At 63.5% G+C, this 110,432-nt stretch carries 107 protein-coding genes, 1 tRNA gene, 1 pseudogene and 1 riboswitch (1 of these 110 only partly in view); of the genes and pseudogenes, 52 read left to right on the top strand and 57 right to left on the bottom strand.

The genetic code is table 11. From position 1 onward, the window contains the following. Positions 1–635 precede the first annotated feature (635 nt). Complete coding sequence (locus tag AC1D10_RS06595; protein ID WP_477269770.1) at positions 636–2,603, top strand: M23 family metallopeptidase; 1,968 nt, start codon at positions 636–638, stop codon at positions 2,601–2,603. A gap of 12 nt (positions 2,604–2,615) precedes the next feature. Here AC1D10_RS06595 and AC1D10_RS06590 read toward each other — a convergent pair whose 3' ends face one another. Beyond that, complete coding sequence (locus AC1D10_RS06590; protein WP_477269768.1) at positions 2,616–4,175, bottom strand: MFS transporter; 1,560 nt, start codon at positions 4,173–4,175, stop codon at positions 2,616–2,618. 153 nt (positions 4,176–4,328) lie between these two features. Between AC1D10_RS06590 and AC1D10_RS06585 the strand changes: the two genes are divergently transcribed. Then, positions 4,329–4,961, top strand: a complete 633-nt coding sequence (locus tag AC1D10_RS06585) for a TMEM175 family protein (RefSeq protein WP_477269766.1) — start codon at positions 4,329–4,331, stop codon at positions 4,959–4,961. Between the two features lie 58 nt (positions 4,962–5,019). Here the strand turns inward: AC1D10_RS06585 and AC1D10_RS06580 are convergent, their stop codons facing one another. The 8 genes from AC1D10_RS06580 to AC1D10_RS06545 all read right to left on the bottom strand — a co-directional run bounded on the left by AC1D10_RS06580 (position 5,020) and on the right by AC1D10_RS06545 (position 16,727). Next, positions 5,020–6,495, bottom strand: coding sequence for a L,D-transpeptidase family protein (locus AC1D10_RS06580; RefSeq protein ID WP_477269764.1), 1,476 nt, complete (start codon positions 6,493–6,495; stop codon positions 5,020–5,022). 151 nt (positions 6,496–6,646) lie between these two features. Then, a complete protein-coding gene (locus AC1D10_RS06575; protein WP_477269762.1) occupies positions 6,647–7,012 on the bottom strand; it encodes an MmcQ/YjbR family DNA-binding protein in 366 nt (121 codons plus the stop codon). 57 nt (positions 7,013–7,069) lie between these two features. Next, positions 7,070–9,676 (bottom strand): ATP-dependent chaperone ClpB, encoded by a 2,607-nt coding sequence (clpB, locus tag AC1D10_RS06570; RefSeq protein WP_477269760.1) that lies wholly within the window; start codon positions 9,674–9,676, stop codon positions 7,070–7,072. Between the two features lie 221 nt (positions 9,677–9,897). Further along, positions 9,898–10,854, bottom strand: coding sequence for a DUF4167 domain-containing protein (locus AC1D10_RS06565; protein ID WP_477269758.1), 957 nt, complete (start codon positions 10,852–10,854; stop codon positions 9,898–9,900). Positions 10,855–11,158: 304 nt separating this feature from the next. Continuing rightward, positions 11,159–12,037 carry a peptide chain release factor N(5)-glutamine methyltransferase gene (gene prmC, locus AC1D10_RS06560; protein WP_477269756.1) on the bottom strand — a complete coding sequence of 293 codons (879 nt, stop codon included), beginning with the start codon at positions 12,035–12,037 and terminating at the stop codon, positions 11,159–11,161. Continuing rightward, the gene (prfA, locus tag AC1D10_RS06555) at positions 12,030–13,109 is read right to left on the bottom strand and encodes a peptide chain release factor 1 (RefSeq protein WP_477269754.1); all 1,080 of its coding nucleotides are present in this window, start codon (positions 13,107–13,109) and stop codon (positions 12,030–12,032) included. Before prfA ends, prmC begins: the two co-directional genes overlap by 8 nt. Positions 13,110–13,119: 10 nt before the next feature. Further along, a complete protein-coding gene (gene ptsP, locus AC1D10_RS06550; protein ID WP_109658620.1) occupies positions 13,120–15,390 on the bottom strand; it encodes a phosphoenolpyruvate--protein phosphotransferase in 2,271 nt (756 codons plus the stop codon). 83 nt (positions 15,391–15,473) lie between these two features. After that, complete coding sequence (locus tag AC1D10_RS06545) at positions 15,474–16,727, bottom strand: aspartate kinase (RefSeq protein WP_013529459.1); 1,254 nt, start codon at positions 16,725–16,727, stop codon at positions 15,474–15,476. A gap of 449 nt (positions 16,728–17,176) precedes the next feature. Between AC1D10_RS06545 and ubiG the strand changes: the two genes are divergently transcribed. Then, complete coding sequence (gene ubiG, locus AC1D10_RS06540) at positions 17,177–17,926, top strand: bifunctional 2-polyprenyl-6-hydroxyphenol methylase/3-demethylubiquinol 3-O-methyltransferase UbiG (protein ID WP_111548894.1); 750 nt, start codon at positions 17,177–17,179, stop codon at positions 17,924–17,926. Positions 17,927–17,930: 4 nt separating this feature from the next. Here ubiG and AC1D10_RS06535 read toward each other — a convergent pair whose 3' ends face one another. Together AC1D10_RS06535 and AC1D10_RS06530 are read right to left on the bottom strand one after the other, a co-directional pair. Beyond that, positions 17,931–18,446, bottom strand: a complete 516-nt coding sequence (locus AC1D10_RS06535; protein WP_379103289.1) for a flavin reductase family protein — start codon at positions 18,444–18,446, stop codon at positions 17,931–17,933. A 174-nt stretch (positions 18,447–18,620) separates the two neighbouring features. Beyond that, a complete protein-coding gene (locus tag AC1D10_RS06530) occupies positions 18,621–19,511 on the bottom strand; it encodes a DMT family transporter (protein WP_477269750.1) in 891 nt (296 codons plus the stop codon). A gap of 94 nt (positions 19,512–19,605) precedes the next feature. On the opposite strand from AC1D10_RS06530, the gene AC1D10_RS06525 reads away from it, so the two are divergent. Next, a complete protein-coding gene (locus AC1D10_RS06525; RefSeq protein ID WP_477269748.1) occupies positions 19,606–20,091 on the top strand; it encodes a MarR family winged helix-turn-helix transcriptional regulator in 486 nt (161 codons plus the stop codon). A gap of 4 nt (positions 20,092–20,095) precedes the next feature. On the opposite strand, the gene AC1D10_RS06520 is transcribed toward AC1D10_RS06525, so the two are convergent. Genes AC1D10_RS06520 through AC1D10_RS06505 form a run of 4 tightly spaced genes read right to left on the bottom strand, consistent with a single transcriptional unit; the run spans position 20,096 to position 22,492 of the window. Next, positions 20,096–20,521: a DUF1178 family protein gene (locus AC1D10_RS06520; RefSeq protein WP_477269746.1), complete on the bottom strand. Its 426-nt coding sequence runs from the start codon at positions 20,519–20,521 to the stop codon at positions 20,096–20,098. Beyond that, positions 20,518–21,384 carry a carbon-nitrogen hydrolase family protein gene (locus AC1D10_RS06515; protein ID WP_477269745.1) on the bottom strand — a complete coding sequence of 289 codons (867 nt, stop codon included), beginning with the start codon at positions 21,382–21,384 and terminating at the stop codon, positions 20,518–20,520. Before AC1D10_RS06515 ends, AC1D10_RS06520 begins: the two co-directional genes overlap by 4 nt. Before the next feature lie 10 nt (positions 21,385–21,394). Further along, the gene (grxC, locus tag AC1D10_RS06510; RefSeq protein ID WP_477269743.1) at positions 21,395–21,664 is read right to left on the bottom strand and encodes a glutaredoxin 3; all 270 of its coding nucleotides are present in this window, start codon (positions 21,662–21,664) and stop codon (positions 21,395–21,397) included. 27 nt (positions 21,665–21,691) lie between these two features. Continuing rightward, positions 21,692–22,492 carry a ComF family protein gene (locus tag AC1D10_RS06505; RefSeq protein ID WP_477269741.1) on the bottom strand — a complete coding sequence of 267 codons (801 nt, stop codon included), beginning with the start codon at positions 22,490–22,492 and terminating at the stop codon, positions 21,692–21,694. A 64-nt stretch (positions 22,493–22,556) separates the two neighbouring features. On the opposite strand from AC1D10_RS06505, the gene AC1D10_RS06500 reads away from it, so the two are divergent. After that, complete coding sequence (locus AC1D10_RS06500) at positions 22,557–23,432, top strand: class I SAM-dependent methyltransferase (RefSeq protein ID WP_477269739.1); 876 nt, start codon at positions 22,557–22,559, stop codon at positions 23,430–23,432. A gap of 20 nt (positions 23,433–23,452) precedes the next feature. On the opposite strand, the gene AC1D10_RS06495 is transcribed toward AC1D10_RS06500, so the two are convergent. The 5 genes from AC1D10_RS06495 to argJ form a co-directional block, all read right to left on the bottom strand. Next, positions 23,453–23,632 carry a Flp family type IVb pilin gene (locus AC1D10_RS06495; RefSeq protein WP_477269737.1) on the bottom strand — a complete coding sequence of 60 codons (180 nt, stop codon included), beginning with the start codon at positions 23,630–23,632 and terminating at the stop codon, positions 23,453–23,455. 109 nt (positions 23,633–23,741) lie between these two features. Continuing rightward, positions 23,742–24,059 (bottom strand): hypothetical protein, encoded by a 318-nt coding sequence (locus tag AC1D10_RS06490; protein WP_477269735.1) that lies wholly within the window; start codon positions 24,057–24,059, stop codon positions 23,742–23,744. Positions 24,060–24,187: 128 nt separating this feature from the next. Continuing rightward, complete coding sequence (locus AC1D10_RS06485; protein WP_477269733.1) at positions 24,188–24,610, bottom strand: (deoxy)nucleoside triphosphate pyrophosphohydrolase; 423 nt, start codon at positions 24,608–24,610, stop codon at positions 24,188–24,190. An 8-nt stretch (positions 24,611–24,618) separates the two neighbouring features. Next, complete coding sequence (locus tag AC1D10_RS06480; protein WP_477269876.1) at positions 24,619–25,371, bottom strand: GNAT family N-acetyltransferase; 753 nt, start codon at positions 25,369–25,371, stop codon at positions 24,619–24,621. 29 nt (positions 25,372–25,400) lie between these two features. Beyond that, positions 25,401–26,642: a bifunctional glutamate N-acetyltransferase/amino-acid acetyltransferase ArgJ gene (gene argJ, locus AC1D10_RS06475; protein ID WP_379103308.1), complete on the bottom strand. Its 1,242-nt coding sequence runs from the start codon at positions 26,640–26,642 to the stop codon at positions 25,401–25,403. A gap of 166 nt (positions 26,643–26,808) precedes the next feature. Here argJ and AC1D10_RS06470 point away from each other — a divergent pair, with 166 nt between their 5' ends. Both AC1D10_RS06470 and AC1D10_RS06465 read left to right on the top strand, forming a co-directional pair. Continuing rightward, the gene (locus AC1D10_RS06470) at positions 26,809–28,038 is read left to right on the top strand and encodes a caspase family protein (protein WP_477269731.1); all 1,230 of its coding nucleotides are present in this window, start codon (positions 26,809–26,811) and stop codon (positions 28,036–28,038) included. 334 nt (positions 28,039–28,372) lie between these two features. Continuing rightward, positions 28,373–28,972, top strand: a complete 600-nt coding sequence (locus AC1D10_RS06465; RefSeq protein ID WP_477269729.1) for a TetR/AcrR family transcriptional regulator — start codon at positions 28,373–28,375, stop codon at positions 28,970–28,972. A 79-nt stretch (positions 28,973–29,051) separates the two neighbouring features. Here AC1D10_RS06465 and AC1D10_RS06460 read toward each other — a convergent pair whose 3' ends face one another. Continuing rightward, a complete protein-coding gene (locus AC1D10_RS06460) occupies positions 29,052–29,972 on the bottom strand; it encodes a peptidylprolyl isomerase (RefSeq protein ID WP_379103316.1) in 921 nt (306 codons plus the stop codon). A 264-nt stretch (positions 29,973–30,236) separates the two neighbouring features. Here AC1D10_RS06460 and secA point away from each other — a divergent pair, with 264 nt between their 5' ends. From secA to AC1D10_RS06440, 4 genes are all read left to right on the top strand, one after another. Continuing rightward, positions 30,237–32,969, top strand: coding sequence for a preprotein translocase subunit SecA (secA, locus tag AC1D10_RS06455; RefSeq protein ID WP_477269726.1), 2,733 nt, complete (start codon positions 30,237–30,239; stop codon positions 32,967–32,969). Positions 32,970–33,347: 378 nt separating this feature from the next. Further along, entirely contained in the window at positions 33,348–34,748 is a 1,401-nt protein-coding gene (locus AC1D10_RS06450) for a lipopolysaccharide biosynthesis protein (protein WP_477269724.1), read from the top strand. Then, positions 34,748–36,028 (top strand): GNAT family N-acetyltransferase, encoded by a 1,281-nt coding sequence (locus AC1D10_RS06445; protein WP_477269722.1) that lies wholly within the window; start codon positions 34,748–34,750, stop codon positions 36,026–36,028. Before AC1D10_RS06450 ends, AC1D10_RS06445 begins: the two co-directional genes overlap by 1 nt. A gap of 483 nt (positions 36,029–36,511) precedes the next feature. After that, the gene (locus AC1D10_RS06440; protein WP_477269720.1) at positions 36,512–36,715 is read left to right on the top strand and encodes a hypothetical protein; all 204 of its coding nucleotides are present in this window, start codon (positions 36,512–36,514) and stop codon (positions 36,713–36,715) included. 117 nt (positions 36,716–36,832) lie between these two features. Here AC1D10_RS06440 and AC1D10_RS06435 read toward each other — a convergent pair. Next, positions 36,833–36,917 (bottom strand) — tRNA-Leu (locus AC1D10_RS06435). Positions 36,918–37,192: 275 nt separating this feature from the next. Between AC1D10_RS06435 and AC1D10_RS06430 the strand changes: the two genes are divergently transcribed. Together AC1D10_RS06430 and AC1D10_RS06425 are read left to right on the top strand one after the other, a co-directional pair. Then, positions 37,193–37,780 carry a YqaA family protein gene (locus tag AC1D10_RS06430; protein ID WP_477269718.1) on the top strand — a complete coding sequence of 196 codons (588 nt, stop codon included), beginning with the start codon at positions 37,193–37,195 and terminating at the stop codon, positions 37,778–37,780. A gap of 83 nt (positions 37,781–37,863) precedes the next feature. Continuing rightward, entirely contained in the window at positions 37,864–38,382 is a 519-nt protein-coding gene (locus tag AC1D10_RS06425; RefSeq protein WP_477269716.1) for a disulfide bond formation protein B, read from the top strand. A 159-nt stretch (positions 38,383–38,541) separates the two neighbouring features. Here the strand turns inward: AC1D10_RS06425 and AC1D10_RS06420 are convergent, their stop codons facing one another. Both AC1D10_RS06420 and AC1D10_RS06415 read right to left on the bottom strand, forming a co-directional pair. Next, positions 38,542–39,099, bottom strand: a complete 558-nt coding sequence (locus AC1D10_RS06420) for an HNH endonuclease (protein ID WP_006328497.1) — start codon at positions 39,097–39,099, stop codon at positions 38,542–38,544. Between the two features lie 128 nt (positions 39,100–39,227). Continuing rightward, a complete protein-coding gene (locus AC1D10_RS06415) occupies positions 39,228–39,869 on the bottom strand; it encodes a DNA-3-methyladenine glycosylase family protein (protein ID WP_477269714.1) in 642 nt (213 codons plus the stop codon). A 74-nt stretch (positions 39,870–39,943) separates the two neighbouring features. Here AC1D10_RS06415 and gluQRS point away from each other — a divergent pair, with 74 nt between their 5' ends. Beyond that, positions 39,944–40,819: a tRNA glutamyl-Q(34) synthetase GluQRS gene (gluQRS, locus tag AC1D10_RS06410; protein WP_477269712.1), complete on the top strand. Its 876-nt coding sequence runs from the start codon at positions 39,944–39,946 to the stop codon at positions 40,817–40,819. A gap of 150 nt (positions 40,820–40,969) precedes the next feature. Beyond that, complete coding sequence (locus AC1D10_RS06405; protein ID WP_477269710.1) at positions 40,970–41,893, top strand: DMT family transporter; 924 nt, start codon at positions 40,970–40,972, stop codon at positions 41,891–41,893. On the opposite strand, the gene AC1D10_RS06400 is transcribed toward AC1D10_RS06405, so the two are convergent. Next, a complete protein-coding gene (locus AC1D10_RS06400; RefSeq protein WP_477269708.1) occupies positions 41,856–42,707 on the bottom strand; it encodes a YihY/virulence factor BrkB family protein in 852 nt (283 codons plus the stop codon). The two genes, AC1D10_RS06405 and AC1D10_RS06400, sit on opposite strands and share 38 nt — an antisense overlap. Before the next feature lie 58 nt (positions 42,708–42,765). On the opposite strand from AC1D10_RS06400, the gene AC1D10_RS06395 reads away from it, so the two are divergent. The 7 genes from AC1D10_RS06395 (at position 42,766) to AC1D10_RS06365 (ending at position 48,168) form a co-directional block, all read left to right on the top strand. After that, positions 42,766–43,632, top strand: a complete 867-nt coding sequence (locus tag AC1D10_RS06395) for an SDR family oxidoreductase (RefSeq protein ID WP_477269706.1) — start codon at positions 42,766–42,768, stop codon at positions 43,630–43,632. Positions 43,633–43,655: 23 nt separating this feature from the next. Beyond that, complete coding sequence (locus tag AC1D10_RS06390) at positions 43,656–43,847, top strand: twin transmembrane helix small protein (RefSeq protein ID WP_477269703.1); 192 nt, start codon at positions 43,656–43,658, stop codon at positions 43,845–43,847. Positions 43,848–43,872: 25 nt separating this feature from the next. Continuing rightward, positions 43,873–44,454: a cob(I)yrinic acid a,c-diamide adenosyltransferase gene (locus AC1D10_RS06385; protein WP_477269701.1), complete on the top strand. Its 582-nt coding sequence runs from the start codon at positions 43,873–43,875 to the stop codon at positions 44,452–44,454. A gap of 32 nt (positions 44,455–44,486) precedes the next feature. Next, the gene (locus tag AC1D10_RS06380; RefSeq protein ID WP_477269699.1) at positions 44,487–45,290 is read left to right on the top strand and encodes a rhomboid family intramembrane serine protease; all 804 of its coding nucleotides are present in this window, start codon (positions 44,487–44,489) and stop codon (positions 45,288–45,290) included. A gap of 180 nt (positions 45,291–45,470) precedes the next feature. Further along, positions 45,471–46,220 carry an electron transfer flavoprotein subunit beta/FixA family protein gene (locus AC1D10_RS06375; protein WP_477269698.1) on the top strand — a complete coding sequence of 250 codons (750 nt, stop codon included), beginning with the start codon at positions 45,471–45,473 and terminating at the stop codon, positions 46,218–46,220. A gap of 22 nt (positions 46,221–46,242) precedes the next feature. Beyond that, entirely contained in the window at positions 46,243–47,172 is a 930-nt protein-coding gene (locus AC1D10_RS06370; protein ID WP_477269696.1) for an electron transfer flavoprotein subunit alpha/FixB family protein, read from the top strand. A 117-nt stretch (positions 47,173–47,289) separates the two neighbouring features. Further along, positions 47,290–48,168, top strand: coding sequence for a 3-hydroxybutyryl-CoA dehydrogenase (locus AC1D10_RS06365; RefSeq protein WP_379103353.1), 879 nt, complete (start codon positions 47,290–47,292; stop codon positions 48,166–48,168). Between the two features lie 25 nt (positions 48,169–48,193). Here AC1D10_RS06365 and AC1D10_RS06360 read toward each other — a convergent pair whose 3' ends face one another. The 3 genes from AC1D10_RS06360 to AC1D10_RS06350 all read right to left on the bottom strand — a co-directional run bounded on the left by AC1D10_RS06360 (position 48,194) and on the right by AC1D10_RS06350 (position 51,526). Further along, the gene (locus tag AC1D10_RS06360; protein ID WP_477269874.1) at positions 48,194–50,116 is read right to left on the bottom strand and encodes a PAS domain S-box protein; all 1,923 of its coding nucleotides are present in this window, start codon (positions 50,114–50,116) and stop codon (positions 48,194–48,196) included. 218 nt (positions 50,117–50,334) lie between these two features. After that, complete coding sequence (locus AC1D10_RS06355; protein WP_477269693.1) at positions 50,335–50,973, bottom strand: NrsF family protein; 639 nt, start codon at positions 50,971–50,973, stop codon at positions 50,335–50,337. 1 nt (position 50,974) lies between these two features. Further along, the gene (locus tag AC1D10_RS06350) at positions 50,975–51,526 is read right to left on the bottom strand and encodes a sigma-70 family RNA polymerase sigma factor (RefSeq protein WP_477269872.1); all 552 of its coding nucleotides are present in this window, start codon (positions 51,524–51,526) and stop codon (positions 50,975–50,977) included. A gap of 206 nt (positions 51,527–51,732) precedes the next feature. Between AC1D10_RS06350 and AC1D10_RS06345 the strand changes: the two genes are divergently transcribed. The 6 genes from AC1D10_RS06345 (at position 51,733) to AC1D10_RS06320 (ending at position 60,294) form a co-directional block, all read left to right on the top strand. Further along, a complete protein-coding gene (locus AC1D10_RS06345; protein ID WP_477269691.1) occupies positions 51,733–52,740 on the top strand; it encodes an iron ABC transporter substrate-binding protein in 1,008 nt (335 codons plus the stop codon). A 174-nt stretch (positions 52,741–52,914) separates the two neighbouring features. Then, complete coding sequence (locus AC1D10_RS06340) at positions 52,915–54,495, top strand: ABC transporter permease (protein WP_477269870.1); 1,581 nt, start codon at positions 52,915–52,917, stop codon at positions 54,493–54,495. Beyond that, positions 54,492–55,574, top strand: a complete 1,083-nt coding sequence (locus tag AC1D10_RS06335) for an ABC transporter ATP-binding protein (RefSeq protein WP_477269689.1) — start codon at positions 54,492–54,494, stop codon at positions 55,572–55,574. The genes AC1D10_RS06340 and AC1D10_RS06335 overlap by 4 nt, the downstream gene beginning before the upstream one ends. Positions 55,575–55,897: 323 nt before the next feature. Continuing rightward, positions 55,898–56,926, top strand: a complete 1,029-nt coding sequence (locus tag AC1D10_RS06330; protein WP_477269687.1) for an ABC transporter substrate-binding protein — start codon at positions 55,898–55,900, stop codon at positions 56,924–56,926. 3 nt (positions 56,927–56,929) lie between these two features. After that, positions 56,930–59,218 carry an ABC transporter permease gene (locus tag AC1D10_RS06325; protein WP_477269685.1) on the top strand — a complete coding sequence of 763 codons (2,289 nt, stop codon included), beginning with the start codon at positions 56,930–56,932 and terminating at the stop codon, positions 59,216–59,218. Continuing rightward, positions 59,218–60,294 (top strand): ABC transporter ATP-binding protein, encoded by a 1,077-nt coding sequence (locus tag AC1D10_RS06320; RefSeq protein WP_477269683.1) that lies wholly within the window; start codon positions 59,218–59,220, stop codon positions 60,292–60,294. The genes AC1D10_RS06325 and AC1D10_RS06320 overlap by 1 nt, the downstream gene beginning before the upstream one ends. On the opposite strand, the gene AC1D10_RS06315 is transcribed toward AC1D10_RS06320, so the two are convergent. The 5 genes from AC1D10_RS06315 to ugpB form a co-directional block, all read right to left on the bottom strand. Next, positions 60,284–61,060 carry an inositol monophosphatase family protein gene (locus AC1D10_RS06315; RefSeq protein ID WP_477269681.1) on the bottom strand — a complete coding sequence of 259 codons (777 nt, stop codon included), beginning with the start codon at positions 61,058–61,060 and terminating at the stop codon, positions 60,284–60,286. The genes AC1D10_RS06320 and AC1D10_RS06315 overlap by 11 nt on opposite strands. 182 nt (positions 61,061–61,242) lie before the next feature. After that, the gene (locus tag AC1D10_RS06310) at positions 61,243–62,301 is read right to left on the bottom strand and encodes a sn-glycerol-3-phosphate import ATP-binding protein UgpC (RefSeq protein ID WP_477269679.1); all 1,059 of its coding nucleotides are present in this window, start codon (positions 62,299–62,301) and stop codon (positions 61,243–61,245) included. Positions 62,302–62,308: 7 nt separating this feature from the next. After that, positions 62,309–63,157 (bottom strand): sn-glycerol-3-phosphate ABC transporter permease UgpE, encoded by an 849-nt coding sequence (ugpE, locus tag AC1D10_RS06305; protein WP_379103374.1) that lies wholly within the window; start codon positions 63,155–63,157, stop codon positions 62,309–62,311. 9 nt (positions 63,158–63,166) lie between these two features. Next, positions 63,167–64,051 carry a sn-glycerol-3-phosphate ABC transporter permease UgpA gene (gene ugpA, locus AC1D10_RS06300; protein ID WP_477269868.1) on the bottom strand — a complete coding sequence of 295 codons (885 nt, stop codon included), beginning with the start codon at positions 64,049–64,051 and terminating at the stop codon, positions 63,167–63,169. Positions 64,052–64,125: 74 nt separating this feature from the next. After that, on the bottom strand, positions 64,126–65,436 hold the full coding sequence (ugpB, locus tag AC1D10_RS06295) for a sn-glycerol-3-phosphate ABC transporter substrate-binding protein UgpB (protein ID WP_477269677.1): 1,311 nt from the start codon (positions 65,434–65,436) through the stop codon (positions 64,126–64,128). A gap of 506 nt (positions 65,437–65,942) precedes the next feature. On the opposite strand from ugpB, the pseudogene AC1D10_RS06290 reads away from it, so the two are divergent. Beyond that, positions 65,943–68,380: pseudogene (locus tag AC1D10_RS06290) on the top strand (putative bifunctional diguanylate cyclase/phosphodiesterase). Between the two features lie 47 nt (positions 68,381–68,427). On the opposite strand, the gene tlpA reads toward AC1D10_RS06290, so the two are convergent. Further along, on the bottom strand, positions 68,428–69,117 hold the full coding sequence (gene tlpA / locus AC1D10_RS06285) for a thiol:disulfide interchange protein TlpA (protein ID WP_477269675.1): 690 nt from the start codon (positions 69,115–69,117) through the stop codon (positions 68,428–68,430). Positions 69,118–69,152: 35 nt separating this feature from the next. Here tlpA and argH point away from each other — a divergent pair, with 35 nt between their 5' ends. The 3 genes from argH to lysA all read left to right on the top strand — a co-directional run bounded on the left by argH (position 69,153) and on the right by lysA (position 72,169). Next, on the top strand, positions 69,153–70,553 hold the full coding sequence (gene argH / locus AC1D10_RS06280) for an argininosuccinate lyase (protein WP_477269673.1): 1,401 nt from the start codon (positions 69,153–69,155) through the stop codon (positions 70,551–70,553). A 70-nt stretch (positions 70,554–70,623) separates the two neighbouring features. Continuing rightward, entirely contained in the window at positions 70,624–70,830 is a 207-nt protein-coding gene (locus AC1D10_RS06275; RefSeq protein ID WP_477269671.1) for a hypothetical protein, read from the top strand. A gap of 70 nt (positions 70,831–70,900) precedes the next feature. Next, positions 70,901–72,169 carry a diaminopimelate decarboxylase gene (gene lysA / locus AC1D10_RS06270; protein ID WP_477269669.1) on the top strand — a complete coding sequence of 423 codons (1,269 nt, stop codon included), beginning with the start codon at positions 70,901–70,903 and terminating at the stop codon, positions 72,167–72,169. Positions 72,170–72,204: 35 nt separating this feature from the next. Here the strand turns inward: lysA and AC1D10_RS06265 are convergent, their stop codons facing one another. Beyond that, the gene (locus AC1D10_RS06265) at positions 72,205–72,507 is read right to left on the bottom strand and encodes an ArsR/SmtB family transcription factor (RefSeq protein WP_379023866.1); all 303 of its coding nucleotides are present in this window, start codon (positions 72,505–72,507) and stop codon (positions 72,205–72,207) included. Positions 72,508–72,556: 49 nt separating this feature from the next. On the opposite strand from AC1D10_RS06265, the gene AC1D10_RS06260 reads away from it, so the two are divergent. The 3 genes from AC1D10_RS06260 (at position 72,557) to AC1D10_RS06250 (ending at position 76,634) form a co-directional block, all read left to right on the top strand. Then, entirely contained in the window at positions 72,557–73,498 is a 942-nt protein-coding gene (locus tag AC1D10_RS06260) for a threonine/serine dehydratase (RefSeq protein WP_477269666.1), read from the top strand. A gap of 118 nt (positions 73,499–73,616) precedes the next feature. Further along, a complete protein-coding gene (locus AC1D10_RS06255; RefSeq protein ID WP_477269664.1) occupies positions 73,617–76,208 on the top strand; it encodes a TIGR02302 family protein in 2,592 nt (863 codons plus the stop codon). Positions 76,209–76,262: 54 nt separating this feature from the next. Continuing rightward, positions 76,263–76,634 carry a glyoxalase superfamily protein gene (locus AC1D10_RS06250; protein WP_477269662.1) on the top strand — a complete coding sequence of 124 codons (372 nt, stop codon included), beginning with the start codon at positions 76,263–76,265 and terminating at the stop codon, positions 76,632–76,634. A 59-nt stretch (positions 76,635–76,693) separates the two neighbouring features. Here the strand turns inward: AC1D10_RS06250 and AC1D10_RS06245 are convergent, their stop codons facing one another. Further along, positions 76,694–77,557 carry a LysR family transcriptional regulator gene (locus AC1D10_RS06245; RefSeq protein ID WP_477269660.1) on the bottom strand — a complete coding sequence of 288 codons (864 nt, stop codon included), beginning with the start codon at positions 77,555–77,557 and terminating at the stop codon, positions 76,694–76,696. Between the two features lie 200 nt (positions 77,558–77,757). Here AC1D10_RS06245 and AC1D10_RS06240 point away from each other — a divergent pair, with 200 nt between their 5' ends. Next, on the top strand, positions 77,758–78,705 hold the full coding sequence (locus tag AC1D10_RS06240) for a DMT family transporter (RefSeq protein WP_477269658.1): 948 nt from the start codon (positions 77,758–77,760) through the stop codon (positions 78,703–78,705). On the opposite strand, the gene AC1D10_RS06235 is transcribed toward AC1D10_RS06240, so the two are convergent. The 3 genes from AC1D10_RS06235 to AC1D10_RS06225 all read right to left on the bottom strand — a co-directional run bounded on the left by AC1D10_RS06235 (position 78,706) and on the right by AC1D10_RS06225 (position 80,472). Continuing rightward, positions 78,706–79,077, bottom strand: a complete 372-nt coding sequence (locus tag AC1D10_RS06235) for a response regulator (RefSeq protein WP_477269657.1) — start codon at positions 79,075–79,077, stop codon at positions 78,706–78,708. Positions 79,078–79,260: 183 nt separating this feature from the next. Further along, a complete protein-coding gene (gene hpt / locus AC1D10_RS06230) occupies positions 79,261–79,803 on the bottom strand; it encodes a hypoxanthine phosphoribosyltransferase (protein ID WP_477269655.1) in 543 nt (180 codons plus the stop codon). A gap of 24 nt (positions 79,804–79,827) precedes the next feature. Then, positions 79,828–80,472, bottom strand: coding sequence for a hypothetical protein (locus AC1D10_RS06225; protein ID WP_477269653.1), 645 nt, complete (start codon positions 80,470–80,472; stop codon positions 79,828–79,830). Between the two features lie 192 nt (positions 80,473–80,664). On the opposite strand from AC1D10_RS06225, the gene ftsE reads away from it, so the two are divergent. The 3 genes from ftsE to AC1D10_RS06210 all read left to right on the top strand — a co-directional run bounded on the left by ftsE (position 80,665) and on the right by AC1D10_RS06210 (position 83,161). Beyond that, a complete protein-coding gene (gene ftsE / locus AC1D10_RS06220; protein ID WP_010911739.1) occupies positions 80,665–81,324 on the top strand; it encodes a cell division ATP-binding protein FtsE in 660 nt (219 codons plus the stop codon). Then, entirely contained in the window at positions 81,317–82,303 is a 987-nt protein-coding gene (locus AC1D10_RS06215) for a cell division protein FtsX (RefSeq protein WP_477269651.1), read from the top strand. The genes ftsE and AC1D10_RS06215 overlap by 8 nt, the downstream gene beginning before the upstream one ends. Positions 82,304–82,435: 132 nt before the next feature. Further along, on the top strand, positions 82,436–83,161 hold the full coding sequence (locus tag AC1D10_RS06210) for a YdcF family protein (RefSeq protein WP_477269649.1): 726 nt from the start codon (positions 82,436–82,438) through the stop codon (positions 83,159–83,161). 4 nt (positions 83,162–83,165) lie between these two features. Here AC1D10_RS06210 and AC1D10_RS06205 read toward each other — a convergent pair whose 3' ends face one another. Together AC1D10_RS06205 and AC1D10_RS06200 are read right to left on the bottom strand one after the other, a co-directional pair. Beyond that, positions 83,166–83,816: a pyridoxamine 5'-phosphate oxidase family protein gene (locus AC1D10_RS06205; protein ID WP_477269647.1), complete on the bottom strand. Its 651-nt coding sequence runs from the start codon at positions 83,814–83,816 to the stop codon at positions 83,166–83,168. 24 nt (positions 83,817–83,840) lie between these two features. Continuing rightward, positions 83,841–84,311 carry a nuclear transport factor 2 family protein gene (locus tag AC1D10_RS06200; protein WP_477269645.1) on the bottom strand — a complete coding sequence of 157 codons (471 nt, stop codon included), beginning with the start codon at positions 84,309–84,311 and terminating at the stop codon, positions 83,841–83,843. Between the two features lie 119 nt (positions 84,312–84,430). Between AC1D10_RS06200 and AC1D10_RS06195 the strand changes: the two genes are divergently transcribed. Both AC1D10_RS06195 and AC1D10_RS06190 read left to right on the top strand, forming a co-directional pair. Next, positions 84,431–85,333: a LysR family transcriptional regulator gene (locus tag AC1D10_RS06195; RefSeq protein ID WP_477269643.1), complete on the top strand. Its 903-nt coding sequence runs from the start codon at positions 84,431–84,433 to the stop codon at positions 85,331–85,333. 122 nt (positions 85,334–85,455) lie between these two features. Next, positions 85,456–86,244 carry a lysophospholipid acyltransferase family protein gene (locus AC1D10_RS06190; protein ID WP_379103417.1) on the top strand — a complete coding sequence of 263 codons (789 nt, stop codon included), beginning with the start codon at positions 85,456–85,458 and terminating at the stop codon, positions 86,242–86,244. A gap of 19 nt (positions 86,245–86,263) precedes the next feature. On the opposite strand, the gene AC1D10_RS06185 is transcribed toward AC1D10_RS06190, so the two are convergent. The 3 genes from AC1D10_RS06185 to AC1D10_RS06175 form a co-directional block, all read right to left on the bottom strand. Further along, complete coding sequence (locus AC1D10_RS06185; protein ID WP_477269640.1) at positions 86,264–86,881, bottom strand: LysE family translocator; 618 nt, start codon at positions 86,879–86,881, stop codon at positions 86,264–86,266. Positions 86,882–86,972: 91 nt separating this feature from the next. Beyond that, entirely contained in the window at positions 86,973–87,920 is a 948-nt protein-coding gene (locus AC1D10_RS06180) for an aldo/keto reductase (RefSeq protein ID WP_477269638.1), read from the bottom strand. 190 nt (positions 87,921–88,110) lie between these two features. After that, a complete protein-coding gene (locus AC1D10_RS06175) occupies positions 88,111–89,070 on the bottom strand; it encodes a GlxA family transcriptional regulator (RefSeq protein WP_477269636.1) in 960 nt (319 codons plus the stop codon). 154 nt (positions 89,071–89,224) lie between these two features. Between AC1D10_RS06175 and AC1D10_RS06170 the strand changes: the two genes are divergently transcribed. Next, positions 89,225–90,205, top strand: a complete 981-nt coding sequence (locus tag AC1D10_RS06170) for a quinone oxidoreductase family protein (protein WP_477269634.1) — start codon at positions 89,225–89,227, stop codon at positions 90,203–90,205. A gap of 17 nt (positions 90,206–90,222) precedes the next feature. Here the strand turns inward: AC1D10_RS06170 and AC1D10_RS06165 are convergent, their stop codons facing one another. Continuing rightward, positions 90,223–90,741 carry a gamma-glutamylcyclotransferase gene (locus AC1D10_RS06165; RefSeq protein WP_477269632.1) on the bottom strand — a complete coding sequence of 173 codons (519 nt, stop codon included), beginning with the start codon at positions 90,739–90,741 and terminating at the stop codon, positions 90,223–90,225. Between the two features lie 132 nt (positions 90,742–90,873). Between AC1D10_RS06165 and AC1D10_RS06160 the strand changes: the two genes are divergently transcribed. Both AC1D10_RS06160 and AC1D10_RS06155 read left to right on the top strand, forming a co-directional pair. Next, a complete protein-coding gene (locus AC1D10_RS06160; protein ID WP_477269630.1) occupies positions 90,874–91,872 on the top strand; it encodes a DUF2125 domain-containing protein in 999 nt (332 codons plus the stop codon). 86 nt (positions 91,873–91,958) lie between these two features. Next, a complete protein-coding gene (locus AC1D10_RS06155) occupies positions 91,959–92,885 on the top strand; it encodes a sugar kinase (RefSeq protein WP_477269628.1) in 927 nt (308 codons plus the stop codon). 14 nt (positions 92,886–92,899) lie between these two features. Here AC1D10_RS06155 and AC1D10_RS06150 read toward each other — a convergent pair whose 3' ends face one another. Both AC1D10_RS06150 and hisC read right to left on the bottom strand, forming a co-directional pair. Next, positions 92,900–93,835: a prephenate/arogenate dehydrogenase family protein gene (locus AC1D10_RS06150; protein WP_477269626.1), complete on the bottom strand. Its 936-nt coding sequence runs from the start codon at positions 93,833–93,835 to the stop codon at positions 92,900–92,902. Positions 93,836–93,841: 6 nt separating this feature from the next. Next, positions 93,842–94,951 (bottom strand): histidinol-phosphate transaminase, encoded by a 1,110-nt coding sequence (gene hisC, locus AC1D10_RS06145; protein ID WP_477269624.1) that lies wholly within the window; start codon positions 94,949–94,951, stop codon positions 93,842–93,844. A 135-nt stretch (positions 94,952–95,086) separates the two neighbouring features. Then, a riboswitch (SAM riboswitch) is annotated at positions 95,087–95,164 on the top strand. Between the two features lie 113 nt (positions 95,165–95,277). On the opposite strand from hisC, the gene metX reads away from it, so the two are divergent. Together metX and metW are read left to right on the top strand one after the other, a co-directional pair. Beyond that, the gene (gene metX, locus AC1D10_RS06140; RefSeq protein WP_477269622.1) at positions 95,278–96,447 is read left to right on the top strand and encodes a homoserine O-acetyltransferase MetX; all 1,170 of its coding nucleotides are present in this window, start codon (positions 95,278–95,280) and stop codon (positions 96,445–96,447) included. A 58-nt stretch (positions 96,448–96,505) separates the two neighbouring features. Continuing rightward, entirely contained in the window at positions 96,506–97,120 is a 615-nt protein-coding gene (gene metW / locus AC1D10_RS06135) for a methionine biosynthesis protein MetW (RefSeq protein ID WP_379018470.1), read from the top strand. Positions 97,121–97,157: 37 nt separating this feature from the next. Here the strand turns inward: metW and AC1D10_RS06130 are convergent, their stop codons facing one another. Continuing rightward, the gene (locus tag AC1D10_RS06130; RefSeq protein WP_477269619.1) at positions 97,158–97,478 is read right to left on the bottom strand and encodes a DUF1330 domain-containing protein; all 321 of its coding nucleotides are present in this window, start codon (positions 97,476–97,478) and stop codon (positions 97,158–97,160) included. A gap of 372 nt (positions 97,479–97,850) precedes the next feature. On the opposite strand from AC1D10_RS06130, the gene AC1D10_RS06125 reads away from it, so the two are divergent. Further along, on the top strand, positions 97,851–98,786 hold the full coding sequence (locus AC1D10_RS06125; protein ID WP_477269617.1) for a glycosyltransferase family 2 protein: 936 nt from the start codon (positions 97,851–97,853) through the stop codon (positions 98,784–98,786). 21 nt (positions 98,787–98,807) lie between these two features. Here the strand turns inward: AC1D10_RS06125 and AC1D10_RS06120 are convergent, their stop codons facing one another. The 3 genes from AC1D10_RS06120 to AC1D10_RS06110 form a co-directional block, all read right to left on the bottom strand. Further along, entirely contained in the window at positions 98,808–99,611 is an 804-nt protein-coding gene (locus tag AC1D10_RS06120) for a DUF1194 domain-containing protein (RefSeq protein ID WP_477269615.1), read from the bottom strand. Between the two features lie 86 nt (positions 99,612–99,697). Beyond that, positions 99,698–101,524, bottom strand: a complete 1,827-nt coding sequence (locus AC1D10_RS06115) for an ABC transporter ATP-binding protein/permease (protein ID WP_477269613.1) — start codon at positions 101,522–101,524, stop codon at positions 99,698–99,700. 133 nt (positions 101,525–101,657) lie between these two features. Then, positions 101,658–102,446, bottom strand: coding sequence for a class I SAM-dependent methyltransferase (locus AC1D10_RS06110; protein ID WP_477269610.1), 789 nt, complete (start codon positions 102,444–102,446; stop codon positions 101,658–101,660). 138 nt (positions 102,447–102,584) lie between these two features. Between AC1D10_RS06110 and gloB the strand changes: the two genes are divergently transcribed. Both gloB and AC1D10_RS06100 read left to right on the top strand, forming a co-directional pair. After that, the gene (gloB, locus tag AC1D10_RS06105; protein WP_477269608.1) at positions 102,585–103,352 is read left to right on the top strand and encodes a hydroxyacylglutathione hydrolase; all 768 of its coding nucleotides are present in this window, start codon (positions 102,585–102,587) and stop codon (positions 103,350–103,352) included. 16 nt (positions 103,353–103,368) lie between these two features. Then, complete coding sequence (locus AC1D10_RS06100; protein ID WP_477269606.1) at positions 103,369–103,794, top strand: cupin domain-containing protein; 426 nt, start codon at positions 103,369–103,371, stop codon at positions 103,792–103,794. Here AC1D10_RS06100 and AC1D10_RS06095 read toward each other — a convergent pair. The 3 genes from AC1D10_RS06095 to AC1D10_RS06085 are packed head-to-tail and all read right to left on the bottom strand — an operon-like array spanning position 103,791 to position 106,187. Next, positions 103,791–104,465, bottom strand: coding sequence for a lysoplasmalogenase (locus AC1D10_RS06095; RefSeq protein ID WP_477269604.1), 675 nt, complete (start codon positions 104,463–104,465; stop codon positions 103,791–103,793). The two genes, AC1D10_RS06100 and AC1D10_RS06095, sit on opposite strands and share 4 nt — an antisense overlap. Further along, entirely contained in the window at positions 104,462–105,355 is an 894-nt protein-coding gene (yddG, locus tag AC1D10_RS06090) for an aromatic amino acid exporter YddG (RefSeq protein ID WP_477269602.1), read from the bottom strand. The genes AC1D10_RS06095 and yddG overlap by 4 nt, the downstream gene beginning before the upstream one ends. Positions 105,356–105,398: 43 nt before the next feature. Next, entirely contained in the window at positions 105,399–106,187 is a 789-nt protein-coding gene (locus AC1D10_RS06085; RefSeq protein WP_477269600.1) for a DUF3108 domain-containing protein, read from the bottom strand. Between the two features lie 257 nt (positions 106,188–106,444). Here AC1D10_RS06085 and rpmB point away from each other — a divergent pair, with 257 nt between their 5' ends. The 3 genes from rpmB to AC1D10_RS06070 all read left to right on the top strand — a co-directional run bounded on the left by rpmB (position 106,445) and on the right by AC1D10_RS06070 (position 108,283). Beyond that, positions 106,445–106,741, top strand: a complete 297-nt coding sequence (gene rpmB / locus AC1D10_RS06080) for a 50S ribosomal protein L28 (RefSeq protein ID WP_477269598.1) — start codon at positions 106,445–106,447, stop codon at positions 106,739–106,741. Positions 106,742–106,880: 139 nt separating this feature from the next. Further along, positions 106,881–107,561: a queuosine precursor transporter gene (locus tag AC1D10_RS06075; protein ID WP_477269596.1), complete on the top strand. Its 681-nt coding sequence runs from the start codon at positions 106,881–106,883 to the stop codon at positions 107,559–107,561. 41 nt (positions 107,562–107,602) lie between these two features. Beyond that, positions 107,603–108,283: a spermidine synthase family protein gene (locus tag AC1D10_RS06070; protein WP_477269594.1), complete on the top strand. Its 681-nt coding sequence runs from the start codon at positions 107,603–107,605 to the stop codon at positions 108,281–108,283. A 23-nt stretch (positions 108,284–108,306) separates the two neighbouring features. On the opposite strand, the gene AC1D10_RS06065 is transcribed toward AC1D10_RS06070, so the two are convergent. From AC1D10_RS06065 to AC1D10_RS06055, 3 genes are all read right to left on the bottom strand, one after another. Continuing rightward, entirely contained in the window at positions 108,307–108,792 is a 486-nt protein-coding gene (locus AC1D10_RS06065; protein WP_477269592.1) for an SRPBCC family protein, read from the bottom strand. Then, positions 108,789–109,157 (bottom strand): ArsR/SmtB family transcription factor, encoded by a 369-nt coding sequence (locus AC1D10_RS06060; RefSeq protein WP_477269590.1) that lies wholly within the window; start codon positions 109,155–109,157, stop codon positions 108,789–108,791. The genes AC1D10_RS06065 and AC1D10_RS06060 overlap by 4 nt, the downstream gene beginning before the upstream one ends. 288 nt (positions 109,158–109,445) lie before the next feature. Beyond that, positions 109,446–110,432, bottom strand: partial view of an adenylate/guanylate cyclase domain-containing protein gene (locus AC1D10_RS06055; protein WP_477269588.1) — the 3' portion only. It continues 168 nt past the right edge of the window; the window shows 987 of its 1,155 coding nt (coding positions 169–1,155); its start codon lies off the right edge, out of view; its stop codon occupies positions 109,446–109,448.

Below are 110,432 nucleotides of genomic sequence, written 5' to 3'. Positions count from 1 at the left end.
AGGTTCAGCAGGACTCTGCCGCCCACGTTTCTCTTTCTTCAATATTCAATTTTCAAAGAACAGACACCGCAGACGCAGTGTCGTGGCCCGTTTCGCTTTTGGCTCCGGGGCCGTCCGAGTGTCGCTTACGCGGCTCTCTTGAATTTCTCAAAGGGCAGGCTTAGAAGCAAACTTCTTCGTCGCCAGCGGCGAGCCGCCCTCGTTGGTGAGGCGTATATAGTCGCCGCCGAGCAGAAGTGTCAACAGCCATCTCAAAGTTTTTGAACTTTTTGCGACAGAAATCTCGGGCCCGATCTGTTGATAGCCGGCTGCCCCAGGGGAAGCCGGACAACGCGGGTGGGCGGCCACGACGGAGCCCTATTGCCGCCGCATTGCCGTTCGACACCAAAGCCAACAAAAGAGGCGCAGCGTCGACGGCGCGGTGCCTCTTAGGAGCCTCACACAGGGGTGCGCGATGGGCCTTGCAGAGAAGGCGCACCGCCCCTCTTTATAGAGCGCTCCATACAAGAGAAGTGCGCGAGGGGAATTCGGCCGGGGCCCAGGCTTCGTTGACTTCACCTGCCATGACAGGCAAATGTCACGGCCACAACAAAAGCGACAAGCCGTTCCGCCCGGGGAAGAAGCAGCCTTTCTGGATGCCAGACACGGAAGATGTCATAGCCGAACTCGGCAACGAGCCGCCGCTTATCGCGGACGGCCGCAGCGGCCCGCCCGACCGGCGCGAGGTTTCCGCACGCTGGCTGTCAGGCACCTTCCTCACCGGCGTGACCTCGAGCGTGCTGATGGGCGTGGCGCTGTTTGCCGCCCTTGACGGACGTCAGCAGCTGGCGACGCCACCCGAGATTGCGGAACTGATCAGCCTTGCCAGCAATGGCGATTCCGGTGAAGTGGCCAAGACGACCAGGCTGGTGCCGCCGCGCCAGATCGCCAAGGCCAAGGATCGCCGCCGGATGGAAGTGTCGATGGTCACCAAGGTCGGCGACCGTGACGTCATCCACACCATGCCTTTCGTGCAGATCAAGATGGCGCTTGCCGCCGGTCACACCACCAATCGCGCCTACCCGCCCTTCGACCCGATGCAGGTGTTCGGTGACGACGGCGACGACAGCGCGGCGCAGCCGGCCACAGCCTCGGCCGCTTCCGGCCAGATCTATGGCGCCAAGGTCGAAAGCGAGATGAGCCTGAAGACCGTCGATTTCCCGATCGAGACGGCGGCCTTCGACGAAAAGAGCGACCTGTCCGCCGACGAGGTGGAAAAGGTGGTGCGCGAAGCTGGCACCGACCTCAGTGACGGTGCTGTCCAGGTTGCTTCACTCCACTATGTCGACCCGCAGCGATTCGGCGAAGCTTTTGCCGAGAGCATGGCCGGCTCCTACGACGTCAAGATCGTGCCGGAAAACGTCTCGGTGGCGCCCCGCGCCGCCGCCGACGACCAGGCGCCGGCTTTTGCCGAGGAAATCATCCCCTTCACCAAGGATCTCGACGTCACCGAAGCTCTTGCTGATTCGGGCTATACGGGTGAAGACGCCACTGGCATGGCCGAAGCGATCGCCAAGCTGTTGAACGCGACGGCGCTCAAGGCCGGAACCGTGCTGCGTGTCGGCCTCGAGGTTCACGGCGATGTCGCCAAGGTCGTGCGCACCAGCGTCTACGACAGAACGCAGCACATCGTCACCATCGCGCTCGACGATCGCGGCCAGTATGTGCCGGCACAGGAGCCGGAGCCGAATCCCGAATTGCTGACGGCATTCGACGATTCGCCGCCGGTGGTGGTGCGCGGCAACCTGCCCAACGTCTATGACGGCATTTACCGCGCCGCCTATTCCTACGGCATGTCCAAGGCGATGACCCAGCGGCTGATCAAGTTGCTGGCGTCCGACGTCGACTTCCAGTCCCGACTGAGCCCCGCCGACCGCATCGAAGTGCTGTTCTCGCAGCCCGATGGCGACGACCAGACGTCGGACAGTTCCGACCTTCTCTACGTCTCGGCGACGTTCGGCGGCACGACGCGCAACTTCTATCGCTTCCAGATGCAGGACGGCAGCACCGACTATTTCGACGGGGACGGCTCGAGCGCCCAGCAGTTCCTGTTGCGCAATCCCCTGCCCGCCGGAAAATTCCGCTCCGGTTTTGGCGCCCGCAGGCATCCGATCCTTGGCTATGTCCGCATGCACACCGGCGTCGATTGGGCCGCGCCCATCGGCACGCCGATCATCGCCGCCGGCAACGGTACTGTCGAGAAGGTCGGCTGGGCTGGCGGCTATGGCAAACAGATCATCATCCGTCATGCCAATGGCTACGAGACGTCCTACAATCACCAGAGCGCCTTTGCCAAGGGCATCGAACCAGGCGTGCGCGTTCGCCAGGGCCAGACGATCGGCTATCTCGGCCAGACCGGCCTCGCTACCGGCCCCCACCTTCACTACGAACTGATCGTCAACGGCACCAAGGTGGATCCGATGCGTGTGCGCTTGCCGGTCGGCAAGGTGCTGAAGGGTGACGACCTCGTCGCTTTCAAGCGCGAACGCGAGCGCATCGACGACCTGCTGAAGCAGGAAGACAGTGATCCGCTGAAGGTTGCGAGCGCCAAGATCGACGGCTGATCGGTCAATCGGTCAACCTTGCGGATTGTCCGTACGCCACGGCCAAGGCAGCCGCTGACCGGAAATGGTCGTCCAGGCGATAACAGCCGAAAGCAGGCACAGCAGCGCCGTCACCGCAGAGACGGCGGAAAACGCGGCGTCGCTGGCGGCGAGCCTTGCCGCATCGACTGCCGGCGCCAGCCCAACCGTCGACGGCTCGCCAAAGCCCGGCACACCGGGCGTCGCATTCCCATCCAGTGCGTCCGCGTAGACCCAGGCGGCAAGCGAGCCCATCGCTGCCACTGCGATCAGGCCGCCGATGCGCGAGACGGCATTGTTTATGCCGGAGGCAGCACCGGTATCCTTGTCGTCCACAGCCGTCATGATCGCCGTCGACAGCGGCGACACGACCAGCGCCATGCCGAGCCCCATCAGCGCCATCAGCGGGAATGTTCCCGTCCAGAAATTGTGGATGCCGGCATGGGTGAGCAAAGCAAGTCCGGCAAAAGCGAAAGCCACGACAAGGCTGCCGCAGGCGATCGGAAAGCGCGGCCCGATCCGGTCCGACAGCTGGCCGACCGGTCCCGACAAAAGTGCCATCGATGCCGACAGGGGCAGGAAGATGAAGCCGACCTCGGCCGTGCTCAATCCCCAGCCTGCGATCAGCAGCATCGGCAGATAGAAAAGATTGGCCGACAGCGCGAAATAGAGGAAGAACGTCGCCAGATTGGCGCCGGCGAAAGCGCCGACGCGAAACAGCGACAGATCGATCATCGGTTCGCGCCGCCTAAGCTCGAAGACGATGAAGACGACCAGCAACACAGCGCCGGCGGCAATGCTTGGCCCCGACATATGGCCGTCGCCGCTGGCGCTCATCGAGGTCAGCCCATAGGCGAGCGCGCCGAAGGCCAATGTCGCGAGCGCGGCACCGCCGAGATCCAGACTGCGTTTCTCCGTCGGCACGTCGGCTGGAACCCTCGCCAGCAGAAGATAGATCGAGATGAGGCCGAGCGGCAGGTTGATGGCGAAGATCGCCCGCCAGATGCCGTCGCCGAAGGCCGACAGCACGAAGCCGCCGAGCACCGGGCCAAGAGCTGTGGTCAGCGCCGAGGCCGCCGCCCAGATGCCGATGGCGCGCCCGCGCTCTTTTTTCGGATAGGCCTTGGCGATGATGGCGAGGCTGCCCGGAACCATGATCGCCGCGCCAATGCCCTGAAGGGCGCGAAATGCGATCAGCACCACCGCATTCGGCGCCAGCGCACAGGCAAGCGAGGCGACAATGAACAGCGCAATGCCTGCCACGAAAGCGCGACGCAACCCGAATCGATCGCCGGCAGCACCCCCGGCAAGGATCAGCGCCGAAAGCGTCAACGCATAGGCATTGGAAATCCACTGTGCCTCGGCAAGGCTGGCGCCAAGGTTGACGCGGATCGCCGGCATGGCGATGGCCAGGATCGAACCGTCGATGAAGCCGAGCGCCGAGGCCAGGATCGCTGCGATCAACACAAATCGCCGCTGCGATGGCGGACAGAACGTACCATTCGTGACCGGACTGATCAGCGGGACGGCGGCGGCTTCACTTGGTGAATGCATGGAACCTTGCTTAGACCGCATGCGTGCCGGCAACAACCAGCCAGTGGCTTGACGTCCTTGAACCCAGCCATATCGCCGGGGTTGGGCCTGTCCGGGTGCAAACGGCGGCAGTCATGCTAGGTTTTCTGGAAAGTTGCAGCCGGGGAGAAATCGATGAAGCGGCCACTTGAAGCATCGGCGGAGGGACGCGGCCGTATCGTCGGCATCACCGACGGGGTGTTCGCCATTGCACTCACGCTGATCGTCCTAGAGATCAGGGTGCCGGCGCACGAGGCGATCCATTCGGAGCACGATCTGCTCGCGGCGATCGCGGCTCTGGCGCCACGCTTCCTGACCTATGCCCTGAGCTTCCTGACGCTGACCATCTTCTGGTTCGGCCAGCAGGCGCAACATGGGCTGATCGCCAAATCCGACCGGCGCCTTGCCACGCTGAACCTCTGCTTTCTCGCTTTCATCGCCCTGCTGCCGTTCTCGACCGACCTTTTGGCCGATTTCCTCGAGTTCAGAACCGCGGTCCTCGTCTACTGGCTCAATCTGCTGATGCTCGGCGTCGCGCTGTTCGCCAGTTGGCGCTATGCGGACAAAAACGGCTTTCTCGCAGAGGGCGTCGGTGCGGATACAAAACGCACGGTCTATCTGCGCATCGTCAAGGCGCAGATCCTGTGGGCGATCGGTGCCGCATTGTGCATGATCACTCCCTTGCTCAGCGTCGGCTTCATCCTGGTGGTGCAGCTGATCTACGCGGCAACGCCAGGCGCGAACTGGGTGCGCAAGATTATCGGCTGAGCGTCTGGGTGCGTGGAGGTTCAAGTCAGGCCGAACCTGACCTGAATCTCAGCGCGCGCTAGTCGACGAACTCCACCGTCACACCCGGCGAAACGAGCTTGGCGAGTTCCCGCGCATCCCAGTTGGTCAGGCGCACGCAGCCATGGCTTTCGGTCTTGCCGATCTTCGACGGGTCTGGCGTGCCGTGGATGCCGTAGGTCGGCTTGTCCAGGGCGATCCACACCGAGCCGACCGGGCCGTTCGGGCCCGGTGGAATGGTCAGGACCTTGTCGTTCTGGCCCTGCTTGAAGTTGATGCTGGGGTTGTAGGTATAGTTCGGATCGAGCGCGACGCGCGATACAGTGTGTATGCCGGACGGTGACGGTGTATCCGACGAGCCGATGGTTGCGGGATAGGCCGCCACCAGCTTGCCACCCGCATCATAGGCGAAGACCTCTTTCCTGCCCTTGTCGGCGACGATACGGGCAACCGGTGTCGAGACCAGTTTGCCGAAATTGGCAACCTTGATGATCGTGCCGGGACGATTGAAGTCGGCGTCCGGATTGAGCGCCTTGAGATAATTCTCGTCCATGTGAAAGCGCTCGGCGAGCGCTTCGGTCACCGACGTATAGCCCATGCGGTCGAGCTGCGCCTTCTGGCTGTAGTCTTCCGGAATCGAGGCGACATAGGGACCGGCCGCATCCTCCGGCGTGATGGTGTAGTTGGCGAAGGCATCGCCGCCGGACTGCGCAAGGGCTGCCTGAATGCCGACCGCATCAGTCGACCGCAGATTGCTGCCGGTGATTTGGTTGTAGGCGGCCAGAGCCTTGTCGACATTCGAACCGAAGCGCCCATCGATGACGCCGGGCGAAGCTCCACCCCGGTCTAGCAGCACCTGCAGCGCTGCGACATCCTGGCGTGCTCCCAGCGAAAGCGACGGCTCGGCGGTGGTCTTGCCGCCGGCCTTCGGCGGCAGTCCCGCCTGATCGGAGGGCACTGCCGGCTCGACAGGTTCTATCGAGGCCTGATCCAGCGGCTGGCGCTCGATGGTGCGCGGCTCTGCCGGCTGCGGCGCATCGGGATAATTGTTGTCGTAGCTGCCATCGTCCTGCGGCGGTGGCGGGAAGGCTTCCACGGAATTGTCGCTATCAGGGTCATATTCGTCCGCCGGCGGCGGGATGACCCGGCCTTCCTCTTCCAACTGCTTGCGGCGGAACCGCGCCATGTCTTCCGGATCATCGAGATAGTAGCGGTCATTGTCATCAGGGGCACGGCCCAGCTCGCGCAGCCTTGTCTCGCGACGCAGCGCGCGCCGGTCGAGCCTGGTCTGCGGCGGCTGGATGGCAATCACCTTGCCGGTATCGGCATCAACGATGACGCGGTTGCCCCTGGCGTCGTAGTAGACGTCGAGGTTGCCTTCCTGTGCGACGAGGATGCCGCCCGTCGTGGTGGCGCGGACGACGCGCGGTGCATTGTCCTGCGTCGGCGCAGCGAGCGCGCCGGTAGACACGAGCCCGGCGGCGAGCACCGAGAGGGTGAAGATCGTGCGGAACATCGTTGCCAAACTCTCCGGTCCGTAATTGCCGCCGCCCGGCACTGTCCCTGTACGGCGAACCCCTTCGCCAGCAAACCAGTTACCCAGCATAAAGTTCCAACATGAACCGGGCATGAAGATGGCGGTTTTCCGGCGCCTCGAGGAATATTAGCTAGCTTGTGGCAAGTCCCAATTCCCTTAGCGCCTGCTTCGTCAGCTTCAGGGCGACAAGGCGATGGCTCTCGCGCAGATAGTCCTTCAGCGCGCCATCATCCATGCTCTGGCTTGTCTGACGCTGGATCCATGTCATGCCGCGCGAAGCAAGATAGGGCGCCGGCCGCAGGCCCGGCTGCTCCTTGAGCACATCATACGCGATGTCGGAACATTTGAAGGTGACGAAGAGCTGCTGGCCCCGGTCCCAGCCGCCGATCGCAAAGACCTTGGCCCCGACCTTCCAGACATGGGCGCCGCCCCACTGGACGACATGCGTCGTCGAAGGCAGTGAAGCGCAGAAGCTGTTGTAGTCGTCCAGCGTCATCGGCGCCCTCATTTGTATGAATACGCCGCGCGTCCAGGATGGACGCGCGGCGTTGGATCAGGCTGCCGCCTCGGCCGCGACAATCGTCGGCTTCGAACGGAAGTTCAGCCGGTCGGAACCGGCTGTCACCTTGACGGTCGAGCCGTCGAGGATGTCGCCGAGCAGGATCTTTTCCGCCAACGGGTCCTGCAGTTCCTTCTGCATCACCCGCTTCAGCGGCCGCGCGCCATAGGCAGGATCGTAGCCCTTGGCCGCCAGCCAGTCGATAGCCTCCTGGTCCAGCGACAGCGTGATCTTGCGATCGACAAGCAGGCTTTCCAGCCGCTTGAGCTGGATCTCCACGATGCGGCCCATATCCTGTCGGCGCAGCCGGTGGAACAGGATCACCTCGTCGACGCGGTTGAGGAATTCCGGCCGGAACGATGCCTTGACGACATTCATCACCTCGTCGCGAACCTGGTCGACATCCTCACCCTCGCCGAGATTGACGAGATATTCGGCGCCGAGGTTCGACGTCATGATGATCAGCGTGTTGCGGAAGTCGACCGTGCGGCCCTGTCCGTCGGTCAGGCGGCCGTCATCGAGCACCTGCAGCAGCACGTTGAACACGTCCGGATGCGCCTTCTCGATCTCGTCGAACAGCACGACTTGGTAAGGCCGGCGCCGCACTGCTTCGGTCAGCGCCCCACCCTCCTCATAGCCGACATAGCCGGGAGGCGCGCCGATCAGCCGGGCGACCGAGTGCTTCTCCATGAACTCCGACATGTCGATGCGCACCATCGCGCTCTCGTCATCGAACAGGAAGCTGGCAAGCGCCTTGGTCAGTTCGGTCTTGCCGACGCCCGTCGGTCCGAGGAACATGAACGAGCCGATCGGCCGGTTCGGATCCTGCAGGCCGGCACGCGCCCGGCGCACGGCCTTCGAGACAGCCTGCACCGCCTCGCCCTGGCCGACGACGCGCTTGCCGATCTCGTCTTCCATGCGCAACAGCTTGTCGCGCTCGCCCTGCAGCATCTTGTCGACCGGAATGCCGGTCCAGCGCGAGACGATATGGGCGACATGGTCGGGCGTGACCACCTCTTCGACCATGCCGACCTTGCCGTCCTGGGCCTCGGCTTCCTTCAGCTTCTTTTCCAGTTCCGGGATCTTGCCATAGGCAAGCTCGCCGGCGCGCTGGAATTCGCCCTTGCGCTGGGCAATGGCAAGCTCGTTGCGGGCCTCGTCGAGTTGCTTCTTCAGGTCGGCGGCTAGGCCGAGCTTCTGCTTCTCGGCCTGCCACTTGGCAGTGATCTCGGTCGATTCCTCCTCGAGGCCGACGAGTTCTTTTTCCAGGCGGGCGAGCCGGTCCTTCGACGCATCGTCAGTCTCGACCTTCAGCGCCTCGCGTTCGATCTTGAGCTGCATGATGCGGCGATCGATCTCGTCGAGTGCCTCGGGCTTGGAATCGACCTGCATGCGCAGCCGCGATGCGGCTTCGTCGACAAGATCGATCGCCTTGTCCGGCAGGAACCGGTCCGCGATGTAGCGGTTCGACAGCGTTGCCGCGGCGACCAGCGCCGAATCCGAAATGCGCACCTTGTGGTGCTGTTCGTATTTTTCCTTCAGGCCGCGCAGGATCGAAACGGTGTCTTCCACCGTCGGCTCATCGACGAACACCGGCTGGAAACGGCGGGCAAGAGCCGCGTCCTTCTCGACATGCTTGCGATATTCATCGAGCGTGGTGGCGCCGACGCAGTGAAGCTCGCCGCGCGCCAGCGCCGGCTTCAGGAGGTTCGACGCATCCATGGCGCCGTCTGCCTTGCCGGCGCCCACCAGCGTGTGCATTTCGTCGATGAACAGGATGATCCCGCCGGCCGCCGAGGTGACTTCGGAGAGTACGGCTTTCAGCCGCTCCTCGAACTCGCCGCGGTACTTGGCGCCGGCAATCAGCCCGCCCATGTCGAGCGCCATCAGCTGCTTGTCCTTCAACGATTCCGGCACGTCGCCATTGACGATGCGCAGCGCCAGGCCTTCGGCGATCGCCGTCTTGCCGACGCCCGGTTCGCCGATCAGCACCGGGTTGTTCTTGGTGCGGCGCGACAGCACCTGGATGGTGCGGCGGATCTCGTCGTCGCGGCCGATGACCGGATCGAGCTTGCCGGCACGGGCATCCGCGGTCAGGTCGCGCGCATATTTCTTCAGCGCGTCGTAGCCCTGTTCGGCGCTCGCCGAATCGGCGGTGCGGCCCTTGCGGACATCGTTGATGACCTGGTTGAGCGCCTGCGCGGTGACGCCGGCCTTTGCCAGGATGTCGGCGGTCTTGGCCGATTTCTCCATGGCGAGCGCCTGCAGGAGGCGCTCGACGGTGACGAAGCTGTCGCCGGCCTTCTTGGCCAGCTCTTCGGCGGTTGAAAACACCTTGGCCAGCGGCTGCGCCAGATAAAGCTGGCCATTGCCGCCTTCGACCTTTGGCATCGCCTCTAGCGCCGTCTCGACGCCAAGCTTGACGTCGCGGGCGTTGCCGCCGGCGCGTTCGATCAGCGATGCGGCCAGACCCTCGTCGTCGTCGACGAGCACTTTGAGGATGTGTTCGGGTGTGAACTGCTGGTGGTTGCGGGAGAGCGCCATGGTCTGCGCGGACTGGATAAAGCCGCGCACGCGCTCGGAGTATTTCTCAAGGTTCATATCTGTCTCCTTCCATCACCGGCCCGCTTTGCGGCACCGGATCCGATTGCGGTGACGGACCCGCCCATTCGAGCCGGATCCTGTTCAGCCGAGATATGGGGCATGGACCATGCTGTCTCAAGACGCCTTGATGTCGGTCAACCCACAATATTCCATCGCGGCACAAAACGAAAACGGCGGAGATTTCTCTCCGCCGTCCAATGTTCTGAAATGTCGTTCGATCAGTTGTCGATGTCGACAATGACCGGTTCAGCATTGCCGCTGTCGCCCGGGGCCGTGGCCACCTCGCCGGCATCGGAATTGTCGCTACCGCCTTCGACCTGATCGGCGTTGACGCGCGGACGGCGCGGGCGCCTCGGACGACGGGCAGCACCGCTTTCGGCGGCAGCCTCGTTGAGCTCCGCCTGGGCGGCGAGACCCGCCGGCGACAGATTCTCGAACAACGGAGCGGGCTCGACCGTCACAACGGATTCGGTAGATTCGGTCGGCGAAACAGCTTCGGCCTGGATCGGAGCCTCGTTGCGCTGGGGCTGACCGCCTTGCTCAACAGGCGAACCAAAGTCGCGCTGGCCGTTCTGGCCGTAACCGCCATTGGGGCGACGGTCGCGATGGCGCCCGCCATTGTTGTCGCGGCCGCCATTGTTGCGCCCGCCATTGTCACGCCCGCTATTGTTATCACGAGTGTCGCGGCCGCTTTCCCGGTTGAGCGCGACCTCGGCCGGCATGCCTTCGATGACCGGCTGCGGACCGGCGCCATGGTTGATCACCGGCACCTGTGCATCGGAATTCGTGTTACCGCCGTTGCCGGCATTGTCGAACTCGTCGCGATCGTCGTCGCCGTCATCGTCGAAATCATCGCGATTCTGTTGGGCGTTCTGGATCGGCATCTGCGCCTGCGCGGCCGCGATGATGCGGTTGTAGTGCTCGGCGTGCTGGAGATAGTTCTCCGCCATGACCCGGTCGCCGGAGCTGTGCGCGTCACGGGCAAGGGTGGCGTATTTTTCGGCGATCTGCTGAGCCGAACCGCGGATCTTCACGTCCGGGCCGTTGCTCTCGTAGTTGCGCGTCAGGGGATTTGGTCCCTTGCGGTTGTTGTTGTTATTATTGTTGTTATTGCCACCGCCGCCGCCATTGTTGTTGCGACCGCGCATGCGCCTGTTCTGCTGTTGTGGCCTCATCAAACTCTCTTCATTTTGAAATTTTCGAAAAACTCTTCACGAACGGAGGCGCTCATGCAGCCAGCCGTTTCGTCTCTTCACCGGCGTTCGCCCGCATCGATTGCGTTGGCGCCACGTGCCATCCTGTTCCGGTTACATCACTTGCCGGACGATTCCCGCACGAAGCTTGGGCATCGTTTGCGCAAGAAGGCAGCTATTTCCAAGGAAAACCGAATCGCTAAGAGCACTGCCTGCTTCGTCTCATCCGGTTAAGGCGACCCTAGCCGCATTCCCCGGCATTGCCAAGCGCTTTTTTTGCACTGCGTCAAGGCTTTGTCCTTTCAAAGACAATAACCCTGTCGTTTCCACCAAGGTCCCGAAAGGCACCGCCCGGCACGTAGCCGGCTGCGGCGAATATCCCGGAGACCTCGTCATGCTGCGTGTGGCCGATCTCGACCGCAATCCTGCCATCAGTTTCTAAAAATCTTGCCGCCTCCGCGGCGATGATCCTGTAGGGGCTGAGACCGTCCGCGCCACCATCCAAGGCCAGGCGCGGATCGAAATTGCGGACTTCGTCCTGCAGATTTCCAATGTCTTCAGACGGTATATAGGGAGGGTTTGCGGCAATTACATGGTACCGGCCGGAAACTTTTTCGAACCAGTCTGACTGGAGCGCCGTAAACCGGCCTGCAATGCCAAATTGCCGGGCATTGCGACTGGCCGTCGCCAGCGCGCCCGCGGACATGTCGACGCCGGTGGCGATCGCGGCCGGCACGGCACTGAGCAGCGCCAGCGCAATGGCGCCGGTGCCTGTACCAAGATCGAGGATGCGGCATTCGCCTTCCCGCACCGCCACTGCCCTGACGAAAGGCAGCATCGCCTCGACAAGGGTTTCGGTATCGGGCCGCGGTTCCAGTGTTTCCGGCGACAGCGACAGGCGCAAACCATAGAATTCACGATAGCCAAGGATGCGATGCACCGGCTCGCCGCCGGCGCGCCGTCTCAAGGCGTCAAAAATTGCGGCAACAGTGCTTCCATCGATCTTGCGCTCCGGATCGACGATCGCCTGCGTGCGCGTCGTGCCGGAAAAATGTTCGACGATCAGCCTCGCATCGAGCGCCGGATCATCGATAGCCGCGGCGGCAAGCCGAGCCTGCGCTTCCCGCAGCAACGGCACCAGCGTCTCCGGCAGTTGATCAGCCATCGATGCCGATGTCTGCGAGCAGCTTCGACTGGTGATCGGCGATCAGCGCGTCGACCACTTCGTCGAGTTCGCCCATCATCACCCGGTCGAGCTTGTAGAGCGTCAGGTTGATGCGGTGGTCGGTGACACGGCCTTGCGGAAAATTGTAGGTGCGGATGCGCTCGGAGCGGTCGCCGGAGCCGACTTGCGACTTGCGCGATTCGGAGCGTTCCTCATCCGCCTTGCTACGCTCCAGGTCATAGAGCCGTGCGCGCAGGATCTGCATCGCCTTGGCGCGATTCTGGTGCTGCGACTTTTCAGCTTGCACCACCATGATACCGGTCGGCAAATGGGTGATGCGGACAGCCGAATCGGTGGTGTTGACGTGCTGGCCGCCCGAGCCCGAGGCGCGCATCGTGTCGATGCGGATGTCTTCCGCCCTGATGTCGATGTCGACCTCTTCGGCTTCCGGCAGCACGGCAACGGTGGCGGCCGACGTGTGGATGCGCCCGCTCGCCTCGGTCGCCGGCACGCGCTGCACGCGGTGCACGCCGGATTCGAATTTCAGATGCGCAAAGACGCCCTTGCCTGAGATCGTGGCGATGATTTCCTTGTAGCCGCCGGCGTCGCCATCGCTGGCCGACACCGTCTCGAAACGCCAGCCGCGTTCGGCAGCGTAGCGCTCATACATGCGAAACAGGTCGCCGGCGAAAAGGGCGGCCTCGTCGCCGCCGGTGCCAGCGCGGATTTCGAGAATGGCATTCTTGTCGTCGGCCGCATCCTTGGGCAGTAGCAGGATCTGGATGTCCTTCTGCAGCGCCTCGATGCGGTCCTCCACCTCCGGCAGATCGGCCTCCGCCAGGGCCCGCATCTCGGCATCGGTGCCTTTGTCGGCAAGCATCGCTTTCAGGTCGGCCTGCTCATGCTCGGCCGAGCGCAGCGCCCTGACCTTGGCCACCATGTCCTGAATCTCGGCGTATTCCGACGCCATCCGCACATAGGCATCCGGTGCCGGGCCGGCCGACATCTGCGCTTCGAGCATCTCGAAACGCTTGACGACTTGATCCATACGATCGCGTGGCAGGTTGACCATGATGAGGATGCTACAATGGAATCGAACGGTCGTCGGCAAAGGCCTGCAGCAGCGCCCGCATCGGCAGCCCCTGCGCCGGCGCCATCAGATTGTCGTCGAAAAACGCCTCCAGCTCATCCAGCGGCAGTTCGGTCAGCATCGCCTTAACGGGGCCGATCGACGCTGGCGACATCGAAATCGAGCGGAAACCAAGACCGATCAGCGCCATTGCCGAGATCGGCTTGCCGGCGAGTTCACCGCACAAGGTCACCGGCGTGTGGTTGCGGACGCCGGCATCGGCGATCTGCTTCAGGACGCGCAGGAACGGCGCCGACAGCGTATCGAAGCGGTTGGCCAATTGCGTGTTGCCGCGGTCGACGGCCATGACGAACTGGAACAGATCGTTCGAACCGACCGAGACGAAGTCGACCGCCTTCATCAATTCATCGAGCTGGAACAGAAGCGACGGCACTTCCAGCATGGCGCCCAGCTTGAGGCTGGTCGGCAGGTGATGGGCAAAACGCGACAGGTGCCGCACCTCGCGGTCGATGATCTCGCGCGCCTGGGCGATTTCGCCGAGCTCGGTGACCATCGGCAGCATCAGCTTCAACTCACGCCCGCCGCTGGCCTTGAGCAAGGCGCGGATCTGGGTGCGCAGCAGCCCCGGCCGATCAAGCGTCAGGCGGATCGCCCGCCAGCCTAGCGCCGGGTTCTCTTCCTGGATCGCACCCTTGAAATAGGGCAGCACCTTGTCGCCGCCGATATCGATGGTGCGGAAGGTGACCGGCTTGCCGCGCGCCGCCTCGAGCACGTCGCGGTAAAGCTTTTCCTGGGCCTCGGCACGGGGAAATGTCGAGGCGACCATGAACTGCAGTTCGGTGCGGAACAGGCCTATGCCGGCCGCGCCTGCCTCGGCAAGCTGCGGCAGGTCGACGGCAAGACCGGCATTCATCAACAAATCGACCTGGACTCCGTCCCTGGTCATCGACGGCTTCTTGCGCAGCTCTCGGTAGACCTCTTGCCGGCGCGCCCGGAAACGCACCTTTTCGGCATAGGCGGCCTCAAGGTCGGGCTGCGGCCGCAAATGGATCACGCCTTCTTCGCCGTCGACGATGATGGCATCGCCGTTTTCCGCCATGGAAACGGCGCCCTTCATCTGGCCGGCGACGGGAATGCCCATGGCGCGCGCGACGATGACGACGTGGCTGGTGGCGGCACCGTCCTCGAGCACCAGCCCGCGCATCTTATCGCGGGGATAGTCGAGCAGCTCGGCCGCACCCATCGAGCGGGCGACGATGATGGCGTCCTTCGGCAGCGATGCGGCGACATCTTCCGGCCCGCGCCCCATCAGCTGGCGCAGCAGCCTGTTGGCGAGGTCGTCGAAATCGCTCATCCGCTCGCGCAGATAGGGATCGGTCATGTGCAGCATGCGGGCGCGCATGTCGCTCTGCACCTTTTCCACCGCGGCTTCGGCCGTCAGGCCGTTGCGGATCGCCTCTTCCAGCCGGCGCACCCAGCCGCGATCGTTGGCGAACATGCGATAGGCTTCCAGAACCTGGCGATGCTCGCCCTCGAAGGCGACGTCGCGGCGCTCCAGCATGTCGTCGATGGAGAGCCGGAGCGAGCCGAGCGAGGTTTCGAGACGGCGAACTTCTTCCTCGCTGTCCTCATTGAACAGATTGGTGACGACGATGCGCGGCTCGTGCAGCACGACATGGCCGAGCCCGACGCCGTCGTTGAAGGACAGGCCGGTAAAACTGACAGGGCGGCGCAGATCGAGTTCGAGGCCGGGACGCGTCAGCCGCGCCAGATCGCCGGTGGCGATCATCTCGGCGATGACCATAGCCGTGGTTTCCAGCGCCTCGACCTCGTCGTCGCGGTAGTGACGCATGGTCTTGTTCTGCACCACCAGCACGCCGAGCGTGCGCCCTGCCCGCAGCACCGGCACGCCGAGGAAGGAGTTGTAGATCTCTTCCCCGGTCTCCGGCAGGTAGGCGAAGGCCGGGTGTTCCTGGGCGTTGGAAAGGTTCAGCGGCCGCGCGCTGGCGGCGATCGTGCCGACCAGGCCTTGCCCCAGCCGCAGCTGCGCCAGGTGGACGGCGTTCGGGTTCAAACCTTCGGTGGCGTAGAGTTCGAGCACCGAATCGGCGCGCAGCACGTAGAGCGAACAGACTTCGGCGACCATGTTGGAGGCGATGTCGCGCACGATCCGGTCGAGCCGCTCCTGCGGCTCCAGCGGCTCCTGCATGAGCTCGCGGAGCCGTTTCAGCAAAACGCGCGGGCCACTGGCCTGATCACGCATCGCGGCTTCTTCTCCAATGGGCATTTTGCCCGCCGCAGTTTCCACTGCGACCGGCGCACACGCAACAACTCAAATCGTTCTCGCTACTGCTTATCCAGACCGTAGACGGAATGCAAAGTACGAACCGCAAGTTCGGTGTACGGACCGTCGATCAGGATCGAAATCTTGATCTCGGAGGTCGTGATGGCGCGAATGTTGATCGACTTGTCGGCCAGCGCCTTGAAAGCGGTGGCGGCGACGCCGGCATGGCTCCTCATGCCGATGCCGATGACCGAAACCTTCGACATGCCGGCTTCCGATTGCACGACATCGTAACCGATCGAGGCTTTCAGGCGCTCGAGCACGGCCAGCGCCTTGTCGACATCGCCCGACGGCACGGTGAAGGTCATGTCGGTGAACTTGCCGTCCTCGGAAATGTTCTGGACGATCATGTCGACATTGATGTTGGCCTCGGCCAGCGGCCCGAAGATGCCGGCGGCGACACCCGGCCGGTCGCCGACACGGCGCAGCGAAATCTGCGCTTCGTCCTTGGCATAGGCAATTCCGGTGACGACCTGCTGTTCCACGATCTCTTCCTCGTCGCAAATGAGCGTTCCGGGCGGATTGAGCAAATCCCCCATTCCGGGCGCATCGGGATCGTCGAAGGACGACCGCACGAAGGTACGCACCCTGTGCACCATGGCAAGCTCGACCGAACGCACCTGCAGAACCTTGGCGCCGAGCGAGGCCATTTCAAGCATTTCCTCGAACGAGATCTTGGCCAGCCGCCGCGCCTTGGGCTCGATGCGCGGATCGGTGGTGTAGACCCCGTCGACGTCGGTGTAGATGTCGCAACGATCGGCCTTGACCGCCGCGGCGATGGCCACGGCACTGGTATCGGAGCCGCCGCGGCCGAGCGTGGCGATGCGATTATCCGGGCCGATGCCCTGGAAGCCGGCGATCACCGCCACCTGGCCTTCGCCGAAACGCTTGATCAGGAACGCGCCGTCGATATCGAGGATGCGCGCCGCGCCATGCGCGTTGTCGGTCTTGATCGGGATCTGCCAGCCCTGCCAGGAACGGGCATGTACGCCCATGTTCTGCAGCGTAATCGCCAGAAGGCCGGCGGTGACCTGTTCGCCGGAAGCAACGACCGCGTCATATTCGCGTGCGTCGTGCATCGGCGAGGCTTCGCGCGTCCAGCCAACCAGCTCATTGGTCTTGCCTGCCATCGCCGAGACGACCACCGCCACCTCATGGCCAGCGTCGACCTCGCGTTTGACGTGACGCGCCACATTGCGGATGCGGGCGATGTCGGCGACGGAGGTTCCGCCGAATTTCATCACGATGCGCGCCATGGAAGCGAAATGCCTTTGACTGAAGCCGGACCCCAACCCAAAAGCGGAATCCCGAAAAGCGGAAGGCCGGCTGACGCCGGCCGCTGAATGCGCGGCCTCCTTAGCCAAATGATGAAGCTTTCGCAAGGCTGGCTATGATTGGAGCTCCCGATGTGGCTGGCTGCGGCAGCGGGATCTGCTTGTCTCCTCGCGATAGTGGCGGTTGTAGAGCCCGGTGTTCGGATCACGGATCGACCGTTGCCGCAGCGAAGCCTTCGTTCGTGTCATCGTCCACTCCCTCGAATTCAAAACGATGCCGCTCCTCTGCCGCCAAGCCAATTGTGTTTCACCGCTGTACCCGGCAACTGACATGCCCTGACAGAATGCATCGCCCTGGCGGCAGTGGAAAATTGTTGCCTTGACATTCGCTGCCTCACGCCCGACTTCCTAGCGTTCGAGGAGACCAACCCATGCCAGAGCCCCGACGATCGACGATCGATGCCGGAGAAGTCGAACGCTTTTCCGCTCTTGCCGCCGAATGGTGGAACCCGAACGGCAAGTTCCGTCCGCTGCACAAGTTCAATCCGGTCCGGCTCTCCTATATCCGCGACCAGATAGCGACGCGTTTCGGCCGTGACCCGCGCGCGGCTCGGCCTTTCGAGGGCCTGCGCATTCTCGACATCGGCTGCGGCGGTGGCCTTTTGTGCGAGCCGATGGCGCGGCTTGGCGCCGAGGTGGTGGGAGCGGATGCCTCCGAAACGAACATCGAAGTGGCCAAGTTGCATGCGGCCGAGGGCAATGTCAGCGTCGACTATCGCGCCACGACGGCCGAGGATCTGGCCGACGCCGGCGAGAAATTCGACGTCATCCTCAACATGGAAGTGGTCGAGCATGTCGCCGACATCGACCTGTTCGTCGCCAAATGCGGCGAGATGGTTCGGCCCGGCGGCATTATGTTCGTGGCCACCATAAACCGCACGCTGAAGGCCTTGGGATTGGCCATCATCGGCGCCGAATATGTGCTGCGCTGGTTGCCGCGTGGCACCCACCAGTTCGGCAAGCTGGTGCGCCCGGAAGAGCTCGAAAAGGCGCTTGGCGGCGCCGGCCTGAGCATCATCGACCGCACCGGCGTCACCTACAATCCGCTTGCCGACCGCTGGGCGCGCTCCAAGGACATGGACGTCAACTACATGGTGCTGGCGGAAAAGGGCTCAGTCTGACCGTTCAGGCGTCGAGCGGCCTGTAGCCGCCCCGCCAGTAGATCAGCGCCTGGCCGGCATCTCGGGTGCGCACGGCCTCGACCGAGCCGATGACGATGGAATGCGTGCCGCGATCGATCATCTCGTCGAGGCTGCAGTCGAAGGCGGCCACCGCATCCGACAGCAACGACGCTCCGGTCTTCAGCGTCATCCATTCGGCGCCCTCGTAGCGGTCCTTGCCCTTGATGCCGCCAAAGCCGGAGAACCGCTCAGCCACGCGCTGATGCTGGGGCCCGAGCGAATTGACGCCGAAATGCCGGTAGCGCTCGATCAGCGGCCAGGTCGACGACGACCGGTTGACGCAGGCGATCACCTTGGGCGGCTCGGCCGACAGCGAGACGACCGAAATGACCACCAAGCCGGAGCGATCCTCGCCGACGCCGGCGGTGATGACGCTGACATTGCCGACGATCAGCCGCATCGCGGCTCGAAAATCGGCGACATCGACAGGTGTTCCCTCCGGAACCTTTGATTCAGTCATGACTGGCTCCCGGAGCGGGGTTTCGAAAATGGAAACGGCTTTCGGAAAAGATCATGCTCGAACAAGAAGATAAAGATAATCCAGATACAAATTCAGGTGAAATCCGCGCCAAAGGTATCTCACGCCCAAGGACGGAACCCAGCGGCGAGAAACACGGACTGAAGGTCGGAGCGTCTACGGCTTCTGGCTTTGCGCCTTGGTGGTGATGAACACGCCGGCGGTGATGATGACCGCGCCCGCCCAGGTCAGCAGCCGATAGTGTTCGCCGAGGAAGACCGTACCGGCAAATAGCCCGACCGCCGCCGCCACATAGCCGATCTGGCTGAGATAGACCGGGCCGCCGACCGCCTGCAGCCGGAAGAAGAAGGCGAACATCGCCGACGCTGACGCAGCCTGCGCGACGACGATCAGCGGCACGCCGCCGAGTGGAGCGAAAGCCCCGACGCCGAACAGGGCGAGAATGCCGACCAGCAGCATCGCCGCCGACGCCAGGTGGCTGCCGACGGCAAGCTCGATCGGGCCGGTGCCTTCCGGCCAGTCGACGGTGCGGTAGATGTTGCCGGCGGCAAGGCTGACCGGGATGAGCAGCCCCGTCACCACCCAGAACAAATCGGCCGGCTGGCCGGCCTCGCCGCGCGTCACCGCCACCATGACGGCGCCGACGAAGCCGACGGCGATGCCGACAATGCCCAGCAGGTTGGGACGCCGGACACGCAACAGGATCGAGAACACCAGCGTGATGACCGGCGACAGCGTGAACATGATGCCGGTGTAGCCGGCGCCGAGGTGCGGGATGGCCGAGAACATCAGGAGATTGGGGACGGCATAGGACACCGCCGCGGTAACGAAGAAATAGCGCAATTTGTGCGCGGTGAGCCGGACGCTCCGGCCGCGCAGCAGCAGGGAGCACAGCAGCACGCCGCCAGCGCCGAGCGAGATGACGAAGGCCCAGACCATGGCCGGAACGCCGGCAGCCGTCGCGAGCTTGCCGAATGGCAGCGTCAGGCCGAGCAGGCCGCCGGTGACGACCAGCAGGCCGAGCGCCGAATCCCAGAGAAATTTCATGATCGAGCCCTGTCGCGCGGCCCTTGGCCAGCATTGCATCTTGAGGTAAAGTAATAAAAAGATTCTTAACGTCAAGATATTTAACGGTGAGGCAGTGGATCGGGCAGCAAGGGCGATCGAGCAATGGAAGCGGGAGCGGCCGGATCTGGATGTCTCGCCGATGGCCGTGCTTGGGCGACTGAACGAGGCCTCGTCGCTGATCGCCCGAGAGCGCCTCGCTCCGCTCTTTGCCCGTTATGGATTGCAGTCCGGGGAATTCGATGTTCTGGCGACACTGCGCCGCTCGGGATCACCCTTCGCCTTGACGCCGACCGCCCTCTACGAAGCGACAATGGTGACGTCGGGCGCCATGACCAACCGGCTCGACCGGCTCGAAACGGCCGGCTTGATCCTGCGCGGGCCGCACCCCAACGATCGGCGCGGGATCGTCGTGCGGCTGACCGAAAAGGGCCTCGCACTGATCGACGAGGCTGTTAGCGCCCACGTCGCCAACGAGCACGAAATCCTCGCCAGCCTGACGCCGGCGGAACGGGAAACGCTGTCTCGTCTGCTTGAGAAATTGATTGGCAGCGTGAGCTAACCGCTCAGTTGCGGTCCCCCGGAAACACCGGGATCGGCATGAACTCGACGCCGTCCTCGGCCAGGCTCTTGGCCTCTTCCAGTGTCGCTTCGCCGTAGATGCCGCGCGCATCGCTTTCGCCGAAATGGATCTTGCGCGCTTCCTCGGCGAACTTGTCACCGACATAGTCGGCATTCTCGCGCACCTTCTCGGCCATCGCCTTCAGTTGCGCCAGGGCCTGCTTCTGCGCCTCTCCCATGGCAAGCGCTATCGTTTCCTGCTTGCGCGCGGTGGACACGGCCGGCGCCATCAGGGCTTTCTGGACCTTGTGCGAGCCACAGGTCGGACAGTCGACAAAGCCGCGCTTCTTCTGGATGTCGAAATCGTCGTTGCTACGAAACCAGCCCTCGAATTCGTGCTCATGCTCGCAAATCAGGGCAAATCGGATCAAGAGGCCGCACCCCTGAGACGCGGCGCATCGCCCAGGCCGGCATTGACGGCGAAATCCCGCGCATTTTTGAGATTGGGGATCTTCTTGCGCGCCGCGGCCGACTGCGCCGGATCGATCTCGGCGACGATCACGGCCGGCTCGTCATGCGCGGCTTCCGCGATGATGCGGCCCCACGGGTCGACGATCAGCGAATGGCCATAGGTCTCGCGGCCGTCCTCATGCAGGCCGCCTTGCGCCGCGGCAACGACATAGGCGCCGTTCTCGATGGCGCGGGCCCTGAGCAGCACATGCCAGTGTGCCTCGCCCGTCTGGCGGGTGAACGCGGCGGGCACCGAAAGCAGGTCGGCACCGGCCATCGCCTCGGCTCGGAAGAGCTGCGGAAAGCGCAGATCGTAGCAAACGGCGAAGCCGAGCCTTGCACCGTCGATCTCGGTGACGACTGCCTCGGTACCTGGTTCATAGGCGGCGGATTCGCGCCAGGACTCGCCATTGTCGAGATCGACGTCGAACATGTGGATCTTGTCGTAGGTGGCAAGCGTGGCGCCGTCCGGGCCGAAAAGCAGCGCCCGGTTGGCGAGCTTGCCGTCGGCGCGCAGGATGGCGGTCGAGCCGATATGCAGGAAGACACCGAGCTCGCTCGCCAGTCCGCGCGCGGTCGCGACGACGATATCCTTGTCTTCCGAGGTGAAGGAAGCGGCGCGCGCTTCCTTGTCGCGGATCAGCGCACCGGTCATTTCCGGCGTCTGGATATAGGTCGCACCTTGGGCCGCCGCCTCACGCACCAGCCGTTCGAGATCGACCGCGTTGCGCTCGGGGCTTTCACCTGAACGCATCTGGATCGCAGCGGCCTTGAAAACACCCATGGTCATATCCTCAAATTGTCGCGCCGTTGGCGAGCAGTTTGTCCAGCCGGCCTTCGGCTTCCAGATCGTGGAGGTCGTCGCAGCCGCCGACATGCGTATCGCCGATGAAAATCTGCGGAAAGGTCGAGCGGCCATGGGCGCGGGAAATCATCTCCTGGCGCAGTTCCGGCGAGAATGAGGCGTCGTGCTCGGTGAAGGCAACGCCCTTTCGCTCGAGCAGCCGCTTGGCTGCCGTGCAATAGCCGCACATCATGCGGGTGTAGATCGTGACATCGACCATGACGAATTTCCGCTGTTCGTTCCCGACTTATATAGTCGCGGACTCGTCCGCCCGAAAGTCCCCCGGCAACACACGGGCGAAAGTCAGCACGTCGACGGCACCGGCGCCACCCCGTTTCAACGCCTTGGTCGCGGCACGGACGGTGGCGCCGGTGGTGTAGACGTCATCGATCAAAAGCACCCTTCGGCCGGCGATCTCGATTTCCGCCTCGGCGGGCACCCGAAAGGCGGCCCGTACATTCTCTTCGCGTTCCTGCCTCTCCAGCCCGACCTGCTGGCGGGTGAGTTTCACGCGCCGCACCGCCGAGGGTGCGAAAGGCAATTCGCTGAGCACCGAGACCGCCCTTGCCAGTTCGGCCGACTGGTTGAAGCGCCGCCTGAAAAACCGCCGCCAGTGCAGCGGCACCGGCACCACCACATCCGCCTCGGCGATGAGGTCGGCGCCGGCGCGCACCATCCAGCGCGCCATCCATGGCGCGAGATCCGTGCGATCCTGGTATTTCAGCCCTTGCACCATCTGGCGGGCGACGCCGGAATAGGCGACGGCCGCCCGCGCGCGCTCGAAGGGTGGCGGATCGGCGATCGCCTCGGCGGACAGAAAGCCCTCGCCCATATGGTGGGTGAACGGCGTGCCCATCACCGGGCACCATGGCCGTTCCAGGAGCCGCAGCTTCGTCCAGCAGGCGCCACACAGAACGCCGGGCTGCGAGACATGCCGGCGGCAACCGGCGCAGACCGGCGGAAACAGAATGCGCGCCGGCCAGCCGAGGGCCGATCGGGCCAGGCTCTTGATCTCGATGGGCTTGATCTTGGGCATCGGATCGGCCACGTGGTTGGTCGTGGCGCCACTATATCAACGATTTCAGAGCGCGGACAAACAAGGATCTGCCCCGTTGCAGCCGATAATGGATACCTCTCTCTGGCTGGCGCGCAAACGGCGCGCGCTTGCCCATCCGGTTGGCGGCGCCGACTTCCTCATGCGCCGCACGGCCGAGGACCTTGCCGACCGGTTGGGCGCCGTCGAGCGCCGGTTCGGCACGGCGGCGGTGCTGTTTTGCCAGACGCCGGCGGCAGCCGAAATGCTTGCCGAGAGCGGCAAGGTCACTGACATTGTCCGCGTCGAGATGGACACGGCTTTTCTGATTGGCGGCGGCACCGGCTTGATTGCACCGTTCGAAACCGTGCCATTCGAACCGGAAAGCCTCGATCTGGCGGTCTCGCTTCTGTCGCTGCAGGCGATGAACGACATTCCCGGCATGCTGATCCAGATCCGCCGCGCGCTGCGGCCGGACGGACTTTTCCTCGGCGCCTTTGCCGGCAGCGGCACGCTGTTCGAGTTGCGCGAAAGCCTGCTTGCGGCCGAGACCGAGCTCTACGGCGGCGCCAGCCCGCGTGTCGTCCCGTTCACCGATGTGCGCGATGCAGGTGCGCTTCTGCAGCGTGCCGGTCTCGCTTTGCCAGTCGCCGACGTCGAGACGGTGACGGTGCGCTACCCCAACCTGTTCGGCCTGATGGCAGATCTGCGGGCCATGGGCGAAACCAGCGCGCTCACCGATCGCAGCCGGCGCCCCGGGTCTCGCAAGCTGTTTGCCCGTGCGGCGGAAATCTACGCCGAGCGGTTTTCCGACCCCGACGGCCGCGTCAGGGCAAGTTTCTCGATTGTCTGGATGTCAGGCTGGGCGCCCGACGCCTCGCAGCAAAAACCGCTGAAACCGGGTTCGGCCAAGGTCTCGCTGAAAACGATACTTGAGGCTCCCGAAGGGCAATGATCCGGTCAGGCGCGGACAGGTCAGGGTGCGAAGGCGTTCGCAAGCCTGCTGCCGTTGTCGCTGAACAGCCAGGTGATCGAGTTGAAGACCTGACTGATGCCGCCGACGATGGTCAGCGACAACACAGCGACGATCAGGCCATACTCGACGGCCGTGGCGCCGGTCTCGTCCTGTAGAAAACGCAGCAGCACTGCTTTCATGACCTCAATCCCTCTTGCCAGGACCTTACCGCCGATCTGTTAAGAAAGGTTAACGGCAAAGGCTTAACAGGCGGTGAAACCGCAGCCCTTCCCAAGTCTCTTAACCATGTCAGCAGTCGCCGCTGCTTCTGCCATTGGACCTGATGATGCAGACGGAACTGGGTTGCGGCTGCAACACGCTGCGACGCAGCGTATAGATTTCGCGATGGCTGACCGATCCGGTGGCCGTCATGTCGAGTCCGCCGCCAAGATCATCGCGGGTCGATAGCGAGCGGGTCTGGCTGTCGAGGAAAGGTATCGCGATCAGCGCCAGCGCCACAGCGGCCGAACCGAACAAGAGCGTGATGCGCAATATGCCCATGCCCGCGTCGGCTGCGCGAAAGCTGCGCTCGGGCCGGATCGAGTCCCAATCCCTGTCTAGGCTCATGCTATCGCTCCCCAGCGAATCGGCGGCGCGGCCGCGAAACGATCTTCGCTTCAATTTTTCACGACGAGATAAATCTTCCATTAACGCTGGCTGACACAACGCCTCGGCCGACAGCCAGGCGGGCGCCTTCAAAGAAGATCGATGAGGAACGGGATCAGCGGCGCATCGGCCGGCGGCATCGGATAGTCGCGCATCTGCTTTGGCCGCACCCATTTCAGCGCCTGCCCCTCCCTGGGCTGGGCGATGCCGCGGAAGCGGCGGCAGATGAACAGCGGCATCAGCAGGTGGAAATCATCGTAGGAATGACTGGCGAAGGTGAGCGGCGCCAGGCAGGGGATGTCGGTTTCGATGCCGATTTCCTCATGCAATTCGCGAATGATGCACTGTTCCGGCGTTTCGCCGGGCTCGACCTTGCCGCCGGGAAATTCCCACAGGCCGGCAAGTTGCTTGCCCTGGGGCCGCTGTGCCAGCAGCACCCGGCCATCTGCATCGACCAGCGCGCAGGCGGCGACCAGGAGCAGGCGCTTGCCGGCGATCGTCACATCACTCATGCCCAATTTCACTCATGAACAGGCGGCCGGCGATAATGGTAGCGATAGACTTCATCGAAGCCGAGCGAACGATAGAGCGCCAGCGCCGGCACATTGCCGGCCTCGACCTGCAGCCAGGCTTCGCGGGCGCCACGCAGGCGCGCCCATTTCAGCGCCGACAGAATCAGGTTGCGGCCGTGGCCCTTGTTGCGCGCCGACTTGTCGGTGGCGATCTCGAACAGGCCGGCCAAGTCGCCGTCGTGCACGCAGATCAGCGTCGCCAGCGGTTCGGCCCCCTCTTCGAGCGCGAACAACCCGGCTTCGGGCTGGATGGCGCCGATGATCTCCGACAGGCCGGGCCGCAGCGAAACGTCCGAACCGCTGACCTTGAGCGACGCACCGATGAAGCGGCTGATGTCCTTCAGCGGGATCTGGTCCATGGCGGCGTCGAGTTGCGCGTCGCCCAGCGGCAGCCGCATCACCAGCGATTCGTCGAAACGGCTCCAGCCCTCGCGGTCGAGATGGCCGGCGAGATCGGGACCCGACAGCGGCGACATGCGGAACGTCAGCGGCCTGCCATAGGCATCGAAACGGCGGCTGGCGCGGCCGATACGGTCGGCAATGTGCTGGGTGTCGCCGGGATCGAGCGGATTGACCGAATTCAGCCGCTTGGCCGGATGGCCGGCGGTCAGCCGCACCACCCAGGTGCCGTCATAGTGGACGGCCGCTGCCGGCCAGGCGCGAAAGCCGGCCGCCTCGTAGCGGCGCACGATCGCGAGCATGCTTGCCGGATGCTTGGAAGCCAAGACCATCAGCTCCGATAATCGCCATTGATGGCGACATATTCCTTGGTGAGATCGCAGGTCCACACCGTCGCCTTGCCGCGGCCGATGCCGATATCGGCGCGGATGCGGATGTCGTCGCGCTTCATGTAGGCCGACGTCGCTGCCTCGGAATAGCCGGGGTCGCGCTCGCCCTCATGCGCCAGTCGGTTGTCGCCGAACCAGATCGACAGCCGGTCGCGGTCGGCGGGTTCGCCGGCCTTGCCGACGGCCATGACGACGCGACCCCAATTGGCATCCTCGCCGGCGACCGCCGTCTTGACCAGTGGCGAATTGGCGATCGACAGCGCGATGCGCTTGGCCGACCGCGCCGATTTGGCGCCGGTGACGGTGACTTCGACCTGCTTGCGGGCGCCTTCGCCGTCGCGCACCACTTGCAGCGCCAGCGATTTCAGCACCTTGCCGAGCGCCCGGCGGAACGCGCCGAGGCGCGCATCCTTCGGGTCGGTTATCCCAGGCGCGCCGCGGCTGGCGGCCTTGCCGGTGGCGAAGATCAGCAGCGTGTCGCTGGTCGAGGTGTCGCTGTCGACGGTGACCGCGTTGAAGGTCTTGGCCGTCCCGCGCGACAACAGGTCCTGCAGCACAGGGGCGGCGATCGGCGCATCGGTGGCGATGAAGGAGAGCATCGTTGCCATGTCGGGCGCAATCATGCCGGCGCCCTTGGAAATGCCGTTGATGGTGACATCGGTGTCGCCGAGCTTGACGGTCGCGGTCGCCACTTTCGGATAGGTATCCGTGGTCATGATCGCCTTTGCCGCTTCGGTCCACAGGTCGGGCTTGCCGTTGCTGACCAGTCCGGCCAGCAGATGGCTGAACTTGCCGGTATCGAGCGGCTCGCCGATGACGCCGGTCGAGGCCAGGAAAACCTCGCTTGCCTTGCAGCCGGCCGCCTTCGCCGCCGCCTCGCCGGTCAGGGCGGTGGACTCACGCCCCTTCTTGCCGGTGAAGGCGTTGGCGTTGCCGGAATTGACGACCAGCACCCGCGCCTTTCCGGCGCCGAGATTCTGCCGGCAGAAATCGACCGGCGCCGAGGGGCACTTCGATTTCGTGAACACGCCGGCGACCGCGGTGCCTTCATCGAAGACCATGGTCAGCAGGTCGGTGCGGTTCTTGTACTTTATCCCCGCCTCTGCGGTGGCAATGCGCACCCCCTCGATGGCCGGCATCTTGGGGTATTTCTTCGGCGCAAGCGGCGAAATCGTCGTGGACATGGAGACCTCGGGCGGGAAAATCGCAAGGGAAGGCCGGTTTGCCCGATACGACGCCCGGGCGCAAGGGCGTTTTCGCTTGTCACCGGGGGCGGCAACCCAGTCGGAATTAAGCCTGCATTTCAAATCTGTTGGCGTCGCCGCGGCCTCTAGCGTTATGATCTTCCCCATGGGCAGGCTTGCGATCCTCGCATGGGCATTTCTGGGACTTTTGCTGCTGAGCGCCGATGCGCAGCCGCAACGGCGCGTGGCGCTTGTCATCGGCAACGGTACCTATGCCGAAGCCGGGACGCTGGCCAATCCTGTCAACGACGCGCTCGACATCGCCGACAAGCTGCGCTCCATCGGCTTCGAGGTCATCGAGGGCAATGATCTCGGCAAGCGCGAACTCGAACGCAGCATAGGCGAGTTTTCCGATGCGCTCGAAGGCGCCGGCGTCGGGCTTTTCTACTATGCCGGCCACGGCCTGCAGGTCGAGGGCCGCAATTACATCGTGCCGGTCGATGCCAGGCTCGACATGCCGGTCAAACTGCAACTCGAGGCCGTGCCGATCGACGAAGTCCTCGACATCATGGAACAGCAGACCAAGGTCAGCCTGGTGTTTCTCGATGCCTGCCGCAACAACCCGTTTGCCCGCAGCCTGAGCCGCACCGCCACCACCCGCTCGGCGACGGCGCTGGCCGGGCTGGCGCAGTTCGATTCGACGCGCGGTTCTTTCATCGCCTTCTCGACCGCGCCAGGTGCGGTCGCCATGGACGGAAGCGGGCGCAACTCGCCCTTCGCCGAGGCTCTTCTGCGGCACATCGCCGAACCCGGCCAGAGCATCAACGACATGATGATCGCGGTGCGCCGCGACGTGGTTTCGCAAACGCGCGAGGCCCAGCGCCCCTGGGAGCAGGGCTCGCTCCTTGAGCGCTTCGAGTTCGTCACGGACGGACAACCCGCCCAGGCGCAGAAGCCGGCGGCGGCTCCGGCACCCCCCACGGAAATTGCCGCGCTCGAGCGCTCGGTGGGTGACGACAGGGGCTCGATCGAGAATTTCCTGCGCAAGGACTATCTGACGCCGGACACCAAGGCGATGAACGAGACCGTCAAGCGGCTCTACAGCCCCTCCGCCACCATCTTCGGCACCCGCTACGACACCGATGCCATCGTCAGGGTCAAGGCCGACTGGTTCGCGCAGTGGGCCTCCTGGTCGCTCGGCCTGGAGCCCGGCAGCCTGGTAGTCACCCCGCATGGCGAGGATCGCGCCGAGGCCGTCTTTGCGATGCGTTATGACTATGTGCCGAAGGACAAGTCGGCGGCGCGCCTGACCGGCAAGGCGCGTGTCACGCTTGGCTTGGTCAAGGCGGACGGCGGCTGGCGCATCGAGTCCGAGACATCGCAAGCGCTGCAATAGACATCATCCGACGGCCGGTGCGGCGGTGTCGGCAGCTCTAGCGCCGGTCGCGTTTCATGTCGATAGGAATTTTTTCTTGACCCGGTGAGGGCAGCTATGCTACATGTTTGTCCATGGTGCTGATTTGCGCCAGTGACCCGCCGCCCAGGCGGGTTTTTGCTTTTTGATGCTTCTTCAACCACGCGCGGGCGAAGGCGCCGAAGGAAACCCGTTAACCCGGATTCGGCGCCCTGCCGCCATTATCGGCTGCTTCCAGAGGCTTTAAAACGGACCGTTTCGTTTGATCGCCGGGTCACGTATATTGCCGGCGAAAGTGTTGGCGAGGACGACAGGAATGGCCGAAGACGCCGATCCGGCACGCAAATCGATCGGCGCGCGGCGCAATCCCGACAGCGCCGACGCCATTCTCGAAGCCGCCGAGGCCGTGCTGGTCGAAGCCGGTTATGCCGGTTTCTCGATCGAGGCGGTGGCGCGGCGGGCCCGCGCCGGCAAACCCACTATCTACCGCTGGTGGCCGAGCAAGGCCGCATTGCTGCTCGAGGTCTACCAGCGCCAGAAACGCGTCGATGTTCCCGATACCGGGCGACTGGAGGAGGATCTCGTCGGCTTCCTGAAAAACCTGTTCGCCCATTGGCGCGAGACATCGTCGGGCAGCGTGTTCCGGTCGCTGATCGCCGAGGCGCAGTCAGATGATGCGGCGTCTGCGGCACTTGCCGACTATGCGCTGGGCCGACGGTCCCATACCGGCGAGATCGTCGAACGCGCCAGGGCAAGGGGTGAAATCGGCGCCGACATCGATTCAGCGCTGGTCGCCGACCTGATCGCCTCTTTCGCCTGGAAGCATCTGTTGACCAACCGGCTCGACGAGGACGAAGCGATGATACGCAAGGCAGTCAACTATGTGATGCGAGGCATAGCGGCGCCCGGAAAGTAAAAAATCGGCTGTCGCCAGCCGATAAAAAAGGGCGCAGCAACCCCTGGCTGCCGCGCCGCTTTCGAAAATTCTTTGAGGCTTACTTCGCGCTTTCCAGCGTTTCGACCGCCTTCTTCAGGTTCGCATCCGGAATCTCGACCTTGGCGCCGGCGCGCAGCGACTTGACCAGCGCAAAATACTTGTCGCGGATGACCGCCTGCTTGGCCTGGTCCTTGACGTCGTCGAAAGCCGGCGGCTGCTTGGTGCGCTTGTCCTCGAGCTTGATGACATGCCAGCCGAACTGCGACTGTACCGGCTGCTCGGTGTATTTGCCGACCTGAAGCGCGAAGGCCGCCTTGTCGAACTCCGGCACCATCTGGCCAGGTCCGAACCAGCCGAGATCGCCGCCACTGGTCTTGCCTGAGGGATCGCTGGTGTGTTCGTTGGCGAGCTTCTGGAAGTCGGCACCGCCGTCGAGCTGCTTGATGATGGCCTCGGCCTCTTCCTTCGTCTTCACGAGGATGTGACGGGCATGCACCTCGTTGACGGGCGGCGTGTTGGCGATTTCCTGGTCGTAGCGGGCGCGAACCTCGGCGTCGGTGACCTTGTCGACGACGCCCTTCTCGACCATCTCGCCATGCAGCGCGCGCTGCTGCAGGAAAGCCATGCGGCGCTGGAAGTCAGGATCCTTGTCGAGGCCGGTGGTGACCGCCTGGGCGGCCATGACGCGGATTTCGATGGCCGCCGAAAGGGCGGCGGCGCGGCGCTGCTCGGCCGGCAGCTGGGCGAACTGCTGCGACAGCTCACCTTCGGCGAGCACAAGGTCGGCTTCGGTCAAGGCCTGTCCATTGACCGTGGCGATCACGGTATTCGGATCGACCGGCGCCGCGGCAGGTGCTGCTGCGTCCGCCGGAGCGGCGGGAGCGGTCTGTTGCGCCATCAGCGGCGACAGCGAAAGGGCCGACAAGCCGAAGGCCAGGCCAAGGCTGGCGAGCGACGCGCGGCGGAACAACAAGGACATGAAGATGACTCCGGTAAGGGATTATGAGGGCGGGGAGGTTTCCAGATCAGCCGGATTGTGGCGGAATTTGGCGCGACCGGCAGGGCCAGCGCGGCGTTGACATCAGTTGAGCCCCCTCTTATCTGTCCAACGACTTTGCGTCCAGAACCGTTTTCCGGGCGCTTTTTGTGTTTGCCCGTGTTCAGGCGGTGCGTTCACGTGGATTTGATGGGGCCGGCCGGCGCCCATCTCAAAGATTGAGAATTCTATCGAAAGGACCATTGGATGGTCAGTCTCGGCGGTCTCGCCCGTAAGGTTTTCGGCTCCTCCAACGACCGTCGGGTCAAATCGACCCGGCCCCGTGTCGAGGCGATCAACGCCATGGAAAACGAGATGCGGGCGCTCTCCGACGAGGAGTTGGTCGGCCGCACCGCGAAATTCCGCCAGGACATCGCCAACGGCGCCACGCTCGACGACCTTCTGGTACCAGCCTTTGCCACCGCCCGCGAGGCGGCGCGCCGCGTGCTCGGCATGCGCCCCTTCGATGTCCAGCTGATCGGCGGCATGGTGTTGCACAATGGCGGCATCGCCGAGATGCGCACTGGTGAGGGCAAGACCCTGGTCGCGACGCTGCCGGTCTATCTCAACGCGCTCGCCGGCAACGGCGTCCACGTCGTCACCGTCAACGACTATCTCGCCGCCCGCGACTCCGAATGGATGGGTCGCGTCTACAAGTTTCTCGGCCTCACGGTCGGCGTCATCGTCCACGGCCTGTCCGACGAGGAGCGCCACGCCGCCTATGCCGCCGATGTCACCTATGCCACCAACAACGAACTCGGCTTCGACTACCTGCGCGACAACATGAAGTACGAGCGCGCCCAGATGGTGCAGCGCGGTCACAATTACGCGATCGTCGACGAAGTCGATTCCATCCTGGTCGACGAGGCGCGCACGCCGCTGATCATTTCCGGTCCGCTCGAGGACCGCTCGGAAATGTACAACACCATCGACACCTTCATCATCCAGCTGCAGCCGCAGGATTATGAGATCGACGAGAAGCAGAAGACCTCGATCTTCACCGAGGAAGGCACCGAGAAGCTCGAGAACCTGCTGCGCGATGCCGACCTGCTCAAGGGCGAGTCGCTCTACGACGTCGAGAACGTCGCCATCGTCCACCATGTCAACAACGCGCTGAAGGCGCACCGGCTGTTCCAGAAGGACAAGGACTATATCGTCCGCAACGGCGAGATCGTCATCATCGACGAATTCACCGGCCGCATGATGCCCGGCCGCCGCTATTCGGAAGGCCTGCACCAGGCGCTCGAGGCCAAGGAGCATGTGGCGATCCAGCCGGAGAACCAGACGCTCGCCTCCGTCACCTTCCAGAACTATTTCCGCCTCTACAAGAAGCTTTCCGGCATGACCGGCACGGCGCTGACCGAGGCCGAGGAATTCGGCAACATCTACAATCTCGACGTCACCGAAATCCCGACCAATTTGCCGGTCATCCGCAAGGATGAGGACGACGAGGTCTACCGGACGGTCGAGGAGAAATACAAGGCGATCGTCAGGGAGATCCGCGAAGCCAGCGCCAAGGGCCAGCCGACGCTGGTCGGCACGACCTCGATCGAGAAATCCGAACAGCTGGCCGACCGCCTGCGCAAGGAAGGTTTCACCGATTTCGAGGTGCTGAACGCCCGCCACCACGAACGCGAGGCGGCGATCGTCGCCCAGGCCGGCAAGCCGGGCGCCATCACCATCGCCACCAACATGGCCGGCCGCGGCACCGACATCAAGCTCGGCGGCAATGCCGAGATGCGCATCGCCGACGAGCTTGGCGACATGCCGGACGGACCCGAGCGCGAGGCACGGGAAAAAGAGATCAACGCCGACGTCGAGCGTCTGAAGGAAAAGGCGCTGGCCGCCGGCGGACTCTACGTGCTGGCCACCGAACGCCACGAATCGCGCCGCATCGACAACCAGCTCAGAGGCCGTTCAGGCCGCCAGGGCGATCCCGGCCGCTCGAAATTCTTCCTGTCGCTGCAGGACGACCTGATGCGCATCTTCGGCTCCGAGCGCATGGACGGCATGCTGCAGAAGCTCGGCCTCAAGGAAGACGAGGCGATCATCCATCCGTGGATCAACAAGGCGCTGGAAAAGGCGCAGAAGAAGGTCGAGGCGCGCAACTTCGACATTCGCAAGAACCTGCTGAAATATGACGACGTCTCCAACGACCAGCGCAAGGTGGTGTTCGAGCAGCGCATCGAGCTGATGGATGGCGAGGGCCTGACCGAGATCATTGCCGAGATGCGCGAGGGCGTCATCGACGAGATCGTCGCCAAGGCCATCCCCGAAAACGCCTATGCGGAGCAGTGGGATGTTGCCGGGCTGAAGGCCGAGGTCGCCGAATTCCTCAATCTCGACCTGCCTGTCGACGACTGGGCCAAGGAAGAGGGCATCGCCGAGGACGACATCCGCGAGCGCATCACACAGGCCGCCGACGCCGCCGCCAAGGAGCGTTCCGAGCGCTTCGGCCCCGAGGTGATGACCTATGTCGAGCGCTCGGTGGTGCTGCAGACGCTCGACCATCTGTGGCGCGAGCACATCGTCAATCTCGACCATCTGCGTTCGGTCGTCGGCTTCCGCGGCTACGCGCAGCGCGATCCGCTGCAGGAATACAAGGGCGAGGCGTTCGAGCTGTTCCAGGCGATGCTGGGCAATCTGCGCCAGGCCGTCACCGCGCAGCTGATGCGCGTCGAACTGGTCCGCCAGGCCGCAGAAGCCCCGCCGCCCGAAGCGCCCGACATGTTCGGCACCCATATCGACGGCACCACCGGCGAGAATGATTTCGAAGGTGGCGAGACGGCGCTGCTGGTCCGCCCGGAGACGACCGCGATCGTCGCTCCCGAGGACCGCGACCCCAACAACCCGGCTAGCTGGGGCAAGATCGGCCGCAACGAGGCCTGCCCCTGCGGCTCCGGCAAGAAATACAAGCACTGCCACGGCGCATTCGCGTAAGTGCGCTCTCTTCCTTCTCCCCGTTCACGGGGAGAAGGTGGTCCGCAGGGCCGGATGAGGGGCGGCGCCGGCTCTCCTGATTGACCGACCTCGCCACTTGGTCCGCTAAGGCGCGCTGCCCCCCGGACCGGGGCCCCGTTGCCTCCGGCAACTCCCCGGCTTTCGCTCGCCTTTCGTCATGCCACCGGCATGACGAATGCGCGTGCCGCGCACCGGCGGCTTGCCGGCCCTCCGCTATGGCTCCGGGCGTTCGTCGCTCGAAAAGCCAAATCGTTGGCTTTTCGTCCGCTGCGCGGACCGCTCCTCACCCAACCGTTTCTTAATGTGTTTTCGCTACACCAAAGCCTGAAAAGAAGCGGAAAACGGAGAGTAATCGGGGTGCGCTTTTCCGCGGCCACGACAGCCGGGCGGTTCTTGCCGCAGCGTTTGGCGCTGCGCATGAGACCGTTGCTTGGCCTCATCGACGCCGTGCTGTTCACCGCCGACGAGCGCGGCGAAGCCGGCCGCATGTCGGTCATCGCCTTCTCCATCCGCATCGTCAGCGCCGTGATCGCCTTCGTCAGCCAGGTGCTGATGGCGCGCTGGATGGGCTCGTTCGAATACGGCATCTTCGTCCTCGTCTGGGTGACGATGGTCATCGTCGGCAACCTCGCCTGCCTCGGCTTCCACACCTCGGTGATCCGTTTCATTCCCGAATACCGCGAACGCAACATGCTGGCCGAACTGCGCGGCATCGTGCTGGCCAGCCGGCTGTTCGTGCTGATCGCCTCCACGCTCATCGCCGGACTCGGCGCACTCGGCGTCTGGCTGGCCGCGCCATGGATCGAGAACTACTACGTGATACCGTTCATCCTCGGCGTCATCTGCCTGCCGATGATTGCCATGTCCGACCTTCTGTCCGGGCTGGCACGCGCCAACAGCTGGGCGCTGTTTGCCCTGTCGCCAACCTATCTGGTGCGGCCGGTGCTGATCCTGCTGTTCATGGCGCTGATGCTGCTGGCCGGCTACGCGCCCGATGCGAGGACCGCGATCTTCGCCTCGATCGCCGCCACCTATGTCACCACGCTCGGTCAGCTCATCGGTGTCACCCAACGCATGGAAAAGCAGATCCCGGCCGGGCCGATCAAGGTGCATTTCGCGCAGTGGTTCATCGTGTCGCTGCCGATCTTCCTGGTCGAAAGCTTCTTCTTCCTGCTCACCAATGCCGACGTGCTGATGGTCGGCGCCTATATGGATCCCAACGACGTGGCCGTCTATTTCGCCACCGTGAAGACGCTCGCGCTGGTGCATTTCGTCTATTTCGCCGTCAAGGCCGGCGTTGCCCAGCGCTATGCGCAGTTCACCCATGGCGAGCCGCACAGGCTCGCCGCCTTCGCCCGCGAGACGGTGTCGTGGACGTTCTGGCCGTCGCTGCTGATGGCGTTGCTGGTGCTGGCGCTGGGCGAACCGATGCTGGTGCTGTTCGGCCCTGAATTCAGCAGTGGCTATCCGCTGCTGTTCCTGCTCGTCTTCGGCGTCGTGGCCCGCGCCGCCGTCGGTCCGTGCGAGAGCCTGCTGACGATGAGCGGCAACCAGAACATCTGCGCCGCCGTCTATGCCATGACGCTGGCCTTCAACATCGGCCTCAACGTTGTGCTGATCCCGCTCTTCGGCCTGTGGGGCGCGGCGATGGCCACCGCCTTCGCGATGATCTTCGAAGCCTGCGCGCTGTCCTTCACGGTCTGGCGCAAGCTCGGCATCGTCATGCTGATCTTCGTGCCTGCCAAAGGAGCCGCGTGATGGCCGCCATCCCGTTGCTCGAGGAAACCAGCGGCGGCACGGCCGGCGCCATGGTGTCCGGCCTTGCCGGGCTGACCCGCGACGCGGATCCCGCCCATATCGAAATCCTCGCCAACAACCGGCCCGAGCGCAAACTCGCCATCTACCCGGCGTCGGCCGGCTTCGACCTGGTCGAGGAACTGGACTATCTCTGCACCCGCACGATCGAGCCGAACGTGTTCTTCAACCCGCGTTTCCTGGCGCCGGCCATGCCCCGGCTGGAGGATCGCGAGGTGCGGCTGGCGGTGATCCGCGACGGCGACGAGTACCGCAACCGGCTGCGGCTTTTGGTGCCGTTCTCGGTGGAGCGGCCGGGGATACCGCTCGGCGTGCCGGTCATGCGCACCTGGTCGAGCCCGTTTGGTCCGCTCGGCACGCCGCTGGTCGACCGCGACGACCCGGTCGGCGTCGTCGAGGATTTCTTCTCGATGCTGTCGCGCCCGCACCTCAAGCTGCCGAGAGTCTTCGTCCTGCCCGACATCCGGCTCGATGGCCCGCTGGCGAGCCTGCTTGCCACCGTGGCCGAGACGCGCGGCCTGATGCTGGTCACCACCGGCCAGACTCAGCGCCCGGCGCTGGACAGCCAAGCCGACGGAGACGAGTATCTGAAGGCCTCGCTGCGCTCGCACCATTACCGCGAGTTCCGCCGCCTGAAGCGGCGCCTCGGCGACCTTGGCAAACTCGAGCATGTCGTGGCGCGCGGGCCTGAAGACATCCGCCATGCCATCGAGAGCTTCCTGACGCTGGAAGCGGCCGGCTGGAAAGGCCGCGAGCGCACCGCCATGGCGATCGACCGCTACCGCGCCGCTTTCGCCCGCGAAGCCGTGCACCGGCTGGCCGAACAGGACATGTGCCGCATCCATTCGCTGACGCTCGACGGCCGCACGATCGCCTGTCTGATCGTCTTCGTCGAAGCCGGCGTCGCCTACACGTGGAAGACGGCCTATGACGAGACGCTGGCCGCCTATTCGCCGGGCACGCTGCTGACGATCGAGGTGACCAGGCAGCATCTCGACGATCCCAACATCATGATGACCGATTCCTGCGCCATGCCCGATCATCCGGTGATGAGCCGGCTATGGACCGAGCGCAAGCCGATGGGCACACTGGTGATCGGGCTGACGCCGGACGCCGACCGCCTTACCCGCCAGGCCGCCTCGCAGCTGCACCTCTACCGCGAAACCCGCAACATGGCCCGCCTGCTGCGCCTCCGGATGAAGAGCTTGCTGGGGCGGCGGTAAGGGCCGGAGCGCCCTCGCCAAGGCTTCCGCGATCACACCATAGGCTAACGCCATTACTCAGTTCACAATATAACTACAAGTGGTCGATTCCTTAGGGATGTAGCCGCTCCAAAGGCCCGCCGCAGGTCGCTCCCGTGGCGGGCTTTTCATCGATCAGGGATAAGGGTTTCCGGATCGCAGAGCCAAGCACCGTTGGCGCCCAGCGCACTCAGACCCCCGAAACCGCACCAGCCATTCCCCTCGATGAGAGCCCCTCCAGCGCGCGTTTCTGCCGTCTGCTATCCTGAATCGGAAACGTGGCCAGCGAACGGTCACACGCTTGTCGACGGCAAAGCCGGCATCGTCGAAACCAACGAGATGGTTGTGCTGTGGAAAGTGTATCGTTTTACACAATTTCCAATTGCTGGACTCGCGCGATGCGTCGGTAGTTTAATTTTGCATCGAGCCAAAGAGTGGAAGGGTTGCAACTGGGAGGAAGCAGACATGGATTTGGAATTCGACATCCGCCATCCATCTGACGATCAGCCATACGAAATTACCTCTTTCGCCAAAAAGTACGGCCTAACGATCCCAATTGCGGACGCCGTGCTTTTCGCCAAAGGACCGTCGCGGACGGCATGCGACGCTGCCGCATTGGCTTTCCTCTGCGCCATTGCCGCACAAACCAAGAAACCGAGGGCGCGATAGGCCAGCCAGCGGTCTACGCTGATTTCAAGCGAATCCACCGCTTGGCGGCGGGGGGTTGAAGAAATTGGGGCAAAGACAGGCGAAAAACTGAACAAACTCAGTGCCTGAAAAATGGGATGGTGCCCCTAGCCGGAATCGAACCAGCACTCCTTGCGGAACTCGATTTTGAGTCGAGCGCGTCTACCAATTCCGCCATAGGGGCTCAGGCCGGGAGGCCTGGATGGGCGCGGACTATACGGTCGGAGGCCTGTTCGTCAACTGGCCAATTGTCGACGGCCCGGATGCGACCAAACTTCACCTTTCGATTTCGCGACGGCGCTGCCATTGTGCAGCGCGGAAAATCTTTCTAGACAGGCGGCGCATCAAAGCGCGGCGCGTCTGACAGAATGGATGGCGCGCGCTTTGGGTCTTTGTCTTGCAGATGCCACTGTCCCGAAACCGCTGCGCACTTTTGGGCGACACGCATTAGGAGTGCCGATGCTTCGCGGATTGTACGACTGGACCTTGTCGCTGGCGGCAAGGAAATCCGCCCAATGGTGGCTGGCCTTCATCGCTTTCGTCGAAAGCTCGGTGTTTCTGGTACCGGCCGACGTGCTCTATCTGCCCATGGCACTGTCGCGGCCGGATCGCGCCTACCGCTATGCGCTGATCGCCACCGCCGCCTCGGTGCTGGGCGGCATCGCCGGCTGGTTCATCGGCCACTACGCCTATGACGCGGTGGCGAGGCCGATTCTCGAATTCTACGGCAAGTATGACGAGTTCGAGGCACTGCGCGCAGGCGCGGGCGTCGGCTTCATCATCCTGATGCTGATCACCTCCGGCGCTGCCCATCTGCCGCCGATCAAGGTGGTGACCATCCTGTCCGGCGTCATCGGCGTCAATTTGCTGCTGTTCATCGTGCTGGCGATCGTAGCGCGCGGCGGCCGTTTTCTGTTCCTGGCCTGGCTGTTGCGCCGCTATGGCGAGCCGATCCGCGAGTTCATCGAAAAGCGCCTTGGCCTGATCGCCAGCGCTGCGGCGGCTGCCCTGATTTTGCTCTATATCCTCGTCAAATACGCGTTCTAGTCCCTGTCGTCCAAAAGTGCCCAGCGGTTTTGGCACAACGACAAGGACAAAGGGCCTGCGGCGAACTCAACGGACGAAAACCCATGACAGCGACCATGAATGCCGACATCGGACGCCAGCGGACGCGCACGGCCTTGTTTCTCGCCGTCGCCATGGCCGCCACCGTCGGCTCGGCGCTCGGCTTCCAGTATCTCGGCGGCTACATCCCCTGCCACCTCTGTCTTGAGCAGCGCACGCCCTACTATATCGGCGTGCCGCTGATGCTGCTGGCGGTGATTGCATCCACGCTCCACGCACCGGCATGGCTGACGCGCGGCCTGCTGGCCGCCGGCGGCCTGCTGATGCTGTACGGCCTCTATCTCGGCGTCTATCACTCCGGCGTCGAATGGCAGTGGTGGGCCGGCCCGACCGATTGCACCGCGGGTGCCGGGCCGGTCGACACCGGCGGCAAGGGTGTGCTCGACGCTCTCGACAAATTCGTGCCGCCGTCCTGCGACAAGGCGGCGCTGCGCATCCTCGGCCTGTCGCTGGCCGGCTGGAACGCCATCGCCAGCCTCGTCCTGGCCGCCGTCGCCTTCCGCGGTGCTCTCACCCGCGACTGAGCCACCGTTTGCGCCGACGCGAGATCGTTCAAGAATTCGGCAGGCTGAGTCGGATGGAGTGAATGTCGAGAACCGAAGCGGAGCGGACATCTGGTCCGTGAGCATCGGAAGCGCAGACAATTGCTCCAGACGGCCAGCCTCCCGAATTCTCGGACGATCTCAAGGTTCGAGTTCGACATCCCAGTACAGATAATCCATCCAGCTTTCATGCAGATGGTTGGGCGGGAACAGGCGGCCGTTGTTGTGCAAGTCGTGCACAGTCGGTTGGAAAGGTTTCTGCAGCGGCCACATCTTGGCATGCGCCGGCATCATGCCGCCCTTCCTGAGGTTGCAGGGCGAACAGGCGGCAACGACATTCTCCCACGTCGTCGCGCCACCGCGATGGCGGGGGATGACGTGATCGAAGGTCAGATCCTCCGGCGTGCCGCAATACTGGCACTGGAAGCGGTCGCGCAGGAAGACGTTGAAGCGGGTGAAGGCCGGATGCCTGGACGGCTTCACATAGGCCTTCAGGCTGACGACGCTCGGCAGCTTCATCGAGAACGTCGGCGACGACACCGCGTGCTCGTATTCGGCGACGATGTTCACCCGGTCGAGGAACACCGCCTTGATGGCGTCCTGCCAGGACCAGAGCGACAAGGGGTAATAGCTGAGCGGACGGTAATCCGCATTCAGCACCAGCGCTGGAAGCCCATCCGGAGATACGGCAACCGTCACCTCGTTTACCTCCTAGTTCTCGAACCGATCGGCGCGGATACTGTAAGCCCGACATGACAGGGATGTGAAGCGGATTGTCGCGTCGCTGAAACGCCAAAAAAGCATGATTTTTATGCTTTTTTGCGATTTCAGGCTGGTGGTGCGGCGTCGCGCCCCCGGGTTTCGCGATAATAGGACCAGAAAAGCCGCGATGCGACACCTCGCCACGGGCTCCATGATTCGGCCAATGCGATCAGAATTTTCTCCGGCGGACGCGGCTCAATGCCGAGCGCGTGGCCGACCGCGCTCTGCAAGGCGACATCGCGGGCCGGGAAGATGTCGGGGTGGCCGGCAGCAAACAAAAGATACACTTCCGCCGTCCACGGGCCGATCCCGGCCACCGCCGTCATCGCCGCAATCGCCTCCTGGGCATCGAGCGAACAGAGGTGATGGAGGTCGAGGCCGTCGGACACCGCCTGGGCAATGGCAATGAGCCCACGCTGCTTCGGCCGCGACAGGCCGGCCTCGCGAAACATGTCTTCGCCGGCGGTGAGGATCGCCTGCGGCGTCAGCGGATCGAGCAATTTGGTCAGCCGGCCGAAGATCGCGTCGGCGCTGGCGCGGGACACTTGCTGCGAGACGATGATCGAGGCCAGGCTCCGAAAGCCCGGCTCGGAAAGCCGCAGCGGCACCTCGCCGGCCATGCCGCGCACCTTCTCCAGGCGCGGGTCGATCACGCAAAGCGCATCGAGCCCCCGGGCAATGTCGTCTGATGTGGCGATACGTTGCATGCTTTTCTTGTTCCTTGACCCTCGACAAGGTAGCAATTGGCGCAGCGTCGCAAAACAGGATTGCCGCCTGAGAGATGACACTCCTGACATTCCGCTTCGCCCCCAGCCCCAATGGCGACCTGCATCTCGGCCACGCCTATTCGGCGCTTCTCAACCAGAAATTGGCTGACGCCACCGGCGGCCGCCTGCTGCTGCGAATTGAGGATATCGACACGACACGCTGCACGCCGCAATTCGAGGCCGGCGTGCTTGCCGATCTGAAATGGCTGGGGCTTGGCTGGAAACAACCGGTGCGCCGCCAGTCCGAGCACTTTGCCGAGTATCAGGCGGTGCTCGACCGGCTGATCCGGGACGAACTTGTCTATCCCGCCTTCATGAGCCGTGGCGAGATCCGGGCCTTCATCACCGACACCGAAGAGCGCGGACGCGACTGGCCGCGCGATCCCGATGGCGTGCCGCTCTACCCCGCCGCCGACAAGTCGCTGACGGCGAAGGAACGCAAGCGGAGGATCGCCGAGAATGCGCCTTTCGCCTGGCGGCTGGATAGCGATGCCGCCAGGGCGCGTGTCGGCAAGGATCTGTCATGGGCCGAATTCGTCGATGAGACGTTCCTTGCGACGCGCCCCGTCGAAGCCCGTCCGCAGGATTGGGGCGACGTGATCGTGGCGCGCCGTGATATCCCGACCAGCTACCACCTCGCCGTCGTCATCGACGATGCGCTGCAAGGCGTCAGCCATATCGTGCGCGGCCAGGATCTGTTTTCCGCCACCGGCGTCCAGCGCCTGCTGCAGGATCTCCTCGGGCTGCCGCAGCCGGCCTATTTCCATCATCGCCTCATCCTTGGGCCGGACGGACGAAAGCTGTCGAAGAGCCTCGGCGACACCGGCCTTGCCGCCTTGCGCAATTCCGGCGCATCGCCGGACGACGTCAGGCGGATGGTCGGGCTATGACCCCGGCGGGGTCAGGGAAACCCCATGCCGAATTCGCCTTGCGTTGAATTCCGGTGATGCATGGATCAATCGTTTCGTTTTGCGCGCCGGCTTGAACCGCATTAGAGCATCGCCACGGTCAATTCTCTCAAGCGCGGCGGTCTCCCGAACATGCACGGCATCAAGCGGTTCATTCCCGCCACCTTCGTCGTCCTGTGGGCGACCGGCTTCATCGGCGCGCGCTACGCCATGCCATGGGCGGAGCCGTTTACCTTTCTTGCCGCGCGTTTCGTCCTGGCCGCCATCCTTCTCGCCGTCCTGATGCTCGTGCTGGGTTCGAAAAGAGCCACCCGCACTGAAGCGCTGCACGCCACCGGCGCCGGCATCCTGATGCATGGCGTCTATCTCGGCGCCGTCTTTTGGGCCATCCACCGCGGCATGCCGGCCGGTTTTTCGGCCCTGATCGTCGGTCTGCAGCCGCTGATCACCGCCGTGCTTGCCGGCAAGTTTCTCGGCGAGGCGATCTTGCCGCGCCACTGGGCCGGCCTTGGCATCGGTCTCATTGGCATCGTCATCGTGCTGTGGCCGAAGCTCGGAGCGCTCGGCGGCGGTGTGACGGCGGCGACATTGACCGCGTCGCTGGTCTCAGTGCTCGGCATGAGCGCCGGCACCATCTGGCAGAAGCGTTTCGCTTCCGGCGGCGACCTCGTCGCGGCGACCATGTGGCAATATGTCGGCGGCGCCGCTTTGATGATCCTCGCCGCGCTCGCCTTCGAGACGCATAAGGTCGTCATCAACGGCGAGCTGATCTTCGCCATGGCCTGGCTGGTGCTGGTGCTGTCGCTCGGCGCCATCTTCCTGCTGATGGTGATGATCCGTGACGGCGAGATGTCGAAAGTGGCCTCGCTGTTCTACCTGGTGCCCGCGGTGACGGCTGTCATCGCCTGGGCCTTGTTCGACGAGCAACTCAATGCGCTGCAGATTGTCGGCATGGCGATAACGACATTCGGCGTTGGCCTGGCAACGGCTCGGTCGACCAAATCTCAGTCGACCAATCTCAACCGACCCGTGCGCGTGCCTCCAGGTAACGGCTGATCGCGGCATTGAGCTCGCCGCCGAGGATGAAGATCGCCGAGACCATGTAGAGGAAGACCACCGCGATCATGATCGAGGCCAGGCCGGCATAGGTCGTCACATAAGACGAGAAGTGATCGAGATAGGTGGCGAAGATGGTCGAACCGATAAGCCATGCCGCCAGCGTGAAGATGATGCCCGGCACCAGTGAGACGAAGCGGCGCTTGCCCGCCGGCAGCCAGAAATGCACGGCAAACAATCCGCCGACGATGACCGCCGAAGCGATGACATAACGCCATAGCGTGATCGTGCCCATATAGGGCTTGATCCCTTCGATATGGGCTTCGGCCAGCCGCGCCAGCAGCGGCGCGAACACCAGGAGCACGCTGATCGCCAGGAAACCGGCCGTCGCGATCAGCACGAAGATGATGCTCTGCACCCGGCGGTAGACGATGCCGCGCGTCTCCGAGACGCGATAGGCGCGGTTGAGCGACGTGCGCAGCGCCTCGATGCCATTCGAGGCAAAGTAGGCGGCAAGCAGCACGCCGTAGGTCAACAGGTCGGTACGCCTGACGGTCAGCACATTGAGCACTTCGCGCGCGATCGGCTTGGCGATCTGTTCGGGCCAGGTGTCGAAGACCAGATGCACGGCCGTGTCGGCAAAGGCCTGGGCGCCGAGGAAGCTCGCCAGCGTCGTGGCGAAGATCAGGAACGGAAACAGCGCCATCAGCGACGTGATCGCCAGATGGCTGGCCATCGCCCAACCGTCATCGGTGTTGAAATGGCCAAGTGCGTCGTAGAGCACGCGGCGCAGGGCGACAATATTCCGCAGCAAGAACCCGCGCTCCCTTCGATTGTCTCGACGCCGCGAATATGGGAAGGGAATGCGGCAAATGGCAACCCTTCGTCAAACCATGAATTCTCCAGCGGAAGAGTTGCGCTCGATCATCGTTACCGGCGCATCTTCGGGAATAGGCGCCTATTGTGCGCGAGCGTTGAAGGCCGAAGGCTGGCGGGTGTTCGCGACGGCGCGAAAACCCGACGACATCGCCGCGCTCGAGGCTGACGGCATCGAGGCTTTCTACCTCGACTATAGCGAACCAGACTCCATCGCCGCACTGGTGACGACCGTACTGGATCGCACCGGCGGCCGGCTCGACGCCTTGTTCAACAATGGCGCTTACGCTCAACCCGGCGCCGTCGAGGATCTGCCGGTGGCAGCGCTCAAGGCGCAGTTCGAGGCGAATTTCTTTGGCTGGCATGATCTCACCCGCCGGCTGGTACCGGTGATGCGCCGCCAGGGCCATGGCCGCATCGTCCACTGCTCGTCGATCCTTGGTCTCGCGCCGGTGCGCTTTCGCGGCGCCTATTCAGCCTCGAAACACGCGCTGGAAGGCCTGATGCTGTGCCTGCATCAGGAACTTAGGGGCAGCGGCATCCATGTCTCGCTGATCGAGCCGGGGCCGGTAACGTCGAAAATCGCCAGCAATGCGCTTCCCTGGTTCCTGAAGAACATCGATCACGAGAACTCGGTCCACCGCCTCGACTATCAGGCGCAACTGGAAAGGCTGCGGGCCGGCGGCAGCCAATCGCGGCTGAAACCTGGCCCGGAAGTGGTTCATGCGGCGCTTCGCCATGCACTTCTGTCGCGGCGCCCGCGCCCGCACTATGTGGTAACAGTGCCGGCCAGGATCGGTGTGGTGCTCAAACGCATCCTGCCCGCATCGATGCTCTACCGCTTCCTTGCCAAACGCGCCTGAACGAACCGAACTGGGAACACACCATGGCAACCGTCTTCAATATCCTCGCCGTTCTGGTCATGGTCGCCGTGGTGATCGTGCTCGTTCGCGGTCTCGTCAACATGATGCGTGGTGGTTCCGGCGTCACCTCGAACAAGCTGATGCAGGCGCGTGTCCTGCTGCAGGCCGTGGCGCTGGTGCTGATCCTGCTGGCGGTGTATTTCACCCGCAAGTGAGGATATCGGCGGCTGGGGAGGCGACGTGGTCAAGCTCAACAAGATCTACACCCGCACCGGCGATGATGGCACCACAGGTCTCGGCACCGGCGAACGGCGGCTGAAATCCGATCTGCGGGTCGACGCCTATGGCACGGTCGACGAAGCCAATGCCTGCATCGGCATCGCCCGGGTCCACACCGCAGCCACCCACCCGGCGATCGACGCCATGCTTTCCCGCATCCAGAACGATCTCTTCGACCTCGGCGCCGACCTCGCCGTGCCCGATGACGGCAAACCGCTCGGCTATGAGCCACTCCGCATCATCGCCACCCAGACCGACCGGATCGAAAAGGATATCGACCTGCTCAACAAGGACCTTCAGCCGCTCAGATCCTTCGTGCTGAACGGCGGCACGCCGGCGGCGGCCGCCCTGCATCTCGCCCGCACCGTGGCGCGGCGGGCCGAACGGCTGATGGTGGCCCTGGCCCAGGACCCGAGCGAGCACGTCAACCGCGACGGGCTGAAATACATCAACCGGGTCTCGGATTTCCTGTTTGTCGCCGCCCGGGCGGTCAATGACAACGGAAATGCCGACGTGCTATGGGTTCCCGGCAAGAACCGTTGAACTGTCCGAAAGCGCGAGGGGGCCAGGGACCGATGTTCATCCCGCTTTACGACACCAACAGGCTGCGGCACATCCGCCTGCAATATGTGACGATCGGGCTGATCGTGGTCAACGCCCTGGTCTACTGCGCCACCACGCTCGGCGGCGAGAACTTCACCAATGCCGCCGTGCTCGGCCTCGGCTTCATCCCGGCCGTCGTCCATGACACCGCCGAGCTCGATCCTCGCTTTGTCGTCGTTCCCGAAAGCCTGAGCTACCTCACCTACTCCTTCCTGCATGCCGACATCTTCCACCTCGGCGGCAACATGCTGTTCCTGTGGGTGTTCGGTGACAATGTCGAGGACGCCCTCGGCCACGTCCGCTACCTCATCTTCTACCTGTTGTGCGCGGTCGCCGGAGCCGCCTTCCAGGGCCTCGTCGCCTGGGATTCGCAGGTGCCGCTGATCGGCGCCTCCGGCGCCATCGCCGGCGTGGTCGTCGCCTATCTGATCCTCTATCCCAGGGTAAAAGTGTGGGTGCTCGCGTTTGCCCGCATCCCGCTGCGCATTCCGGCCTTCATTCCGCTCATCCTGTGGGTGCTGTTCCAGGTGGTGATGTTTGCCGCCGGCGGCGAAGACCAGATTTCCTGGGCCTGCCACATTGGCGGCATCATTGCCGGCGCCGTGCTGGTGCTCGTCTTGCGCAGCCGCGGCGTGCCGCTGTTTGCCGGCGCTGACGACGATGCTGCCGTTGCCGCTCCTCCCGAACAGCCGCCCGTTGCCGCCGACACGGTTACGCCCGACCCATCCGCCGCGCCGCCGCGCTGGGGGCGAGGAACCGCTTCCAGTTCCGACTGAACCGATTTGAGCGGCTTGCGGCGTATTGACGTGCAGGGTCGTCGCAACTACGGAAACGTCTCCGTCGCAGCCCAAGGCGGTCAAAGACCAGAATTTCCATCCGGAATGTCGGCTTTCGACAACTCAGAAAGGGCGCAGGCTGTTATAGCGCGCCTAATTATCTTGAAGAGGTGACAGGCAATGAAGATCCTTGTGCCCGTAAAGCGGGTTGTGGATGCGAACGTCAAGGTTCGCGTGAAGGCTGATGGTTCGGCGGTGGAACTCGCCAACGTCAAGATGGCGATGAACCCGTTCGACGAGATCGCGGTTGAGGAGGCGATCCGGCTGAAGGAGGCCGGCAAGGCCGAAGAGATCATCGTCGTTTCGATCGGCCCGCAGCAGGCACAGGAAACCTTGCGCACAGCGCTTGCCATGGGCGCCGACCGCGCCATCCTGGTCAAGACCGACGAACAGACCGAGCCGCTCGGCGTCGCCAAGGTGCTGAAGGGCGTCGTCGACGCCGAACAGCCCGGCCTCGTCATCCTCGGCAAGCAGGCGATCGACGACGACTCCAACCAGACCGGCCAGATGCTGGCTGCATTGCTGGGCTGGGCCCAGGGCACCTTCGCCTCCAAGGTGGTGATCGACGGTGACAAGGCCAAGGTGACGCGCGAAGTCGACGGCGGCCTGCAGACGGTGGAACTGAAGATGCCGGCGATCGTGACCGCCGACCTTCGCCTCAATCAGCCGCGCTATGCCTCTCTGCCCAACATCATGAAGGCCAAGAAGAAGCAGCTCGACGAGAAGACCCCGGCCGACTACGGCGCCGACGTCAAGCCGCGGCTGAAAGTGCTCAAGACCGAGGAGCCGAGCGGCCGCAAGGCAGGCGTCAAGGTCAAGAGCGTCGCCGAACTGGTCGACAAGCTCAAGAACGAAGCCGGCGTTTTGTAAGCGATCGGGAAAGGAACAAGAAATGGCTATTCTTCTGATTGCTGAACACGACAACGCGACGCTTTCCGACCAGACCGCCAAGGCGCTTTCCGCGGCCCTGCAGATCGGTTCGGACGTGCATGTACTGGTTGCCGGCAAGGGCGCCAAGGGTGCAGCCGACGCCGCCGCCAAGCTCAAGGGCGTGAGCAAGGTGCTGCTGGCCGAGGCCGACGAGCTTGCCGAGCGCCTCGCCGAACCGACGGCGGCACTCGTTGTGTCGCTGGCGGGCGCCTATGACACAATCATCGCGCCGGCGACTTCGTCGGGCAAGAATGTCGCGCCGCGCGTCGCAGCGCTCCTCGATGTCGCGCAGGTGTCCGAAATCATCGAGATCGTGTCGCCCGATACGTTCAAGCGCCCGATCTATGCCGGCAACGCCATCCAGACGGTGCAGTCGACCGATGCCAAGAAGGTGATAACCGTGCGCACCGCCTCCTTCCAGGCGGCGCCCGAGGGCGGTTCGGCCGCGGTCGAAACCGTGAAGGCGGCCGCCAATCCCGGCCTGTCCACTTTCGTCGAGAACAAGCTCTCCGACACCGATCGTCCGGAACTGACCTCGGCCAAGATCATCATCTCGGGTGGCCGTGCACTGGGTTCGGCGGAAAAATTCCAGGAGGTCATCCTGCCGGTCGCCGACAAGCTCGGTGCCGCCGTCGGCGCCTCGCGCGCCGCCGTCGATGCCGGCTATGCCCCCAACGACTGGCAGGTTGGCCAGACTGGCAAGGTCGTGGCTCCCGATCTCTACATCGCGGTGGGCATCTCCGGCGCCATCCAGCACCTTGCCGGCATGAAGGATTCGAAGGTCATTGTCGCCATCAACAAGGACGAGGAGGCACCGATTTTCCAGGTCGCCGACTACGGTCTCGTCGGCGATCTCTTCGTCATTTTGCCGGAGCTGCAGAAGGCACTTTGACGCTTTCTGCCAAAGCGTATTAAATAGTGAGGGGCGGGGTAGACGAAGTCGCCCCGCCCTTTTAGTTTGCACCGCACAAAAAGCAGGCCGCAAAGGCCTTTTGACGGGATCGGTGTAATGAGCAAGATCGAGACGATCGGCATCATCGGCGCGGGCCAGATGGGCGGCGGCATCGCCCATGTCTCCGCGCTTTCGGGCTACAAGGTGCTGATCTACGACATATCGCCCGACCGCATCGAGAAGGGCATCGCCACCATCAGTGGCAACATGGCCCGTCAGGTGGGATCCGGCAAGCTCGACGAGAAGGTGCGCAACGAGGCGATGTCGCGCATCGCTTCCGCGCCGACGATGGCCGATCTTGCCGGCGCCGATCTGGTGATCGAGGCGGCGACCGAGGACGAGACGGTCAAGCGCAAGATCTACGCCCAGCTCTGTCCGCAGCTCAATCCCGAAGCGATCCTGGCGACCAACACCTCGTCGATCTCGATCACACGGCTTGCCGCGCAGACCGACCGGCCGGAGCGGTTCATCGGCATCCATTTCATGAACCCGGTGCCGCTGATGAAGCTGGTCGAGCTGGTGCGCGGCATCGCCACCGAGGACCAGACCTTCGAGGCGGCAAAGACCTATGTGAAGCAGCTCGACAAGACGATCACGGTTTCCGAGGATTTTCCGGCCTTCATCGTCAACCGCATTCTCCTGCCGATGATCAACGAGGCGATCTACACGCTCTATGAGGGTGTCGGCTCGGTCGATGCCATCGACACCGCCATGCGGCTCGGCGCCAACCATCCGATGGGGCCGCTGCAGCTGGCCGACTTCATCGGCCTCGACACCTGCCTGTCGATCATGCAGGTCCTGCATGACGGCCTGTCGGACTCGAAATATCGCCCCTGCCCGCTGCTGGTCAAATATGTCGAGGCTGGCTGGCTCGGCCGCAAGACCGGACGCGGTTTCTACGACTATCGCGGCGAGCACCCCGTTCCAACACGCTAGTCAGGTTTGGGGCTGATCGACCGGATCAGGATGCCGCCGCAAGCGGCGTCTCGGTCCCGTCGCTTGAACGGTTGTCGTCCGGTGCCACACAAACGCATCCGCGGCCGGCCGCCTTGGCCGCATAGCAGGCGGCGTCGGCCCTCGCGATGATCTCATCGACTTCGCCGCAATTGGCGCCGACCGCAGCCAGCCCGATGCTGGCGCCGATCACGTGAGGACGCCCATCCCAGGCGAAGTCCAGGCCGCCGATCGCATCGATGATGGAGCGCGCCGCGATCTTGGCGCCGGCTGCCGAACCCGATTTCAGAATCACCGCGAATTCATCGCCGCCCAGACGCGCGACCGTGTCTTCAGGACCAAGGACGCCGCGCACCGCCTCGGCAACCCGCTTGAGCAAGGCATCCCCTGCTGCGTGGCCGCCGGTGTCGTTGACCAGTTTGAAATGGTCGAGGTCGATGAACATGAACTGATGTCCGCTGCCCTTGCCCGAGGTGCCGTCCTTGCGCGCCTGGTCGAGCAGTCCCTCCATAGCGCGGATGAAGCTCGAGCGATTGGCAAGGCCGGTCAGCGCATCATGCGCGGCGGCATGGGCGAGCTGGCGCTGCAGCGCGCGCGCATCCGTAAAATCCTGGAAAACGATGACCAGTCCGCAGAATTCGTTCCGATCGTTGATGATCGGCGACACCACCTGACGGATGCTGCAGCGCGTATCGTCGCGCCGGATGAGAACCGCGCGGCTGTTCTGGTCGGCGGGCGCCTGGCCGCCGACCGTGGGTCGGGTCACGCCGATCCGGTGTCCCGTCTCCTCGTCGACCGCCCAGTAGACATGGCCAAGCATCTTGCCGAGAGCGTCGCCGCCGGCCACCCCGGTCAGCTTTTCGGCGACCGGGTTCATGAAGGTGATGCGGTTTGCGGCATCGGTGCAGATGACCGCATCGCCGATCGACTGCAGCGTCACCCTCAGCCGCTCCTTCTCATCGGCCAGCATTGCCGCCGACACTGTGAGGCGTGCTTCGGTCTCCTTGCGCCGGGTGATGTCGGTCAGGCTGCCGATGGCCCTGACCAGCCGCCCCTCCTCGTCACGCTCGATGGCCTTGCCGCGGTCGAGGAACCACATCCAGTGGCCATCCTTGTGGCGCATCCTGAATTCGGCTTCGAAGTAGGGCGTATTGCAGTCGAGATGGGCGCGGTCCGCCTCGGCGACGGTCTCGCGATCGTCGGGATGGATCATCGTCAGCCAGTGGTCGGGGTCGCCGTCGAGTTCGCCGTCCGCATAGCCCAGCATCTTGACCCAGGTCGAGGAATAGGTCGTGCCACCCTTGCGCATGTCGAGGTCCCAGACGCCTTGACCGGCGCCGGCCAGCGCGAAATTCCAGCGCGTTTCCGCTTCGGCAATGCGCACCTCGGCCTGCTTGCGCGCGTCGATGTTCTCGATCTGCGAGACGAGATAGAGCGGATGGCCGCTGTTTTCGTCACGAATCACGGAACCGGCGAGATGGGCCCAGATCGGGGTGCCGTCCTTCCTGAGGTAGCGCTTCTCGAAGTGGAAGGAATTGACCGTGCCCGCTTTCAGAGCGCCCATCGTTTCCCGGCCGATCTGGACGTCGTCGGGATGCGTGATCTGGAAGAAGGTCAGCGCCTCGACCTCTTCCCGGCTGTAGCCAAGCATGGCGGCGAAGGCCGGATTGGTCTCGAGAATGCGCCCGTCGAGGCCGACAACGACGATACCGATCGCCGAATCCTCCATGGCGCGGCGGAAGCGTTGTTCGCTCTCCGCGATCTGCCGGCGATCCTCGCTGACCCGGCGGTTGAACAGGACGGCGAGGAACAATGCACCCACCGCCACCCCCACCGCGACCTGCAGGCAGAGTTTCAGCGCCTCGGTGCCGAGATCCAGGTGCGACAGCAGGATCGAGGCCGTCACGACGCAGAGGCCGGCCACGAGCACCGCCAACCCTGCGTTCCCAAGAGATTTTCGGCCTGTCAAGCCTCGCCACATCACGATACGTGCCACCCCCGTGCGCAAACGCATGTTGTCGCGACAACCTTGGCGGATCGATTTTAAGGAATGGTTGCGTCCGGCATGCCGGAGCCATCACCAACCGACAAACAATTGCCGGCATGATTAAGGATCGGTGTGCATGGGGCGGCGAGTGCGGCGGGGTGCTACCAGCGCACGAAAAACCGCCCGCCGAGCGCGCCAAGCATCGCGAGAACCGCGATTGCTATCGTGTACCAGGTGGCGACGAAAAGCGGCGAATCGTCGACGCAGTGCGCGGCATAGAAGGTCGCCGCCAGCCCGCCGGCGAGCAGGCCCGCGATCGCGCCGGCAAGCACCGGCCGTGTCGGTGCGCCATAGCGCAGCATCCACAGGAAGATGGCAAGCGGGCCGATGCCGATCAGCGGAATGAAGCCCATGCAGATCATCATGTTGGAGCCGACCATCCGTGTGCCCCAGTCGGCCTCGGGCACGGCTAACAGCTCAAGAACCACGGCGACGGCTACCAACAGCGGCGCGGCGATCATCCCAGCCATTGCCTGGCCTGTCTGGGCACCGGGTGTCGACAAGGCGCGGATCAGGGCAAAGGCGCTGACCGCAAGCACGATGGTGAAGACGAATTTGGAGAGGAAGCGCATGGTGTGCGCGGCGGCCATGAAGTCCGGGCGCGGGCCGATCGTCAGCAGGAAAACGATGGCCGCGATGACAACAGCCGCACCGGCGGCCATCCACCAGACCGATTGCAGCGGCATCGCCTTGCTGCGGGCATCGGCGTCCAGCGCCTTGATGAGATCGTCCGTCCTCATGTCATTCCCGCCCGAAGCGCCCCTGCCCGAATCGCTTGGCTATGGCGGCGAGCCCCCGATGCAGCGACACACGCACCGCCGTCTCGCTGATGCCGAACTTTGCCGCCGTCTCGCCGATCGACCGCCCTTCCACCGACACGGCCGAGACCACGGAACGCTGTGCCGGCGACAGGCCGTCCAATGCCCGGTTGATGTCGCGTTCGCTGATGGTCTCCGTTTCCGGCTCGGCGAATGTCTCCGCGATGTCGTCGACATCGATCTCGATGCGCCGTCCGCGCCGCCGGAACGCGTCGATCAGCTTGAAACGGGCGATCGCATAGACCCACGGCAGCACCGGCGCATCCTGGCGCCAGGTATGTCGTTTCACATGAATGGCCAGCAAGGTTTCCTGCACGACATCCTCGGGATCGACCCCGCCCTGCACGATCTTGCGCCTGACAAAACCGCGAACCAGCGCGGCAATCCGGTGCAGAAAGTCGGCGTAGGCTCTTTCATCTCCCGCGATCGCGGCCCGCATCAGCCGGGAAAGCTCGGCCTCATCCTTGCCGGTCACAAGAGTTACTCCCCCGATTTTCGCGTCTCGGCGCTGATTTGTTACGTGGCCGGCGAAATAATGTCCAAGCCAAATTACCGGCAAATCACGAAAGTTTGCGTCCCGGCGGTTGATCAAAATCGGCAAGACAATGTTGACTATCCCTGTCAGGTATCGATAGGTGCAGCCGTGACAGACGCAAGACCCCCGAGATCGAGGACAATGCCATGAAATACGCTCTTTCCACCCTCGTCGGCGCCACCGCGCTGGCAATCAGCCTGATCGCCGGCCCGGCGATGGCGGAAGATGATGGCATCATTGTCTACAACGCTCAGCATGAAAACCTGACCAAGGCGTGGGCCGAAGGCTTCACCAAGGAAACCGGCATCAAGGTCACTGTCCGCAATGGCGGCGACAGCGACTTCTCCAACCAGATCGTCGCCGAAGGCGCTGCCTCGCCGGCCGACGTGTTCCTGACCGAAAACTCGCCGGCCATGGTGCTGGTCGAAAGCGCCGGCCTGTTCGCTCCGGTCGACGCCGACACGCTGGGGCAAGTTCCCAACGACTATCAGCCAGCCAGCGGCAAATGGGTCGGCGTCGCCGCACGCAGCACCGTCTTTGCCTACAACAAGACCAAGTTGACGGCCGACCAGCTGCCCAAGTCGATGCTCGATCTCGCCGATCCGAGCTGGAAGGGCCGTTGGGCCGCCTCGCCGTCCGGCGCCGATTTCCAGGCCATCGTCAGCGCGCTGCTGCAGCTCAAGGGTGAGGCCGCCACGGCGGACTGGCTGAAGGCGATGAAGACGAATTTCACCGCCTACAAGGGCAACAGCACGGTGATGAAGGCGGTCAATGCCGGCGAGATCGAAGGCGGCGTGATCTACCACTATTACTATTTCGGCGATCAGGCCAAGACCGGCGAAAACAGCGGGAATGTCGAACTGCACTATTTCAAGAACCAGGATCCGGGCGCGTTCGTTTCGATCTCCGGCGGTGGCGTGCTGGCCTCCAGCAAGCATCCGAAGGAAGCCCAGGCGTTCCTGAAGTGGGTGACCGGCAAGGGCGGCCAGGAGATCTTGAAGACCGGCGATTCCTTCGAATACGCGGTCGGCAAGGGTGCCGAGTCAAATCCGAAGCTCGTGCCGCTCGCCGATCTGCAGGCGCCGAAGGTCGATGCCACGACGCTGAACTCCAAGAAGGTCACCGACCTGATGACCGCAGCCGGCTTGCTTTAGTTGCCATTCGTCCTAAAAGGACAACCGACCACGCTCCCGCGGGAACTCACTTTCCGCGGGAGTGATTTTGTTTTTCGAGATGGCATTCGTCGATGACGACACGCTGTGTTCCCGACCGCAATTGCGGTCCTTCAATTGCTGCCGCTGGACGGCCACGGCACGGCGTCTGATCTGATGCAGTCTGCGGTCGATCTCGCGCGCTCGGGCCTGCCTGTGGGCACAGGCCGAAGGGCTCGGCGACGCGCGGCACCCTGGCTGGTTGTCGCCGCCATCTTCGTTTCGCTGCTGGCGCTGCTGCCGCTTGCCTTCATCATCTGGATCGCGGTGCAGACCGGCTGGGAAACCGTCGCGGCGCTGGTCTTCCGGCCGCGTGTCGGCGAGCTTCTGGTCAACACTGTCTTGCTGGTCTTGCTGGCCGTGCCGATTGCCATTGTGCTGTCGGTGACGCTGGCCTGGCTGACCGAGCGCAGCGACCTACCTGGCGCCAGGCTCTGGGCCTGGCTGTGCGTGGCACCGCTCGCCATCCCGGCTTTCGTGCACAGCTATGCCTGGATCACCATGGTGCCAAGGCTGCACGGCCTGTGGGCCGGCGTGCTGGTTTCCGTCATCGCCTATTTCCCGTTCCTCTATCTGCCGGTGTCGGCGGCATTGCGCCGTCTCGATCCCGCCCTCGAGGACGCCGCGGCAGCACTCGGCCTTGGGCCCTGGCGCGTGTTCTGGCGCGTCGTGCTGCCGCAATTGCGGCTCGCCATCTGCGGCGGCTCGCTGCTGGTCGGGCTGCATCTGCTGGCCGAATATGGCCTCTATGTCTTCATTCGCTTCGACACCTTCACCACGGCGATCGTCGACCAGTTCCAGTCGACCTTCAACGGGCCGGCGGCCAACATGCTGGCCGGCGTGCTGGTGAGCTGCTGTTTCGTGCTTCTGGGCCTCGAAGTGCTCGTGCGCGGCGAGGAGCGCTATGCCCGTGTCGGCTCCGGCGCCGCACGGTACCAGCAGCGTGCGAGCCTCGGACGCGCCACCATTCCATGCCTGCTCTTGTTCGTCGCCACCACGCTGCTGGCGCTTGGCGTGCCTTTCGTCACCATCGGCGGCTGGCTCGCCGCCGGCGGCACCGCTGTCTGGCGGTTCGATGAGATCGGCCTGGCGCTCGGCCAGACGCTGTTCCTGGCGATTGCCGGCGCCCTGCTCGCCACTGTCGCCGCCATGCCGATGGCCTGGATCTCGATCCGCGCGCCCGGACCCTTGCAGCGCCTGCTGGAGGGCTGCAACTACATCGTCGGCTCGTTGCCGGGGGTCGTCATCGCGCTGGCGCTGGTCACCATCACCGTGCGCATCGCCCTGCCCCTCTATCAGACCCTCTTCACCATCCTGGTGGCTTATGCGCTGATGTTCCTGCCTCGCGCGCTGGTCAGCCTGCGCGCATCGATCGCGCAGGCGCCGGTCGAGCTCGAACGCGCTGCCTCCAGCCTCGGGCGACCGCCGCTGCAGGCGCTGTGGTCGACGACGATCCGCCTGTCGGCGCCTGGTGCCGCAGCCGGCATGGCGCTGGTGGCGCTCGGCATCATGAACGAACTGACCGCCACCCAGATGCTGGCGCCGAACGGCACCCGCACCCTGGCAATGGCGTTCTGGTCCTACAGCGGCGAGATTGATTATGCCTCGGCGGCACCTTACGCCTTCATCATGGTAGCGATGTCGCTACCCCTGACCTGGCTGCTCTATGTCCAGTCGAAACGGATGGCCGGACGATGAGCTTTCTCGAAATCAGCGGCTTGCACAAGCACTACGGCCCGGTGGCCGCACTTGCCGGCGTCGATCTGAACGTCACCAGCGGCAGCCGCACGGCGATCGTCGGCCCGTCCGGTTGCGGCAAGACGACCTTGCTGCGGCTGATCGCCGGCTTCGAGGCTCCCGACCAGGGCAGCATCGCGCTCGACGGCGCGGTGCTGGCCATGGATGGCAGTGCGGTGCCTGCACATCGTCGCGGCATCGGCGTGGTGGCGCAGGACGGCGCCCTGTTCCCGCATCTGACCATTGGCGACAATATCGGTTTCGGCATGGGCCGCAGCGAGGACAAGCGCTCCGAGCGCATCGTCGAACTCGCCTACATTGTCGGGCTCGACAAGGCGATCCTCAAACGCCGCCCGCACGAGCTCTCCGGCGGCCAGCAGCAGCGCGTGGCGCTGGCCCGCGCCATGGCGATGAAGCCACGGCTGATGCTTCTGGACGAACCGTTCTCGGCCTTGGATACCGGCCTGCGCGCATCGATGCGCAAGGCGGTGGCCGAGCTTCTGGAGGCGGCTGGCATCACCACCATCCTGGTGACGCACGACCAGGCCGAAGCGCTGTCCTTCGCCAGCCAGGTCGCGGTGATGCGCGACGGCAAGTTCTCGCAGGTGGGCACGCCGCGCGACCTCTATCTCAAGCCGAAGGACAGGATGATCGCGGAGTTCCTCGGCGACGCCATCATCCTGCCGGCAAAGATATCCGATGGTTTCGCAAACTCGCCGCTTGGCCGCATCGCCGTCGACACAAATGAGCGACGCGATGTTGCCCGCATCATGTTGCGGCCCGAGCAGATTGCCCTGAAGAGAACATCGCGCGAAGGCATGTCGGGCACCCCTGACATGCTGTTCGGCGAAGTGACGGAATCGGAATTCGCCGGCGCGATGTGCACGATCGCGGTGCGGCTTCTGAACAGCGCCGATCCGCCCGACGCGGCCGCGATCGGCAACACGCCGCTGGTCCTGCGCAAATCCGGCATGGACGCGCCGGCGGTCGGCGAGATCGTCCGGCTGACCGTATCGGGAAAGGCGCATGTGTTCGCCTGAACGGCCATGAACGACGCGACCGCGTCCTTGTGTTCAGGCGCGGCGGCTGTCCCGTGCAATGATCTCGCCCGTCTATTGCGTGGCCCGATGGTTGACTGTCGCGTCAATGGCGGCTTGCAGTTTTTTTAACAGCCGGTGTCCGTGCAAAGGTACAGACCCCGGGGCAGCGCCACGCGGGGAAGGGATACCGCATGACAACAACCAGTCAAATGCATCAAATTCGCCAGGCCTTGGGGAACAAAATTCCCGAGCGACCTTACAACTTGTATTTTGCGCCTATCTAGGTTTCATAAGTCGGCAAATAACTTAGGGAGGTATTCAAAATGACAAGACGGGCAATTCTTGGCGCCGGCATCCTTGCCGCCGGAATGTGGGCCGTGTCGTCATCGGCGTCCGCTGAAAGCCTGACTATGTATTGCGGCGTTGACGAGGTCTGGTGCCAGCAGACGGCGCGGGCCTTCGAGGAAAAGACCGGCATTACCGTGGATATGACCCGCAAGAGCGCTGGCGAAATCTATGCGCAGCTACGCGCCGAGGCCGCCAATCCCAAGGGTGACATTTGGTGGGGCGGCACCGGCGACCCGCATCTGCAGGCGGCCGAAGAGGGCCTGACCGAGGAGTACAAGTCTCCCCTGCTCGACCAGTTGCAGCCCTGGGCGATCAAGCAGGCGGAAACATCCGGCCACCGAACGGTCGGCATATATTCCGGCGCGCTGGGCTTCGGCTATAACAAGGATCTGCTGGCAAAGAACAATCTGCCCGAGCCGAAATGCTGGGCCGATCTGATCAAGCCGGAGTACAAGGGGCAGATCCAGGTCGCCAACCCGAATTCCTCAGGGACCGCCTACAACATGCTTGCCACGATCGTGCAGCTGTTCGGCGAGGAGAAGGGTTTCGAGTACATGAAAGCCCTGCACAAGAACGTCAACCAGTACACCAAGTCGGGTTCGGCGCCGATCAAGGCCGCCGGGCTTGGCGAGACCACGATCGGCATCGTCTTCATCCACGACGCCGTGTCGCAGGTCGTTGCCGGCTTCCCGATCGTTCCGGTCACCCCTTGCGAGGGAACCGGCTACGAGATCGGCTCGGAATCGATCATCAAAGGCGCCCGCAACATCGAAGCCGCGAAAAAATTCTACGACTGGGCGCTCGAGGCCGATGTCCAGTCTACGGCGCAGGATGCAGGGTCGTTCCAGGTTCCGTCGAACAAGGCGGCAAAGACCTCCGACAAGGCGCCTGACCTAGCTGCCATCAAACTGATCGACTACGACTTCAAAAAGTATGGATCGAGCGAAGAGCGCAAGCGCCTGCTGAAAAAGTGGGACGAAGAGGTCGCATCGCTGCCGCAATAGCAGATGCGCTTTCGCCAAACCCGCGGGCTACTTGAGCCGACCGCCATCCTTTGGATGGTGGTCGGTTGGGTGGGTTTTGCTTTGCTGCCATGGTACGGCATCGAAGACGGGTTCTTCGGCTTGTCATGGTTGCTCCACGGCTACCCGTTCGACAGCAAATTCGCACCAGCGCTGGTTCTGGTCCTCAAGGGCGAGAAAATGTGGCTGGCGCCGCTCGGTTTCCTGCTGGCAGCGCCGCTGCTTCTGTGGGGCCGCAACAAATCCGATCCGTTTTTCGGCCGGGTGCTGATCATTATCGGCGCTGCCGGTTTTAGCTGGCTTTTGTTCCAAGGCTTCGCCATCGGGTTGCGCGGCTGGCAGTTCAGCTGGTTGACCAGCCTGTTCGGGGATCTTGGCGACCGCCAGTTCGGCATGGGTTACGGCGCTCTGCTGGTCAGCGGCGCCTTTCTGTTCCTGCTCACCCTTGGCCTTGCAGCGCGCGGTGCCGTCGGCGGTGACGTATTCGTCGTCAGTTCGATCGGGTTTGTCGTCGCGGTGGTTTCCATCTTCATCTTCATGCCGCTCCTGATGATGCTGGCCAACGCCATGCAGACCGACGACGGTGGCTATTCGCTTGTCGCGTTCCTGGCCAAACTGTTCAGTTCGCGTCTGTGGAGCCTGTCTTGTCTCGCCGGCGGCAGCCGCTGCGGCGTGGCCTGGAACTCGCTGCTGCTCGCCGTACTCGTCGGGCTACTAACCATGTTTCTGGGGCTGGTGTTCGCACTCGTTGTGACACGCACGGGTTTCCGCTACGGCAAGCTGCTGCGTGCGCTGACCGTGTTGCCGATCATCACGCCGGCCTTCGTCATCGGCCTTGCCATCATCCTGTTGTTCGGACTGTCGGGCACGGTGACCCAGAGCGTCGCCGGTGTCTTCGGCATCCAGCCAACACGCTGGGTATATGGCCTTCCCGGCCTGCTCATCGCCCAGGTTCTCGCCTTCACCCCGATCGCCTTCCTGGTCCTGATCGGCGTTGTCGAAGGCGTCAGCCCGTCGATGGAAGAGGCCTCACAGACACTCCGCGCCGGCCGCTGGCAGACCTTTTGGACCGTATCCTTGCCGCTCATGCGGCCAGGCCTCGCCAATGCCTTTCTGCTCGGCTTCATCGAAAGCATGGCAGACTTCGGCAACCCGCTGGTGCTGAGCGGCAATTACGACGTCCTGTCGACGGAAATCTTCTTCGCCATTGTCGGCGCGCAGAACGATGCGGCACTTGCGGCGATCCTGGCGCTGGTGCTGCTAGGCTTCACGCTTGGCGCCTTTTATGCACAGCGCTTCTGGATCGGCCGGCGTTCCTATACCACCGTCACCGGCAAGGGCGACGCAGGCGTCCATCCGCGCCTGCCGGACGGGCTGACACGCGCGCTCTATGTGATCGCCGGGCTGTGGACGGCGTTCACCGTGCTGGTCTACGCGGTCATCTTCTACGGCAGTTTTGTCCGGTTGTGGGGGGTCGATCAGAGCCTGACCCTACAGCACTACAAGAAGGCGTTCTCCGTCGGCTGGAATGAATTCGGCATCCATTGGTCGGGGTCGGCGTGGAGTTCGTTCTGGACGACGATGGAGATCGCACTGATATCGGCGCCTCTGACAGCCGGCATAGGGCTTCTGGCCGCCTATCTTCTCGTCCGCCAGAACTTCCGTGGCAAGAATGCCTTCGAATTCGCGACCATGCTGTCTTTCGCGATTCCAGGAACCGTCATTGGCGTCAGCTACATCATAGCCTTCAACGTACCGCCGATCGAACTGACTGGAACCGGCATCATCCTCGTGCTGTCGTTCATCTTCCGCAACATGCCAGTCGGCGTACGCGCTGGTGTCGCCTCGATGTCGCAGATCGATCGCAGCCTGGATGAATCCTCGCTGACACTTGGCGCCAACTCCTGGCAGACCTTCAGACGCGTTATTCTGCCATTGCTGAGATCGGCAATGCTGGCGGCACTCGTCTATTCCTTCGTGCGCGCCATGACCGCGATCAGCGCCGTCATCTTCCTGGTCAGTGCGCGCTACGATCTTTCGACCAGCTACATCGTCGGACGTGTCGAGAACAATGAATACGGCATCGCCATCGCCTATTCGACGGTACTGATCGTCGTCATGCTGGTGGTCATCGGCCTGATGCAACTGGTCGTCGGCAGCCGCAATATCGGCCGGCGCGGTATCCAGAAGGGCGACGGCGGCTGGAGCGTGCGCACCAATGTCAGCCTGCCGGCAACGCCAGGCGGCCAGACGACAATAGCGGGAGCCGGGTGATGGCCGAAATTCGCGGCAACGCTGCCTCTGTGACCTTCGAGCATGTCACCAAGACTTATCCCGGCGCCAGCACGCCGGCGGTCAACGACATTTCACTTGCGATCGAGGCCGGGAAGCTGGTGACGCTTCTCGGACCCTCCGGCTGTGGCAAGACGACCACGCTGCGTATGATCGCCGGCCTGGAGATGCCATCCAGCGGCCGTATCCTGATCGGCGGCGACGATGTGACTCGGCTGCCGGCCACCGACCGCGACGTGTCCATGGTGTTCCAGTCCTATGCACTGTTCCCGCATATGACGGTGATGGAAAATGTCTCGTACGGCCTGCACTTCTCCGGCCATGACAAGAAGGAGGTCGCGTCCCGTGCCCGCGCCGGGCTGGAACTGGTCGGCTTGACCGGTTTCGAGGCGCGCCTGCCCAGCGAACTGTCGGGTGGTCAGCAGCAGCGCGTGGCAGTGGCGCGCGCTCTGGTGCTCGAACCGCAAGTGTTGCTGTTCGACGAACCGCTTTCCAACCTCGACGCAAAGCTGCGCCGGCATGTGCGCGAGGAAATCAGGGAGATCCAGACCAAGCTCGGGCTGACCGTGGTCTATGTCACGCACGACCAGGAAGAGGCGCTGGCGGTTTCAGACCGCATCATCGTCATGAACAAGGCGGTGGTGGCGCAGGACGGTACGCCGCGCGAACTCTACGATGCGCCTGCCAACGCTTTCGTTGCCGACTTCATCGGCGAAGCCAACATCCTGGATTGCGAGGTGGTTTCGGTGCAAGGGGACGAAGCGGCCGTCCGGGTCGGTTCGCTTGCCTTGAAACTGCCTGCGCGTGGCCACCAGGCCGGCCCGGCGAAGCTAGCCGTCCGCCCGAGCCGCATCGAGATCGGCGCTGCCGGCACGCCGCAGACGATCGCAGGCACGCTCGCAAAGGTCACCTATGCCGGCAGCCATCTCGAATTGGTCGTTGCCACGGGGCTTGGCGACGTGTTCGTGTTGTCGCGCAACGTCGATGGGCCGTTTCAGGCGGGCGACAATGTCGGCATCGRCTTTCCGGAGCGCGGACCGGTTCTGATCAAAGCTTGAAGGGTTCGATGCAAAGGTCGCGAATCTGGGCGAACACACCGTTGCCGGCGCAGATCACCAGCGTACCCTTCTCCAGAACGGTTCTCGGGTCCGGCTTCACGATCGTGCCGCCGGCTTCTTCCACCAAGAGCATGCCGGCCAGGCAATCCCAGGCGTTCATGTGCTCTTCGACATAGCCGAGCAACCTGCCGGCAGCGACATAGGCGAGCATCAGCGCACCCGAAGCGTTGCGGAAAAACACGCCGCCTTCGGCAATAAGGGAGCGGATGAGCATAACGATATTTTGCATCTCGGCGCGGTTGGAGACGCCGGTGCCGACGGACCCTTCGGTCAGGCTGGTGACGACACTTGCCCTGATTGGCTTGCCGTTGAGAAACGCACCACTGCCCTTGCGGCAATGGAAGGTCTCGCCGGTAGAGGGCTCGTGGATGACGCCGACGACGGTATCACCATCTTTGGCGCAGGCGATGACCACGCACCAGGCTGGAATGCCACGCACGAAATTCGCCGTGCCGTCGATCGGATCGATCACCCAGACATGCCCGGTCGACCCGATGACCGAGGCATGTTCCTCGCCGACAATGCCATCGTCCGGATAGGCAGCTTTCATCGCCGCGCGGATGAACAGCTCGACCTCACGGTCGGCCTGCGAAACCATGTCCTGATGGCCCTTGCTCTCGATGGTAAGGCTGTCGAGATCGCGAAAATATTTCAGGCCGATCTCGCCGGCGCGCTGCGCGAGATCGATGGCGAAATGTTCACGCACTCTGGTTTCGGGCGGCATGCAGTCCTTGGCATAGATAAAGGCTAAAGATGGTCCAGGAAGAGAAGCTTAGCGGTCAAAACGAGGGTCTGCAAATGACTCGTGGGCCTGTTTGCCGGGCCACCTGTCAGGCGCCTCCCTCTCTCACTGCTGCTCGTATTTTTGGCCGCCGATTGTCGTCCGGGCTACAAGCGTCTTCCTGTCCCGTCGAACCAGTGAAGTTTCTCGGCCTTGGCCACGACGCGCAACTGGTCGCCGGGCTTGGCTGTTGCACGGCCGGCAACACGCACGACGATGCGGTTGCCGCCTGCCGCACAGTGAAGGAAGCTTTCGGCTCCCACCCGTTCCACCGCCTCGACCATGGCCGGCAGGATGAGCGCGCCGGACGGTGCCTCGGCACCGAAGGTGACGTCGGCATCCTCGGGGCGGAAGCCGAGCGTGACGGCGTTCGCAGGCGCAAAGTCAATCGTCTTGCCATCAGTCAGTGCCGGGCCAGCCGGCCCTTGCGAAAGGGGCAGAAGATTCATCGGCGGCGCGCCAATGAAGGAGGCGACGAAGGTCGAGGCCGGCTTCTCGTAAATGTCGAGTGGCGCGCCCGTCTGCTCGACCAATCCGCCATTCATGACGACGAGGATATCGGCCAAGGTCATCGCCTCCAGTTGGTCGTGGGTGACATAGACCGAGGTGACACCGAGCGAGCGCTGCAAATTCTTGATTTCGACCCGCATCTGGCCGCGCAATTTGGCATCGAGGTTGGAGAGCGGCTCGTCGAACAGGAAGACTTTCGGATTGCGCACGATGGCGCGGCCCATGGCGACACGCTGGCGCTGACCGCCGGAAAGCTCGCGCGGGCGCCGGTCAAGCAGCGCGGAAAGCTCCAGCACCCTGGCAGTCGAGCGAACCCTGCTGTCGATCTCGTCCTTGGGCGTACCGCGATTGCGCAGCCCGTAGGCCATGTTGTCGTAGACCTTCATATGCGGATAGAGCGCATAGTTCTGGAACACCATAGCGATGTCGCGCTCGGTCGGGCCGATCGTGTTGACGATCTTGCCGTCGATAGCGACAGTGCCGGAAGAAATGGTCTCCAACCCGGCGATCATCCTCAAAAGCGTGGACTTGCCGCAGCCGGATGGCCCAACCAGCACGCAGAGCTCCTTGTCGGGAATGCCGATGGAGACGCCCTTCACGGCCTCGACGCCGCCGGGATAGACCTTCTTCACATCCTTCAGATCAACGGTCGCCATCGGCTTCTCACTTTTCGGAATCGACCAGTCCGCGCACGAACCAGCGCTGCATCAGCACCACGACCAGGATCGGTGGCACGATGGCCAGCATCGCGGTGACCATGACCAGATGCCACTGGGTGTCGGCATCGGCGAAGGACACCATCTTCCTCAGCGCGATGACGATGGTGTTCATGTCGTTGCTGTTGGTGACGAGCAGCGGCCACAGATATTGCGTCCAGCCATAGATGAAGAGGATGACGAACAGCGCCGCGATGTTGGTGCGCGACAGCGGCAACAGGATATCGAAGAAGAACCGCCATGGCCCGGCGCCGTCGACACGCGCCGCCTCGACCAGTTCGCCCGGAATGGTCATGAAGAACTGACGGAACAACAGCGTTGCGGTGGCCGAGGCGATCAGCGGGATGATCAGGCCGGCATAGGTGTCGATCATACCGAGATCGACCATCACCTTGTAGGTCGGCAGGATGCGCACCTCAACGGGAAGCATCAGGGTGATGAAGATCAGCCAGAAGAAGACCATCCGCAGCGGAAAACGGAAGAACACAATCGCATAGGCCGACAGGATCGAGATGAAAATCTTCCCCACCGCGATGCCGAGCGCCATGATCGTGGTGTTGAGCAGCAATCGACCGACGCTGACGCCGCCGATGCGGCCGACACCGCCGAACAGTGCCTCGCTGTAATTGTTCCAGAACTGGTCGCCGGGCAAGAGCGGCAATGGCGGCTTGAGGATGGTTTGCAGCGTCTGCGTGGAGGCGACGAAGGTGTAGTAGATCGGGAAAGCGACGATCAGTATGCCGAGGATGAGCACCGCGTGGGCGATGACGGTGCGGAGCGGGGACTGGCCGATCATCGCTCGCCCTCAGCCATAGTGGACTTTGCGTTCCACATAGCGGAACTGGATGGCCGTGAGCGAGATGACGATGACCATCAGGATGACCGACTGCGCCGCCGAATCGCCCAGGATCAGATTGACGAAACCGTCATTGTAGACCTTGTAGACCAGCGTCTCGGTCGTCTTTCCCGGCCCGCCGCCGGTGACTGCATGGACGATGCCGAAGGTGTCGAACAGGGCATAGACGGTGTTTACGACCAGCAGGAAAAAGGTCGTCGGCGCAAGCAGCGGGAAGACGATGGTCCAGAAGCGCTTGGTCTCCCCGGCACCGTCCATGGCCGCCGCCTCGATCAGCGTCTTCGGCACCGCTTGCAGTCCGGCGACGAAGAACAGGAAATTGTAGCTGATCTGCTTCCAGGCAGCTGCAGACACCAGCAGGATCATGGCGTGGTTGCCGTTGAGCAACGGGTCCCAGTCGATACCAAGGCCTCTCAAGGCGTAGGCCAGCGAACCGATCGATGGGTTGAACAGGAACAGCCACAACATGCCGGCAATCGCCGGCGCCACCGCATACGGCCAGATCATCAGCGTGCGATAGAGTCCTTTGCCCCGCACCACCTTCTCGGCCATGACGGCAAGCAGCAGTGCCACCCCCATGGCGACGATCGCGGTCGCCAGCGAAAACACCACCGTGACCTTGATCGAATTGAGGTAGGCCGGGTCGGCCAGCACCTTTCGGAAATTGGCAAGCCCGACGAACTTGCTCTTCAGTCCGAACGGGTCTTCTCTGAGCATCGATTGGTAGAGCGCCTGACCGGTCGGCCAGTAGAAAAAGATCAGCGTAATGGCGAGTTGCGGCGCCACCAGCAGGTAAGGCAGGGTCTTGTTGGGAAAGGCGACGCGTGGAGACAGGGTGATTTCCCTCGCTATTCAGGAAATCGTCCACGCGAGTCTGCGTGGACGAGATTTAACTGAGACAAATCGCTTCAGTTCCCGATCGCTTCCTGGATCGCCTTGTTGCCGCGTGCCACCGCGTTGTCGAGCGCCTGCTGGGCGGTCTGCTGACCGGCCAGCATCTTCTCGAACTCCTCGTTCTCGATGTCGCGCACCTGCGGCAGGTTGACAAGGCGCACGCCCTTCGAATTCTCAGTCGGCGCCTTGCCCAGCATCTGCAGGATCGGCGTCTCACGACCCGGGTTCTTGTCATAGAAGCCGGACTTCTTGGTGGCCTCATAGGCAGCGAGCGTCACCGGCAGATAACCCGACTTCTGATGCAGATATTCCTGCACTTCGGTCTTGGACAGGTAGGCGAAGAATGTTGCAACGCCCTTGTATTCCTCGTCCGATTTGTTGCCGAACACCCACAGGCTGGCGCCTCCCGGTGTGGTGTTCTGGGGTGCGCCCTTGGCGTCGCTATCATAGGGAAGCTGGCCGATGCCATAGTTCATGCCTGACTTGGCAATGTCACCAAGGCCACCCGACGATTCGGTGAAGATGCCGCATTCGCCGGCAAGAAAGATCTGCTTGGCTTCGGAGGTGCGGCCGCCATATTTGAAAGTGCCGTCCTTGGCCAGGTCGGCGATCGCTTGGAAATGGTTGACGAAGATCGGCGCATTGATCTTGAGCTCGACGTCGGTGCCGGCAAGCCCGTTCTGGTTGGTGCCATAGGAAACGTCGTTCCAAGCAGCGAAGGCCTCAAGGTGGATCCAGGTCAACCAGGTTGAGGTATAGCCGCAGGAGGCTGCGCCGCTCGCCTTGATCTTCTTGGCGTCTTCCCACACCTCGTTCCACGTCTTCGGCGGGTTGTTCACATCAAGCCCCGCCTTCTGGAAGATGTCCTTATTGTAGTAGAGGATCGGCGAGGAGGAGTTATACGGGAAGGACAGCATGGTGCCGTCCGGCTTCGAATAATAGCCGACGATGCCGGGCAAATACTGGCTCTTGTCGAAGGTCATGCCGGCGCTGGTCAGCACTTCGGCCACCGGCTTGATCGCGCCTTCGGCGGCCATCATGACGCCAGTACCCACATCGAACACCTGGATGATGTCGGGCGCTTGACCCGCACGGAAGGCAGCAATGCCGGCATTTAGCGTCTCGGGATAAGTACCCTTGAATACAGGAAGGATTTCATAGTCGCTCTGGCTGGCATTGAAATCCTTGGCGATCTTGTCGACCACCTCGGCATTGGCACCGGTCATGGCATGCCACCAACTGATCTGGGTGACGGCGAAAGCGGAGGTGCTGGAAAGCATGGTCAAGGTGGCGGCAACACCGGCCGCGAAGCCGAACAACTTCATGTTTCATCTCCCGTTTGTCATTGGCGAAAGGGGCACTCCCGCAAAGGCAATATGTGTCGGCCATGACAATCGGACAACGGTTTTATTGCTGTTTCGTGAACTTCAAATCCGGCTAAACTAGCGTTCCCTCGAGCCGGAAAGACCACGGAGAGAAAATACCAAGCCGGCTCAGCGATCAAATGAGCATGGTAGAGCTGTCGACGACCGCCGACCGCTTTGCGCTCAGCCTGATGGGCCCAGTGCCGCCTCGACCAGCCGCTTGGCGTCTGGCATAGCGTGACGAGCCAGAGCTTCTAAGATCCATGAATCCCGATCTCTGAAGCAGATCCGGCCCATTGAAACCGCGTCAATCCGGACGACGGCCTGATCTCCCGCAGCCGCCCTACCCTGGAAAGCACGCTAGGGTTGCAGGGTGCTTAATCGATCCTTCAACGGCCAAGCGCTAATCAATCACAATCATATTATCATATTGCCTTCTTCATTTCCGATAGATCAGGTTAGAGAAGATGCTGACGGTCTACAATTGTATCGTCAACGAACACGATCTGAGACTGGTCGCGCTCGCCGCGTTGATCTCGGGATATCGTCCTTTTCTGCCGTCAACCTGCTTCACCACGTCGGCAGATCGACAAATCGAAACCGGCTTGCCTGGTTGATGATTGCGGCGGCGTCGACCGGCTTTGGTATCTGGGCAACGCATTTCATCGCCATGCTTGCGTTCACGCCGGGAATACCCAACGCATACAACCCGGAACTCTCCGCGCTCTCGCTTGCCGCCGCCGTCGTCCTGACCGCCGGCGGCATGTGGGTCGCCACATTGCGCAACGGGCTCGACCATTATCTCGTCGGCGGCGCCATTCTTGGCGGTGGCATCGCCACCATGCACTACATCGGCATGGCGGCATTCGAGGTGCAGGGCCGGATTGAATGGAACCCTCTGCTGGTGGCGATCTCCTTGCTGGCGGGGGTATCGCTTGCCGCCCTGGCACTCGTTGTTGTCCTGCGTCGCCCATCGCTGTCTGCGACACTGGGCGGCGCGGTGCTGTTGACGCTGGCGATCTGCACCTTGCATTTCATCGCGATGGGCGCGGTGTCCATCGTCCCGGATTCCTCGATCGAGATATCGCCATACACGATCGAGCCCACTTCGCAGGCCTTTGCCGTAGCGGCCGCCAGCCTGGTGATCCTCATTCTCTCGGGCACGGCACTTTGGATCGATCTGCGCTTCCGCCGCCAGAAGCTCGAGGCCGACCGCATGCACGGTCTGGCCAACGCCGCCGTGGAGGGTCTGATCGTCTGCGACGGCAACCGCATCATCAGCGCCAATGACAGCATGGCGAAGCTGACGGGCATGGCAACCGTGACGCTGAACGAGATGCAGCTTGACGACCTCTTCGGGTCCGATATGTCTGGCTTCGGCGAGCAGCCGCATGAGGCCGAATTGCGCGGCCACGACGGCACGGGCATTCCCGTCGAGCTGATCGCCAGGACCATTGACTACTGTGGCAAACCTCACAACGTGATTGCAGTCCGCGACATTCGCGAGCGCAAGAAGGCGGAACAGGAGATCCTGCGCCTTGCCCATTTCGATCCATTGACCGGACTTGCCAATCGCCGCAGCTTTTCCAGCCGGCTCGAAATGGAAATCGTAACGATGGGCCGGGTCAGGAAAAGCGGCCATTTGGCGCTTCTGCTGCTCGATCTCGACCGGTTCAAGGAGGTCAACGACCTGTACGGGCACGGCGCTGGCGACGCCATGCTGCAGAAGGTTGCGCATTGCGTCACCGGCATTCTTCGTCAAGGACAGATGGTTGCGCGGCTGGGCGGCGACGAATTCGCCATCATCGCCCCAAACCTGACCGACCCGTTGGAGGCCGGCCGCATCGCCAACGCCGTGCTGAACGCGATGCGCGAGGAAAACAGGCTGTCAGTCGGCGGCGGCCTCGTGTCAGCCAGTATCGGCATCGCGCTTTATCCATCGGATGCCGAAAACCAGGCCAGCCTGATAACCCACGCCGATACCGCACTCTACCGGGCCAAGACCGAAGGCAAGGACACATACCGGTATTTCGAGGCCTCGATGGGGGCCGAGGCCCGCGACAAACGCGTGATGGAGCACGAACTGCGCCAGGCCGTCGCGCGCAAGGAGTTTTATCTCGTCTACCAGCCGCAGAAGGAGATCAGCAGCGGAAAGATGGTCGGCTTCGAAGCCCTGATCCGCTGGCGGCATCCAACGCGCGGCGACGTGCCCCCGACGATATTCATTCCGGTGGCCGAAGACAGCGGAGCCATCGGCCAGATTGGCGAATGGGTGCTGACGGCGGCCTGCGAGGAAGCCGCCCGCTGGGAAAATCCACTGACGGTGGCCGTCAACGTCTCGGCGGTGCAGCTTCACAATCCGAATTTCAGCCGCAAGGTCCACGAGACACTGCTGAATTCCGGTCTTGCGCCGGGCAGGCTGGAGCTGGAGATCACCGAGACCGCACTGGTGAAGGATATGCCGCGCGCGCTGGCGACCTTGCGGCAGGTCAAGGCGCTGGGCGTGCGCGTGGCCATGGACGATTTCGGAACCGGCTATTCCTCGCTCTCCAACCTTCGTGCCTTTCCCTTCGACAAGATCAAGATCGATGGCTCCTTCATAAAATCCGTCGACAAGAACGGTCAGGTCGCGGCAATCGTGCGCGCCGTTCTGGGGCTTGGTCGCGGCCTCGGCCTGCCGGTTCTGGCGGAGGGTGTCGAGACGCTCGGCGAACTGAAATTCCTCGACGCCGAAGCCTGCGAGATCGGCCAGGGCTACTATATCGGCAGGCCCGGCCTCATCGAGGAATTCGGCGACCTGACCGGTGTCGTCGCACCCCGGGTCGGCAATGACGCCGCTGGCGAGCGCGACAGAAGCGTCCTGGCCTTCGCACCCGCGCCTGCACTCGGTCTGAACAGGGCCTAAAGCGGTTCAGTGTTTGAAGCGCACCACCCGTTTAGACGCGATGCGCTTCAGAGGCTTTCGGGCTTGAGCGCCGTCTCGACCAGCCGGTTGGCGTCCGGCCCCGACCATTCGGCCGGGCCATTCATATGGGCGATCAGGCAGCCCTCGCCATCGATCAGCATGGTGACGGGAAGACCAAGCGCCAGGCCGCGCGTCTTGAGGTCGTTGAACAGCGCCATCGTCGAATCCCGGTAGTAGCCGAGCGTCTCGACGCCGGTCTCGCTGAGGAACTTCTTCGGCTTCACATCGTCGCCGGCATCGACATTGACGGCGATCACCTGAAAGGCATCGCTGCCCTTTTCCTTCTGCAGCGTATCGAGCGCCGGCATTTCGGCACGGCATGGCGCGCACCACGTCGCCCACAGATTGAGCAGCACCGTCTTGCCGGCATGACCGGCGAGCGTCATCGGCTTGCCGTCCGGACCGTTGAAGGCGAGCGCCTTCAACGATTGCGGCGGATCGGCTGGCAACAGCGCGGCAACCTCGCCAGTCGCCGAGGCCGCGATCTTCTTGGCGCGGTCGCTCTTGGCGGCACAGGCGACATCGTCCTTGCTGTCGCCGATGGCCACTTGTGCCGGTGCGTTGTTGCCAGACCGGCTCTCGCTGACATATACCGCGACCGCGCCGGCCAGCACGCCCGCCACCAAAGCGGTGAGGATCAGGCGCGGGGCCGGGAAGAATCTATTACCGTCTGCCATTTTCTCAAAACTGCTCCGAAGCACGGGTTATAGCGATGAGCGACAAGAAGACCAGCAACCAGATGTGGGGCGGACGTTTTGCCTCGGGTCCGGCCGCGATCATGGAAGCGATCAACGCGTCGATCTCGTTCGACCGCAAACTCTATGCGCAGGACATCCGAGGCTCGATCGCCCATAGCGAGATGCTGGCGCAAACGGGCATTATTTCGGCGGCCGATCAAGAAAAGATCGCTCACGGGCTGAACACGATTCTGAAAGAGATCGAAGCCGGCACGTTCGAGTTCTCGACCCGGCTGGAAGACATCCACATGAATATCGAGGCTCGCCTCGCCGACCTGATCGGCCCTGCAGCGGGCCGGCTGCACACCGCCCGCTCGCGCAACGACCAGGTCGCGGTCGACCTGAGGCTGTGGGTCAAGGACGAGTGTTTTCGCGTCGCCGAGGCGTTGAAAGGGCTGATCGCGGCGCTGCTGGCGCGGGCCGAGGAGCATGCGGCGACGGTGATGCCCGGCTTTACCCATATGCAGGCGGCGCAACCGGTGACCTTCGGCCATCACTGCATGGCCTATGTCGAGATGTTTTCGCGCGACCTCTCGCGCGTCCGCGACGCGATCGAACGGATGGACGAAAGCCCGCTCGGTGCCGCGGCACTTGCCGGCACCAGCTTCCCGATCGACCGCCACCAGACGGCCAAGGCGCTCGGCTTCCGCGAGCCAATGCGCAACTCGCTGGACAGCGTTTCGGACCGGGATTTCGCGCTGGAGTTCCTCGCTCTTGCCGCGATCTGCGCCACGCATTTGTCGCGGCTCGCCGAGGAGATCATCATCTGGTCGACGCCGCAATTCGGCTTCGTCAGACTGTCGGACAGCTTTTCCACTGGCTCGTCGATCATGCCGCAGAAGAAGAACCCCGATGCCGCAGAACTGGTGCGCGGCAAGACCGGCCGCGTCACCGGCCATCTGGTCGGCCTGCTGACGGTGATGAAGGGCATGCCGCTGACCTATGGCAAGGACATGCAGGAAGACAAGGAATCGGTGTTCGATGCCGCCGAGACGCTTGACCTGATGCTGGCGGCGATGACCGGCATGGTCTCGGACATGACGATCAACGCTGCGGCGATGAAGAAGGCCGCCGGCTCCGGCCACGCGACCGCCACCGACCTTGCCGACTGGCTGGTGCGCACGCTCGGACTGCCGTTCCGCGAGGCACATCACGTCACTGGCCGGGCGGTGGCGCTGGCCGAAGAGAAGAAGGTGGGGCTGGAGAGGCTTTCGCTGGAAGACCTGCAGTCGATCCATCCCGGCATCACAGGGGATATATTTTCGGTGCTGGCGGTGCAGAACTCGGTCAAGAGCCGCACCAGTTTCGGCGGCACCGCGCCGTCGGAAGTCAGGAAGCAGATTCGCGGCTGGAAAAAGCGCATCGCAAAGGCGTGAACCCGGGGTGCAATACGCTGAGAACTCGGCTAAAAGCGGCGGCTGGAAAAAGTTTCGGACGGATGGATCGATGACCGGAAGCAGGATTTTGGTGACGCTGACGCTGCTGGTGGCGATTGCGGCCGTCTCGGCTTGCGGCAGGAGGGGCGGTCTCGACACGCCCTATGAGGCAGCCGTCCAGGCGCGCAAGGATGCCTCGAAGGCGCACCAGCCTGTGCCGCCGGAGCCGGAAAAACCGGTTCAGGACAAGAAGTTCTTCCTCGACCCACTGATCTAGCGCCGATGAGACCGCGGGGAGTCTTTCCAAACCCGGTCCCATCGTGCTCCAACTTTCCGGAACCACTCTCGTGAACCATTTCGACTACCGCGACGGCGTGCTGCATGCCGAGGACGTCGCGATCCCTGATATCGCGGCACAGGTCGGCACGCCGTTCTACTGCTATTCAACGGCCACCCTGACCAGGCACTACCGGGTGTTTGCCCAGGCCTTCGCCGGGCTCGACGCGCTGGTCTGCTACGCCATGAAGGCCAATTCCAACCAGGCAGTGCTGCGGACGCTGGCCAGGCTCGGTGCCGGTGCCGACGTGGTGTCGGAAGGCGAATTGCGCCGGGCGCTGGCCGCCGGCATCCCGGCAAGCAAGATCCTGTTTTCGGGTGTCGGCAAGACCGCGCGCGAAATGGACTTCGCCCTCGCCGCCGGCATCCTTTGCTTCAATGTCGAATCCGAACCTGAACTGGAGCTGCTGTCGGCGCGTGCCGCGGCACTTGGCAAGGTGGCGCCGATCTCGCTGCGCATCAATCCCGATGTCGACGCCAAGACCCACAAGAAGATCTCCACCGGCAAGGCCGAGAACAAGTTCGGCATCCCGTGGCAGCGGGCGCGCCAGGTCTATGCCCGGGCCGCAAAGCTTCCGGGTCTGAAGGTCACCGGCATCGACACCCATATCGGCAGCCAGATCACCGAGCTGCAGCCCTTTGACGACGCCTTCGCCCTGCTTGTCGATCTGGTCGGCGCATTGCGCGCCGATGGCCATGCCATCGAGCATGTCGATCTCGGCGGCGGCCTCGGCATCCCCTACCGCGTCGACAACAACCCACCACCCCTGCCCGATGCCTATGCCCACATCGTCAGGAAGCATGTCACCAAGCTTGGGCTCAAGGTGATGTTCGAGCCCGGCCGGCTGATCGTCGGCAATGCCGGCATCCTCGTCTCCGAAGTGATCTTCGTGAAAGAGGGCGACGCCAAGAATTTCCTTGTCGTGGACGCCGCCATGAACGATCTGATCCGGCCAACGCTCTACGATGCCTTCCACGACATTCGGGCGGTGGTGCAGCCGCCGGCCGACACGCCGCGCATGCTGGTCGACGTCGTCGGCCCGGTCTGCGAAACCGGTGACTATATCGGCCTCGACCGTGACCTGCCCAGGCTGAAGGCCGGCGACCTGATCGCCGTTTCTACCGCCGGCGCCTATGGCGCTGTGCAGGCCGGGACCTACAACACCCGCCTGCTGGTGCCCGAGGTGCTGGTCGACGGTGACCGGTTCCACATCGTGCGTCCGCGCCTGACCTATGACGATCTGATCGGGCTGGATTCGGTACCCGACTGGCTCGCATAGACGCCTGCCCGGGCCACAACGCCCGGACAGCGACCCTACAGCCTGTTCTGGATGAGCGCCCTGGTGTCGGCGATCCTGTCCTCGTCGCGGCGGTAGAACGTCCACTGCTTGATGCGCTTGGCACGCAGCAGGCCGGCCTGGGTGAGCACGCGCATGTGCTCGCTGAGCGTCGCCTGTGTGATGCCGAGCTTCTCGGCGATCAGCAGCGCGCAAACGCCATCCTCGACCAGATCGCCGTCGGCCTGACGTGGGAAATGCGCGCGCGGATCCTTCAGCCAGTCGAGGATTTGCAACCTGCGTTCGCTGGCGATCGCCTTAAAGACATCAACCTCTTGCATTTAGCCATTTTGCCAAGTTACTAATTGCTGTCAATCCCGGGAGACGTCGATGACCAACGGCAACACGATCACACGCGAACGCATTGCCGCGATGGAACCGCGCATTCGGCCCTATGTGCGCCACACACCGGTGTTGGGCGTCGACATGGCCGATTTCGACCGGCCGCCGCTGGCGATCGACCTGAAGCTCGAATGCCTGCAGCATTCCGGCTCGTTCAAGGCGCGCGGCGCCTTCACCAATCTTTTGGAGAGAGCGGTTCCCAAGGCCGGCGTCGTCGCTGCATCGGGTGGCAATCACGGCGCCGCAGTCGCTTATGCCGCCATGCGGCTCGGTCACAAGGCGACCATCTTCGTTCCTGAAGTGAGCCCGCCCGCCAAGCTGGAGCGGATCCGTTCCTACGGCGCCGAACTGGTTGTCGGTGGCGCCCGCTATGCCGAGGCGCTGGCCGCCAGCGAACGTTTCGCCGAGGAAACCGGCGCCTTGCAGATCCATGCTTTCAACCAGGAGGAAACGCTGGTCGGCCAGGGCACGCTCGGGCTCGAGATAGAGCGCGACCTGCCGCAGATCGACACGCTGCTGGTCGCCGTCGGCGGCGGCGGCCTGATCGGCGGCGTCGCCGCCTGGTTCGCCGGCCGCATCCGCATCATCGCAGTCGAACCGGAGGGGGCACCGACGCTCTACCGCGCCTTCGAGGCCGGCCAACCCGTCGACGCGCCGGCCGAAGGGATCGCCGCCGATTCGCTGGCGCCAAAGCGCGTCGGTGAAATGATGTTCCCGATTGCCGAAGCCTTTGTCGAACGTTCGATCCTGGTCAGCGACGACGACATCATCGTTGCCCAAAAGGCGCTGTGGAACCGGGTCCGCATCATCTCCGAACCGGGTGGTGCCGCCGCTTTCGCGGCTGTGCTGTCCGGACGCTATGCGCCAGCACCGGGCGAACGCATCGCCGTGCTGGTCTGCGGCGCGAATGCAAACCCCGCGACGTTCTGACTGCAACCATCACACGGCCGGCTTCACGTTTTTTCAAACTGCCTCGCCTTTGCCGTGTTTGCTGGTATTCTTCGAGTCGTGAGGCTTGGGCTATCCTGCCCGCCCCATGGAAGGGCCGATGACGGAACGACCCACCTTCAGCAGCGATCGCGGCCTGGCCGGGCGCCTTGCCTTGAGCCGGCTGGCGACGCGGGTCTCGATGACGGTCGAACGCGGCTGGCCGTTGCTGCTTCCGCTCGTTATCGTCGCCAGCCTGTTCCTCAGCGTCTCCTGGCTCGGCATTTTCTCGCGGTTGCCGGACGTGGCGCGCATCGGCCTCGTCGCCGCATTCGGCGTGGCGGCGCTGGCGGCACTCTATCCGCTGCGTTTCTTCCGGATACCCGGCGCGGCCGAAGTCGACCGCCGGATCGAAGCGGCCAATGAGTTGTTGCACAGCCCGGTGCTGGTGCAGACCGACCGGCCAAGCGGCAGGGAAAGCAGCTTCTCGCAGGCGCTGTGGCGCGAGCACCAGAAGCGCATGGCCGGAAAGCTCGACAGCCTTGGCGCCGACCTGCCGCGCACACACGTGCCGGAGCGCGATCCCTGGGGGCTGCGCGCCGTGGCGGCACTTCTGCTCGTCACCGCGTTTGCCTTCTCCTTCGGGCCGTCGGGCGGCAGGATAGGCGACGGATTCAGCGCCCATGGCGCGCACGATATCGTGCCGCCGCGCATCGACGCCTGGGTGACACCGCCAGCCTACACCGGCAAGCCGCCGATCTTCCTGACGGCCGACGCCAACCAGACGACGCCGACCTTCACCGTTCCCGAAGGCAGCGACGTGTCGTTGCGCGTGACCGGCGGCTCAGGCGAGGAAACGCTTGCCTTTGCCGACAAGAATGGCAATTCCCGCGCCATCGATCCGGCCAGCCCGCAGGCCGCCGCCACGGCCAAGCCGGCGGCAAGCCCGGCGACGCCGTCCAAGGTGCGCCAGTTCACCGGCAAGCTGACCGGCGACGGCACGCTGACGCTGACGTCAGGCGAGAATTCGCTCGGCCGTTGGGCCTTTGCGGTCATGCCGGACAAGCCGCCGCAGATCCGCTTTGTCGGCGAGCCGAAGCGCGCCGCCAACGGCGCCTTCGAACTCAACTACCAGATCGATGACGACTATGGCGCCGCCAATGCCAAAGCGGTTTTCGCGCTCGCCGATCCACAGGCGCCCAATGCGCATCCGCTCTATGGTCCGCCTGAAATGCCGCTGTCGCTGCCGCGCCGCGGCGGCAAGTCGAACGCCGCCAGGACGTCGAAGGACCTGACCGAACATGTCTGGGCCGGCGACAGCATCACGCTGACGCTCGTCGCCACCGACGATGCCGGGCACACCGCGTCGAGCGAGACCAAGACGCTGCTGATGCCGCAGCGGCCATTCGCCAATCCGCTGGCGCGGGCGGTGATCGAGCAGCGCCGCCTGCTGGCGCTCGACGCCAACGCCAAGCCGCGCGTGCTCGACCTGATGGACGCGATCACGCTGCGGCCCGAGGACACGTTCGACAACATGTCTCACTACCTCGCCATCATGAGCGCCCGCAGCCGGCTGAAGATGGCTACCACCGACGACCAGTTGCGCAGCGAAGTGTCCTATCTCTGGGAGATCGCGCTCGGCATCGAGGAGGGCAATCTCTCGGCCGCGGAAAAGCGACTGCGCCAGGCGCAGCAGGCACTGCAGGACGCCATCAAGAACGGCGCCAGCGACGCGGAAATCGAAAAGGCGATGAAGGAACTGCGCGAGGCGATGAACCAGTTCCTGCAGGAATTCGCGGAACGCGCCAAGCAGAATCCCAACGCCCCGCAGATGCAGCAGAACGGCCAGGAACTGCGCCAGAGCGATATCGACCGCATGATGGACCAGATCGAGAACCTGGCGAAGTCGGGTGATCGTGACAAGGCGCAGCAATTGCTGTCGCAACTGCAGGACATGATGAACAATCTTCAGGCCGGCCGTCAGCAGCAAGGCGGCCAGCAGGACAGCGAGATGCGCCAGCAGATGGACAAGCTCGGCGAGATCCTGCGGCGCCAGCAGGAGATGATGAACGACACCTTCCGCATGGACCAGATGCAGCGCGGCGAGCGCCAGCGCGGACAGAACCGCGACGAGCAGCTCGGCCAGGACGGTGAGCAAGGTCAATCGGGCGAAAACGGCAAGTCCGGCGAGGATGGTCAGCCGAAGCCCATGACACCGCAGGAATTCGCCGATGCGCTGAAACAGCTGCAGCAGGGTCAGGGCCAGCTGAAAAACGACCTTGAGCAGCTGAAGAAGGGGCTCGAAGGCATGGGCATGGAGCCCAATGAGGGATTCGGCGAGGCCGGCAGGTCCATGGGCAATGCCGAACAGGCGCTCGGCGAAGGCGAAGGCGATCAGGCGGTCGGCCACCAGGGCCGGGCGCTGGAAGCGCTGCGCAAGGGCGCCAAGGACATGATGAAGCAGTTGCAGGCGATGCAGGGCGACCAGGGCGGCAGCGAGCAAGGCGGCCGCCAGCAGAACGCCGATCGTGATCCGCTCGGGCGGCCACGCGCCAGCCAGGGTCCCGACTTCGGCGATTCGGTGAAGGTGCCGGACGAGATCGACGTGCAGCGCGCCCGCCAGATTCTGGAAGCGATCCGCAAGCGGCTTGGCAATGCGCTCAGCCCCGACATCGAACGCAGCTATCTGGAACGGCTGCTGGAGCTGAAATAGGAATCGCCGCGCCGCGTCCAACCCCATCCGAACACCCCGAACGGTTACAACACCATGCCGACACTTGGCACTGTCACGCCCATCCTGCGCATCTTCGACATCGCCAAGGCACGTGAATTCTATGTCGGCTTCCTCGGCTTCGAGGTCCAATGGGAGCATCGCTTCGACGACAACGCGCCGCTTTACATGGCGGCCGGCCGCGACGGGTGTGTGCTGCATCTCAGCGAGCACCACGGCGATGGCGCGCCTGGCGTTGCCGTGCGCATCAAGGTCGAGGACATCGCAGCATTTCATCGCGAACTGATCGGCAAGAACTACCGCTTCGCCAGGCCCGGCCTGGAAGAGACGCCGTGGAAATCCCGCGAGGTATCGGTCGCCGATCCGTTCGGCAACCGGCTGCATTTCTACGAGGATGCCGGAGGCTGAGTCTTTGTCTTGTGCATGTCGTTATCCCAAAACCGCTGCACACTTTTGGGCGACATGCACTAACCCAGCCTGTTGACGAACGCCTCGCGAATTGCCTCCTGCATGCCATCGATCGCCTCGCCCGAGGCATTCGGGTTGCGGTGCATCACCACATTCGAGGAATCGATGTCGCCGAACCCATCCGCGGACGTCAGTTCGCGACAGCCGGCAGGGATGTTGCTGCGTGAGATCGGCGCGATGGCCAGCCCGGAGGTGACGGCGAGCTTGAGGCCGCCGGTGGTGTCGCTCGTATAGGCGACACGATAGGCAAGGCCGCGCTGCTCCAGCGATTTGACGGCAAAGTCCTTGCACCAGCCCGCCCGGTTGTAGAGCGCGATCGGCACCGGCTGCTCCTCATGCATGTGGTGCAGGGTCGATGTCACCCACACGGTCGGATCGTGCATCAGCACTTCGCCGCCAGCAGGATCCTGCCATTCGAAAACCACGCAGAGATCGAGTTCGCCGGCGGCGAGCGCCGCCACCTGCGCCCCCGAATGCGCATAGCGCACGGTGACTTCGACCTGTGTGTGGCGCTTCGAAAAAGCGCCGAGCGCACGTGACAGGATGGCGTGGCCATATTCCTCCGGAATGCCGATTCGCACCGGCCCGCCAAGCGGCGCTGCCGCCATCGACGCCGCCGTCTCGTCGAGCAGCGAGACGATGCGGCGGGCGTTGACGATGAGTTCGCCGCCGCGCCGCGTCAGCGCGACGCCGCGCGAACCGCGCTCGAACAGGCTGTCGCCGATCAGGTCCTCGAGCTTCTTCATCTGCATCGATACCGCTGACTGGGTGCGGCCGGCCTGCTCCGCCGCCCTGGTGAAATTGCCGGCTTCGGCAACGGCGACGAAGGTCCGCAGGAGGTCGCTGTCGAGGTTCGGCCGCATGAAATCCGCCATAAGGGAATTTGATTGCTGATATCATTCCAATTCGTTTGCAACATGTCAAACGCCGGACGATAGTCGCCTCTCCCATTGGATATGCGGCTGCGAAATCGGCCGCGGACCAATTCGAAGAGTCCTCACTCATGCCCGCTGCCCGAAACGGTGGCGGGTTCTTTTTCGCTTACAGGGAGCCTGGACGGCAGATGCGGAATCGGATGGTGCTTGGCATCCTGAGCCTGTGCCTTGGCGTGCTGGTTTTCTCGCTGCAGGATCCCCTCGTCAAAGCCGTATCGAGCGGCTATCCGGTGACCGAGGTGATGGCCATCCGCTCGATCGTTGCCTTGCCGATCCTGATTGTACTCGTCCACGCCGATGTCGGCTTGCCAGCGATCCTGTCGAAGCGATTCGGCATGCTGACGATGCGCGCCTTCATCCAGTTCACCTCCTATACGGTGTATTATCTGGCCATCGCTGCCTTGCCGCTGGCCGACGCGGTGGCGCTCTATTTCATGGCGCCGCTGTTCATCATGGTGCTGGCCGGGCCGTATCTTGGCGAGCGCGTCTCCTGGCAGACGATGGCGACCGTGCTGATCGGGCTGTTCGGCGTCCTCGTGATGTTGCGCCCCGGCGCCGGGTTGTTCGACTGGGCGGCGCTGCTGTCACTGGGCTCGGCGGCGCTCTACGGCTTTTCGCAGCTGATGGCCCGCAAGATCGGCGATACCGAATCGTCGACCGTCATGGCCTTCTATCAAAATGGCGCCTACCTGGTTGGCGCGGCCGTGGTTGCCGGCGCATTTCATCTTGCCGGCATTACCCACGCCGTCCACCCGAGCCTGGAATTCCTGGTGCGGCCCTGGCTCTCGCCGACGCTGCCCGATTTTCTCAAGATGGCGGCCTGCGGTTTCGTCGCCTCCGCCGGCATGATCCTGCTGTCGCAGGCCTACCGGATGGCCCCGGCCAACCGCGTTGCCACTTTCGAATACACCGGCATTCTGTGGTCGCCGCTGTGGGGTTTCCTGTTCTTCGCCGAGGTGCCCAGGTCGACGACCGTGATCGGCGCGGCCCTCATCATCGGCGCCGGCCTGCTCGCCCTCAACTCCGAACGCCGCAAGAGCGCTCCGCCCGTGCTCGCTGCCACCGATCCGGCCTGATCAGGCGAAGCAGATAAGCGCCCGTTCGACGCGTGAGCGGATTTCGGCCAGCGTAAACGGCTTCTGCACAACATCGAGGATTACGCCGTTCAACTCCTCGGCTCGCTCGCGCTGGTCTGCATAGCCGGTCATCAGCATGATCTTCATCGACGGGAAGTGTGCCGCCGCCGCAATCGCCATCTCGATGCCGTCCATCTCCGGCATACGGATGTCGGAGATGACGAGATCGTAGCGGCCAAGCGCGGCCCGGATCAGCGAAAGCCCCTGCGCGCCGTCCGCGGCGACGTCGATTGTGTGCCCGGCACGTTCAAGCGCGCGGGCGGCCAGGGTGCGGACGGACTCATCGTCCTCGACGATCAGAAGCTTTGCCATGGCCGCCATATTTGGCGGCGAAAAGTTGACTTTTCCTGAAGGCGCCAGGCCTTTTCAGAATTCGCACCGGCGAGTCAAATGGCGTGGTTTTCGAGAACCGGAGCGAAGCGACCATTCGGGTCCGTGAGCACCGGAATCACAGAAAGCCGCGTCAGGTGGCCGGTGTAGAATTATCAAAGGGCCTCACACATCACCTTTGACGACGCCGACAAACGGCAACTCACGAAAGGCATGGGCGACATCCATGCCGTAGCCGACGACGAAATAGTCGGGACAGTCGAAGCCGACATAGTCGGCGTTGAGCGCGGTCTGGCGGCGCATGCGCTTGTCGAGCAGCACGGCGATGGCGCAGCTCCTGGCGCCGCGCGACAGCATCAGGTCGCGGGTGAAGCTCAGCGTCTTGCCCGATTCGAGAATGTCGTCGATCAGCAGCACGTCGCGCCCGGCGACCTCATTGTCGATGTCGCGCAGCACCCTCACATCGCCGCTGGTGGTGCCGGCGCCATAGCTGGAAATGAAGATGAACTCGACCTCGGGGGACAGCCCGACATCATGCATGGCGCGGATCAGGTCGGCGGCGAAGATGAACGAGCCCTTCAGCACCGAAATCACCAGCAGGTCGTGATAGTCGTGCTCGGCGATCTCCTTGGCGAGTTCGAGATTGCGCCGTGCGATCGCCGATGCCGAAAACAGGACTTCGATGTCCTTGCCGCGTACGATGGGCATAGATGGTTGTTCCCCGGTGATCGCCTACTGCGCGAAAGTGACCGATACGGTCCTTACGCCGTTCTTAGGCACGTCGAGGCGGCTGGCAAAGCCGAATCTTTCGCCCGACGCCAGCGAACGGCCGGATGTCCCCAACGTATAGCGGGTCATGTGCCCATCATTGCCGGTCACCCGGATTTCGAGCGGCGGCAGCGGCGCCGGTTTCGCGCCGTCATTGGCCGCCTCGCCGTCGACGAACAGCACGGGATTCTGGCCCGAGGCGTCGACGCGTGACGTGACGCCGGAAATGCTCAGTGCCGACGCCTGCGCGCTGGACAGGAACGGCGCCTGGCGCACCAGCGCATGCCCGCCGGAGACCCAGAAGGCGGCCAAGGCGGCGCCAATCCCGGCAATCCAGAAAATCGGTCCGCCGCGCGAGGCCGGCGGCCGCTCCACCGGAGCCTCGGGCTTGCGCAGCATGTCCATGCCCTCGATGGACGGCGTGACGATCGCACGCGGCAGCGGCGAAACGCTTTCCGCGGCGGGGACAAGGCGTGGCATCACCACGTAGTCGGCATCGACAATATCTGCCGCCGGACCGCGCATGAACCGGTCCGCTGCGGCAATTGCCGCCGGATCGGTCATGATTTCGCCGGAAACCGGGCGCGCGGTTCGATCGTCAGCCATCATGGCACCAGCATTGCAGCACGTGTTCGCTTTTCGTTTCTTTTGCGTAAACACAAATGGTTAACGCTTCCCCACCGGAGCCCTCGTGACGAGCCGAAAGAGCCCAGAAATTAACCGCCGGTTAACCATGCCGGCCGATGGTCTTTTCCCAGAACAGGCTGGCTCACTGCAGCCGCGCATTTCAGGTCGTCGAAATTGATTCGCTTCGAAAATGTCGGCCTCCGCTATGGCATGGGTCCGGAAATCCTCCGCGACATTTCCTTGCACATCCCGGAGCGCTCCTTTCAGTTCCTGAGCGGGCCTTCGGGCGCCGGCAAGACGACATTGCTGCGCCTGCTGTTCATGTCGCTGAAGCCGACGCGCGGGCTGATCACCATCTTCGGCAAGGACCGTTCGCGCATCTCGCGCACCGAACTGCCGCATCTGAGGCGTCGCATCGGCGTGGTGTTCCAGGATTTTCGCTTGCTCGACCACATGACCACCTATGAAAACGTGGCCTTGCCGCTGCGCGTGCGCGGGCGCGAGGAGGCGAGCTACCGCACCGATGTCACCGAGCTGTTGAAATGGGTCGGGCTGGGCGAGCGCATGCATGTGCTGCCGCCGGTTCTGTCGGGCGGCGAGAAGCAGCGCGCCGCGATCGCGCGGGCGCTGATCGAGCAGCCGGAGATCCTGCTGGCCGACGAGCCGACCGGCAATGTCGATCCGCCGCTGGCGCGACGCCTGCTGCGGCTGTTCATCGAGCTCAATCGTCTCGGCACCGCCGTGGTGATCGCCACTCACGACCTTGGCCTGATGGAACAGGTCGACGCACGCCGCATGATCCTGGCCGGCGGAAGGCTGGATATCTATGACTGAGCTGTCCGCCGAACATCTTGAGGAACGGGAGCAGGACGCCGAGGCAAGACCGCGTGCCCAGCGCAGGATGGCACCGATCGTGCCGGCACAGAACATCGCCGGCCGGGCGCTGGTGCTGGTCATCGCAATCATGACCTTCCTGTCCTGCCTGACTTTCGGCGCGGTGACGCTGGTGCGCGACACGGCCTCTGTCTGGGAGAACCAGATTTCGCGCGAGGCGACGATCCAGATCAAACCGGTCGACGGCCTCGACATGGAGGCAGCTCTTGCCCAGGCCTCGCAGATCGCCGGCGAATTCCCCGGCGTGAAGGCGACCCGGATCATCGATCGCGAGGCGACCGCGAGGCTCTTGGAACCTTGGCTGGGCTCTGGCCTCAACATTGACGAGCTGCCGGTGCCGCGCCTGATCATCGTCACCATCGACGAGAGCAGCCCGCCTGATTTCGTCGCCATGCGCGCCGCGATCACCCCGAAATTGCCAAGTGCATCGCTCGACGATCACCGCACCTGGGTCGACCGGCTGGTGGCCATGGCCCGCACCACGGTGACCATCGGCATCGCCGTGCTGGCGCTGATGCTGTCGGCGACGGTGCTGACCGTGGTGTTCGCGACGCGCGGCGCCATGGCTGGCAATGGCCATATCATTGAGGTGCTGCATTTCGTCGGCGCCGAGGCGCGCTTCATTGCCCGCGAATTCCGCCGGCATTTCCTGGTCACCGGGATGAAGGGGGCCGCTGCCGGCGGAGCCGCCGCAGTGCTCGTGTTCATCGTCTTTTCCTGGTGGTCGTCGCGCAACATCGCGACGCCGCAGGCCGACCAGGCGACCGCCTTGTTCGGCAATTTCGCCATCGGCTCGGCCGGCTATCTCGGCGTCGTTCTCATGGTGCTGGTGATCGGCGGACTGACGGCCGCGACGTCCCATGCCACTGTTGTCGCCTATCTCAGTGATATCGACGTTCGCCAGCCGGATGCCGGCTAATCCACGTCGCTCGAAAGCAGGACCAGGTCGAAACAGTCAGATCGATACAGACAGGGTGATCACGGATGGAGAATTGGCGTAACGCAAATTGCGTCTTTCAGCTACCCAAGACCGCATTTCAGGATTAACCATATGGCGATGGACGCGCGGGAACCGACCGGAACGGCTGGGCCTATGCCAGTGATGGTTGCCCGTTCGTGTGCCCACGGCGAGCTCAGCCGTCTGAAGGCTGCGTTGCGCGTGTCCGCTCTCTCCCTGCTCATCCTCGCAACATTGTTTGCCGGCGGCTTTGGCTGGTTCGCCAACAAGGTCAGCCATCTGACGACGCCCGCCAATCCGGCCAAGGCCGACGCGATCATCGTTTTGACCGGCGGCCAGTCCCGCCTCGACGCCGCGATGGATCTGCTGGCGTCCGGCAAGGGCGAGCGGCTGTTGATCAGCGGCGTGCATCCTTCCGCCAGCCGCCGCCAACTGCAGGCGGCGATCGGTGGCGACAAGCGACTGTTCTCCTGTTGCGTCGACATCGACCGAGCCGCGTTGGACACGATCGGCAATGCCGAGGAAAGCGCCAAATGGGTGGAGAGCCATGCCTACGGCACGGTGATCCTCGTTACCAACAACTATCATATGCCGCGCAGCCTGCTGGAAATGGGCCGGCTGCTGCATGGCGCCAAGCTCGAGCCCTATCCGGTGGTCAACACCAACCTCGACAATGGCAGTTGGCTGACCAAGCCGCGGGCATTGCGCGTGCTGTTCACCGAATACAACAAATATCTGCTGGCGCTGGCGCGCGGCATCGTGCCGATGAAGCCGACACCCGACGGCATCGCGCTGGCCGAAACTGCGGCCGGCGGCTGAACCATCATTCGCCGGCGGCAGCACCTGCCTCGGCGGCAGTGCCTGAAGTCCCCTTGAGGCGTGCGATCTCCTGTTCAAGGCGCTCGATACGCCTGTCCCGTTCGCTGAGCGCCGCTGCCACGTCAGCCGCCTCGAACCGCTGCGGGATGTGTTGCGCGCAATTGGCATCCCAGGCTGACACCGCGAACAGGATGACCTGCTCGGGGCGGGCCTTGTAGTCCGGTGGCATCAGCCTCGCCGTCAGTTCGGCGTCGCCTTCCACGACCCGCGCGGAGCCCCAGATCTTGATGCGCTGCCGGTGGGCATAGTCGATCAGGAACAGGAAAGCCTGCGGATTGTCGGCCAGGTTGCCCTGCGTGATGAACTGCCTGTTGCCAGAGAAATCCGCAAAGCCGATCGTATGTTGATCCAGCACTTTGAGAAAGCCGGCGGGTCCGCCGCGATGCTGGATATAGGGCTGGCCATCGCCATTGGCCGTCGACAGGAAGACGCTGGTCTGCATCTCGATGAAGGCGGCAAGATCAGGTGTGATGACGGCCTGCCAGCCGCCACGCTCCTCGACGCGAGCATAGGACTGGCGTGACCCCTTGCGAGCCTGGATCGCCTTGACGGTCGGCGTGAAGGCGACGTCGCTGGTGAAAGCGTGAGCATTCATGAAAGCCTCCTTGCCCGGACGATCTTAAAGCCCGAGCTCCGACAATGACGGATGGTCGTCCGGCCGCCGGCCGAGCGGCCAGTGATATTTGCGATCCGCCGCGCCGATCGGCAGGTCATTGATGCTGGCGATGCGCAGACGCATCAGCCCGTGTTCGTCGAATTCCCAGTTCTCGTTGCCATAGCTGCGGAACCATGAGCCACTGTCGTCGTGCCATTCATAGGCGAAGCGCACGGCGATGCGGTTGCCGTGGAAAGCCCAGACCTCCTTGATCAGCCGATAGTCGAGTTCGCGGCTCCATTTGCGCGTCAGGAAAGCCTGGATGGCATCGCGGCCTTGCAGGAACTCGGCGCGGTTGCGCCAGCGGCTATCGGTTGTGTAGGCAAGCGCCACCCGGGCCGGATCGCGCGAATTCCAGGCATCCTCGGCCATGCGCGCCTTCTGCGCGGCGGTCTCGGCTGTGAAGGGCGGTATCGGCGGCCGGCTTTCAGACATGGTAGCTCCTTGCTCGTCGAGGCCTTGCTGCAGCCAGGCCAACCCCGATATAAAGCCTTCCATCCTTCAAATGCAGATGACATATTCGCAATCCGTCCTTCCACTTTCTGGAAGAAGCTATGGATCGTCTCGAAGCCATGTCGCTTTTTGTCGCCGCAGTGGAGGCCGGCAGCCTTTCCGCCGCGGCGCGCCGTTTCGGCATTCCGCTGGCGACGGTCAGCCGCAAGGTTTCCGAACTGGAACGGCATCTGAATACACGCCTCTTGAACCGCTCGACGCGCCGGCTGACGACGACCGATGCCGGCCAGACCTATCTTGCCGCCTGTCGTCGCATTCTCGATGACGTCGGCGAGGCCGAACGCACGGCAGCCGGCGAATACAGCGCTCCGACCGGCGAACTGGCCATCACCGCCCCGGTGGTCTTTGGCCGCCTGCACGTGCTGCCGGTCGTCACCGGCTTTCTCGCGGCCTATCCCGACGTGGACATCCGCCTGACGCTTGCAGATCGCATAACCCAGCTGGTCGAGGACCATTTCGACCTCGCCATTCGGATCGGCCGGTTGCCCGATTCGAGCCTGGTTGCCATTGGCGTCGGCTCGATCCGCCGCGTCGTTTGCGCGAGCCCGGCCTATCTCGCCGAACATGGCACGCCGACGACCCCGCAGGATCTGGAAACACACAGTTGCATCACTTTCGAGGGACTTGCCTCCGCCGCCACCTGGACCTTCACCAAGGGCAAGGTGGAAGTCCCGGTCCAGGTCCGCTCGCGGCTTCAGGTCAACACCGCCGAAGCCGCCATCGACGCGGCGATTGCCGGTGTCGGGCTGACCAAGGTGCTTTCCTACCAGATCGAGGCCGCGCTGCGGTCAGGCACGCTGCTCGTCCTTCTGCAGGAGTTCGAGCCTGAGCCATGGCCGGTAAGCCTGGTGCATGCGGGCCACGGTCTACTGCCGGTCAAACTGCGTGCTTTTCTCGATTTTGCCGCCCCGCGCCTGAGGGAGCGGCTGGCGCGACTGGTGTAGCGGAACCGGGCTGCCTGCCGAACGGCGCTCGTTCTTCTTTGCCGGTCAGAGCGGCTTGCGGCCATTTCCTTTTTGCCTGCGCTTGGTGTAACCAACGCACACCTCCTCACCGGGCCTCCCGCATGCTCTATATCCGATCGCTGGCGTTCAACTTCGTCTTCTACGTCAATCTGATCGTCCAGATGATCCTCTGGACCCCCTACTATTTCCTGTCGCCCCGCCACCGCGCCTGGTTCGTGCCGAAATTCTGGTCGCGCACCTGCATGTGGCTCTATGACAAGATTGCCGGCACCAGCAACGACATCACCGGCCAGGAAAACCTGCCCGAAGGCTCCTTCATCCTGGCGCCCAAGCACCAGTCTTTCTGGGATGCCATCGCCTTCTTCCCTTTCCTGCAGGACCCGCTCTACATCCTCAAGCGCGAGCTGACCTGGATCCCGTTCTTCGGCTGGTACATCATGAAGATGCGCATGATCCCGGTCGACCGCGGCAGCCGCTCGAAGGCGTTGAAGGCGGTGGTCGCCGCCACCAAGGAGGAAATGGCGCGCAACCCACGCCAGCTGATCATCTACCCCGAGGGGACGCGCCGCGCGCCGGGCGACGAGCCGGCCTACAAATACGGCATCGTTGAAATCTACTCGCAGCTTGGCGTTCCGGTGGTGCCGGTCGCCCATGTTGCCGGTCTCTACTGGCCGCGCCGCAAATTCCTGCGCTACCCCGGCACGATCAAGGCGCGGTTCCTGCCGCCGATCCCGCCCGGCTTGAACAAGGACGAATTCATGGCCCGGCTGATCGGTGAGACGGAGGCTGCCTGCGACCAGCTTCTCATCGAGGCATCCCGCGCACCCAACCCGCCGGCCTTTCCGCCAACGGCAATGAAGCGGCTGCGGGAACTCGGCGCGAAAGCTTGAAAGGCTCGCGAGTCGACACTTAGCAGACCATGGCCAGCGCGGTGGTCAACACCAGCGTCGCGGCGAAGACCAGGTTGATGATCCGCGACGCGGCCGGCCTGCGCAGGAAGCGCGCGAACGCCGCGCCCGCGACGAGCCACAAGGCATGGATGGCAACAATCATCACGGCGAGAACAGTCAGTTTGGGCCACATGCCGATATCGCCGGCCGACGAGGCGCCGGCGAACACGGCGGCGATCGCCACATAGGCTTTTGGGTTGGCGACAGCCAAGAGAAACCCAGCCAGCCATGTTGGGCGCGAAGCCTCTCGGGCGCGCGCCGCCAGTGGCGGAGCGGTGGCGATCCTGAACGCGAGATAGAGGATGTAGGCCGCGGACGCGCCAGCCAGCACCGGCGCCAGCTTCGGCATCGAGGCAAGCACCGCCACCACCCCGGTTGCCACCACCAGAAGCACGGCAATCGTGCCCAGGATGATCCCGCAGGCATAGCGCAGCGAGTGGCGCAGACCGAAGGCAGCGCCAACGGCGGTGACGCTTATCGTTGCCGGCCCCGGGCTGCCCATGACGACGGTGGCGGCAAGCACCAGCCCGAGCAATTGGCGCCAAAGATCCGGCTGCGAAAGAAGCGGCTCAGTCATCTCATCCTCTGCCTTGCCACGTGCGAAGGACGGTATGGCAAGGCAAGAGGGCAGTCTTGGACGTTCGTGCGTGCAGCGGCCGAAGGAACTTTCAGCCGCTCGCTCTGTCCAGTTCGGCCATGTCGTCTGCGGTCAACTTCAGCGACACCGCCTTGATCAGGCTGTCCATCTGCTCAGGCTTTGTGGCGCTGGCGATCGGCGCGGTGACCCCTGGCCGCGCGATAACCCAGGCAAGCGCCACCTCCGCCTGCTTTGCCGAATGCCTGGCCGACACGGCATCGAGTGCTGCGAGGATGCGCGCGCCGCGCGCATTGAGGTAGTCTTTCACCCCGCCGCCGCGCGGGCTTTGACCGAGATCGGCCTCATTGCGGTACTTGCCGCTGAGGAAGCCCTTGGCCAGGCTGAAATAGGTGATGACGCCGATATCCTCAGCCGCGCACAGATCGCGCAACGGCCCGTCGAAGGAGGAGCGATCGTAGAGATTGTATTCCGGCTGCAGCACCTCGTAGCGTGGCAGGCTGCGCAGGCTCGCCACATCGAGTGCCGCGCGCAACTGGCCGGCGTCGAGGTTCGAGCAGCCAGCATAGCGGATCTTGCCCTTGGCGAGGAGCTTCTCGTAGGCGCCAAGGGTTTCCTCATAGGGCGTGGCCGGATCCGGCCAGTGCGACAGATAGAGGTCGATGACGTCGGTCTGCAGCCGCTTCAGCGACGCGTCGACGGCCTTTTCGATATAGGCGGCGGACAGGTCCTTGTGGCCCTGCCCCATATCCGAGCCGACCTTGGTGACCACCACGACTTGATCGCGATTGCCGCGGTCCTTCATCCACTTGCCGATGATGGTTTCCGATTCGCCGCCCTTGTGGCCCGACACCCAGCGCGAATAGGCGTCGGCCGTATCGACGGCGTTCAGGCCGGCGCCGACGAAGCGGTCGAGCAGGTCGAATGAAGTTTTCTCGTCGGCGGTCCAGCCGAAGACGTTGCCGCCCAGAACCAGCGGCGCGATGGAAAGGTCGGTGCGACCGAGACGGCGTTTCTGCAAGGCGTATCTCCGGGGTGATTGGTGGTGGGCGAATGCTGCCCAATGAGGCTCGGACCCTAACCTAGGTCCCGCAATGTCGAGGTCAAAGGCCTGGCCGCCTTTTCCGCAGAGCCAGCACTTCACAAAGGCGCGATGCCGCTTCTTCCAGCCAGTCGCGGATTCCAAAGCCTGCGCCTCGCAGACAGGTCGCTTACTGGTTCTGACGCCGGTATTCACCAGGCGGCAGGCCCACCGCGCGGGCGAACAGCCGGCTGAAGGAGGCAGCATCCCGATAGCCGACCTGATAGCAAACTTCGAGAACACCAAGCCTGGTGCTTTCCAGCAGGGTTTTCGCCGCTTCGATGCGCTGATCCTGAATCCAGCGCCCGGGCGTCGTATGCAATTCCTCGGAGAACCGACGGGCAAGCGTCCTTGGCGTCTGCCCCAGCTCCTTGCCAAGAAAAGCAAGGTCCAGCCGCCGCAGCTGGCTGTTAGACAGCGCTTCGATCCGGTCGCGGAACGGCGCGGGCACAGGCTGGTCCGGCAGCGGAAACTCATAAGGCGTCTGCACCTGCCGTGACGGCGGCAGCACCAGGAGCTTGCGCACAAGGCGTTCTTCCTCGGCAAAGCCGAGATCCCTGAGCAGGGCCCGGCCAAGTTCGAGGCCGGAAAAGCCGCCGCCGCAAGTGTAGATGCGCCCCTCCTGGACAAGGACGCGGGAGGCGTCCCAACGCACCTTCGGAAAGCGGCGACGCGCATCCGTCTTCAGCCACCACGAGATCGTCGCCCGCTTGCCATCGAGAAGGCCGGCCTCGGCGAGGAAGTAGCCGGCACCGCAATGCCCGGCAATGATGGCGTTCTCGCGCTGCGCCCTGGCGATTATCGGCACGGCATGGCGACCCTCTTCCTCCAGCGCGGCAGTCAGCTGCGGTATCTGCACGCCGGGCATGGCAAGCAGGATCAGCGCGTCCATCCGTCTGGATGGCTCGCGCTTCGTCTGAAAGGAAATCCCGGGCGTGGTGGCGGCATCTGGTTGCCGTGCCACGAATTCGAAGGAGATCATTTGCTCGCCGCGGATGGTGTTCACCATGTCGAACATCTCGACAAGGGTCGCGGCGACCGCCGAATAGAAGGTCGACGGCAACCAGATCACCACGTGGACAGGGCTCATCGCATCTCTTTCGACAGATTCTGCAGTACGGCAAGTTTGGCAGTTTTAGCACATAGATTGTCAAATCTGCCAATTCGGATTTTTTGGCTGCCGTCCTAGCTTCCCGGCATCGTCGGCGCGGCTGTCGCGCCGGAGCTTGCCATTGGAGGCTGAAATGAAGGCAATCGTGTTCGATGGAATCGGCTCGCCGCGGGATGTGCTCTATCTCGACGACATTCCCGTCCCGCAGATCGGCGACAATGAGGTGCTGGTCAGGATGGTGTCGGCATCGATCAACCCGGGCGATTTCCTGTTCATCGAAAACCTCTACCCCGAACCGAAGAAGCCGCTCTTTCCACGCCAGGTCGCGGGAAACCATGGCGCCGGCATCGTCGAGCGGGTGGGCGCCAACGTCGCCCTGCAACCCGGCACACTGGTTGCGTTCAGCTACTACAACAGCTGGGCCGAATATGCCGCCGTACCGGCCGAATGGCTGATCCCGTTGCCGGCGGACTATCCGCTTGAACGCGCCGGACAGATGGTCAACCCGATTACGGCGTGGGACCTGCTGGAAGATTCCCGCGTCCAGCCGGGCCAGTGGCTGGCCGTTACGGCGGGCTATTCGTCGGTATCCACAATGGTCATGCAATTTGCCCAACGGCGCGGCATCAATGTTCTGTCGGTGGTGCGGCGCACCCATGACGGGCTGGACCTGAGAACGCTCGGCGCAGCCGCCATCCTCGATCTATCGAACCTCAAGGCCGGAGTCCGGGAAACGGTTCTGGATATGACCGGAGGCGCGCGACTGAGCGGTATCGTCGACAATGTCGGCGGGCCTGTCAGCGGCGAACTGATCCGCAGCCTCGCGCTCGGCGGCCAGATGGTCATCAATGGCGGCATGAGCCCGGAACGCTACGAGCTGCACAATTTCGACGTGCTGCTCAGCGGCCTCGAAATCAGGGCCAATATCTATCGCTACTTCTTCTCGCCACCGGTCGAAGCCGACGGCCCGATCCTGCGCAAGATCATCGATGTCTTCGGCCGACCGGATTTCCATGTTCCGGTCGGCGGGCTTCATCCGCTGGCCTCGTTCAAGCTCGCCGTCGCCGACAGCCTGGACCGCGCCGATCTCGGAAAGCAGATTTTCGCTATGTAGCAGCCGCACGTCGTTCCTTAGAGCTCGATTCGCTTAGCCACGTCCTCCAGCCAGTGGTCGCTTATCCCCAGCGCTTCAAGGTGCTCCAGCGTGCTGAGCACATAGTCCTCGTTGTTGCCGGACTGGCCGACCGCGCCCCGCACCACGGCCGCCGCGTCCGCCGCGTCAAGCGCGCCGGCATATTGCTCGTGCTGGCGGTCGACGATGTAGGCCACGGCTTCGACCGTGCCGCCACCGTCGAGGCGAACCTTGAGCGTGCGTTCGAGATAGACGTTGGTTACCAGCTCGCGCTCGCGCAGATAGGCGATCACCTCGTCGCGCAATTCGCCGGGCACGCGGAACGCCAGGCCGACGCAGGAGCCGCCACGGTCGAGGCCGAGCACCAGCCCCGGTCGTTCGCGCGTGCCGCGATGCACGAAGGAATAGACGCACAGCGAGCGCCGGTAGCCGTGCAGGCGCGCGCGCTGTGTCTCGACATGCGCGAAACCCGGCCGCCAGATCAGCGATCCATAGCCAAACACCCAAAAATCGCCCATATCGCCGCGCCTGATTGCAAAGAATGGCAACACCGCACCGGAACCGGTGTTTTTCCGTCCGCCTCTGTCTACCTATTGTTGTCGGAATCGAGAGTCCGCCTACAACATCCATGCGTTAACGAGAGCCAAAGCATGACGTCAAGTGACGAACACCAACCGAAACGCCGACGCGGCCTGTTGTGGCTTGTGGCGTTCGTCGTCGTGCTGTTCGCGATCTACAGCGGCGGCTGGTTCTACCTGGCCGGACGGGTCAAGAGCGAAGCCGACCGCGCGGTGGCCACGCTCAACAAGAATGGCGTCGAGGCCGGCTGCGCCAATCTCCAGGTCAGCGGCTATCCCCTGAGCTTTGCCATCTCCTGCGACAACCTCGCCTATGAGGACGATGCCAGGAACATCGCCGCCTCGGCCGGCAGCTTCAATGCCATCGCCCAGATCACCCAGCCTCTGTCGCCGGTTGCCGATCTGCGCGGTCCGCTGAGGACCTCCGTTCCGGGTATGGTGCCGCTGTGGATCGACTGGGACAATCTGCAGGCCAACGTCAAACTGTCATGGCCGCTGCCACGGCGGATCTCGCTGCAGGCAGACGGTCTGTCCGGCCAGACCGACCCGGCCGACGACACCGATCCGGTCCAACTGTTCAGCGCCGGCAAGGCGGACGGCCAATTGCAGCCGAACGGTAGGGATATCGACTATCTCGGCAACTTCCGCGATCTCGAGATCGATTCCGAAGCGATCGGTGGGCGCGTGCTGCCGGCGCTCGACGCCAGCGGCGACGTGACGCTGAAGAACGGCGTCGCGCTGATCGGCACGCAAGTGAAGAGCCTGCGCGGCCAGGCGATCGAGATCCGCAACCTCGACCTGTCGTCGGGGACGGCGCGCATCACTGTGTCCGGACCGCTGTCGGTCGATGCCGAAGGCCTGATCGACGCCGACCTGATGATCCGGCTGAAGGATCCGAAAGCCGTGGCGGCCATCCTCGGCGCCGCCATCCCCGAGCAGAAAAGTCAGATCGAACAAGGCTTTGGTGCCTTGGCGCTGCTCGGCAGCGAACCGTCGATGCCGCTGAAGGTGGTCAAAGGCAAGGCCTCGCTCGGCTTCATCCCGCTGGGCGAGATCAAGCCGGTTGAATAGTGCATGTCGCCCAGAGTACGCAGCGGTTTTGGCACAACGACATGCATCAGGCAGAGACTTGAAGTGCGCCGCATGAGTCCCTCGAAATGAACCACCCCGTGAGGCTCTTGAGTGTCGGCGCCCTGACGCTGGACACCATCTTGCGGGTCGAGACGCTGCCCCTCCATCAGGGCAAGTTCATCGCTTCCGACGGCGTCCAGATCGCCTCGGGCATGGCGACCAGTGCGGCCTGCGCGGCGCATCGTCTGGGGGCAAAGGTGTCGCTGTGGGCGAGCGCCGGGGACGATCCGGTCGGCGATCATCTCGTTGCCGCCATCGAAGCCGAGGGTGTCGATTGCGCCTATGTCCGCCGCGTCAATGGCGCTCGCTCGGCACTGGCCTCGATCCTGGTCGACGCGCATGGCGAGCGAATCATCGTACCTTTCTACGACAGGCTCGCCCAGGCCGATCCCGGTGCTCTGCCGGCCGCCGACCTCACCGCATTCGATGCCGTGCTGGTCGATGTCCGCTGGCCGAGTGCGGCAGCTCTTGCCCTGGAGGCGGCGCGCGCCATTGGCCGGCCGGCGATCCTCGATGCCGATACCGCGCCGAGGGATGTGCTGGAGCAACTGCTGCCGCTGGCATCCCATGTCGTCGCCTCTGAGCCGGCGGCGCGCATTCTGTGCGGGGCGGAACTGGATCCGCGCCAAGCCTGCGAGGTGCTTGCCCGGCGCAGCGATGCATTTGTCGCGGTCACCGGCGGCGCGGCAGGAACCTGGTGGTTCGATCGAATGACGGGATCGTCCCGCCATGTCGCGGCGCCGAAGATCAAGGCGGTCGACACCTTGGCGGCCGGCGATGTCTTTCACGGCGCGTTTGCCGTCGGGCTGGCGGAAGCAATGCCGGTCGAGCTGGCGCTGCGTTTTGCCAGTGCGGCCGCCGCACTCAAATGCCAGCGCTTCGGCGGCAGGTTGGGTGCGCCGAACCGCGCCGAGACGCTGGCGATGATGGCGAACCACTGGCCAGCAGGCTAGCCTGGATCGGGCAGCTAGCTCTTCGCAGGATGCTCGACCGCCTGACGGCCAAAATCGGGCACGTCGATGTCCTGGCCGGCCTCGATGATCGAGCGGCGAACCGCACGGGTGCGGGTGAACAGATCGAAGAGTTTTTCGCCGTCGCCCCAACGGATCGCGCGCTGGAGCGAGGCCAAGTCTTCCGAGAACCGCGCCAGCATTTCAAGAATCGCGTCCTTGTTGTGCAGGCACACGTCGCGCCACATGGTCGGGTCGGAGGCGGCAAGACGGGTAAAATCGCGAAAACCCGAGGCCGAATATTTGATCACTTCGGACTTGGTCACCGATTGCAGGTCGTCCGCGGTGCCGACGATGTTGTAGGCGATGATGTGCGGCAGGTGCGAGACGATGGCCAGCGTCATGTCGTGATGCTGTGGGTCCATCGTGTCGATGTTGGCGCCGCAGCGGCGCCAGAATTCCGACAGCCGTTCCAGCGCCTCCGGGTCGGTGTCGGGCAGCGGGGTGAAGATGCACCAGCGATTGTCGAACAGATCGGCGAAACCGGCATCGGGACCAGACTTTTCCGTGCCTGCCAGCGGATGACCGGGTATGAAATGGACACCATCAGGCACATAGGGCTGCATCTGGGCGATGACCGATGCCTTGGTCGAGCCGACATCGGTGAGGATGGCGCCTTTCTTCAGCGTCGGCGCGATTTCCTCGGCCACTGCGCCGGACGAGCCGACCGGCACCGAGACGATGACCAGATCGGCATCGCGGACCGCTTCTTTGGCATCGGCGGTGTAGGAATCGCCGAGCCCAAGCTCCTCCGCCCGCGCCAGCGTCGCGGCACTGCGTGTCGAGATGGCGACGTGACGGGCCAGGCCCTCGCGGCGGATGACACGGGCCAGCGACGAGCCGATCAGGCCGATGCCGACAAGCGCGATCTTTTCAAACATCGGTGATGTCATGGTGTTCTAGCTTTTCAGGAATGTCGTGAGAGCGGCGACAACGCCACGATTGGCTTCTTCGGTGCCGATGGTCATCCGTAGCGCGTTGGGAAAGCCGTAGCCGGAAACGCGCCGCAAGATATAGCCACGCGCCGTCAGATAGTCGTCCGCCGCCGCCGCCGAATGTTTCTGGTCGTCGGGAAAATGGATCAGGATGAAATTGCCGACGCTTGGCGTTACCCGCAGCCCGAGCTTGCTCAATTCCTCGCTCAACCAGGTGAGCCAGGTCTCGTTATGCATCACGCTGCGTTGGACGTGATCGCGGTCACGGATTGCGGCGATGCCGGCCTCGATCGCCGTGGCATTGACGTTGAAAGGGCCACGCACGCGGTTGATGGCGTCGACGATGTGCATCGGCGCGTACATCCAGCCGATCCGCGCCCCGCCCAGACCGATCTTGGAGAAGGTGCGGGTCATCACCACGTTCTCGGCACCGCCGACCAGTTCGATGCCGGCCTCATAATCGTTGCGGCGGACATATTCGGCGTAGGCCGCGTCGAGGACCAGAAGCACATGCCTGGGCAGGCCGGCATGCAGACGGCGCACCTCCTGGAACGGCACATAGGTGCCGGTCGGGTTGTTGGGATTGGCAAGGAAGACGATCTTCGTACGCGGTGTGACGGCGGCCAGCATCGCATCGATGTCGGCGCGCTCGTCGGTCTCCTTGACCTCGACCGGAGTGGCGCCGGCTGACTGGATGTAGATCTTGTAGACCATGAAGGCGTGTTCGGTGAAAATCGCCTCGTCGCCGGGCGCGAGATAGGTCTGCGCCAGCAGGCCGAGAATTTCGTCGGAGCCGTTGGAGCAGATGATGTTCTGCGGGTTGAGGCCATGCACCTCGGCGATCGCTTCACGCAGCCGCCTGGCGGTGCCGTCGGGATAGACGTCGAGCTTTCCAGCAATCTCTCGCGCCGCCTCGATCGCCTTCGGCGACGGACCGAGCGGATTCTCGTTCGACGACAGCTTGTAGACTTTGGCGACGCCGGCGGGCGCCGTGCTCTTGCCCGGCACATAGGCGTCGATGTCCATGATGCCCGCGCGCGGGGTTGGACGTGCCTTGTCCGGTGTCTGGCTCATGTCATAAAAATCCGTCGAGAACGCTTCCGCGGGGAAGCCGCAGCGGAAATACAAGCCATGGTCGGCAATGTCGAGAGGTGCAGTTGTGCCGGCCGCCGGCATTGACGGCGTGGCGGGCGAGTTCTAGAAGAACGCTGACAGTTCCGTGGTGATTTGGCCGGTCGGCTTGCAGCCACGTTAAACAACTTGCTAAAGGGCCGTTTGCATCCTGTAACCGGCTTTGCGACCGCAATGCCGGTTTTTTGTTGTCCGCGCCGGCCGGACGCCGCATCGGCATCGATCGTCGAAAAGCACGGTGCGTGGATTCAAAGTGTGAGATGGATGATATGGCCGCTCTGCGCGCTGGAAAAACCAACAACGAGGCCGACCAACCGTCGAGCCCGGTCTTGCGTTTTGGACCCGACAAGCCACTCAAGCTCGATGCCGGCACCCTGCTGTCGCCGTTCCAGATCGCTTACCAGACCTACGGCACGCTGAACGACGCCCGCTCCAACGCCATCCTCGTCTGCCATGCGCTGACCGGCGACCAGCACGTCGCAAGCACCAATCCGGTGACCGGCAAGCCGGGCTGGTGGGAGGTGCTGATCGGCCCCGGCAAGATCATCGACACCAACCGCTTCTTCGTCATCTGCTCCAACGTGATCGGCGGTTGTCTGGGCTCCACCGGCCCGGCCTCGACCAACCCCGCCACCGGCAAGCCCTATGGGCTCGACCTGCCGATCATCACCATCCGCGACATGGTGCGGGCGCAGCAGATGCTGATCGACCATTTCGGCATTGAAAAACTGTTTTGCGTGCTCGGCGGCTCGATGGGCGGCATGCAGGTGCTGGAATGGGCGTCGAGCTATCCGGAGCGCGTCTTCTCGGCACTGCCGATTGCCACCGGCGCGCGCCATTCCTCGCAGAACATCGCCTTCCATGAGGTCGGCCGGCAAGCCGTGATGGCCGATCCGGACTGGCACGGTGGCAAATATTTCGAGCACGGCAAACGCCCGGAAAAGGGGTTGGCGGTGGCGCGCATGGCGGCCCACATCACCTATCTGTCCGAAGCCGCCCTGCACCGGAAATTCGGCCGCAATCTGCAGGATCGCGAAGCGCTGACCTTCGGTTTCGACGCCGACTTCCAGATCGAAAGTTATCTGCGCCACCAGGGCATGACCTTCGTCGACCGTTTCGATGCCAATTCCTACCTCTACATGACGCGCTCGATGGACTATTTCGATCTCGCCGCCGACCATGGCGGCCGGCTGGCGGATGCCTTTGCCGGCACCAAAACCCGCTTCTGCCTGGTGTCCTTCACCTCGGATTGGCTGTTTCCGACCGAAGAGAGCCGCTCGATCGTGCACGCGCTCAACGCAGCCGGCGCGTCGGTATCCTTCGTCGAGATCGAGACCGACCGTGGCCACGATGCCTTCCTGCTCGACGAGCCTGAACTGTTTGCCGCCATCAATGGCTTCATCGGCTCGGCAGCACGGGCGAGAGGGCTCAGCGCATGACCCTGCAAAGTTGCAGACTTTTCGGATCAGGATCATGCACCAGGCAGGAGGCGAAATCGTGAGCGTCAACCGCGACCAGCGCGTCGACCTCGAGGTCGTCGCCAACCTCATCCCGCCGCAATCCCGCGTGCTCGATGTCGGCTCGGGCGATGGCTCGCTGCTCGAATTGCTGCAGGACACCAAGCAGGTCGACGGCCGCGGACTTGAGCTGTCGCAGCGTGGCGTTAACGAATGCGTGGCGCGCGGTCTGTCGGTCATCCAGGGTGATGCCGACAAGGATCTCGAATTCTATCCTGACAAGGGTTTTGATTTCGTCGTCCTGTCGCAGACCCTGCAGGCCACCCGCAACCCGAAGCTGGTTCTCGACGAACTGCTTAGGATCGGCAACCGCGCCATCGTGTCCTTCCCCAACTTCGGCCATTGGCGGGTGCGCATGTCGCTGTTCCTCAATGGCCGCATGCCGGTGACCAAGGACCTGCCCTATTCCTGGTACGACACGCCCAACATCCATTTCTGCACCATCCGCGACTTCGTCAACCTGTGCGACGAGCTTGGCGCGACAGTGGAGAAAGCAACCGCACTCGACGCCAATGGACAGAAGATTGGCCTGTCGATGCCGTGGTGGTTTTGGAACTTCTTCGGCCAACAGGCGGTGTTCTTGCTGAGACGGTAGTTACGAAAACGCGAAGTTGAGTTGTTCCACCAATAGACTACTTCAGGACATCGGTGGCCTTATGCGGATGTTCGACGCCCTCGGCGAACACAACATCCGATTGCGAATTGTCAGTCCGCAGCGTCAGGATCGCCTGGTAGGCGGGCGAATTGTACCAACCGCGTGCATGCTGCCTGTCGGGAAATTCTATGACGATCAGGTGGCCGGGCCAGTCGTTCTCGATCACCTCCACATCGCCGCCATGGACCAGAAAACGGCCGCTGAAAGGTTCCAGCGTGGCATCGATCTTCTGCAGATATTCGACAATCTGCGGACCCATCCGGGCTTGGCGCATATGGGCAACGGCGTAAGCAGTCATGACTGTACTCCCTCTGCAACCGAGGCCGACCAACCGGTCTCGCAACGGCAATCTGTCCAAATACCAGCCGCGATGCGATTACGTCCGACGTAATGGAATGCATGCGATTCGCTATCGATGCGTCGTCGTTGCAGCGAGGCGATTTGCAAGCATATCGCGCCGCAATAGTGTTGCAGTTGAAGCGCTAGACTTGGAAATCGTCATTTCACGCGCATCGAGCAGCAGCACAATGGGGTGACACGGACGCCTGTTTTCTGTAGCCTCATCCTCTATACGAGGGAATATGGAAGGGAGTCCGATCCATTTGACCGTCCTGAAGATCGAAAGACCTGGCAGGAAGCGCATTTTTCGTGCTGGAACGGCTGACGCTATATGACCGGGAACACAGAGCACGCTCCTCTCATCACGGTGATCACGCCGACCCACAACAGGCGGGAAGCGGTATTACGCGCTGTCGAAAGCGTACTTTCCCAGAGCATGTCGAAGTTCGAGCATATCGTCATCGACGATGGCTCGACGGATGGAACCGCGGCAGCGCTGGCCGGCATTCGCGATCCGCGACTGATCTATGTCGGCGCGAAATGGCGAGGGGCCAATGCCGCCAGGAATGCGGGCATCGAGAGAGCGCGAGCACCCATCGTGACGTTCCTCGATTCCGACGACGTCTATCTGCCGCACAGGCTTGAACAGACCCTGACCTGGTTCGATGCCGATCCGGCTCTCGAAGTGCTGATCAGCTCCTACGTCTCCCTGAAGGGCGGACGCGCCACCAATTGCATCAATCGCGATGCATTCCTCAATCCGGGCACGCTGGAGCGGACGCTGGTCGCGGAGACGATCTTGATCGCGGGATCGGCGATAACAGCGCGCCGCGAGGCCTTGCTGGCCATCGGCGGCTACGACAGCGACATCGCCCGGATGCAGGATCGGGAGTTGCTGCTCCGCCTTGCCCGGCGCTTCGGTGCGCAGTTGTCCCAGAACATCGACTGGACGAAGCACAATTCGGAGAATTCGATTTCGCGACGTCGCCGCGGCTATGTCGAAGCCTATGCGAACCTGATGCGCAAACACCCGAATATTGCCCGCTCCTACCCACATATTCCGCCCTACATGATCACGCGGCAGATCATTTCCGATATTCTGAAGTGTCGGATCCCGGAAGCCTTCTCGGGCTACATGGCCAACCGTTCGTCGAAAGATCTTGGCTATTCGCTGCCCGAACTGATCAACGGCTATGTCTATGGCCGGCGTTGGCGCCGCGACCTCCACGATGAGATTCGGCAGAAGTTCGGCGCCCGGCCGGCCTGAGGCCCGTCGTCGCAGCAGAGCTCATCGGTCGAGCTCGGGAAAATACGGATCGGATAAGAACCGCCTGTCCCGCTCGCCTTGCAGGCAATCGACAGGCGCGGCAGCATCGACGGGGATGGTCCTGGTCTTCTCCTGAATGCCGCTGACCTCCAGGATCAGCTTGCGGCGGATGGCTGTCGAAAACTCGACGGCCGCATAGATCGGCAGCACGAAGGAACCAGGCCCTCCAGTCACGCACTGCGCATAATACTGGTCGAGATGGCTGAAGGTCGGCGACGGGTTGATCAGGATCGGCAGGCCGTTGACGACGATGCCTTTGGCGATTGCCGCATCACGCGTCGTGGTGACCGGCGGCCCGATATTGTTGGGGCCATCGCCGGAAATATCGATGACGCTGCGTTCGCCCTCGAAAGAAGTGCGGTCGAACAGCTCGGTCCCGAAAGCCAGCGCACCGGAAATCGAGGTACCGCGGAAGCTGCGGAACGGACGCGCCGCGACCTTTTCGGCAAAGCTGTTGGCGGTCTCTGCGCTGTCGATGATCTGCCAGTCGATGATCGCGTCATCACGCACCGTGCCGGCCCATTCGAAATAGGCAAGCGCAATGCGGCCGGTATTGCCGGCGCGGACAGCCTGGATGAAATCGGGATGCCGCAACGCCTCGACATAGCCGGCGCGCTGCAGGGCGAACTCCTTTTCGTCCATCGACAGCGAAATATCGACCGCCAGCACCAGCTCGACGTCGACCGCCAGGCCATCCGGCGGCGAGGCGATGGGAGCGGCCTGGGCGCAGGCAAGGCAGGCAAGCAAGCGCAGAGCATCAAGCATGGCCGACGCCAGGGTTGTTTCTCCGGGGAAGCTTCCCTCGCGATCACGGCAAAATAAAGCTGGAGCCGGTAGCCCGGGAAAACAGCCTACTTCTTGCGGCGGGCGCCAGCCGGCGGCGGGTCGATGGCGCCGGCCCTGACCCGGACAGGTTTCAGGGCCGGTGCGTCGGCATCCTTGACGATCGTCAACGCGCGCGGAAAGAAATGATTGTTGTGCTGGCCGCGTCCGATGTTGAGAAACGCGGTCCCGGGCAAACGCTTCTCCAGCATCGACAGCACGCGTCGCAACGAGGGTCCGTCGAACGCGTCCATGGCTTCGTCGATGATCACCCATTTCGGCTGCCGCAAGGCGAGCCTGGCAAAGGCCAGCGAACGCTGTTCGTCATCGGCCAGCTCATGCTCCCAGCGCGCGCTACGATCGAGTGAGGATGACAGCCGTCCAAGCCCGACCTCGGCAAGCACCGCCGAAATGTCGGCGTCATTCGCCGGCGCAGTTCCGTTCGGGTGATCGAGAACCTCGCGCAACGTACCGGCCGGGAAATACGGGACGCGCGGCACGAATATGGGGGTCTCTCCCGCCGGCAGGCCGATCCGTCCGCTCCCCCATGGCCACAGGCCGGCAATGGCGCGGAAGAACAACGTCTTGCCGGCGCCCGGATCGCCGGTGATCATGACGCGCTCGCCGTGGCGGATTTCGACATGCTGGTCGGCGAGCCTGGTGCAGCCGTCCCGCGAGGCCACTTCGAGCTTCTCGAAAGTCAGGCTGCCATTGGCGTTTTCGCCGAAGGCAATGCGCCTTTCCTTGTCGTGCAGCACATCGGTTTCATCGAGCGCGATGCGGAAGTCGGCGACGCGCATCAGCGTGGCGCGCCAGTCGGCAATGCCGCCGATATTGTTGATGAACCAGCGCAGGGAAGAGTGGACCTGGTTGAAGGCACCGACCGCCATCATCAGCCCGCCAAAGCTGATATCGCCCGAGAAATAGACCGGCGAAGCGACCAGGATGGGTGCCACGACGGTGATCCAGCCATAGGTGTCGGTCACCCAGGACAGGTTGATCTGGGCGCTGTAGATGCGCCGCATGGCGCCCAGCACCGTATCAAGGTCGAACCCGAGCCGTCGCCTGGCGTCGGCCTCGCCATGGTACAGCGCAATGGCATCGACATTCTCGTTGACGCGCACCATCGACGAGCGCAGCTCCGCTTCCCGCGTGTAGCGGTCGCTGTTGAGGCGGATGAGCGGCCGTCCGACCAGCCAGCTCAGCCATGAGGCGGTGCCGGCATAAAGGATGGCGGCCCAGACCATGTAGCCCGGGATGGCCAGCGAGGTGCCGCCGATATGGAACACGAAGCCCGAAGACAACTGCCACAACACGCCGACGAAGGACACCAGCAGGATGCATGACTGCAGCAACCCAACGCCGAGATCGGTCGACAGGTCCGACAGGTGGGCGGCATCCTGCTGCATGCGCTGGTCGGGATTGACACCGATGGCGCCGGCATTGGCCAGCCGGAAGGCGCGCGCCGGCCGCATCCATTGGTCGATCAGATCCACCGTCAACGCCTCGCGCAGCTTCAGCCTGATCATCTGGTTGAGCCAGGTCTGGCCGATATTGAGCACCAGAAGCCCACCGGCGATTGCCGCAAAGACGAGAAGCTGGTGCAGGAAGGCGGCCATGTCACGGCGCGCAAGCGCATCGTAGAAAGGCTGATTCCAGCGGTTGAGCAGGACCTGGCCGATCGACGTTGCGATGATGACGGCCATGATGCCAACCGACATCCAGAGCAGTGTCTTGCGAACCGGCGATCCTCTCAGCGCCTGCCTGATCGTCGCCACCTGATCGCGCAGGCTGCTGGCTTCGACCGCCACGGCAACCGGCTGAACGGTGACGGCATTGTACGGTTGATCAGCCATACCCGAGGTCCTTGCGTTCAATGACAGTGCTGACACCGGATGGAGATACTTGAAGGCATCCGTCGTTCAAATGGGACGCGAGCCCACTTGCGACAGATAGGTAGGGAAAAGACCCCGGACGTTCTTGCCGCGATCACGAAGCCGTCACCTGTGCAGCCGATGGCCTGGCATCCCCGGCCTCAGTGAGACGGCCGAGCCGGGTGGCGCCATGTGGCGACAGCACCGGCACGAAGACGCGGCGCGAGCCGCGCTGGGCGGCTGGCACGCCTTGATAGAGCCGCTTCTGCGCCTCGACGACGATGACGCCGGAAAAGATCGGCCACAGCCGCCGGCCGACGCGTTCCAGCACATTGTGGAAGCGCATCATGAAGCGCCGCCGCGACGGCGGAAAGAACAGCGCGTCGGACCAGGACGCAGGCGTGAAATTCGTCTCGCGCAGCAGTTCCGTGAGCTGGCCGCGCGAGAAAGGCCGGCCATTGCCGAACGGCGTATGTTCGAAGCGCGCCCAGACGCCGCGCCGGTTGGGCACGACGATGACCACGCGTCCCGCCGGCGACAGCACCCGCCAGATCTCGTTGAGCGTTTCGCGCGGATTTTCGACATGTTCGAGCGAATGGACGAGCAGCATGCGGTCGATGCAGGAATCGACCAGCGGCAGCTCCTCGTCGAAGACCAATGCCGTCGCCGTCGGCCCCGTCGCCGGCCACACCACGGCACCTTGTGTTGCCGGCATGAAGGCGAAGACCCGCTCGGCATCGGTGCCGAAGCGCTCCAGCCACGGCAAGGTGTAGCCAAGGCCAACCAGCCGCTCGTTGGGTACGGCAGCCCAGATCGATGACAACGCCATGGTGATCGAGCGCTCGGCGAACCGGCCGAGCGTTGTCGAATAGAAGGAGCGAAGATCGACGATGTCGGAATGCATGCGAGGGATGTAGCCGTGATATCGGCGGGTTTCAACAAAAGGCCTCGATGAGCCCGACGTTACCGGATGTCATTCGACATTCCGGGATGACATCGGCGTGCCGTCGCCCTATGTCTGCGGCGACAACGGAGAGATGCGATGCCGGTCGAAATCGAACAATTCATGTGCCGCAGCGACAATTTCGGCGTGCTGGTGCATGACCCCAAAAGCGGCCAGACCGCGATCATCGACGCGCCCGAGGAAGCGCCGATCCTGGCCGCACTCAAGCGCACCGGCTGGACCCCGACGATGATCCTGACCACGCATCACCACGTCGATCACGTCGAGGCCAATCTGGCACTGAAGGAGCGCTTCAAGCTGCGCATCGTCGGCCCGGAAGCGGAAAAGGCGAAGATCCCCGGCATCGATGAAACCGTCGAAGAGGGTTCCGTCATTCACCTCGGCGATGAGCGGATCGAGGTGATCGCCACACCCGGCCACACCGCCGGCCACGTCTCCTACTACTTGCCGGCATCGAAGGTGGCGTTCACCGCCGACACGCTGTTTGCGCTGGGTTGCGGGCGGCTGTTCGAATGCAAGCCGCCGGTGATGTACGAGTCGCTGAAGAAGCTCGCAGCACTTCCCGCCGCCACCACAATCCATTGCGGCCACGAATACACGCTCTCCAACGCCCGTTTCGCGCTGACCATCGACCCGACCAATTCGGCGTTGAAGGAACGAGCCGCCAGGATCGAGGCGCTGCGGGCCGACAACAGGCCGACGCTGCCGACGACGATCGGTGAGGAACTGTCGACCAATCCGTTTCTGCGCTGGCACGACCCGGCAATCCGCAAACATCTTGGGCTGGAGAAAGCCTCGGACGCCGAGGTGTTTGCCGAAATCCGCAAGCGCAAGGACAATTTCTAAGCGAGGCCCGGAACCCTTGACCAGCGCAGACGAAATCATAGCGGTCCTCGGTCTGAAGCCGCATCCGGAAGGTGGCTGGTATGCGGAGACGTTTCGCGATGGCGCCGGCGGTGTGCGCGGCCACTCAACCGCGATCTATTTCCTGCTCGAGCAGCACCAGGTATCGGCTTGGCACCGGGTCAAGGACGCCACCGAGGTCTGGCATTTCCATGCCGGTGCCCCGCTGGCCTTGTCGATGAGTGAGGAAGATGGCGCCGTGTTCGAGCAGGTCCTCGGCATCGAGCTGGCGGCGGGCGAGCGGCCGCAACTCGTCGTGCCGGCAGGCTGGTGGCAATCGGCGCGCAGCCTGGGCGAATGGACGCTGGTCGGCTGCACCGTCGCACCTGGCTTTGAATTTGCCACCTTCGAGCTGGCCGAGCCGGGCTGGCCGAAACAATCCTAAGTCAGCAAGAACCCAAGGGTAATCGCGAGCTGGGCGGCGTAGTAGAGCCCCCAGACCGAGAACCGCATCCAGACGCGGTGCGGCGAGATGGCGGCCACCAGGAATTTTTCTGCGGCGAGCAACCCGTCCGATGCCATGAACAGCAGGGCACCGCCGACAATCGAGACGCTGCTTGTCGTCAGCGCCGAAACGCCCATGGCCAGGATGGCCGCGATATAGGCGACGATAGGAACGCGCAGGCCGGGACCAACACGCCGCCAGAGCGCCACCAGCATGACGAGCGCGAACACGGCCATGGCCAGCGCAATCGCCTCGCGCCACGATTCGGCGCCAAGCAGTTCCAGGCCGCCACCGCTGCGCAGGAACAGTGCGACATAGACGATGTGGGCTACGAGAAAACTGGCGAGCCCGCCGAGAAAGGCCTTTTCGCCATCGCGCGACAGGAAGGCGTCGCCAACGGCACTGAGCGTGAGTGCGGCGACCAGCAGCAGCGGGCGGCCTTGCAGCGCCGCCAGCACGGCAAGCATTGCCACGGCAAGCGTCTTTGCCGCTGAACGGGCGAGCGTCGGCGGCATGCCAAGCGTGAAAGCGTAAATCACCGCCGCCACCAGCGAAAAGATCAGCGTCGCATTGGCGTTGGCGTCGATGCCGCCTGGAAACGGCATCGTCATGCCTTGGCTCCGCTTTCGGTAGCGACCGGCTTGCGCAGGAATAGCGACTTTGCCGCCAGTGCCGCCCCGCCGGTGATGAGCACGCAGGCGGCGAGGATGCGCAGCGACGGCTCGGCAACGCCCGCCGCGATCAGCACCAGCGTCGACAGGAGCGGCGCGGCATAGCTTGCCGCGCCAAGCACCTGGATGTTGCCGCGCTTGACGCCGATGTCCCAGGCGTAGAAAGCCGCCCCGACCGGCATCAAGCCAAGCCCGAGCACGGCCAGCCATTGGCTGATACCCTCAGGCAGCACCGTTTGTTCCAGCGCCAGGTGGCAGCCGAGCGACAGCACCGCGGTGGCGGCGCAGAACCAGGTGACGATGCTGGTCGGAACCGACGGGAAGCGCCGCGACAGAAGCGAATAGGACGACCACAGCACCGCGCAGACGGCGGCCATGGCATAGCCGAAGGCGTAACGGGCGTCGAAGGCGAGGCCGCCGCCCTTGGTGACGATCAGCACGGTGCCGGCAAGGCCGAGCAGCGCGCCGACGACATGGTTCCAGGCCAGGCGCTCGCCCGGCATCAGCGCCGAACCAAGCACGATCAGCAGCGGCCACAGATAGGCGATCAGGCTCGCCTCCACCGCCGGCGCATTGCGCAGCGCGGTGAAATAGAAGAAGTGGTAGCCGAACAGGCCGGCAATGCCGATAAGCCAGACCTGCGGCGGTATCTTCTGGCTCTTGTCGGCGGCCGGCATGAACAGCCGCGCGACAAGCCCAACCCCGGTGCCGATCGAGAAGGTGATCGCCGACAGCAGGAACGGCGGCACTTTTCCAGATGCATCCGTGAGCAGTGCCAGCAGCGCCCACATGGCGACCGCCGAAAAGCCGATGAGTGTTGCGCGCCCCATTCTGTCTCCAGTAGCGCGTCCCATTCTGTCCCCAGTGACGCGCCTATTGTATCGCTTCGAAACGTCCGGCGCTGATGGTCAAGGTGCCGATCTGCGTTCCGACCGTGGCGTGGATCGGCGCATATACGCCGGTTTGGCCGAGCGGCGCAAACGTCACCATCATGCGGCTGCGGTTCTTCAGATAGTTGAGCGCCTTGCGGCCCTTGCGGTAGCCCGCCACCGGCTGGAAACCCATCCGGCAGGTGATCGTATCGCCCTTGTAGCCCGGCACCGAGATCGTGCCTTTCGAAGCGTAGGTCAGCGTCAGATCGGCGCGCATCTCACCGTCGTAAAACTTCACCGTACGGCCGCAGACCTGGTCGAGGCTGTCGGCATGGATGACGGTGGCTGCCATTGGATCGAGCACCGATGCCAGGTCGCTGGCGCCGAGCGGCACCCAGCTCTTGGGATCGCGCTTGCCCGGCGCCGGGATGACCTGCGTCGAGGTGACCGCGCCATTGGCAAAGCGGATATCGACCACCGAGGCCTTCTTGCCGGAGGTGTAGTCGGCACGGAACGCCTGTGGCACCATCTTCTTGCCCGAAATCGTGCCCTTGGACGAGACCGTGCCCTGCGTATCGTCGAACAGCTTGGCGAGACCGGCAGCGCGTACGCTGCCGTCGATCGCGTAGGCGCCGTTCTCATAGTGGCTGGAAAACGTTGATTTCGCTATGGAAAGACCAAGGAACGACACCGTGTACTCGCCCTTGAACGACTGCGGCGAGGCCGCCGCGGCGGCGGACGGCAAGGCAATGGCAAGCACGGCGGCAAGGGCGTGAGACGAACGAAGCATGGCGCCATCGGGTCCTTGATTTTTGGCCGGAGGCGGGCAACTCCGGGCTGGCATGTCCCTATGAGACCGCTTATAGGATGAATTCCGGCCTTAATATGAAATGCCGGGCGCATCCGTGGGCATGCCGGAGCTTGACGCACCTGCGAAATGCAACTATGGAACGCCAACTTTTTCCATAAGGCCGCCTGACCAGAACCGCGCGCCACCCGGCGTGGGCACAAAGGTTTGGCAGACCCCGAGAACTGAAGGTTAGAACAATGTCCCGCACCTGCGAACTCACTGCCAAGGCAGTCATGTCCGGCAACAATGTGAGCCACGCCAACAACAAGACCAAGCGTCGCTTCCTGCCGAACCTCGTCAAAGTGACGCTGATTTCAGAAGCGCTGAACCAGAACGTGCGCCTGCGCATTTCCGCCAACGCGCTGCGTTCGGTCGAACATCGCGGCGGTCTGGATGCCTTCCTGGCCAAGGCCGACGTCACGGAACTGTCGCAGCGCGCGCGTCTGCTCAAGAAGCAGATCGCCAAGAAGCTCGCCGACCAGCCGGCTGCGTAACATCGTTCAAAGGCGGGGGACGACCGCCTTGGGCATCGGATCGAATCCACAAGATTCGGCAATCCGATGCTCAAATGCGAAGCGAGCATCGCCCGAACAGGCATGATGCTCCGCTGGTTCCATTACCCAGGATAAAAAAATGAATTCCTTCTCGCGATACCTGCCCTTCGTGGCCGCCATGGCGCTTGTCGTCGTGGCGTCGAACATTCTCGTGCAGTTCCCGATGCAGGGCCAGATCGGCGGCCTGTCGCTGGCCGACCTGCTGACCTGGGGCGCCTTCACCTATCCCTTCTCCTTCCTGGTCACCGATCTCGCCAACCGCCGTTACGGGCCTGCCGTGGCGCGCAGGATCGTCTTTGTCGGCTTCATGACGGCGGTGGTCTGCTCGATCCTCATCCCGCCCTTCCTGTTCCGCCACGGCCTGATCGAATTCGAGACCGCGGCCGACCGCCTGGTGCGCATCGCGGCGGCGTCAGGCGCGGCGTTCCTCTGCGCGCAGTTGCTTGACGTGACCGTGTTCAACCGGCTGCGCCGGCAAAGCTGGTGGCGGGCGCCGATCGTCGGCACGCTGGTCGGGTCGGTGTTCGACACCGCCGTGTTCTTTACTGTCGCTTTCTCTGCCGCTTTCGCTTTCGCGGGTCCCAACGACAGTTTCGCGCTCGAAAGCGCACCGCTGATGGGCGTGTTCCATGTTGACACCATGCGCTGGATCTCCTGGGCACTTGGCGACCTCAGCGTGAAGCTGATCATCGCCGTAGTGGCGCTGATCCCCTACCGGCTGCTCGCCGCCCGCTGGAGTCAGCCGGCGGTTGCGGTCTAGGCCGTGATCCCGAAAAGTGGAATGCGGCAGAGAGTAAGCCCTTGATCCCCTGGGTCCAGCTAGACTCTGCGAAGACACCGGACGGTCAGCAGGAACTGCGCCTCAAGCGGCGCGGTTCTGAATTCTCGATCATGCTCGGCGGCAACGAGCTGATGAACAGCCGCCTCAGCGGTTCCGAGGAAGCGCTGGCAAAACTGTCTTGCCAAAGGATTGCCGGCCATCGGCAACCGAGGATCCTGATCGGCGGACTCGGCATGGGTTTTACCTTGCGCGCCGCTCTCGCCGAGTTGGGCGACGATGGCGAAATTGTTGTCGCGGAGCTGGTGCCGGCGGTCGTCGCCTGGGCACGCGGCCCGATGGCTGAGCTGTTTGGCGGCTGCCTCGACGATCCGCGCGTCGCCGTTGAGGAGACCGACGTCGGCCGGCCGATACGGTCGGAGCCTGCGGCCTGGGACGCCATCCTGCTCGATGTCGACAACGGCCCGGAAGGCATTGTCCACAAGTCCAACGATGCGCTTTACAGCCTGCAGGGCCTCGGAGCCGCACGCACCGCCCTCAGGCCGGGCGGCGTGCTGGCGGTGTGGTCGCAAGGCCCCGACAGCGGCTTCACGCGGCGGCTGAAGCAGGCAGGCTTCGTGGTCGAGGAAGTCAACACGCGCGCCAACGGCAAGCGGGGCGCGCGCCATGTCATCTGGATCGCCACCAACGGCTCGCGACCCTGATTGGAGCCGGACGGCGGACCGGCTTACGTCGACTTCTGGAGTTCCGCCGCAAGGGCTTCCAGCAGCCCGCGGGTTCCTTCTTCACGTCCCTTGGCGGAATCGACACCGTCGAAAAAGGCGCCCTGCTCGGTATAGGTCAGCCGCGTGCCATTGCCCGACGGCGTCAGCTCGACGGTCGTCAGAGATGCCGACATTGGCTGCGGCCCGATCGCCATCCGGTAGGAAAACACGATACGCTGGTCGGCAACGATGTCCTGGAACTGCGCGTCCAGGCGGACTTCCGGGCCGCCGGCATAGCTGAACCGCGACACCTCGCCACCGCCGACACGGAAATCGAAGCTGAATTCGGCGATGGCAAAACCATCGCCTTCGACCCGCCAGCGCCGCACCGTCGCCTTGTCGGCGAAGGCATGGAAGACGCGGGGCGGCGATTGCGGATAGGTCCGTTCGATGGTGAATGTGGAGTGGATGACGGAATGCTCGTCCTTCACGGGGGCGATCTGGTTCATGTCTGTTCGTCCTTTTCCTGATCTTGAACTTTCGGGGACAATTGGTCTGTCTCGGCCAGGATCTGGCCAAGACGGTCGAGGTGACGTTCCGCCGGTATGCGGCGTTCCGTGATCCAGTCGGCGAGCGGGGCAAGCCCGCCCGGTTCGATCCGGCAGGTGCGCACCCGCCCGATCTTTTCGCTGCGGATCAGCCCGCAGGCTTCCAGCGTCTGCAGATGTTGCAGCACGGCGGCGAACGTCATGCCGAACGGCTCCGCCAACTGGCTGACAGTGGCCGGTCCGCGGCTCAACCTTTCCAGGATCTGGCGGCGGGTGGGCTCGACCAGAGCCCGCAAGATGCTGTCGATCTCGGAATAGTTAAGCATGGACTTGAGTATCCCTTCCCCAGCATTAATTGTCAAGTGTGGACTAAAGTGTTTGACAGAGCGTGGCGACCACGTCCCGAAGCGGGAAGACGGCAGAGACACGAATGAGGAATGACGCGACAGCGGCCGCAGGTCGATGCTAGCTCCGCCGGCCGGGGCGTGAAGGTTGTATCCGTATCACTTGAGCGTCAGGGAGAACCGACCAGCGCCGAATGAGACGAAATAGGTCTTGAGGGCAAACTCTCAGTGCCGTCCCGAGATTCCCGGAACGGCTTGCCTTTGCCAGGCTTAGCTCTGGCTCAGCGTGAAAACATGTTGCTCATGTTCGATATCCCGTAAGCGGTATTTGCCCAGATCGACCAATGGTATGTCGACCTCCCGCGCAATGGTATCCGAAATGAGCACGAGGCGGTCGAGGCTCTTTGCAAGCTCCAACAGGCGACTGGCGCGGTTAACCGCAGGACCGATGACTGTAAAGTCAAGCCGGCGGGAGGCGCCCACATTGCCGTACGCGACCTCGCCCATATGCAGGGCGAGACCATGGGTGACAGGCGCTTGGCCACGTTCCCGGCGCTCGGCATTGGCTGTGTCGGTCCTTCGGCCAAGTTCCTGGGCCGCCGCCAGCGCCATGCGGCAAGCGCCTGCTCGATCATGCTCAGCCGTGGTGGGGAAGATGGCCAGCACCGCATCGCCCATGAATTTGAGGATTTCTCCGCCATGGGCTTCCACGACTTCGCCGATGGTCTCGAACCATGAGTTCAGGTACCGCAAGACATCCGGGATATCGGTTTGCTCCGACAGAACGGTAAAGCCGCGAAGATCGGCGAACCAAATGGCTGCCTCGATTAATTCCAGACCTCCCCGATCCACCCGGCCCTCGATGATGCGCTGTCCTGCGCGAGGACCGACATAGGTATCGAGCAGGTCGGTTGCGATACGGCGCAAAACGTGGCGCTCGACATAGGGGCTCAGGATCTTGGACGCCAATTCCAGTCGCTCAAGATGGGTGTCGTCAAACCCTCCAGTATTGTCGGTGGCAAAGGAGATCACAGCAGTTCGCGATCGATCCAGGAACGGGAGCGGATACATCACGTAATCCGTAGCTCCCTCTGACCACAGTTCTTCCAGCAACGGCATGTCCTGAAGGGGCTCGTTGAGCCTTCGGCGAAATGGTTGCGCAGTTTCATCGACGATGCGCGTCGGACTATTCAGATAGGCGTGAGATGTTGCGGCGTTCGCCCTGTCACTCTTGCGCAAGGACTGGCTTTCATGGGT

It is taken from the genome of Mesorhizobium sp. P2_A8 (genome assembly GCF_056404935.1).
Note: the sequence above shows the minus strand (reverse complement) of the source record. Positions and strands in the feature narration are given on the sequence as shown.

Coding starts and splice junctions, on each gene's coding strand:
- AC1D10_RS06595 (WP_477269770.1), top strand. CDS start 636: ATGCCAGACACGGAAGATGTCATAGCCGAACTCGGCAACGAGCCGCCG.
- AC1D10_RS06590 (WP_477269768.1), bottom strand. CDS start 4,175: ATGCATTCACCAAGTGAAGCCGCCGCCGTCCCGCTGATCAGTCCGGTC.
- AC1D10_RS06585 (WP_477269766.1), top strand. CDS start 4,329: ATGAAGCGGCCACTTGAAGCATCGGCGGAGGGACGCGGCCGTATCGTC.
- AC1D10_RS06580 (WP_477269764.1), bottom strand. CDS start 6,495: ATGTTCCGCACGATCTTCACCCTCTCGGTGCTCGCCGCCGGGCTCGTG.
- AC1D10_RS06575 (WP_477269762.1), bottom strand. CDS start 7,012: ATGACGCTGGACGACTACAACAGCTTCTGCGCTTCACTGCCTTCGACG.
- clpB (WP_477269760.1), bottom strand. CDS start 9,676: ATGAACCTTGAGAAATACTCCGAGCGCGTGCGCGGCTTTATCCAGTCC.
- AC1D10_RS06565 (WP_477269758.1), bottom strand. CDS start 10,854: ATGAGGCCACAACAGCAGAACAGGCGCATGCGCGGTCGCAACAACAAT.
- prmC (WP_477269756.1), bottom strand. CDS start 12,037: ATGGCTGATCAACTGCCGGAGACGCTGGTGCCGTTGCTGCGGGAAGCG.
- prfA (WP_477269754.1), bottom strand. CDS start 13,109: ATGGTCAACCTGCCACGCGATCGTATGGATCAAGTCGTCAAGCGTTTC.
- ptsP (WP_109658620.1), bottom strand. CDS start 15,390: ATGCGTGATCAGGCCAGTGGCCCGCGCGTTTTGCTGAAACGGCTCCGC.
- AC1D10_RS06545 (WP_013529459.1), bottom strand. CDS start 16,727: ATGGCGCGCATCGTGATGAAATTCGGCGGAACCTCCGTCGCCGACATC.
- ubiG (WP_111548894.1), top strand. CDS start 17,177: ATGCCAGAGCCCCGACGATCGACGATCGATGCCGGAGAAGTCGAACGC.
- AC1D10_RS06535 (WP_379103289.1), bottom strand. CDS start 18,446: ATGACTGAATCAAAGGTTCCGGAGGGAACACCTGTCGATGTCGCCGAT.
- AC1D10_RS06530 (WP_477269750.1), bottom strand. CDS start 19,511: ATGAAATTTCTCTGGGATTCGGCGCTCGGCCTGCTGGTCGTCACCGGC.
- AC1D10_RS06515 (WP_477269745.1), bottom strand. CDS start 21,384: ATGGGTGTTTTCAAGGCCGCTGCGATCCAGATGCGTTCAGGTGAAAGC.
- grxC (WP_477269743.1), bottom strand. CDS start 21,664: ATGGTCGATGTCACGATCTACACCCGCATGATGTGCGGCTATTGCACG.
- AC1D10_RS06495 (WP_477269737.1), bottom strand. CDS start 23,632: ATGAAAGCAGTGCTGCTGCGTTTTCTACAGGACGAGACCGGCGCCACG.
- AC1D10_RS06490 (WP_477269735.1), bottom strand. CDS start 24,059: ATGAGCCTAGACAGGGATTGGGACTCGATCCGGCCCGAGCGCAGCTTT.
- AC1D10_RS06485 (WP_477269733.1), bottom strand. CDS start 24,610: ATGAGTGATGTGACGATCGCCGGCAAGCGCCTGCTCCTGGTCGCCGCC.
- AC1D10_RS06480 (WP_477269876.1), bottom strand. CDS start 25,371: ATGCTCGCGATCGTGCGCCGCTACGAGGCGGCCGGCTTTCGCGCCTGG.
- argJ (WP_379103308.1), bottom strand. CDS start 26,642: ATGTCCACGACGATTTCGCCGCTTGCGCCGAAGAAATACCCCAAGATG.
- AC1D10_RS06470 (WP_477269731.1), top strand. CDS start 26,809: ATGGGCAGGCTTGCGATCCTCGCATGGGCATTTCTGGGACTTTTGCTG.
- AC1D10_RS06465 (WP_477269729.1), top strand. CDS start 28,373: ATGGCCGAAGACGCCGATCCGGCACGCAAATCGATCGGCGCGCGGCGC.
- AC1D10_RS06460 (WP_379103316.1), bottom strand. CDS start 29,972: ATGTCCTTGTTGTTCCGCCGCGCGTCGCTCGCCAGCCTTGGCCTGGCC.
- secA (WP_477269726.1), top strand. CDS start 30,237: ATGGTCAGTCTCGGCGGTCTCGCCCGTAAGGTTTTCGGCTCCTCCAAC.
- AC1D10_RS06445 (WP_477269722.1), top strand. CDS start 34,748: ATGGCCGCCATCCCGTTGCTCGAGGAAACCAGCGGCGGCACGGCCGGC.
- AC1D10_RS06440 (WP_477269720.1), top strand. CDS start 36,512: ATGGATTTGGAATTCGACATCCGCCATCCATCTGACGATCAGCCATAC.
- AC1D10_RS06430 (WP_477269718.1), top strand. CDS start 37,193: ATGCTTCGCGGATTGTACGACTGGACCTTGTCGCTGGCGGCAAGGAAA.
- AC1D10_RS06425 (WP_477269716.1), top strand. CDS start 37,864: ATGACAGCGACCATGAATGCCGACATCGGACGCCAGCGGACGCGCACG.
- AC1D10_RS06415 (WP_477269714.1), bottom strand. CDS start 39,869: ATGCAACGTATCGCCACATCAGACGACATTGCCCGGGGGCTCGATGCG.
- gluQRS (WP_477269712.1), top strand. CDS start 39,944: ATGACACTCCTGACATTCCGCTTCGCCCCCAGCCCCAATGGCGACCTG.
- AC1D10_RS06405 (WP_477269710.1), top strand. CDS start 40,970: ATGCACGGCATCAAGCGGTTCATTCCCGCCACCTTCGTCGTCCTGTGG.
- AC1D10_RS06395 (WP_477269706.1), top strand. CDS start 42,766: ATGGCAACCCTTCGTCAAACCATGAATTCTCCAGCGGAAGAGTTGCGC.
- AC1D10_RS06390 (WP_477269703.1), top strand. CDS start 43,656: ATGGCAACCGTCTTCAATATCCTCGCCGTTCTGGTCATGGTCGCCGTG.
- AC1D10_RS06380 (WP_477269699.1), top strand. CDS start 44,487: ATGTTCATCCCGCTTTACGACACCAACAGGCTGCGGCACATCCGCCTG.
- AC1D10_RS06375 (WP_477269698.1), top strand. CDS start 45,471: ATGAAGATCCTTGTGCCCGTAAAGCGGGTTGTGGATGCGAACGTCAAG.
- AC1D10_RS06370 (WP_477269696.1), top strand. CDS start 46,243: ATGGCTATTCTTCTGATTGCTGAACACGACAACGCGACGCTTTCCGAC.
- AC1D10_RS06365 (WP_379103353.1), top strand. CDS start 47,290: ATGAGCAAGATCGAGACGATCGGCATCATCGGCGCGGGCCAGATGGGC.
- AC1D10_RS06355 (WP_477269693.1), bottom strand. CDS start 50,973: ATGAGGACGGACGATCTCATCAAGGCGCTGGACGCCGATGCCCGCAGC.
- AC1D10_RS06345 (WP_477269691.1), top strand. CDS start 51,733: ATGAAATACGCTCTTTCCACCCTCGTCGGCGCCACCGCGCTGGCAATC.
- AC1D10_RS06340 (WP_477269870.1), top strand. CDS start 52,915: ATGCAGTCTGCGGTCGATCTCGCGCGCTCGGGCCTGCCTGTGGGCACA.
- AC1D10_RS06335 (WP_477269689.1), top strand. CDS start 54,492: ATGAGCTTTCTCGAAATCAGCGGCTTGCACAAGCACTACGGCCCGGTG.
- AC1D10_RS06330 (WP_477269687.1), top strand. CDS start 55,898: ATGACAAGACGGGCAATTCTTGGCGCCGGCATCCTTGCCGCCGGAATG.
- AC1D10_RS06325 (WP_477269685.1), top strand. CDS start 56,930: ATGCGCTTTCGCCAAACCCGCGGGCTACTTGAGCCGACCGCCATCCTT.
- AC1D10_RS06310 (WP_477269679.1), bottom strand. CDS start 62,301: ATGGCGACCGTTGATCTGAAGGATGTGAAGAAGGTCTATCCCGGCGGC.
- ugpE (WP_379103374.1), bottom strand. CDS start 63,157: ATGATCGGCCAGTCCCCGCTCCGCACCGTCATCGCCCACGCGGTGCTC.
- ugpB (WP_477269677.1), bottom strand. CDS start 65,436: ATGAAGTTGTTCGGCTTCGCGGCCGGTGTTGCCGCCACCTTGACCATG.
- tlpA (WP_477269675.1), bottom strand. CDS start 69,117: ATGGCAGACGGTAATAGATTCTTCCCGGCCCCGCGCCTGATCCTCACC.
- argH (WP_477269673.1), top strand. CDS start 69,153: ATGAGCGACAAGAAGACCAGCAACCAGATGTGGGGCGGACGTTTTGCC.
- AC1D10_RS06275 (WP_477269671.1), top strand. CDS start 70,624: ATGACCGGAAGCAGGATTTTGGTGACGCTGACGCTGCTGGTGGCGATT.
- AC1D10_RS06265 (WP_379023866.1), bottom strand. CDS start 72,507: ATGCAAGAGGTTGATGTCTTTAAGGCGATCGCCAGCGAACGCAGGTTG.
- AC1D10_RS06260 (WP_477269666.1), top strand. CDS start 72,557: ATGACCAACGGCAACACGATCACACGCGAACGCATTGCCGCGATGGAA.
- AC1D10_RS06255 (WP_477269664.1), top strand. CDS start 73,617: ATGACGGAACGACCCACCTTCAGCAGCGATCGCGGCCTGGCCGGGCGC.
- AC1D10_RS06250 (WP_477269662.1), top strand. CDS start 76,263: ATGCCGACACTTGGCACTGTCACGCCCATCCTGCGCATCTTCGACATC.
- AC1D10_RS06245 (WP_477269660.1), bottom strand. CDS start 77,557: ATGCGGCCGAACCTCGACAGCGACCTCCTGCGGACCTTCGTCGCCGTT.
- AC1D10_RS06240 (WP_477269658.1), top strand. CDS start 77,758: ATGCGGAATCGGATGGTGCTTGGCATCCTGAGCCTGTGCCTTGGCGTG.
- AC1D10_RS06235 (WP_477269657.1), bottom strand. CDS start 79,077: ATGGCAAAGCTTCTGATCGTCGAGGACGATGAGTCCGTCCGCACCCTG.
- hpt (WP_477269655.1), bottom strand. CDS start 79,803: ATGCCCATCGTACGCGGCAAGGACATCGAAGTCCTGTTTTCGGCATCG.
- AC1D10_RS06225 (WP_477269653.1), bottom strand. CDS start 80,472: ATGATGGCTGACGATCGAACCGCGCGCCCGGTTTCCGGCGAAATCATG.
- AC1D10_RS06215 (WP_477269651.1), top strand. CDS start 81,317: ATGACTGAGCTGTCCGCCGAACATCTTGAGGAACGGGAGCAGGACGCC.
- AC1D10_RS06210 (WP_477269649.1), top strand. CDS start 82,436: ATGGCGATGGACGCGCGGGAACCGACCGGAACGGCTGGGCCTATGCCA.
- AC1D10_RS06205 (WP_477269647.1), bottom strand. CDS start 83,816: ATGAATGCTCACGCTTTCACCAGCGACGTCGCCTTCACGCCGACCGTC.
- AC1D10_RS06200 (WP_477269645.1), bottom strand. CDS start 84,311: ATGTCTGAAAGCCGGCCGCCGATACCGCCCTTCACAGCCGAGACCGCC.
- AC1D10_RS06195 (WP_477269643.1), top strand. CDS start 84,431: ATGGATCGTCTCGAAGCCATGTCGCTTTTTGTCGCCGCAGTGGAGGCC.
- AC1D10_RS06190 (WP_379103417.1), top strand. CDS start 85,456: ATGCTCTATATCCGATCGCTGGCGTTCAACTTCGTCTTCTACGTCAAT.
- AC1D10_RS06185 (WP_477269640.1), bottom strand. CDS start 86,881: ATGACTGAGCCGCTTCTTTCGCAGCCGGATCTTTGGCGCCAATTGCTC.
- AC1D10_RS06175 (WP_477269636.1), bottom strand. CDS start 89,070: ATGAGCCCTGTCCACGTGGTGATCTGGTTGCCGTCGACCTTCTATTCG.
- AC1D10_RS06170 (WP_477269634.1), top strand. CDS start 89,225: ATGAAGGCAATCGTGTTCGATGGAATCGGCTCGCCGCGGGATGTGCTC.
- AC1D10_RS06165 (WP_477269632.1), bottom strand. CDS start 90,741: ATGGGCGATTTTTGGGTGTTTGGCTATGGATCGCTGATCTGGCGGCCG.
- AC1D10_RS06160 (WP_477269630.1), top strand. CDS start 90,874: ATGACGTCAAGTGACGAACACCAACCGAAACGCCGACGCGGCCTGTTG.
- AC1D10_RS06155 (WP_477269628.1), top strand. CDS start 91,959: ATGAACCACCCCGTGAGGCTCTTGAGTGTCGGCGCCCTGACGCTGGAC.
- AC1D10_RS06150 (WP_477269626.1), bottom strand. CDS start 93,835: ATGACATCACCGATGTTTGAAAAGATCGCGCTTGTCGGCATCGGCCTG.
- hisC (WP_477269624.1), bottom strand. CDS start 94,951: ATGAGCCAGACACCGGACAAGGCACGTCCAACCCCGCGCGCGGGCATC.
- metX (WP_477269622.1), top strand. CDS start 95,278: ATGGCCGCTCTGCGCGCTGGAAAAACCAACAACGAGGCCGACCAACCG.
- AC1D10_RS06130 (WP_477269619.1), bottom strand. CDS start 97,478: ATGACTGCTTACGCCGTTGCCCATATGCGCCAAGCCCGGATGGGTCCG.
- AC1D10_RS06125 (WP_477269617.1), top strand. CDS start 97,851: ATGACCGGGAACACAGAGCACGCTCCTCTCATCACGGTGATCACGCCG.
- AC1D10_RS06120 (WP_477269615.1), bottom strand. CDS start 99,611: ATGCTTGATGCTCTGCGCTTGCTTGCCTGCCTTGCCTGCGCCCAGGCC.
- AC1D10_RS06115 (WP_477269613.1), bottom strand. CDS start 101,524: ATGGCTGATCAACCGTACAATGCCGTCACCGTTCAGCCGGTTGCCGTG.
- AC1D10_RS06110 (WP_477269610.1), bottom strand. CDS start 102,446: ATGCATTCCGACATCGTCGATCTTCGCTCCTTCTATTCGACAACGCTC.
- gloB (WP_477269608.1), top strand. CDS start 102,585: ATGCCGGTCGAAATCGAACAATTCATGTGCCGCAGCGACAATTTCGGC.
- AC1D10_RS06095 (WP_477269604.1), bottom strand. CDS start 104,465: ATGACGATGCCGTTTCCAGGCGGCATCGACGCCAACGCCAATGCGACG.
- yddG (WP_477269602.1), bottom strand. CDS start 105,355: ATGGGGCGCGCAACACTCATCGGCTTTTCGGCGGTCGCCATGTGGGCG.
- AC1D10_RS06085 (WP_477269600.1), bottom strand. CDS start 106,187: ATGCTTCGTTCGTCTCACGCCCTTGCCGCCGTGCTTGCCATTGCCTTG.
- rpmB (WP_477269598.1), top strand. CDS start 106,445: ATGTCCCGCACCTGCGAACTCACTGCCAAGGCAGTCATGTCCGGCAAC.
- AC1D10_RS06075 (WP_477269596.1), top strand. CDS start 106,881: ATGAATTCCTTCTCGCGATACCTGCCCTTCGTGGCCGCCATGGCGCTT.
- AC1D10_RS06065 (WP_477269592.1), bottom strand. CDS start 108,792: ATGAACCAGATCGCCCCCGTGAAGGACGAGCATTCCGTCATCCACTCC.
- AC1D10_RS06060 (WP_477269590.1), bottom strand. CDS start 109,157: ATGCTTAACTATTCCGAGATCGACAGCATCTTGCGGGCTCTGGTCGAG.